Annotated in this window: 109 protein-coding genes (2 of these 109 cut by a window edge); 77 read left to right on the top strand and 32 right to left on the bottom strand. The window is 56.5% G+C overall.

Annotated features, from left to right (window positions below):
- On the bottom strand, positions 1–75 hold the 5' portion of the coding sequence (locus J1W56_RS17295; RefSeq protein WP_223614533.1) for an FAD-binding oxidoreductase. 1,326 nt of this gene lie to the left of the window's left edge; 75 of the gene's 1,401 nt are visible here — the first part of the coding sequence; it begins with the start codon at positions 73–75; the stop codon falls past the left edge of the window.
- 105 nt (positions 76–180) lie between these two features.
- Here J1W56_RS17295 and J1W56_RS17290 point away from each other — a divergent pair, with 105 nt between their 5' ends.
- The gene (locus J1W56_RS17290; protein ID WP_223614532.1) at positions 181–1,086 is read left to right on the top strand and encodes a LysR substrate-binding domain-containing protein; all 906 of its coding nucleotides are present in this window, start codon (positions 181–183) and stop codon (positions 1,084–1,086) included.
- 102 nt (positions 1,087–1,188) lie between these two features.
- On the opposite strand, the gene J1W56_RS17280 is transcribed toward J1W56_RS17290, so the two are convergent.
- Positions 1,189–2,163 (bottom strand): LysR family transcriptional regulator, encoded by a 975-nt coding sequence (locus J1W56_RS17280; protein WP_223614531.1) that lies wholly within the window; start codon positions 2,161–2,163, stop codon positions 1,189–1,191.
- A gap of 126 nt (positions 2,164–2,289) precedes the next feature.
- Here J1W56_RS17280 and J1W56_RS17275 point away from each other — a divergent pair, with 126 nt between their 5' ends.
- The 7 genes from J1W56_RS17275 to J1W56_RS17245 all read left to right on the top strand — a co-directional run bounded on the left by J1W56_RS17275 (position 2,290) and on the right by J1W56_RS17245 (position 10,357).
- Entirely contained in the window at positions 2,290–3,192 is a 903-nt protein-coding gene (locus J1W56_RS17275) for a class A beta-lactamase-related serine hydrolase (protein WP_223614530.1), read from the top strand.
- 39 nt (positions 3,193–3,231) lie between these two features.
- Positions 3,232–4,833, top strand: coding sequence for an ABC transporter substrate-binding protein (locus J1W56_RS17270; protein ID WP_223614529.1), 1,602 nt, complete (start codon positions 3,232–3,234; stop codon positions 4,831–4,833).
- Between the two features lie 163 nt (positions 4,834–4,996).
- On the top strand, positions 4,997–5,929 hold the full coding sequence (locus J1W56_RS17265) for an ABC transporter permease (RefSeq protein ID WP_223614528.1): 933 nt from the start codon (positions 4,997–4,999) through the stop codon (positions 5,927–5,929).
- Positions 5,930–5,988: 59 nt separating this feature from the next.
- Positions 5,989–6,807 (top strand): ABC transporter permease, encoded by an 819-nt coding sequence (locus tag J1W56_RS17260; protein WP_223614592.1) that lies wholly within the window; start codon positions 5,989–5,991, stop codon positions 6,805–6,807.
- Positions 6,807–7,787 (top strand): ABC transporter ATP-binding protein, encoded by a 981-nt coding sequence (locus J1W56_RS17255; protein ID WP_223614527.1) that lies wholly within the window; start codon positions 6,807–6,809, stop codon positions 7,785–7,787. Before J1W56_RS17260 ends, J1W56_RS17255 begins: the two co-directional genes overlap by 1 nt.
- On the top strand, positions 7,780–8,802 hold the full coding sequence (locus J1W56_RS17250) for an ABC transporter ATP-binding protein (RefSeq protein ID WP_223614526.1): 1,023 nt from the start codon (positions 7,780–7,782) through the stop codon (positions 8,800–8,802). Before J1W56_RS17255 ends, J1W56_RS17250 begins: the two co-directional genes overlap by 8 nt.
- A 4-nt stretch (positions 8,803–8,806) precedes the next feature.
- Positions 8,807–10,357, top strand: a complete 1,551-nt coding sequence (locus tag J1W56_RS17245; protein ID WP_223614525.1) for a L,D-transpeptidase family protein — start codon at positions 8,807–8,809, stop codon at positions 10,355–10,357.
- Between the two features lie 264 nt (positions 10,358–10,621).
- Here the strand turns inward: J1W56_RS17245 and J1W56_RS17240 are convergent, their stop codons facing one another.
- Positions 10,622–10,846: an NAD-dependent epimerase/dehydratase family protein gene (locus tag J1W56_RS17240; protein ID WP_223614524.1), complete on the bottom strand. Its 225-nt coding sequence runs from the start codon at positions 10,844–10,846 to the stop codon at positions 10,622–10,624.
- 347 nt (positions 10,847–11,193) lie between these two features.
- Between J1W56_RS17240 and J1W56_RS17235 the strand changes: the two genes are divergently transcribed.
- Positions 11,194–11,511, top strand: a complete 318-nt coding sequence (locus J1W56_RS17235; protein ID WP_223614523.1) for a hypothetical protein — start codon at positions 11,194–11,196, stop codon at positions 11,509–11,511.
- Between the two features lie 71 nt (positions 11,512–11,582).
- Here the strand turns inward: J1W56_RS17235 and J1W56_RS17230 are convergent, their stop codons facing one another.
- Together J1W56_RS17230 and J1W56_RS17225 are read right to left on the bottom strand one after the other, a co-directional pair.
- Positions 11,583–13,367, bottom strand: a complete 1,785-nt coding sequence (locus J1W56_RS17230) for a sensor histidine kinase (protein WP_223614522.1) — start codon at positions 13,365–13,367, stop codon at positions 11,583–11,585.
- A 69-nt stretch (positions 13,368–13,436) separates the two neighbouring features.
- Complete coding sequence (locus J1W56_RS17225) at positions 13,437–14,597, bottom strand: DmpA family aminopeptidase (RefSeq protein ID WP_223614521.1); 1,161 nt, start codon at positions 14,595–14,597, stop codon at positions 13,437–13,439.
- An 81-nt stretch (positions 14,598–14,678) separates the two neighbouring features.
- Between J1W56_RS17225 and J1W56_RS17220 the strand changes: the two genes are divergently transcribed.
- The 10 genes from J1W56_RS17220 (at position 14,679) to J1W56_RS17175 (ending at position 23,303) form a co-directional block, all read left to right on the top strand.
- Entirely contained in the window at positions 14,679–14,906 is a 228-nt protein-coding gene (locus tag J1W56_RS17220; protein WP_223614520.1) for a hypothetical protein, read from the top strand.
- 3 nt (positions 14,907–14,909) lie between these two features.
- The gene (locus tag J1W56_RS17215; RefSeq protein ID WP_319025567.1) at positions 14,910–16,184 is read left to right on the top strand and encodes an ABC transporter substrate-binding protein; all 1,275 of its coding nucleotides are present in this window, start codon (positions 14,910–14,912) and stop codon (positions 16,182–16,184) included.
- Positions 16,185–16,294: 110 nt separating this feature from the next.
- A complete protein-coding gene (locus J1W56_RS17210) occupies positions 16,295–17,233 on the top strand; it encodes an ABC transporter permease (RefSeq protein WP_223614518.1) in 939 nt (312 codons plus the stop codon).
- Positions 17,230–17,412 carry a hypothetical protein gene (locus tag J1W56_RS17205; RefSeq protein WP_223614517.1) on the top strand — a complete coding sequence of 61 codons (183 nt, stop codon included), beginning with the start codon at positions 17,230–17,232 and terminating at the stop codon, positions 17,410–17,412. Before J1W56_RS17210 ends, J1W56_RS17205 begins: the two co-directional genes overlap by 4 nt.
- A gap of 21 nt (positions 17,413–17,433) precedes the next feature.
- The gene (locus J1W56_RS17200) at positions 17,434–17,994 is read left to right on the top strand and encodes an ABC transporter permease (protein ID WP_223614516.1); all 561 of its coding nucleotides are present in this window, start codon (positions 17,434–17,436) and stop codon (positions 17,992–17,994) included.
- Positions 17,991–18,506, top strand: a complete 516-nt coding sequence (locus J1W56_RS17195) for an ATP-binding cassette domain-containing protein (RefSeq protein ID WP_223614515.1) — start codon at positions 17,991–17,993, stop codon at positions 18,504–18,506. The genes J1W56_RS17200 and J1W56_RS17195 overlap by 4 nt, the downstream gene beginning before the upstream one ends.
- 13 nt (positions 18,507–18,519) lie before the next feature.
- Positions 18,520–18,774 (top strand): hypothetical protein, encoded by a 255-nt coding sequence (locus J1W56_RS17190; protein WP_223614514.1) that lies wholly within the window; start codon positions 18,520–18,522, stop codon positions 18,772–18,774.
- A gap of 33 nt (positions 18,775–18,807) precedes the next feature.
- Positions 18,808–19,752, top strand: coding sequence for a MurR/RpiR family transcriptional regulator (locus J1W56_RS17185; protein WP_223614513.1), 945 nt, complete (start codon positions 18,808–18,810; stop codon positions 19,750–19,752).
- Positions 19,753–19,946: 194 nt separating this feature from the next.
- Positions 19,947–20,741: a DeoR/GlpR family DNA-binding transcription regulator gene (locus J1W56_RS17180; RefSeq protein WP_223614512.1), complete on the top strand. Its 795-nt coding sequence runs from the start codon at positions 19,947–19,949 to the stop codon at positions 20,739–20,741.
- An 84-nt stretch (positions 20,742–20,825) separates the two neighbouring features.
- Entirely contained in the window at positions 20,826–23,303 is a 2,478-nt protein-coding gene (locus tag J1W56_RS17175; protein ID WP_223614511.1) for a GcvT family protein, read from the top strand.
- On the opposite strand, the gene J1W56_RS17170 is transcribed toward J1W56_RS17175, so the two are convergent.
- Entirely contained in the window at positions 23,300–24,172 is an 873-nt protein-coding gene (locus tag J1W56_RS17170; protein ID WP_223614591.1) for a LysR substrate-binding domain-containing protein, read from the bottom strand. The genes J1W56_RS17175 and J1W56_RS17170 overlap by 4 nt on opposite strands.
- Before the next feature lie 146 nt (positions 24,173–24,318).
- Between J1W56_RS17170 and J1W56_RS17165 the strand changes: the two genes are divergently transcribed.
- The 10 genes from J1W56_RS17165 to J1W56_RS17120 all read left to right on the top strand — a co-directional run bounded on the left by J1W56_RS17165 (position 24,319) and on the right by J1W56_RS17120 (position 39,670).
- Positions 24,319–25,989 carry a Na/Pi cotransporter family protein gene (locus J1W56_RS17165; RefSeq protein WP_223614510.1) on the top strand — a complete coding sequence of 557 codons (1,671 nt, stop codon included), beginning with the start codon at positions 24,319–24,321 and terminating at the stop codon, positions 25,987–25,989.
- A 150-nt stretch (positions 25,990–26,139) separates the two neighbouring features.
- A complete protein-coding gene (locus tag J1W56_RS17160; protein WP_223614509.1) occupies positions 26,140–27,342 on the top strand; it encodes a 2-aminoethylphosphonate--pyruvate transaminase in 1,203 nt (400 codons plus the stop codon).
- Between the two features lie 27 nt (positions 27,343–27,369).
- Entirely contained in the window at positions 27,370–28,626 is a 1,257-nt protein-coding gene (gene phnA, locus J1W56_RS17155) for a phosphonoacetate hydrolase (RefSeq protein WP_223614508.1), read from the top strand.
- A 19-nt stretch (positions 28,627–28,645) separates the two neighbouring features.
- Positions 28,646–30,103: a phosphonoacetaldehyde dehydrogenase gene (phnY, locus tag J1W56_RS17150; RefSeq protein ID WP_223614507.1), complete on the top strand. Its 1,458-nt coding sequence runs from the start codon at positions 28,646–28,648 to the stop codon at positions 30,101–30,103.
- 276 nt (positions 30,104–30,379) lie between these two features.
- Positions 30,380–31,402, top strand: a complete 1,023-nt coding sequence (locus J1W56_RS17145; RefSeq protein ID WP_223614506.1) for a putative 2-aminoethylphosphonate ABC transporter substrate-binding protein — start codon at positions 30,380–30,382, stop codon at positions 31,400–31,402.
- A 122-nt stretch (positions 31,403–31,524) separates the two neighbouring features.
- Positions 31,525–32,640 carry a putative 2-aminoethylphosphonate ABC transporter ATP-binding protein gene (locus tag J1W56_RS17140; RefSeq protein WP_223614505.1) on the top strand — a complete coding sequence of 372 codons (1,116 nt, stop codon included), beginning with the start codon at positions 31,525–31,527 and terminating at the stop codon, positions 32,638–32,640.
- Positions 32,624–34,642, top strand: coding sequence for a putative 2-aminoethylphosphonate ABC transporter permease subunit (locus tag J1W56_RS17135; RefSeq protein ID WP_223614504.1), 2,019 nt, complete (start codon positions 32,624–32,626; stop codon positions 34,640–34,642). Before J1W56_RS17140 ends, J1W56_RS17135 begins: the two co-directional genes overlap by 17 nt.
- Positions 34,643–35,390: 748 nt before the next feature.
- Positions 35,391–38,129: an autotransporter outer membrane beta-barrel domain-containing protein gene (locus tag J1W56_RS17130; RefSeq protein WP_223614503.1), complete on the top strand. Its 2,739-nt coding sequence runs from the start codon at positions 35,391–35,393 to the stop codon at positions 38,127–38,129.
- Between the two features lie 256 nt (positions 38,130–38,385).
- Complete coding sequence (locus tag J1W56_RS17125) at positions 38,386–38,868, top strand: MarR family winged helix-turn-helix transcriptional regulator (protein WP_223614502.1); 483 nt, start codon at positions 38,386–38,388, stop codon at positions 38,866–38,868.
- Entirely contained in the window at positions 38,855–39,670 is an 816-nt protein-coding gene (locus J1W56_RS17120) for an SDR family NAD(P)-dependent oxidoreductase (RefSeq protein WP_223614501.1), read from the top strand. Before J1W56_RS17125 ends, J1W56_RS17120 begins: the two co-directional genes overlap by 14 nt.
- Positions 39,671–40,017: 347 nt before the next feature.
- Here the strand turns inward: J1W56_RS17120 and J1W56_RS17115 are convergent, their stop codons facing one another.
- Positions 40,018–41,226, bottom strand: coding sequence for an MFS transporter (locus J1W56_RS17115; RefSeq protein ID WP_223614500.1), 1,209 nt, complete (start codon positions 41,224–41,226; stop codon positions 40,018–40,020).
- Between the two features lie 59 nt (positions 41,227–41,285).
- Complete coding sequence (locus tag J1W56_RS17110; RefSeq protein ID WP_223614499.1) at positions 41,286–42,275, bottom strand: AraC family transcriptional regulator; 990 nt, start codon at positions 42,273–42,275, stop codon at positions 41,286–41,288.
- 227 nt (positions 42,276–42,502) lie between these two features.
- On the opposite strand from J1W56_RS17110, the gene J1W56_RS17105 reads away from it, so the two are divergent.
- Complete coding sequence (locus tag J1W56_RS17105; protein ID WP_223614498.1) at positions 42,503–43,135, top strand: LysE family translocator; 633 nt, start codon at positions 42,503–42,505, stop codon at positions 43,133–43,135.
- 58 nt (positions 43,136–43,193) lie between these two features.
- On the opposite strand, the gene J1W56_RS17100 is transcribed toward J1W56_RS17105, so the two are convergent.
- The gene (locus J1W56_RS17100; RefSeq protein WP_223614497.1) at positions 43,194–44,132 is read right to left on the bottom strand and encodes a LysR family transcriptional regulator; all 939 of its coding nucleotides are present in this window, start codon (positions 44,130–44,132) and stop codon (positions 43,194–43,196) included.
- A 56-nt stretch (positions 44,133–44,188) separates the two neighbouring features.
- On the opposite strand from J1W56_RS17100, the gene J1W56_RS17095 reads away from it, so the two are divergent.
- The 9 genes from J1W56_RS17095 to J1W56_RS17055 all read left to right on the top strand — a co-directional run bounded on the left by J1W56_RS17095 (position 44,189) and on the right by J1W56_RS17055 (position 51,888).
- The gene (locus J1W56_RS17095; RefSeq protein ID WP_223614496.1) at positions 44,189–45,097 is read left to right on the top strand and encodes a transporter substrate-binding domain-containing protein; all 909 of its coding nucleotides are present in this window, start codon (positions 44,189–44,191) and stop codon (positions 45,095–45,097) included.
- 29 nt (positions 45,098–45,126) lie between these two features.
- Positions 45,127–45,825, top strand: a complete 699-nt coding sequence (locus tag J1W56_RS17090) for an amino acid ABC transporter permease (protein ID WP_223614495.1) — start codon at positions 45,127–45,129, stop codon at positions 45,823–45,825.
- Positions 45,825–46,535, top strand: a complete 711-nt coding sequence (locus tag J1W56_RS17085; protein WP_223614494.1) for an amino acid ABC transporter permease — start codon at positions 45,825–45,827, stop codon at positions 46,533–46,535. The genes J1W56_RS17090 and J1W56_RS17085 overlap by 1 nt, the downstream gene beginning before the upstream one ends.
- Positions 46,532–47,263, top strand: coding sequence for an amino acid ABC transporter ATP-binding protein (locus tag J1W56_RS17080; RefSeq protein WP_223614493.1), 732 nt, complete (start codon positions 46,532–46,534; stop codon positions 47,261–47,263). Before J1W56_RS17085 ends, J1W56_RS17080 begins: the two co-directional genes overlap by 4 nt.
- Positions 47,264–47,289: 26 nt before the next feature.
- Entirely contained in the window at positions 47,290–47,964 is a 675-nt protein-coding gene (locus tag J1W56_RS17075) for a 4-carboxy-4-hydroxy-2-oxoadipate aldolase/oxaloacetate decarboxylase (RefSeq protein ID WP_223614492.1), read from the top strand.
- A 242-nt stretch (positions 47,965–48,206) separates the two neighbouring features.
- A complete protein-coding gene (locus J1W56_RS17070; protein ID WP_223614491.1) occupies positions 48,207–49,895 on the top strand; it encodes an FAD-dependent oxidoreductase in 1,689 nt (562 codons plus the stop codon).
- A gap of 396 nt (positions 49,896–50,291) precedes the next feature.
- Positions 50,292–50,597 (top strand): putative quinol monooxygenase, encoded by a 306-nt coding sequence (locus tag J1W56_RS17065; protein WP_223614490.1) that lies wholly within the window; start codon positions 50,292–50,294, stop codon positions 50,595–50,597.
- 52 nt (positions 50,598–50,649) lie between these two features.
- Positions 50,650–50,964 (top strand): EthD family reductase, encoded by a 315-nt coding sequence (locus J1W56_RS17060; protein ID WP_223614489.1) that lies wholly within the window; start codon positions 50,650–50,652, stop codon positions 50,962–50,964.
- A gap of 66 nt (positions 50,965–51,030) precedes the next feature.
- Positions 51,031–51,888: a sigma-70 family RNA polymerase sigma factor gene (locus J1W56_RS17055; RefSeq protein WP_223614488.1), complete on the top strand. Its 858-nt coding sequence runs from the start codon at positions 51,031–51,033 to the stop codon at positions 51,886–51,888.
- An 87-nt stretch (positions 51,889–51,975) separates the two neighbouring features.
- Here the strand turns inward: J1W56_RS17055 and J1W56_RS17050 are convergent, their stop codons facing one another.
- From J1W56_RS17050 to J1W56_RS17030, 5 genes are all read right to left on the bottom strand, one after another.
- Positions 51,976–52,917, bottom strand: a complete 942-nt coding sequence (locus J1W56_RS17050; protein WP_223614487.1) for a phosphatidate cytidylyltransferase — start codon at positions 52,915–52,917, stop codon at positions 51,976–51,978.
- Positions 52,910–53,566 (bottom strand): lysophospholipid acyltransferase family protein, encoded by a 657-nt coding sequence (locus J1W56_RS17045; protein WP_223614486.1) that lies wholly within the window; start codon positions 53,564–53,566, stop codon positions 52,910–52,912. Before J1W56_RS17045 ends, J1W56_RS17050 begins: the two co-directional genes overlap by 8 nt.
- A 159-nt stretch (positions 53,567–53,725) precedes the next feature.
- Positions 53,726–55,060 (bottom strand): phosphatase PAP2/dual specificity phosphatase family protein, encoded by a 1,335-nt coding sequence (locus tag J1W56_RS17040; protein ID WP_223614485.1) that lies wholly within the window; start codon positions 55,058–55,060, stop codon positions 53,726–53,728.
- Positions 55,057–56,835, bottom strand: a complete 1,779-nt coding sequence (locus J1W56_RS17035) for a bifunctional alpha/beta hydrolase/class I SAM-dependent methyltransferase (protein ID WP_223614484.1) — start codon at positions 56,833–56,835, stop codon at positions 55,057–55,059. The genes J1W56_RS17040 and J1W56_RS17035 overlap by 4 nt, the downstream gene beginning before the upstream one ends.
- Positions 56,836–56,863: 28 nt before the next feature.
- Positions 56,864–57,472, bottom strand: coding sequence for a CDP-alcohol phosphatidyltransferase family protein (locus tag J1W56_RS17030; RefSeq protein ID WP_223614483.1), 609 nt, complete (start codon positions 57,470–57,472; stop codon positions 56,864–56,866).
- A gap of 340 nt (positions 57,473–57,812) precedes the next feature.
- On the opposite strand from J1W56_RS17030, the gene J1W56_RS17025 reads away from it, so the two are divergent.
- From J1W56_RS17025 to J1W56_RS16980, 10 genes are all read left to right on the top strand, one after another.
- Positions 57,813–58,847 carry a LacI family DNA-binding transcriptional regulator gene (locus tag J1W56_RS17025; RefSeq protein WP_223614482.1) on the top strand — a complete coding sequence of 345 codons (1,035 nt, stop codon included), beginning with the start codon at positions 57,813–57,815 and terminating at the stop codon, positions 58,845–58,847.
- Between the two features lie 16 nt (positions 58,848–58,863).
- Positions 58,864–60,141 (top strand): ABC transporter substrate-binding protein, encoded by a 1,278-nt coding sequence (locus tag J1W56_RS17020; protein WP_223614590.1) that lies wholly within the window; start codon positions 58,864–58,866, stop codon positions 60,139–60,141.
- A gap of 36 nt (positions 60,142–60,177) precedes the next feature.
- Positions 60,178–61,029: a carbohydrate ABC transporter permease gene (locus J1W56_RS17015; RefSeq protein WP_223614481.1), complete on the top strand. Its 852-nt coding sequence runs from the start codon at positions 60,178–60,180 to the stop codon at positions 61,027–61,029.
- Complete coding sequence (locus J1W56_RS17010) at positions 61,026–61,859, top strand: carbohydrate ABC transporter permease (protein ID WP_223614480.1); 834 nt, start codon at positions 61,026–61,028, stop codon at positions 61,857–61,859. The genes J1W56_RS17015 and J1W56_RS17010 overlap by 4 nt, the downstream gene beginning before the upstream one ends.
- Before the next feature lie 13 nt (positions 61,860–61,872).
- Complete coding sequence (locus J1W56_RS17005; protein WP_223614479.1) at positions 61,873–62,931, top strand: ABC transporter ATP-binding protein; 1,059 nt, start codon at positions 61,873–61,875, stop codon at positions 62,929–62,931.
- Between the two features lie 22 nt (positions 62,932–62,953).
- Complete coding sequence (locus tag J1W56_RS17000; protein WP_223614478.1) at positions 62,954–64,273, top strand: MGH1-like glycoside hydrolase domain-containing protein; 1,320 nt, start codon at positions 62,954–62,956, stop codon at positions 64,271–64,273.
- A 287-nt stretch (positions 64,274–64,560) separates the two neighbouring features.
- Positions 64,561–65,640: a hypothetical protein gene (locus J1W56_RS16995; RefSeq protein WP_223614477.1), complete on the top strand. Its 1,080-nt coding sequence runs from the start codon at positions 64,561–64,563 to the stop codon at positions 65,638–65,640.
- Between the two features lie 328 nt (positions 65,641–65,968).
- On the top strand, positions 65,969–66,547 hold the full coding sequence (locus J1W56_RS16990) for a PE-PGRS family protein (protein WP_223614476.1): 579 nt from the start codon (positions 65,969–65,971) through the stop codon (positions 66,545–66,547).
- A gap of 97 nt (positions 66,548–66,644) precedes the next feature.
- Positions 66,645–68,360 carry a type I secretion system permease/ATPase gene (locus tag J1W56_RS16985; RefSeq protein WP_223614475.1) on the top strand — a complete coding sequence of 572 codons (1,716 nt, stop codon included), beginning with the start codon at positions 66,645–66,647 and terminating at the stop codon, positions 68,358–68,360.
- An 11-nt stretch (positions 68,361–68,371) separates the two neighbouring features.
- The gene (locus J1W56_RS16980) at positions 68,372–69,811 is read left to right on the top strand and encodes an HlyD family type I secretion periplasmic adaptor subunit (protein ID WP_223614474.1); all 1,440 of its coding nucleotides are present in this window, start codon (positions 68,372–68,374) and stop codon (positions 69,809–69,811) included.
- 121 nt (positions 69,812–69,932) lie between these two features.
- On the opposite strand, the gene J1W56_RS16975 is transcribed toward J1W56_RS16980, so the two are convergent.
- The 3 genes from J1W56_RS16975 to J1W56_RS16965 form a co-directional block, all read right to left on the bottom strand.
- Entirely contained in the window at positions 69,933–70,664 is a 732-nt protein-coding gene (locus J1W56_RS16975; RefSeq protein WP_223614473.1) for a response regulator transcription factor, read from the bottom strand.
- Positions 70,665–70,841: 177 nt separating this feature from the next.
- Positions 70,842–71,864 carry an LLM class flavin-dependent oxidoreductase gene (locus J1W56_RS16970; RefSeq protein ID WP_223614472.1) on the bottom strand — a complete coding sequence of 341 codons (1,023 nt, stop codon included), beginning with the start codon at positions 71,862–71,864 and terminating at the stop codon, positions 70,842–70,844.
- A gap of 189 nt (positions 71,865–72,053) precedes the next feature.
- Positions 72,054–73,028: a DUF2971 domain-containing protein gene (locus J1W56_RS16965; protein WP_223614471.1), complete on the bottom strand. Its 975-nt coding sequence runs from the start codon at positions 73,026–73,028 to the stop codon at positions 72,054–72,056.
- A 329-nt stretch (positions 73,029–73,357) separates the two neighbouring features.
- Between J1W56_RS16965 and J1W56_RS16960 the strand changes: the two genes are divergently transcribed.
- On the top strand, positions 73,358–73,708 hold the full coding sequence (locus J1W56_RS16960) for a YciI family protein (protein WP_223614470.1): 351 nt from the start codon (positions 73,358–73,360) through the stop codon (positions 73,706–73,708).
- A 191-nt stretch (positions 73,709–73,899) separates the two neighbouring features.
- Here J1W56_RS16960 and J1W56_RS16955 read toward each other — a convergent pair whose 3' ends face one another.
- From J1W56_RS16955 to J1W56_RS16945, 3 genes are read right to left on the bottom strand one after another with little or no spacing between them, the layout of a single operon-like run.
- A complete protein-coding gene (locus tag J1W56_RS16955; protein ID WP_223614469.1) occupies positions 73,900–75,192 on the bottom strand; it encodes a c-type cytochrome in 1,293 nt (430 codons plus the stop codon).
- An 11-nt stretch (positions 75,193–75,203) separates the two neighbouring features.
- On the bottom strand, positions 75,204–75,749 hold the full coding sequence (locus J1W56_RS16950; RefSeq protein WP_223614468.1) for a (2Fe-2S)-binding protein: 546 nt from the start codon (positions 75,747–75,749) through the stop codon (positions 75,204–75,206).
- Positions 75,746–78,571: a xanthine dehydrogenase family protein molybdopterin-binding subunit gene (locus tag J1W56_RS16945; protein WP_223614467.1), complete on the bottom strand. Its 2,826-nt coding sequence runs from the start codon at positions 78,569–78,571 to the stop codon at positions 75,746–75,748. Before J1W56_RS16945 ends, J1W56_RS16950 begins: the two co-directional genes overlap by 4 nt.
- 368 nt (positions 78,572–78,939) lie before the next feature.
- Between J1W56_RS16945 and minC the strand changes: the two genes are divergently transcribed.
- From minC to J1W56_RS16905, 8 genes are all read left to right on the top strand, one after another.
- Positions 78,940–79,692 carry a septum site-determining protein MinC gene (gene minC / locus J1W56_RS16940; protein WP_223614466.1) on the top strand — a complete coding sequence of 251 codons (753 nt, stop codon included), beginning with the start codon at positions 78,940–78,942 and terminating at the stop codon, positions 79,690–79,692.
- Positions 79,693–79,721: 29 nt separating this feature from the next.
- Positions 79,722–80,537: a septum site-determining protein MinD gene (minD, locus tag J1W56_RS16935; protein ID WP_223614465.1), complete on the top strand. Its 816-nt coding sequence runs from the start codon at positions 79,722–79,724 to the stop codon at positions 80,535–80,537.
- Positions 80,534–80,797, top strand: coding sequence for a cell division topological specificity factor MinE (gene minE, locus J1W56_RS16930; RefSeq protein ID WP_223614464.1), 264 nt, complete (start codon positions 80,534–80,536; stop codon positions 80,795–80,797). Before minD ends, minE begins: the two co-directional genes overlap by 4 nt.
- 56 nt (positions 80,798–80,853) lie before the next feature.
- Positions 80,854–81,036: a hypothetical protein gene (locus J1W56_RS16925; protein ID WP_223614463.1), complete on the top strand. Its 183-nt coding sequence runs from the start codon at positions 80,854–80,856 to the stop codon at positions 81,034–81,036.
- A gap of 364 nt (positions 81,037–81,400) precedes the next feature.
- Positions 81,401–82,228: a transporter substrate-binding domain-containing protein gene (locus J1W56_RS16920; RefSeq protein ID WP_223614462.1), complete on the top strand. Its 828-nt coding sequence runs from the start codon at positions 81,401–81,403 to the stop codon at positions 82,226–82,228.
- 95 nt (positions 82,229–82,323) lie between these two features.
- A complete protein-coding gene (locus J1W56_RS16915; protein ID WP_223614461.1) occupies positions 82,324–83,607 on the top strand; it encodes an NAD(P)/FAD-dependent oxidoreductase in 1,284 nt (427 codons plus the stop codon).
- 14 nt (positions 83,608–83,621) lie between these two features.
- Positions 83,622–84,593, top strand: coding sequence for an amino acid ABC transporter permease (locus tag J1W56_RS16910; RefSeq protein ID WP_223614460.1), 972 nt, complete (start codon positions 83,622–83,624; stop codon positions 84,591–84,593).
- A gap of 22 nt (positions 84,594–84,615) precedes the next feature.
- On the top strand, positions 84,616–85,368 hold the full coding sequence (locus tag J1W56_RS16905; RefSeq protein WP_223614459.1) for an amino acid ABC transporter ATP-binding protein: 753 nt from the start codon (positions 84,616–84,618) through the stop codon (positions 85,366–85,368).
- A 46-nt stretch (positions 85,369–85,414) separates the two neighbouring features.
- Here J1W56_RS16905 and J1W56_RS16900 read toward each other — a convergent pair whose 3' ends face one another.
- Positions 85,415–86,146, bottom strand: a complete 732-nt coding sequence (locus tag J1W56_RS16900; protein WP_223614458.1) for a GntR family transcriptional regulator — start codon at positions 86,144–86,146, stop codon at positions 85,415–85,417.
- 196 nt (positions 86,147–86,342) lie between these two features.
- Here J1W56_RS16900 and J1W56_RS16895 point away from each other — a divergent pair, with 196 nt between their 5' ends.
- From J1W56_RS16895 to J1W56_RS16825, 15 genes are all read left to right on the top strand, one after another.
- Entirely contained in the window at positions 86,343–87,356 is a 1,014-nt protein-coding gene (locus J1W56_RS16895; RefSeq protein WP_223614457.1) for an SIS domain-containing protein, read from the top strand.
- 51 nt (positions 87,357–87,407) lie between these two features.
- Positions 87,408–88,229 carry a PfkB family carbohydrate kinase gene (locus J1W56_RS16890; RefSeq protein ID WP_223614455.1) on the top strand — a complete coding sequence of 274 codons (822 nt, stop codon included), beginning with the start codon at positions 87,408–87,410 and terminating at the stop codon, positions 88,227–88,229.
- Between the two features lie 392 nt (positions 88,230–88,621).
- Entirely contained in the window at positions 88,622–89,125 is a 504-nt protein-coding gene (locus tag J1W56_RS16885; RefSeq protein WP_223614453.1) for a DUF305 domain-containing protein, read from the top strand.
- 10 nt (positions 89,126–89,135) lie between these two features.
- On the top strand, positions 89,136–90,599 hold the full coding sequence (locus J1W56_RS16880) for a YncE family protein (RefSeq protein WP_223614452.1): 1,464 nt from the start codon (positions 89,136–89,138) through the stop codon (positions 90,597–90,599).
- A gap of 145 nt (positions 90,600–90,744) precedes the next feature.
- A complete protein-coding gene (locus tag J1W56_RS16875; RefSeq protein WP_223614451.1) occupies positions 90,745–91,275 on the top strand; it encodes an RNA polymerase sigma factor in 531 nt (176 codons plus the stop codon).
- Positions 91,272–92,048 (top strand): anti-sigma factor family protein, encoded by a 777-nt coding sequence (locus tag J1W56_RS16870; RefSeq protein ID WP_223614450.1) that lies wholly within the window; start codon positions 91,272–91,274, stop codon positions 92,046–92,048. Before J1W56_RS16875 ends, J1W56_RS16870 begins: the two co-directional genes overlap by 4 nt.
- Before the next feature lie 308 nt (positions 92,049–92,356).
- Positions 92,357–93,238, top strand: a complete 882-nt coding sequence (locus J1W56_RS16865; RefSeq protein WP_223614449.1) for a glycine betaine ABC transporter substrate-binding protein — start codon at positions 92,357–92,359, stop codon at positions 93,236–93,238.
- 105 nt (positions 93,239–93,343) lie between these two features.
- Complete coding sequence (locus J1W56_RS16860) at positions 93,344–93,961, top strand: ABC transporter permease (RefSeq protein WP_223614447.1); 618 nt, start codon at positions 93,344–93,346, stop codon at positions 93,959–93,961.
- A 9-nt stretch (positions 93,962–93,970) separates the two neighbouring features.
- A complete protein-coding gene (locus tag J1W56_RS16855) occupies positions 93,971–94,612 on the top strand; it encodes an ABC transporter permease (RefSeq protein ID WP_223614445.1) in 642 nt (213 codons plus the stop codon).
- The gene (locus tag J1W56_RS16850) at positions 94,609–95,541 is read left to right on the top strand and encodes an ABC transporter ATP-binding protein (RefSeq protein WP_223614444.1); all 933 of its coding nucleotides are present in this window, start codon (positions 94,609–94,611) and stop codon (positions 95,539–95,541) included. The genes J1W56_RS16855 and J1W56_RS16850 overlap by 4 nt, the downstream gene beginning before the upstream one ends.
- Positions 95,542–95,595: 54 nt before the next feature.
- Positions 95,596–96,336, top strand: coding sequence for a DUF427 domain-containing protein (locus J1W56_RS16845; protein ID WP_223614442.1), 741 nt, complete (start codon positions 95,596–95,598; stop codon positions 96,334–96,336).
- Positions 96,333–97,310 (top strand): LLM class flavin-dependent oxidoreductase, encoded by a 978-nt coding sequence (locus tag J1W56_RS16840; protein WP_223614440.1) that lies wholly within the window; start codon positions 96,333–96,335, stop codon positions 97,308–97,310. Before J1W56_RS16845 ends, J1W56_RS16840 begins: the two co-directional genes overlap by 4 nt.
- Positions 97,307–98,647 (top strand): LLM class flavin-dependent oxidoreductase, encoded by a 1,341-nt coding sequence (locus tag J1W56_RS16835; protein ID WP_223614439.1) that lies wholly within the window; start codon positions 97,307–97,309, stop codon positions 98,645–98,647. Before J1W56_RS16840 ends, J1W56_RS16835 begins: the two co-directional genes overlap by 4 nt.
- A complete protein-coding gene (locus J1W56_RS16830) occupies positions 98,644–99,645 on the top strand; it encodes an ornithine cyclodeaminase family protein (RefSeq protein WP_223614438.1) in 1,002 nt (333 codons plus the stop codon). The genes J1W56_RS16835 and J1W56_RS16830 overlap by 4 nt, the downstream gene beginning before the upstream one ends.
- Positions 99,642–101,120, top strand: coding sequence for an HAL/PAL/TAL family ammonia-lyase (locus J1W56_RS16825; protein ID WP_223614437.1), 1,479 nt, complete (start codon positions 99,642–99,644; stop codon positions 101,118–101,120). The genes J1W56_RS16830 and J1W56_RS16825 overlap by 4 nt, the downstream gene beginning before the upstream one ends.
- 26 nt (positions 101,121–101,146) lie before the next feature.
- On the opposite strand, the gene J1W56_RS16820 is transcribed toward J1W56_RS16825, so the two are convergent.
- On the bottom strand, positions 101,147–102,142 hold the full coding sequence (locus J1W56_RS16820) for a LysR substrate-binding domain-containing protein (protein ID WP_308526400.1): 996 nt from the start codon (positions 102,140–102,142) through the stop codon (positions 101,147–101,149).
- A 105-nt stretch (positions 102,143–102,247) separates the two neighbouring features.
- Here J1W56_RS16820 and J1W56_RS16815 point away from each other — a divergent pair, with 105 nt between their 5' ends.
- The 3 genes from J1W56_RS16815 to J1W56_RS16805 are packed head-to-tail and all read left to right on the top strand — an operon-like array spanning position 102,248 to position 104,404.
- Positions 102,248–103,642, top strand: coding sequence for an LLM class flavin-dependent oxidoreductase (locus J1W56_RS16815; RefSeq protein WP_223614435.1), 1,395 nt, complete (start codon positions 102,248–102,250; stop codon positions 103,640–103,642).
- Positions 103,639–104,220, top strand: a complete 582-nt coding sequence (ssuE, locus tag J1W56_RS16810) for an NADPH-dependent FMN reductase (protein ID WP_223614434.1) — start codon at positions 103,639–103,641, stop codon at positions 104,218–104,220. Before J1W56_RS16815 ends, ssuE begins: the two co-directional genes overlap by 4 nt.
- Positions 104,189–104,404, top strand: coding sequence for a hypothetical protein (locus J1W56_RS16805; protein ID WP_223614432.1), 216 nt, complete (start codon positions 104,189–104,191; stop codon positions 104,402–104,404). The genes ssuE and J1W56_RS16805 overlap by 32 nt, the downstream gene beginning before the upstream one ends.
- Here J1W56_RS16805 and J1W56_RS16800 read toward each other — a convergent pair.
- The 6 genes from J1W56_RS16800 to J1W56_RS16775 all read right to left on the bottom strand — a co-directional run bounded on the left by J1W56_RS16800 (position 104,377) and on the right by J1W56_RS16775 (position 111,532).
- Positions 104,377–105,345: an ABC transporter ATP-binding protein gene (locus tag J1W56_RS16800; protein WP_223614430.1), complete on the bottom strand. Its 969-nt coding sequence runs from the start codon at positions 105,343–105,345 to the stop codon at positions 104,377–104,379. The genes J1W56_RS16805 and J1W56_RS16800 overlap by 28 nt on opposite strands.
- Positions 105,338–106,318 (bottom strand): ABC transporter ATP-binding protein, encoded by a 981-nt coding sequence (locus tag J1W56_RS16795; RefSeq protein ID WP_223614429.1) that lies wholly within the window; start codon positions 106,316–106,318, stop codon positions 105,338–105,340. Before J1W56_RS16795 ends, J1W56_RS16800 begins: the two co-directional genes overlap by 8 nt.
- A complete protein-coding gene (locus J1W56_RS16790) occupies positions 106,315–107,136 on the bottom strand; it encodes an ABC transporter permease (protein WP_223614428.1) in 822 nt (273 codons plus the stop codon). Before J1W56_RS16790 ends, J1W56_RS16795 begins: the two co-directional genes overlap by 4 nt.
- Positions 107,137–107,141: 5 nt before the next feature.
- On the bottom strand, positions 107,142–108,077 hold the full coding sequence (locus J1W56_RS16785; RefSeq protein WP_223614588.1) for an ABC transporter permease: 936 nt from the start codon (positions 108,075–108,077) through the stop codon (positions 107,142–107,144).
- Positions 108,078–108,254: 177 nt separating this feature from the next.
- A complete protein-coding gene (locus J1W56_RS16780; RefSeq protein ID WP_223614426.1) occupies positions 108,255–109,856 on the bottom strand; it encodes an ABC transporter substrate-binding protein in 1,602 nt (533 codons plus the stop codon).
- A gap of 44 nt (positions 109,857–109,900) precedes the next feature.
- Positions 109,901–111,532 (bottom strand): amidohydrolase, encoded by a 1,632-nt coding sequence (locus J1W56_RS16775; protein ID WP_223614425.1) that lies wholly within the window; start codon positions 111,530–111,532, stop codon positions 109,901–109,903.
- A gap of 252 nt (positions 111,533–111,784) precedes the next feature.
- On the opposite strand from J1W56_RS16775, the gene J1W56_RS16770 reads away from it, so the two are divergent.
- Positions 111,785–112,648 carry a protein-L-isoaspartate O-methyltransferase family protein gene (locus tag J1W56_RS16770; protein WP_223614424.1) on the top strand — a complete coding sequence of 288 codons (864 nt, stop codon included), beginning with the start codon at positions 111,785–111,787 and terminating at the stop codon, positions 112,646–112,648.
- A gap of 53 nt (positions 112,649–112,701) precedes the next feature.
- On the opposite strand, the gene J1W56_RS16765 is transcribed toward J1W56_RS16770, so the two are convergent.
- The 4 genes from J1W56_RS16765 to J1W56_RS16750 form a co-directional block, all read right to left on the bottom strand.
- On the bottom strand, positions 112,702–113,529 hold the full coding sequence (locus J1W56_RS16765) for a DUF2182 domain-containing protein (protein ID WP_223614423.1): 828 nt from the start codon (positions 113,527–113,529) through the stop codon (positions 112,702–112,704).
- On the bottom strand, positions 113,526–114,161 hold the full coding sequence (locus tag J1W56_RS16760) for a DUF1326 domain-containing protein (protein ID WP_223614422.1): 636 nt from the start codon (positions 114,159–114,161) through the stop codon (positions 113,526–113,528). Before J1W56_RS16760 ends, J1W56_RS16765 begins: the two co-directional genes overlap by 4 nt.
- Before the next feature lie 102 nt (positions 114,162–114,263).
- The gene (locus J1W56_RS16755) at positions 114,264–114,944 is read right to left on the bottom strand and encodes a peroxiredoxin-like family protein (RefSeq protein ID WP_223614420.1); all 681 of its coding nucleotides are present in this window, start codon (positions 114,942–114,944) and stop codon (positions 114,264–114,266) included.
- 23 nt (positions 114,945–114,967) lie between these two features.
- Positions 114,968–115,343: the final stretch of an adenylate/guanylate cyclase domain-containing protein gene (locus J1W56_RS16750; protein ID WP_223614418.1), read on the bottom strand. Its footprint extends 2,894 nt past the window's final position; only the last 376 of its 3,270 coding nucleotides appear in the window; its start codon lies beyond the right edge, outside the window; the stop codon is at positions 114,968–114,970.

The raw sequence follows: 115,343 nt of genomic DNA, 5'->3' as shown, positions 1-115,343 counted from the left end.
CCGAAGCTTCTCGATAGCTGCAGTGCCGGGCGGATATGTGCCCGTTGGATGGTCAATTGGCCTCTTCAACTCCATCGTTGTATGCCTCCTAGCTTTCCGCATGGTCTCATAGGCCCGCAGCCAACTGCAATGTCGAAGATCTCAGGTGCTGGATGAGAGAAATTCATCTACATTGTCCACATGAGAAAGCTTCCGCCTCTTCGCTCGTTGCACGCCTTCGAGGCGGCTGCGAGGCATGGGAGCTTCAAGGCGGCTGCAGAGGAGCTTGGCGTTACGCCGACAGCGATCAGTCATCAAATCCGGTTGCTGGAAGGGACGTGCGGTTGCCAACTGTTTCAGCGGCGTCCGCGGCCTCTCGTGTTGACGAGCGCAGGCGCCCGACTGTTTCCCGCTCTGCGCAATGGCTTTGATGCCCTCGCAGGTGCCATCGCTGCCGTTGCCGAGACGGACGAGCAGGCGCCTTTGCGGGTTACGAGCCCGAATGCCTTTGCAAGTCGATGGCTCGTCCCACGTCTGCCAAAGTGGCGGGAAGCAAACCCAACCGTCCCGTTGGAGATCATCGGGACCGATGCGGTGCTGGATCTGCGCGCCGGGGCAGCGGATGTCGCCATCCGCTATGCCCGCAGGCCGCCTTCGGACTTTCCTGCGCAGGAGGTCTGCCGCGATACGTTTTTTCCAGTGTGCAGCCCAAATCTGCTCAAGCGCAACGGCCATGCATCTCAGCGCGTCTCGGATCTTCTGCGTTTTCCTTTGATCCATTTTGATTGGTTGAACAAGGATCCCGAGGCCCCGACCTGGCGGCAATGGCTGTCGAAAGCGCGGTCGATCGATCCCAATCTGAAGATGGACAAGGCGTGGGATCTGAGCTTTCGGGAAGAACTGCACGCGATTGACGCGGTCCTGGCAGGGCAGGGAATCGCGATCTGCAGCGATGTCATCGTCGGTCATGAGCTGGAAACCGGTCTGCTCGTCAAAGCGCATCCGCTGTCGTTGCCAGGCTATGGTTTCTACATCGTCTCAATGCCTTATAGTCCCCGGGCGGCGGTCATAGAGGCTTTTTCGGTCTGGATTAAAGATGTCCGCTGACGGGCTGCGTCGCAAGCAGGCCTGCAGCGATGGTATCTGGCATCTGGACGAAGTCGCCGTCGCCGTCGCTGGCTGCAAGCACTGGCTGTGATGGGCTGTCGATCATGACGGGTATGTGCTCGACGCGATCCGGCGTGATGCCAAAGCAGCCAAGCGTTTTTGGACCAGATTTTGATGCGTTTGCGCACATATTTGGGATAAATGCGCCACCAACGCATCAGAACTGGCGACGACAGGGCGATTGATTGGACGTAAAACGGACAGCACAAAATCCTGTGCGGGCAAAAAGGGTTTTAATACGAGGCCGTATTTTTCATAGCTTAACGCGGTAAGCGGATTGATAATTGAAATACCCAACCCTTTCAGCACCAGTTCGCACACGCTGCTGGCCGATTGCGATGACAGGAACAGCCGTCTTTGTGTGCCAGCCGTGTCGAATATACGTTCCACACTCAGCCGGTATGGGTCCTGAGAGCCGAGACTGATGAAGTTGATGCCCTCGAAATCGTGCGGCTCAACATAGTCACGTTGTGCCAGAGGATGATCCGGTGGCATGATGGCGACGAGCTTGAACACCCACAATATCCGCGATTCCGCATCTCTTTCGGTATAGACACCCTCGATCAGGCCGACATCAAAATTAAAACCGGAAATGCTCGATTGATTGCGGGGGTCAACCGTGCTGATTTGCAGTGTCAAATCCGGATGGGTGGCATTCAATCGCGCGACCGCTTCAGGCAATATCGTCTGTGCAAAGGCCGGAAGAGAAGCGACTGTGAGCACTTCTTCCGAAGCATCGCGCAGACGATCGATAAAGTCATTGATACGATCCAGACCGATGAATGAGGCTTGCACTTCCTCAAAAAGCTTGAGCGCTCTGGCTGTTGGCACCAGTCTCTGCAGACGCCGTTCAAACAGGCGAAAGCCGATATGTTGCTCCAATCGTGCTAACTCCCGCGTGATGGTTGGTTGCGAAGAACCAAGAGCCGCCGCGGCAGCCGTGACGGTACCAAATTTCATGGTGGCGCGAAAAATTTCTACCTGGCGCAAACCGATATGATCTTTGCTCGATCCCACCTTTTGCCCTCCGAAATTGCGGTGATTTTTACCACATCATATCGCACGCGCATAAAGTTCCAATGATATTTCTATATCAACGAATAAATTTCCATGACTAAATTGCTTTAAAAATAGGGAACATAAATGAACGCCACAGCCCAAATGCCGAAGACGCATCCGGCATCACGCGCACTATCAGAAGCATTGCTGTCGACAAATGGCGCTCTCGATGAAAGCCGTGTCAGCCTGGCTGCCTGCCTTTTCGATGCTCCCTTACGCCTGGTTGACCCCGGCGCATTCCTGAATTCGTCATGGTTTGGACATCAGGCAATGAAACCGCTTTATCCGGCGAGTGTCGTGAAGCTGTTTTTTCTCGATGCATTGGCAGCTTTCCGAGAGGAAGGCCGCGTGGCCGAGGACGCGGAAGATGACCGCGCCGCCGAACAGATGATGGCCATTTCCTCCAATGAGGCGACGGTTTATCTCGTGGGACGTTTGACTGGTGCTGATGATGGCGCCCCTTTGCAGGGAAAAGCGCTGGAAGAATGGTGCGCGGCGCGCCACCATGTTCAGCAGTGGTATGAATCACAGAACCGGCCAGAATTCGCGGGTATCAACGTATTGCATGGCACATATGAGGACAGCCCGTATGGTCGCGCCAAGCAGATCCGCAATGGCAAAAATGGAAATCTTCTCACCGCCTTATCCGCAGCAGCTTTGATGCACGATATCGCGCGCGGAGCGCGTGCGCGCTCCGATTGGATGATGGGGCTGATGAACCGTGAGTTTCAGCGCCATCCAAATGATGCCGATCCTGAGGGTGATCAGGTCCTTGGTTTTTTGGTTGAGGGTTTGCCACGGGATGTAATGACGTGGTCGAAAGCGGGTCATACGTCCTGGACCAGGCACGATCTGGTCTACGGGGAAACGCCTGACGGAAAAAGTTTTGTTCTCTGTGTGATGTGCGATGGGGAATGGTCAGCGAATGACAGAAGTTTTCTGCCCAATTTCGCGCGGCACTTTTACCGATATGCCTTCCAAAAATAAGCTGACCGTAAAAGCCAATCAATGAAAAAGGGGAAAACCATGAACTATCGCTCGATCATAAAAGCTGCATTGATTGCCGCCGCACTGTCTGCGGCGGTTCCTGCAAGCTCAGCCTGGGCAGATGAGCCAAAGCCCGGCGGTACGCTGCATCTGGCAGCGCCCTATGGCGCAGCCCTCAAAAGTCTTGACCCGCATGCGACTTACACCTCGCAGGACATGGTGGTCTCCAAAGCGTTTCACCGTTCCCTTTATACGTGGGATTCGGCCAAAAACGCGCCTGCTCTTGATCTGGCTGAACTGGTTAAAACCAGTGATGACGGTAAAACCTTCACTTATAAGCTGTTTGACAACATCTATTTCCACAATGGCCGTAAGCTGACGACAGATGATGTGGTCTGGTCCTATACGCGTATCATGGACCCGGCAAAGGGCTATCCGGGCGCGGTGCAGGTCGGCACGCTCGTCGGTGCGCAGGAATATTCCAAGGGTGAAGTCAAAGAAATCAGCGGCATTAAAAAGATCGATGACCGCACCTTCTCGCTCACATTCAAAGACCTTGTCGATCCGGGCACGCAATTCTTCGAAGCAATCACTGCTATTCTGCCAAAAGAAGAAGTAGAAAGCGGCAATTTCCTTACCCATCCGGTTGGTCTTGGACCATTTACCTTTGTGGATCACGTCGAAGGTTCAAAAATCTCAGGCAAAAAATTCGACAAATATTATAAGCAGGGCAAGCCCTATGCTGATGCGGTGGATTTCACCATATCCGGTGACAACAGCGCGCTTGATATGGCATTTCGCGCTGGCGAGCTGGATGCTACCGTTCTGTCAGAAAACGCTTATGTTCTTTACAAGGCTGATCCAGAGCTTTCCAAGGGCCTGATTGAAATTTCGGAAGTGTTCACCCGCCATATGGGCCTCAACACTGAAAAGAAGCCATTTGACGATGTGCGTGTGCGGCAGGCAATCAATTATGCCGTTGACCGTGACATCATCATCCACAAACTTCTCAAAGACAAAGCGTATAAGGCAACGGGCTGGCTACCAACTACATCCCCTGCATTTGACAAAGACCGCGCGCCATATCCGTATGACCCCGCGAAAGCCAAGGAGCTGCTGGCTGCAGCCGGCTATACCGATGGCTTTGAAGTTACAATATCCGTGACCGAAGGGACATCGAGCCTCGGTGTTCTGGAGGCCATGATGCCATTTCTCAAAGAGGTTGGTATCACCGCCAAAGCCAAGGTCGTGGATTCCAACACCCTTGTTGATGAAATGAATCAGGGATCGGCCATGGCATGGTTTCGTTCTGCGGGCACAGGACCTGATCCGCTCACTACTTTGCGCTGCTTCGACAGCCGTGTGAGCCGTTCGGGTTGTAACCGCAGTGCCTTCAAGGACCCCGCTTATGACGCAATTCTGGATGCGGCGTCGGCTGAATCGGATCCGGCCAAGCGTATTGAGCTTTTGAAGAAAGCGGATGCCTATATTTTTGAAAAGGCGCCAGTCTGGTTCAACAATTACAATAAGGCCGTTGTGGCAACCCAGCCTTGGATTCACGGCGTTGATACCAATGTGACCGAAGCCGCCATCATTGAAGTGGATTCGCTTTGGCTCGACGCCAACGCGCCTGGTCGTTAATCGAGCTGTTGATCCGTTCTGGTAGTCCGGCGCCATGCCGGACTACCAGAACACCACTCAGTAAGCCGAAAAGCCCTGAGCTCGACATTTCCCGGCAAGGGTTGATTTTCAAGCAGCCGCAACATCGGCCGCTTCTCTCTAAACACGATTTATGGATATTCCTATGTTGATGGTGATTGGCAGGCGACTGCTGCAATCTCTGGTCACGGTTTTTGCCGCAATAACGCTGATCTTCTTTCTATTCAGCGTCATGCCAGGCACATTTGTGTCGTCGCTCTCCAGTGACAAACGCGACATTGACCCGGCGGTTACCGAACGCATCGAAAAGGAACTGGGCTTGAATGATCCGTTGCCACAGCGGTTCGGCAAATATATTTCCGGGCTTGCAACAGGTGATCTCGGCACGTCCTTTTCCACGCAACGCCCTGTCACCGCCATGCTATCCACCCGCATAGTCGCCTCATTCAAACTCGCCGTTGCGGCTATTGCCTTTGCCATTATCATCGGCCTACCGCTTGGCTTTCTGGCAGCCGTGCGACAGGGCACATGGCTGGATACAACCGCCATGATAACAGCCGTTTCCGGTCTCTCGCTGCCCGGTTTCTGGTTCGGTTTGCTGGCTATGTATTTCATATCGCTCAAACTGGGCTGGCTGCCCACTTTTGGCTATGGCAACGGCAATTTCAAGAATCTGGTGCTGCCTGCCCTGACGCTCGGTATTGCCCCTATGGCACTTTTGGCGCGCACGACCCGTGCAGCTGTGCTGGAAACCATGAATGCTGATTTTGTCCGCACGGCCAGATCAAAGGGAAACTCCGAATTCCGCATTGTTACCAAGCATATAGCGCGCAATGCCTTTGTATTGGTGCTGACAACAATCGGCCTGCAATTCGGCTCCATGCTGGGTGGCTCGGTCGTCATTGAGAACTTGTTTGCGTGGCCGGGTATCGGTTCGCTTTTAACGCAATCGGTTTCCATGCGCGACATACCAACGGTTCAAGGCTGCATTCTTGTGATCGTGCTCTTCTTTCTCATCATCAACACGCTTGTCGATATCGCCTATCTCGCGATCGACCCGCGCATTCGATATCGCTGAGTGCTCATGGAAAAGCGTTCTTTGCAATCATGCAAACATTCTGAACAGAACAGGCAGCACTGATGTTCCGCTCCAATCTTGTCATAGGGCTCACAATCTTTGTGACCATTATTCTGGTGGCGCTGTTTGCGCCATGGATTGCCCATTACGATCCGGTTTCCAACTCCAATCTTCTCTATGCTGAAGAAGCACCAAGTGCGCGGTTCTGGTTTGGTACTGATGAACAGGGCCGGGATATTTTCTCACGCATTGCTTATGGTGCGCGTATCTCACTTGTGATCGGGCTTGCCGTTCAGACGATGAACACGTGCATAGGCGTTCTGCTTGGTCTTTCCGCCGGCTATCTCGGCGGCTGGTGGGACGAGTTTGTGCAAGGCCTGACAAATCTGATGCTATCCATTCCAACCATTGTGTTCGCCTTGGCTCTCATGGCGGTTCTTGGGCCCGGACTGCTCAGTCTGCTGATTGCCCTTGGTTTGACGGACTGGGCCTATAGCTGCCGTATTTCGCGGGCGCAGGTTCTGACTCAAAAATCACAAAACTATGTGCAGGCAGCCCGCACGCTCGGTTTCGGTAAATTCTACATCATGCTGCGTGAAATTCTGCCGAACATTGGCGGGCCGCTCATTGTGGTGGCCACAATGGGCATCGGATCGGCCATTATGGCAGAAGCATCACTGTCTTTTCTGGGATTGGGTGTTGTTCCGCCTGCACCGAGCTGGGGCGGTATGCTGGCACGGGCACGCGAGCAGCTCATGGTTGCGCCATGGGTCGCGATTTTTCCGGGAATGGCGCTTTTCATCACCGTGCTCGGCTTCAATATGCTGGGCGACGGCTTGCGTGACCTGCTTGATCCGCACGGGAGGTCAAAACGCTGATGGCTGACAATCCTATTCTGCAGGTGGAAAATCTTTCGATTGCGCTGCGCGCCAAAGGACAGAACTTTCCCGCGGTAAACCAGGTTGATTTTTCCATTCGAGCCGGTGAAGTGTTCGGGCTTGTCGGAGAGTCCGGCTGCGGTAAGAGTCTGTGTGCCCTGACGATTGCGGGTTTGCTGCGCGACCCGATGAACGTCACGCAGGGACGTGTGCTTCTGGAAGGGCAGGATATAAACCGCTTGCCCAATAAGGATTTACGCCGTCTGCGCGGCGACCGTGTGGCCATGATCTTTCAGGAGCCGATGACCTCGCTCAATCCTCTGATGACGATTGGCGACCAGATCGGCGAAATGTTCGTGCTGCATAAGGGCATGAGCGCCCGTCAGGCCCGGCTCAAAGCCATAGAGGCACTGGAGCAGGTACAGGTTCCAAGCCCGGAACGGCGCATCAAGGATTATCCGCATCAGCTTTCCGGTGGCATGCGCCAGCGTGTGATGATTGCTATCGCGCTGGCCTGCGACCCGGCATTGCTGATTGCCGATGAGCCGACTACCGCACTGGATGTGACCATCCAGGCAGAAATTGTTGAGCTCATACTTGATCTGTGCACCGCCCGGGGCACGGCAGTTCTGATGATTTCGCATGATCTGGGGCTTGTTGCGCGCATGTGCCATCGGGTGGCGGTTATGTATGCAGGCCACATTGTCGAACAGCGTCCTGCCAGTGAGATTTTTACCGATCCGCGCCACCCTTATACGCATGGACTTGTAGCCTCTTTGCCGCTCCTCGGCCGTCGTTTGCGGGAAGGCCGCTGCCGATTAACCGAGATCAAAGGTGTCGTTCCGGGCTTGATGGAGCGCGATATCGGGTGCGGTTTTGCTTCGCGTTGTCCGCGTGTCACCGAAGAGTGCAGGGAGATTATGCCGCCCGCAGCGTCCCTTGGTGAGCTGGGTTCGATTAGGTGTTTCCATCATGACTGAACAGATCACCACTTTGACACCAACAGATAGCGACAAGAACGGCAACACCGCCGACGTGCTCGCCATTCAAGATCTGCGCATTCATTATTCTGTTCGCGAAGGCTTTCGAAAAAAGACACTGAAGGCTGTCAACGGAATTGATCTCTCTCTCAAAGCCGGCGAATGCCTCGGTCTGGTAGGCGAAAGCGGCTGCGGAAAATCCACGCTTGCCGGTGCCATTATGGGGCTCATTCCCATCACTTCCGGCTCGGTACGTGTGGCAGGGCGGGATGTGCCGACAGCAGTTAAAAACGATCCGCTCGCGCAGGCCCGCAATGTGCAGATGGTGTTTCAAGATCCGTTTGCGTCGCTCAATCCACGCCGTTCCGTGCGAGAGGCTCTTGCCGCGCCTTTGCGTCTCCACGGTATGAAAGATGGTGCTGAGATCGAAGCCCGCGTGACAGACATGTTGGCCAAGGTTGGCATGAAACCTGAAGCGGCGGATCGCAAGCCACATGAGTTTTCAGGCGGCCAAAGACAGCGTATTTGCATTGCACGCGCCTTGATTGTTCAACCGAAACTGCTTGTCTGCGACGAGCCCGTTTCTGCTCTCGACGTGTCGATCCGCGCCCAGATCATCAACTTGCTGCTGGAATTGAAAGACGAACTCGGTATCGCGCTTTTGATGATTTCGCACGATCTGGGTGTCGTTGAACATATGAGCGACCGCATCGCAGTGATGTATCTGGGCCGCATCGTTGAAGAGGGCGTATGGAGTGATATTTTCACCAGTCCGCTACATCCTTATACGCAGGCTTTGATCGCTTCCATCCCCGACCCTCTGGCCCCCATGACGCGCCAGCGCCGGATGCAGGGTGAAGCACCATCACCGCTTGATCCCCCGCCTGGCTGTGCCTTCAATCCGCGTTGCCCTTCCGCATTCGATAAATGCCGCGAGGGCGATATTCCGTCATTTATCAATTCGTCCGGTGAGCATTTTCATCGCGCCCGTTGCCATTTGTTAGAGCAAGGCTAATCCCATGAGTCAAAACCCGTTTATGGTCGGAACACTCGAACAGCCCACAATTGTTGTGCGCACAGGGTACGACCCACAAACCCCGCATATTGGTCTGCTGACCATCGGTGACTGGACCGTCAAATGCGCCATTGGCCGTAACGGGCTGGTGGATCCGCAGTTGAAACGCGAAGGCGACGGTAAAACGCCGCGTGGCCGTCATCCTTTGCGTTACGGTTTTTATGATCCGACGGTTTTCGGCGACGAGCCTCGTGGCTTCGATTTTCCGTTTTTGCCCAAGCCTGAAAATTACCGCTGGATAGAAGATGCCGACAGCCCCTTCTATAATCAGCTGGTGTTCGAAACGGATGGAACACAAGCCTCACGCCGCGGCGAAAGATTGTTTGATCTGATCATACCTGTTGGCTGGAACGATGCACTGCCTGACGCTCGCGGCGGTTCAGCCATTTTCATGCACACGGCGCGGCCGGATTACAGCGGCACATCCGGCTGCGTGGTCGTGGCGCATGAGCATTTGATGGAACTGGCACGGCGTCTGCGCCCCGGCATGGTCGTCGACATCACTTCAATTGATGATCCGGTGACGCCGCTCGCACCCTTTGTCAGCGCGCCGCCAAAATCCATTGAGAGCGTTACGTTTCACGGTATGAAACCTGGCCCTCGTCTGATTGTTACGGGTTCTGTCCATGGCAACGAGCCAGCCGGCCCTTATGCGATCAGCCGTTTGATCAGTGAGTTTCGTACAGGCCAAAGAGAACTGGAATGCGGCCAGGTTACTTTTGTGCCGGTGGTCAACGGGCTTGCCTTCCGCAAGAATACCCGTATCGGAGACCGCAATTTTAATCGCAATCTTGCGGAAAGTGCCATGCCTCAGGACAATGAAGATCGCGTGGCCAACATCATGTGCCCGCTGCTCCGTGCCCATGATGTGTTGATTGATTTGCATTCTTTCAGCTCGGAAGGCGAAGCTTTTGCACTGATAGGCCCACGGGATAATAACGGATCGCTTGAGCCTTTTGCCCATGAAGCGGCAGAGAATACACTGGCGAAAGCACTTGAGCTTCCGCTGGTTGTGCATGGCTGGCTGCCTGCGCATGAAAAAGCACTAAAGCAAAAACGCGATGCAGGCGTAATCGAAGGCCTGTCGTCACTGCATGGCATAGGCACAACTGAATTTATGCGCTTTGCCGGCGGCTATGGGGTTACCGTTGAATGCGGCCAGCATCTAGACCCGAAGGGACCACAGGTTGGTTATGACTGCGTCGTCAATGGCATGGCATCTCTTGGTATGATTGCGGATGCGCGGCCACAAGCCCAAACACCACGTGTGCTGGAAATTTGCGATGCCATTCTCGCCGATCATGATGAGGACCATCTGGTAAAACAATTTGCCGCTGGCGAACCAGTGAACAAAGGGGAACTTATCGGAAGACGTGCCGATGGCAGCGAGATTTTGATGCCCTATGATGGGGCGATCATTTTCGCCGGGCTAACGGCGCCATTGCACAGCGAGCTTTGCTTCCTTTGCAAGCCGAGCGAACGCCTGCAAAACTAGCGGGATTATGCGACCATTCGTACGTTGCAGTGCCTTGGGCAGACTCGGTCTAACCGAGAACAAACTGTTGAGGCTCTCCATCTAACGCGGTGGAGATTGACGTTTTAGCCCAGCCGCCGGAGCCGCGTCACCGCAGCTTTTCCTGCACGGCCTGAAATATGGTTCTCATAGTCGGCTGGAAGCCGAGACTACGGGCAAGCGAACCATTTATGTGGAGGTACCAAGGGTTCGCTAGCGGTTCGGACGATGGATCCATTACCCCGGTCAGGGCGAGCGGAAAACTGCGGCGAGATGGATGATCGCCGAGACATTCCGCACCGCCCGCACGAGCGACGCAGGGTCAAAGAGGTCGCCCTCCACGGCGGTCACTCCGGCAGGAAGATTTTTGCCGCTGCGGACGAGCGCGCGACAATCCATGCCTGCCTCAACGAGGCGCGGTAGAAGCCGCGTTCCCACAAGGCCGGTCGCACCGGTCACAAGAATCGTCACGGTTCAGTTCCCTTTTGTGAAAAATTATCAAGCCGCTCGAAGTTTTCGTATGGTTGAAGAATTGCTCGTCGCCTGCCCCTTTGGGTGATCCAGGTCAGGTGCTGTCGCGTTGTTTGCACAAAAATGGGGCTGCGGCATTGATGCCGGAGGCTCTTGGCTTGAAGTGCGGATGAAAAATCCCCACGTGATTCATAAGTGAAATCAGCGCTTGCTGGTTCCACGGACAGGAACCGAAACGTAGAAAGGAGCGAGACGGTGCGTACGAAGCGACGGGCTGTCATCCTTCCGGTATACTGAGCGCAACAACGCGCCTGTTGCCGGTTCGGATTCGGCCAAGGAGGTGCGTTATGAAGCGCATTTACATCCACAGAACGATGATATCCATGCTTGCGGCAGCATTGGTTGCCGCGAGTGGTACGGCTGCCAACACGCAGGAAATCGTCTGCGCAAAGCATGCTCTGATTGCCGAATATTTGAAGAATGAGTTCCAGGAACTTCAAGGGGCTTTCGGCCTGATTGGGGATAAGGCGATCCTTGAGCTGTTTCTTTCTCCTCATGGGGCCACATGGACCATCGTCATTACAGATGTCTCGGGCAAGAGCTGCATTCTTGCAGCTGGGAGTTCCTGGGAGAAAAAGCCTGGAATTTCCGGGTTGGAGACGTAAGGGTTGCCGCCACATCCCATGGCAAGTTCGTTAGGGAGGCAGATGATTGATCTGTTTCAAAACAGGTCCCGTCAGGCTATTTGAATGCATTTTTGATCGATATAGCGATCGCTGGCAGCAAAGACCTCGTCCATTGTCATTATACTTTGCCTAACCTCTTCCGTCCTCGGTAGCTTGATCGTGAAGGCGGCGCCTTCATTGTTTGCAGCCGTGAGTACTCCGCTGGCACGCTGTATGATCCTTTGGCACAGGAAAAGGCCTAATCCCATGCCATCGCTCTTGGTGGTGAAGAAGGGTTGAAACAGTTGCGAAAGGATATCGTCACTCAAACCGGGTCCGTTGTCCGATACGCGAATGATGGATTCTTTTGGCTCAGCGCGTGTTTCAATCGTGATACGCTTGTTCATCTGCTCCGACAGGTTCAGCGCATCAAGTGCATTGCGGAGGAGGTTGTGGATCACCTGCTCAAGTTCTGTTTTGTTGATGTTGGCAACAGGTGATGGCTCTGCAAGGTGCAGGGCGAGAGAGACACCATGCCGTTCGATATCCAGGCTGAGGATTTCGACGATGTCCCGAATTGCAATGTTCAGATTTGTGATCTCGGGTGCGATGGTTGTCTGGACAATATAGTCGCGAATCTTTCCCAATATCCTGCTGGCCCTTTTCGCATCCCTGATGTTGGCAACCATAGCGCGTTGCACGAGGTCGATTTGAGTTTCTTTCTGCTCGAGCATTATGAGACTTGCTTGGCTTTGACTGAGCAAGGAGGTGAGGGGCTGGGCCAGTTCATGGATGATACCGGCGGCGAGCTCCCCGACAGCGTTGACACGCGCGGCGTGCTCAAGACGGTTCTCCTTTTCCAATCTTGCAGCCCGGCCCAGCGCCTCTTCCTCGGATTGTTGCAGGCGTTTGGAAAGCTGGCGTTGATGCAAGGCGGAATATCCGGCCACGACAGCAATCGTCGAGAGGCCGCAATAAACAAGGAAATCCAATGCATCAAACAGCGCGCCGAGATTGACGGTCTCGCTTATACGAAACGCGGTTCCGTCAGGAAACCAGGTAAAATCTTGTGGCGCGAGCGTGTTCGGGCCCGCGATAATGGTTTTCTCCAGCGTAAGCAGGCGGCTGAGGCCGGAGGGCTGCTGTCCCGGTGGAATGGTCGGTACACCACCAATGACCCACTCAATTTTGGCGGAGGCTTCTGACAAGAGGGGCCCAAGCATTTCCTTCACGTCCACGAGCATGACAATCGTATAATGAAAATTATTGCGTTCGGAGTGAACGGCCGTGAAAAATCGCCCGGGAAAACGCGGGTCGGCAAAACCACGGATCGTATCGAGAGGCTGTTTCACCACATCGGATACGATTGAGCGTACGGCCTCATCATTTTCTCCAGGCGGGTAATTTGCAACGAGCGTGGTGGAGAAAGGATTGTCGTCATGGCCATGCTGATACAGATTGACTTGGCGGATTCTTGGGTTCTGTTCCATCGTGTGGCGGACCAAGGCGCCAAATATGTCCGTGGCCTCCTTGCCGGACAGGGTTGCGAAAACTTCGAAGGATCTGACGATCGCAAAATTCTGGGCAATGCGGCGGTCAAGGCAGGTTGCCATCTCGTCCGCTTTTGCAGAGAACGCGTCTGACTTGTCCTGAAAGATCACAATCGCCGACGCCGACGCATAGATCAGCAAGGCAAGAAGCCAGATGGATACAGCAAGTATCAGCGGTGGTTTCAGATATTTTCGCAATTCATTACAAAGCCTCAACCCGGATGCAGATGTAGATTTGAAATACGTGCATTGGTCTGTGGGATACTCATCCGCCCCAATATTCGCTCGTGGAACGCAGCCGATCATTGGTAAGGTCCGTTCCGAACAATACAGACAGCAATATTCGAGCCTGCCGCACCGTTGAATGCATATTGATCAACTATCTGCCATTGTATTTCTGGCTGCTGCCAGAACCTGCAACAGGCGGTTGGGATCAATGGCTTTGCAGATGCTGCCTTTGCGCGGTTTGAGGCAAGTCATGTCCTCTGCTGCCAGCATTGCATTAATGACGGCTTCATCGATCGCATCGACCGCCGCAAGATATACCGGATTGAGCCAGTCGTCGGGAATGCATTCCATCCAGCGCGAAGCGGTGGCGAGTTCACGTCTGGTAAAGGCATTGGCAGTGGTGAAGGCAAGGAAAATGTCCCCCGAGCTGTTGCCGCCGGGACTACCGCTGCGAGAAATGCCAATCCCGCCACGCTGGGCGATACGTTCGAGTTGATTTGGCAAGAGCGGGATATCGGTTGCAATGACGGCGATGATCGAACCTTGCTCGGCATCGTACATCCGGTTCTCGCGAAGATGTCGGCCGACTGGGACCCCGAGCACGGTCAACCAGTCACGTAATCCATAATTCGCCTGTACCAAGACACCGACAGTGTAGTCTTGCCCCGCAAGACGTACGATCCGGGAGGCCGTACCGGTGCCGCCTTTGAACTCATAGGCGATCATGCCGGTGCCGCCCCCGACATTGCCCTCCGCGAGTGGCCCGGATGTTGCTGCCGCGAGCGCCTGCATCACGTGTTCCTCCCGCACATGCTGGCCATTGATGTCATTCAGCACACCATCATAGGTTTCAGCCACGACAGGCATGGCCCAGACGTGATCGGTGAGGAATTCCTCAGCGTACGCGCGGATCATCCATTTCGTGGCGGCAGCGTGTACGGCTCCGACGCTGTGGGTGTTGGTAAGGCAGATTGGCCCCGAAAAATGGCCGGCATGGCGTATCCAGTGACTACCGGTCATCTCGCCGTTGCCGTTTAGCGCGTGGATGCCTGCCCATACGGGTTGCATCTCTTTTGTGTTCCTGCGCGGCAGGATAGCTGTAACGCCCGTACGCACTGGGCCTTCGCCGACACGCAGCGGCCCATCGCCCTCGATGATCGTCCGATAGCCGACCGTCACGTTCGGCACATCGGTAATCGCATTCCAGATACCCGTGCGGCCCTGGAAGTCCAGTTCCAGCTCGCGGCCGCGTCGTTTTCTCTCCTGCCTCTCCATCGTTCCCTCAAATTTTTGATATGTAAGTAACATGTATTGACATTTAGGTTATGTTTATATCGCTGTAAAGTGGAAACTGGCCAGAAGAGCCATAACCAGAGAAGGGAAAGTTGCATGAAACGGAAGTACATCATCCCAGCAAGTGCCCTTGTAGCCCTGCTGTTGTCGAATGCGGTCTCGGCCGAGGAATTGATCCGCATCTGTTCACCATATGTGACGACGACGCTCGACCCGATCCGCTCGGCATCGGCCGGAAACATCGAAGCCTTCGGCCAACTCTATGCACGACTCTTACGCCGCGACCCGTCCGGCCAACGCCAGCCGGAGCTTGCTGAAAAATAGACGATTTCCAAAGACGGGTTGGAGCTTACCTTTACGCTTCGTGCAGCAAAATTTTCCAACGGCGTTCCGATCACAGGAGACGATGTCGTCTTCAGTCTGACGCGCGCAATGAGCGATAAGAAATCAGTCTATAGCGCTACGCTGGCTGCTGTCGAACGTGTCACCGCTGAGGGCGGGAATATCGTGAAAGTCAAATTGAAGTATCGCTTCGCGCCGGCTCTGGACAACCTCGAGGTCTTCAACACCGGCATCGTCTCGAAGACGGACGTCGAAACTCGCGGCGACAAAGCTTTTACCGACAAGCCTGTTTCCTCAGGTCCCTATGTGGTACGGGAATGGCGTCCGAACGACCGACTGATCCTTGAGCCGAATACGAATTATTGGCGCGGGGGCTATCCAAAGAACAGCGGCGCCGAATTCATTGAGGTTGCCAACCCGAACCCCCGCGTGTCCATGCTGATGTCTGGGGAGCTGGACGCGGTGCGCGATGTCCCGTGGGCACAGCTCGACAACGTCGGTGCGCGCGATACTCTGCGAGACGCATTGGAACCGTCGACCATCATATATATGACACTCCTCAACGAACGACGCCCTCCGTTCAACAACGTCAAGATTCGGCAGGCAGCCGCGCATGCTCTGAATGTCTCTGCCATCACCAAGGCCATGACCGAAGGTCACGGCACACCTGCCAACACGACGCTGCCTAATGCTCTCGACTACCACGCCAAAGACCTGCCCGGTCTTGCATACGATCCTAAGCTGGCGCGAATGTTGCTCACTGACGGTGGATACGATGGCAAGGAGCTGACGATCCTCATCTCTGCCGGTAGCGATAACGAGAAACTGGCAACATTGCTTCAAGCGCAATGGACGGCTGTAGGCCTGAAAACGAAGATAGAAAAGGTCGATCGCGGCGTGTGGTGGGAACGCGTTCCCGCAGGTGACTACGATCTCGCGCCAAGTTGGTGGTATAACGAAACACCGGATCCAGATCTTGCCGTGCGTTGGGCGATCTGCGGCACTTGCGGCACGCACAGTTTCCATACCTATTATGACAATCCTAAGGTCAATGAGTTGACTGAACAGGCGGTGCGCGAACTCGAGCCAACTAAGCGTGACGTGCTCTATCGCGAGATCCAGAGGATATCGACCGAAGAGGTCGCTCAGATTCCCCTCTACTATCCGCCATATGCCAACGCTTATGCCAAGGCCCTTGAAGGCCTCTCCCTCAGCCCTTCGTTGCAATGGTCTCTCGAAGAAGCTGTTCTGGCCAGATAGACCCGGACGACTGCCGCGCGGCGCGGTTGATTGGCTTTTCTTGCCGGAACGGGTGCCGTTCCGGCTCACCGGCAAAACCTGCGTTCAACGCAAAGACCAGTGGATCCAGTATGGCATTTCTAGCGATTCTTGTGAGACGGCTGCTTTCGACCTTCCCGGTGATAGTCGGCATCACTTTGGCCAGCTTTCTGCTTGTGCATCTGTCACCGGGCGATCCGGCCCGTCTCCTGCTTGGGGACCGGGCTAGCGAAGAGGCCGTGACACAATTGCGCAATCAACTCGGGCTCAACAACGGCCTTGTTGAGCAGTATACCACTTACCTCGGGAACTTGTTGCGAGGCGACCTCGGCTACTCGCTCCGTTTCCAGAAACCGGTAATCGAGCTCATCTGGCAATTCCTCCCGCCGACGCTTTTCCTCGTCACCTACGTTTTGGTCATCAGCATTCCGCTCACCCTAGTGCTGGCTGTGGTTGCCGCACGAAATCACAATCGGTGGCCCGATCAGGTAATCCGATTAAGTGTTATCGTTGGTATGACCTTTCCGGTTTTCTGGTTGGCGTTGATGATGTCGCGATATTTCGGGGTGGAGTTGGGCTGGTTTCCCGTAAGTGGTTATGGTGAAGGCCTGTTTAGTCATCTCCGCCACCTGTTTCTGCCCGCCGTCAGCACCGCGCTATGGCTGGTGCCGCTGCTGCTGCGCAATCTGCGGGCGACACTGATCCAAGAAATGGAGGCGGACTATGTCGTTGCCGGTCGTTCGAAGGGCTTGACGGAGGGAACGAACTTCACCCGTCATATTCTGGTCAACTCGCTGGTTCCCACGCTCAATCTGCTCGGCGTCATGCTTGCCTATCTGATTGGCGGCGCCGTCGTGGTCGAGATCGTCTATGCAGTTCCCGGTATCGGGACACTGATGGTCAATTCGGTGCTCGGGCGCGATTTCCACGTCATCCAAGGACTCACCATGGTCTACGTGTTGCTGACCGTGCTGATCACTCTGACCGTCGATGTGCTCTCCTCACTGATAGACCCGAGGATCAAGCTATGAGCATTGTTGACTTCCTCGCTCGCAAGGGCGCGCTCGAATTTTCCCTCGGCGTTGCCATCCTGTTGTTCCTCCTCCTGCTTGCGCTTGCCCCGCCGTCCGTCCATCATCCGTTCGGCGCCGATCATCTCGGCCGTGACGTTTTAAGTCGCACCATCCATGCAATTCGCATCGACCTCTGAATGGGCTTGGCGGGGGTAGTCATGCCACTGGTGCTCGGCACGTTCGCGGGCCTTGCCGCCGGCTATTTTGGCAACTGGACAGATGTCGTTCTCTCACGACTCTTCGACGTGACCATCGCGTTTCCCTTCTTCGTGCTTGTCATTGCGATCGTCGGCCTCATGGGACCTGGGCTCACTAACTACTTCGTCGCGCTGGCGCTGGTCAGCTGGGTTTCCTATGCACGACTGGTGCGCGCGCAAACCGCGATCCTACGCGACAAGGATTACGTGCTGGCAGCCAAGGTGCTCGGCTATTCCACTCCGGTTATCCTCGCACGTCACCTCATGCCCTCCATACTGCCGATGGTCCTCGTCTACGCGACCACTGACGTTGTCATGATCTTACTCGCCGGCGCGAGCCTCGGCTTCCTCGGCCTCGGTGTACAGCCCCCGACACCCGAATGGGGCGCAATGATCGCCGAGGGCCAGCCATATGTGGTTGACGCCTGGTGGATTTGCCTGTTCCCAGGTCTCGCCGCCATCTTCTTGGGCTTCGGGTTTGTTCTTGTCAGCGACGGGCTTGGAAGGATGATGCAGCAATGAGCGATGCTCCCCCTTCTCTCCTCTCCGTCCAGGACCTTACCGTCTCATTCGGTGCCCTGTCCGTCGTTCATAACGTGAGTTTCGATCTGAGGCCCGGCGAGGTGCTCGCGATCGTCGGCGAAAGCGGCTCGGGCAAGAGCGCCATAGCGAAGGCTCTGACGCGATTGGTCGTGCCGTCGGGCGGACATATTCTCTTCCGCGGCGACGACATCAATCGACTGAAAGGTGCAGGGCTTTCCGCCTATCGCCGCCGCGTGCAGATGGTCTTTCAGAACCCGTTCGATTCGCTCAATCCGGCGATGACAGTGGTTGACGCCATCGCTGAGCCGCTCCGTCGCCACGGTATTTCAGGGGCCGCCGAAGCTCGCCGCCGGGCACTTGGCATGATGCGGCAAGTGGAGCTACCTGAGGAGTTCGCCCATCGCCGCCCGCGGCAGCTTTCTGGCGGACAGTGCCAGCGTGTAGGGATCGCGCGCGCTGATATTAGATCCGGAAGTGCTGGTCGCCGATGAGATCACCTCGGCCTTGGACGTTACGATTCAAGCCCAGATCATCCGTCTTCTCGCCCGGCTGCGGCGCGAGCGCAACCTGACGGTGATCTATATCTCCCACGACCTTGACGTCGTGCGGAAGCTCTGCGATCGCATCGCAGTCTTCCGCACTGCGCGACTGGTGGAGACGGGCGAGACATCGACAGTGCTCGATCAGCCTCAAAGCGAATATACGGCGTTGCTCCGCGATTCCGTACCGCGTATGGATGTCGAGACCGGGGACGTCTGATGAAGCCGGTAGGATGCAGATCGGGAGGAAAGCATGGGCGCTGACAGCTCCAAGCGCGCCACCAAGCGCGGCCTTGAAACGGATCTCAATACAATCCTTGAGCGGGGACTTGCGGGTGAGGATATGGGATGGTCGCGCTCGGCGCGAATGATCGCTTCGCACCTGCGCGACAACTGGGACAGTCTGCCCTACGAGACTGGTGCCTCTCTTGCCGCAGCACTGGGACTCAGCGAGATGACGGTAATCCGCTTCATTCGCCAGCTCGGCTACGCCAACCTCAAGGATTTCAAAGAGGCGCTGAAGCCTGCTCCTGGCACAGAGGCAGTCGGCATGGACAACGTCTTCAAGCGCCTGAGGCTCGATTCGCTGGGCGAACAGACTCTGGAAAAGAGCCTTGAGCGCGAGCTGGAGGCCATCACCGAAGCCTACAAGCTGGCGACGCTGCCACGCTGGCGGTATTGCGTTGAGGCATTGGCCAACTCGCAGTTCGTGACCGTGGTGGGGTTCCAGGCGTCGCGAGGGATGGCCATCGATTTTGCGAGCAGGCTGCAATATGTTCGGCCGAGGGTGCGTTTTGCCGATAACCATACCGGTGTTTTCGCCGAGATATTCGACATGGTTGGCGAGAGCCATTGCCTCTTGTTGCTTGACACCTACGCCTACGCGCGGACGGGCGTTCTACTTGCGCGGAAGGCGCAGGAAATGGGCATGCCACTGATCATCGTTACGGACAAGTTCACCAATTGGGCCTACGACTATACCGATCTCGTGCTCCAGGGAGAAACCTTTGTTGAGACCTTCTGGGACTCGTCGGCCAGCCTCACGGTGATTCTCAATCTGCTGATCGATTCGGTGGCAAAGCAGCGCAGCAAGACAGTTCAGGAGCGTGTCGAAGCGATGCGCGAACTCGGCCGACATTTCGACGAGTTCGACATGATCCGCGCAGTTCACGATCGGCCTGGGCGGTTGGCTGAGTAAGGGCCTGTCGCATCCTGTTCGGCATCAAGCCTTAGCTCAGCCGTTGCAACAGAACCGTCGGCACCTGCAAGTATTGTGTTGCAAAATGTGATATCTATTGCACTGTTAGCGTATGACCGTTGCGATTCATCCCGATGTCCAACCATTTATAGTGGCACCTTTAAACGAGGGCAGCATGCGGGCAATTTATAATCATGTCTGAATCACACAATCACGCAAACAAAGCGCTTGCTCCGCGCCGACACGACGAAATCCTGAGGCGAATTGCTTCCGATGGATCTGTGAGCATTGCCGATTTGTCGGCATTTTTTGAGGTGTCACGCGAAACAATACGAAGAGATCTCAAACTCCTGGGCGACAAGGGGCAACTTGAACTTATTCACGGCGGAGCCGTACGCTTTGATGCAATTGAGCCGGGTTTAGGCGAACGGACCCGGGAAAACGCGCAAGGCAAGCGTGTTATCGGAGGAATTGCGGCGGCGTTGGTCGAGGATGGTATGGTCGTCTTCCTTGACTCCGGAACCACGACTTTTGCAGTTGCCCATGCACTGGCTGGTTCGCGTTTGAATTTGACCGTATGCACTTCCAGTCTCGCGATTGCTTTGTTCTTGTGCCATCAGCCAAACATCAAGGCTCACATTCTCGGAGGTGAAATCGATCCGCGGGAGGAGGCTGCAGCTGGTTTGGATGTGTTGCAGGCTGTCGAGCGTTTTCGGATCGATATCGCGTTTCTGGGGGGAGGGGCCGTATCGCCGGATGGAGATATTACCGATTTTACAACGGCCGGCTCCTTGTTGCGCTCGCAAATGATTTCTAAGGCGCACAAGGCATATTTCGTTCTTGATAGCTCGAAGTTTGGGCGTCTGACGCCAATGAAGATTTCAAACACTGTGAAGGCGGCTGGAATCATTACGGATCGGCGACCCAAGGATGTTCTATTGAATGTTCTGGTTGAAAGGGGCGTGGATCTCCTGTTTCCATTACGCTGAATGTTGCATTATGTGATATTTATTGTTGATATGTTGCATTTTGCTGCGTAGGATGATTCATCTCTTTTTGATGGGTGGATCGTCATGACGAAAGCATTTCCAACACAGGCACGTGTAGTCATCATCGGTGGGGGCATTATCGGTTGTTCTGTCGCCTATCACCTGACCAAACTTGGCTGGACCGATGTGGTTCTCCTGGAACAGGGCCAGCTTAGTGGAGGCACCACGTGGCACGCAGCAGGCCTTGTCGGGCAGCTTCGCAGCCATGCCAACATGACAGGCCTGATCAAATATTCGACCAAACTCTACAGCGAACTGGAGGCTGAAACCGGTCTTGCAACCGGCTGGAAGAACTGCGGTTCGCTTGCCGTTGCCCGCACGCAGGACCGCATGACTGTCCTGAAGCGTACCGCCGCCTCGGCGCGTGCTCAGGGTGTTGACGTGGACGTCGTTTCACCAAGGGAAGCCGCGGATATCTGGCCTGTCATGGCATCGGACGATCTGGTTGGCGCTGTCTGGCTGCCTGGCGACGGCAAGGCCAATCCCACCGATCTGACGCAGTCGCTTGCCAAGGGAGCCCGCAATCGCGGTGCGCGTGTCATCGAGCGGGTCAAGGTCTCCGGTATCACCGTCAAAAACGGCGTTGCCTGTGGGGTGGAGACTGATCAAGGCAATATTGCTGCTGACGTCGTGGTGAACTGTGCGGGCCAATGGGCCCGGCAGGTCGGTCTGATGTGCGGTGTGTCTGTTCCGCTGCATTCCGCTGAGCACATGTATATCGTGACCGGAAAGATCGACGGCGTTCATCCCGATCTTCCAGTGCTGCGCGATCCCGATGGTTTCATCTATTTCAAGGAAGAAGTCGGCGGTCTTGTCATGGGCGGGTTTGAGCCGGAGGCCAAGCCATGGGGAATGAGCGGCATTCCGGAGAACTTTGAATTCGCACTGCTGCCGGACGACTGGGATCAATTCGAAATACTGATGCAGAATGCGCTGATCCGGGTGCCGCAGCTGGAACATGCGGAGGTGCGCAAATTCTACAACGGCCCAGAGAGCTTTACGCCCGATAACAACTTCATTCTTGGCGAAGCGCCGGAATTGAAGAATTTCTTTGTTGGCGCAGGTTTCAATTCGATGGGTATTGCCAGTGCCGGCGGCGCGGGCAGGGCACTGGCCGAATGGATCGTCAATGGCGCCCCAACCATGGATTTGTGGCCGGTCGATATCCGCCGTTTTGCCTCGTTCAACAACAATCCGCGATGGCTGCATGACCGGGTCAAGGAAACGCTTGGCCTGCACTACGCCATGCCCTGGCCAAATCGTGAGCTCGATACGGCTCGTCCCTTCCGCCGCTCGCCGCTTTATGACCGTCTTGCTGCCAAAGGTGCATGCTTTGGTTCGAAAATGGGATGGGAACGGGCAAACTGGTTTGCCGCGGCGGATGAAAAGCCGCAAACACAATATGCCTTTGGCCGACAGAACTGGCATGAGGCGGTGAAGCGCGAAATGAAGGCGACCCGCGAAACAGTGGCGCTCTTTGACCAGACGTCTTTCGCAAAACTGTTGGTACAGGGACGGGACGCATGCGTTGTACTCAACCGCATTTGCGCCGCCGACGTCGATGTTGAAATCGGCCGCTCAGTCTATACCGGCATGCTGAACGAACGCGGCGGCTATGAAACTGATCTGACGGTGATGCGGCTTGCGGCCGATAAATTCCTCATCGTGACAGGCTCGGCTCAGGCGGTGCATGACGCTGATTGGATCCACAGGAATACGCCGGAAGGTTCGCATGCCTGTCTTACGGATGTTACCTCCTCTTACTCCGTTCTTGCGCTGATGGGCCCAAACTCCCGCGCTGTTCTCAGTAAAGTCACGTCAGCGGACTTGTCGAACGAGGGCTTTCCCTTCGCGACGATCCGCGAAATCGACATCGGCTATGCCACAGCCTACGCCAACCGTATGACCTATGTCGGCGAACTCGGCTGGGAACTCATCGTGCCGACGGAATTTGCCGTTGGTGTTTACGAGACATTGCACGAAGCGGGGCGCGAACTGGGGCTCATCGATGCGGGTTACTATGCACTTGAAGCACTGCGCCTTGAGAAGGGCTTCCGTGCCTGGAGCCGCGAGCTAACGCCTGACATCAATCCTTTCGAAGCCGGTCTTAGCTTTGCTGTCGCCTTGGACAAGCCCGGCGGTTTCATCGGGAAGGACGCGCTGGTCAAGGCAAGGGAAGGCGGCGTGCTACGCCGGCGCATTGTGCAGTTTACGGTAGATCATAGCGTCCCGATGCTTTGGGGCGGCGAGCTGATCTTGCGCGATGGCAAACCGGTTGGCGAGGTTCGCTCGGGCGCCTATGGCCATACGCTTGGCCGTTCAGTAGCGCTTGGATTGATCGAACATCCAGATGGTGTCAGCAAGGAGTTCATCGAAAGCGGCAGCTTCTCGATCGATCTGGCGGGCGAACTTTACCCGGCGACAGCGCACATGCGCAGTCCCTATGATCCAAAGTCTGATCGGGTGAAGGCCGATATCGTGACGGTACAGGCAGCCGCTTAGGCTGCCGGTCCCAGTGACTTGGCGATGTCGAGAAAGACACGCACCAGTTTGCCTGCGCTGCGCTCGCGCAGGCAGATGAGTGCTTCGTCCATCAGCACGTCCGGCCCGGCGATGGGAATCTGCACAAGACGATTATCCTTGCCAAACTCGGCGGATGACACAAAGCCAACGCCAGCGCCGGATGCCACGATTTCACGGACGGCCTCGCGGCCTTCCGCCTCGATGGCTGGCTTGAGCTCAAAGCCCATGCTGGCAGCACGCTCCTGCAATTTTTGCCGGGTTTTCGAGCCGCGCTCGCGCATGACCAACGGGAAATGTGTCAGCTCTTCCAGTGTAAGTGATTTTGCTGTGGCGAGCGGATGTTCGGTGGAGACAAAGGCGACGATAGGGGTTGAATTGAGCTTGAGTATTTCAAAATCACGCCCGGTAGGGACCTCGCCCAGGACGCCAATATCGGCCTCATAGCTATAGAGGCTGCTGATCACAGTCTCGGTATTGCCTGCGCGTACGGAAACCTGAATGCCTGGATATCTCTCGCGAAATGTGCCGAGAATGTGCAGGAGATGGTGCGCCGCATCGGCGACGATACGCAACGTCCCTGCGCGCAGGGCGCGAGATTCTGAAAGAAGCTCCAGTGCCTGCTGCTCCGTATCGAACATGCGGTGGGTTATTTCCAGAAGCCGTTGCCCGGCTTCCGTCAGGGTCACCTGCTTCTTGTTCCGATTGAACAGCAGGATGTCATATTCTTCTTCGAGCTTGCGTACCTGATCGGAAATCGCCGGCTGGGTCAGGAACAGCATCTCGGCCGCACGGGAAAACCCGCCGTAGATTGCCACATGGTGAAAGGCACGAAGCTGAACGTAGCGCATAATATCTCCCAAGCAGTTCAGCGCGAACTTATCATAAGTTTTGTTAATATAAATATCGAAACTAACGATTTGATTTATGTGCAGGCTCAATTGAGTCTGTAATGGGATCAGTCGCCTCTTGCACGGTTCCGGAGGGAGCCGTTGTTATGCAGTTTTCACTAGTCCTTCTCCATCTTTCCGGTGCAACGATGCTGTTGCTGTGGGCTGTCCGTATGGTTCGAACCGGCGTTGAGCGCGCTTTTGAATCCAGTTTGCGTGAAGCGCTGCGTGGCACAAGGAACAGTAAGATCAGGGCTGCCGCAGCTGGCGCAGCACTTGCCGTTGTGCTGCAAAGTTCAACGGCGGTCGCCGTTCTTGCGTCCGGCTTTGCCGCCAGCGGTGTTCTGGTGGTTTCGATGGGGCTTGCGATCCTACTCGGAGCCGATGTTGGTTCGGCAATGGTGGTACAGATACTGTCCTTTGATCTCAGTTGGATGATTCCAGTCTTGTTGCTGGCCGGTGGAACCCTCTTTCTCAAGTTCGAGTCGCGGTTGATTGTTCAAATAGGACGCATTCTGCTTGGAATAGCATTCATTCTTTTGTCGCTGCACATGATTGCCGAGGCAACCGCGCCCTTGCGGCACAGCGAATTTTTGCCGGTAGCGATAGGCTATCTCAAGGAGGATTATCTGACAGCATTTTTCGTGGCAGCGCTTTTCACCTGGCTGATCCATTCCAGCGTTGCTGCAATCCTCTTGTTTGTTACATTTGCGATGCAGGGTCTTTTGCCTACAGAGGTAGGATTCGTCTTTATACTGGGCGCCAACCTTGGTGGAGGTTTGATCGGGTTTTGGCTGACACGCGGTCAGGGCTTGGAAGCCCGGCGATTGCCCCTTGGCAATCTCATATTTCGCGGCATCGCCGCTGTGATTGCGCTGATAATACTGCATCTGACGGCTGTCCCCCTTGACCTGCTTGGGACGAACCAGGCGCGCCAGCTCGTTAATTTTCACCTGGCGTTCAATCTTGGTTTGCTTGTTTTCTGTCTTCCATTGACCGGGCTTGTCGAACGGCTTGTTTTGTTAATGCTTCCCGATATTGCGCCTCAGAAAAACGATGTGAATGACCTGACCTCGCAGCGCATAAGCGCGCTAGATAGGACAGTCATTCGGACTGCGGGTTTGGCCTTGGCAAGTGCAACGCGTGAGGTTTTGCATATGGGTGAGGTGGTCGAGATTATGCTGCAGCCGGTGATGAAACTCCTTGACGCCGGTACAAAGGCACAGATCGAACAGGCTCAAAAGTTGGACATCAAGGTGAATCGCGCTCACACCGATATCAAGCTCTATATCGCCGAAATCAACCGTGGAATCATGACCGCGCTAGAAGCGCAGCGGGGCATCGAGTTGATAGACTTCTGTATCAATCTCGAACGGGCCGGAGATATTATTGCCAAGAATCTTCTGGTTCTTGCGCTGGAGAAAAATGAGAAGGATTTGCATTTTTCAAAGGCCGGCTGGTCGGAATTGACTGCAATTCACGAGCGCGTCCTCGTCAATATGCAACTCGCAATGAATGTACTGGTTTCGGGGGATGTGGTTTCAGCGCGGCAACTCGTCATAGAAAAAGAGCGGATGCGCAAGCTCGAACGCCAAAGCCACGAACGGCATTTGCATCGTTTGCAATCCGGTGCGCAGGAGAGCATCGAAACCAGCGATATTCATCTGGAAACAGTACGGGCGTTCAAAGAGATCAACTCTCTATTTGCCTCGGCGGCGTATCCGATCCTGACCCAGAATGGTCATCTGCTGGAAAGCCGGCTGGCTCAACCCGCCTGACCAGTTTTCATGCCGAACCGGGTTGTCTCAATTCATGCACGATGTATCGATTAGATTTATACATAGATACAAAATAACGATTTTACATATATATCGTATCCATGGGAGATGATGGACAAGAGCACTTCATGTCAGTCAGGAGGAATGACAATGTTGACCGGAAGCCAGACTACAGCGGTAACCCCATTCGAAACGCCAGAGCTTGGCGAACCATATCTTCTGACACCCGGCCCGCTCACTACCTCCTATGCTGTCAAGCAGGCGATGCTGCGTGACTGGGGTTCGTGGGATGGCGATTTTCGCGCCATGACCGCGGAAATGCGCAGCCGCCTCCTCGCGCTGACCGGCGACAAAAATGATGAGTTTGACTGTGTTCCTATGCAGGGAAGCGGCACATTCGCCGTTGAGGCCATGCTGGGCAGTTTCCTGCCACGGGATAGTAAAACGCTTGTTTTGGTCAATGGAGCGTATGGCCAACGTATTGCACAAACGCTGGACTATCTTGGCCGGGCCCATACCGTGATCGATAAGGGCGACTACATGCCCCCACGCGGAAGTGAGGTTGCGGCTGCGCTCGACGCCGATCCCGCCATTACCCATGTGATCATCGTCCACTGCGAGACCAGCTCCGGCATCCTTAATCCGGTGCACGAGATTTCGGAGACGGTCTATGCCAAGGGGCGCAAGCTGCTGATCGACTCGATGAGTGCATTCGGTGCCATCTCGCTCGATGTAAACGAAATCCGCTATGAGGCGATGGTTTCGTCCGCAAACAAATGCATTGAAGGCGTACCTGGCTTCGGCTTCATCATTGCCCGCAAGAGCGAGCTGGAAGCCGCCAAGGGGCGCAGCCATTCACTCAGTCTCGATGTGCATGCGCAGTGGGCGCATCTGATCAAGACCGGGCAATGGCGCTATACGCCGCCGACGCACGTGGTTGCAGCCTTTCTGGTAGCACTGCGCCAGCACGAAGTGGAAGGTGGTGTTGCCGGACGCGGTGCGCGCTACGCAAACAACCGCGATGTGATGGTCGCAGGAATGCGCGAACTTGGCTTTGAAACCCTGCTCAAGGACCGCTGGCTTTCGCCGATCATCGTCACCTTCTTCAATCCTGCCCATCCGGACTTTTCGTTCGATCGCTTCTACGAACTGATGAAAGACAAGGGCTTTATCATTTATCCCGGCAAATTGACCGTCGTGGACAGCTTCCGTGTTGGCTGCATCGGCCGCATGGACGAACATGTCATGCGCCGCGTCGTCAAGGCTGCCAGAGAATCCCTGCGCGAGATGGGTGTTGATACGGCGGCGCCTCCTGCCGCTGCTATCGCCGAACGCGCCAAACTTGCCGCCTGAACCGCTTCATAAACAAGGATTATTCCGATGAACCAGATGTCCCCCGTCAATGTCAGCGTCAACGGCCGTAATTATGCTTGGCCGCGCGTGACGGCCATCGCAATCTGCCTCGACGGTTGCGAGCCCGCTTATCTCGATGAGGCGATCAAAGCGGGGTTGATGCCGGCTCTGGTCAAAATCAAGGAGAAGGGCACTGTTCGCATGGCCCATAGCGTCATCCCGAGCTTTACCAACCCCAACAACATGTCGATTGCCACCGGGCGCCCGCCATCTGTGCACGGCATTTGCGGCAATTATCTCTACGAGCGCGAGACGGGCAAGGAAGTGATGATGAACGATCCGCGCTTCCTGCGTGCGCCGACCATCTTCAAAGCCTATTACGATGCCGGTGCACGCGTGGCTGTCGTCACGGCGAAGGATAAGCTGCGTGCCTTGCTTGGCCATGGTCTGGCGTTCGATGAGGATCGCGCAATCTGCTTCTCGTCAGAAAAGTCTGACAAATCAACCAAGGCGGAGCACGGTATCGACAACGCGTCGGCATGGCTGGGCAGACCTGTCCCGGAGGTCTATTCGGCGGAATTGTCGGAGTTTGTGTTTGCGGCCGGTGTGAAGCTGCTGAAGACCTTCAAACCTGACGTGATGTACCTGACCACCACGGACTACGTGCAGCACAAATATGCACCGGGTGTTCCCGAGGCCAATGCATTCTATGAGATGTTCGACAAATACCTGGCTGAACTCGACGCCTTGGGTGCGGCGATTGTCGTTACGGCTGACCATGGCATGAAGCCCAAGCATAAGGCGGACGGATCGCCGGACGTTATTTATGTTCAGGATCTGCTTGACGATTGGCTGGGTAAGGATGCCGCTCGCGTCATTCTGCCGATCACCGACCCCTATGTCGTGCATCACGGCGCACTGGGTTCGTTCGCCACCGCGTATTTGCCGGACGGAGCCGATCAAGCCGATATCATGGCGCGTTTGGCGAAGATTGAAGGCATTGATGTGGTGCTCGACAATGCTGCTGCATGCGAGCGTTTCGAACTGCCCAATGATCGGATTGGTGACATTGTCTTCCTTTCAACGGAAAACAAGACGCTCGGCACCAGTGAGCACCGTCATGACCTTGCGGCATTGAACGAGCCATTGCGTTCGCATGGTGGTCTGACCGAGCAGGTGGTGCCCTTCATCGTCAACCGCAAATTGCCTGATCTGCCGAATGCTCCGGAGCTGCGCAATTTCGATGCCTTCCATTATGCCGCCATGGCCGCGGCCTTGGCGTAAGTCGCGGGGAAACAGGATCATGGTCAAGGTGGAAGCAGAGTTTAAAGTACGGCACGAGCCGATGCGCATTGCAGGGCGGAAGGTCGATGCAGACGATGTGATTGAGGTTCACTACCCCTATACCGGTGCAGTGGTGGGTACGGTTCCAGCTGGCCGCACGGAGCATGCGCGGCAAGCTTTCCAGATCGCAGCGAATTACACGCCGAAGCTGACGCGTTATGAACGTCAGCAGATATTGTTTCGCACCGCCGAAGCGCTTGCCAGCCGCAGGGAAGAGATCGCCAATCTGATCACACTGGAGTTGGGTATCTCCAAAGCCGATTCACTCTACGAGGTCGGCCGGGCTTATGATGTATTTACTCTGTCGGCGCAGATGTGCATTCAGGATGATGGTCAGATTTTTTCCTGTGATTTGACCCCTCACGGCAAGGCGCGGAAAATCTTCACCATGCGTGAGCCGTTGAAGGCGATCTCCGCGATCACGCCTTTCAATCATCCGCTCAACATGGTGTCGCACAAGATTGCTCCGGCTATCGCCACCAACAATTGCGTTGTCTGCAAGCCAACCGAACTGACGCCGATGACCGCCCTCGTGCTGGCCGATATTCTCTACGAAGCCGGTTTGCCACCGGAAATGCTGTCCGTTGTCACCGGGTGGCCGGCGGATATCGGCCTGGAAATGATCACCAATCCGAACATTGAGCTCATCACCTTCACCGGCGGCGTTCCTGTCGGCAAGATGATTGCGAGTGCGGCGGGCTATAAGCGCGCCGTACTGGAACTTGGCGGCAATGATCCGCTCATCATCCTCAATGATCTGAGCGACGATGATCTTGCCAAAGCCGCTGATCTTGCAGTTGCCGGCGCGACCAAGAATTCCGGCCAACGGTGCACTGCGGTCAAGCGTATCCTGTGTCAGGGGAAGGTCGCTGACCGGTTCGTGCCGCTGGTGCTGGAACGGGCGAAGAAACTGCGCTTCGGTGATCCGATGGATCGTTCGACGGATCTTGGAACCGTTGTTCATGAAAGAGCTGCAGCTCTCTTCGAAGATCGCGTGCACATGGCGGCCGAGCAGGGTGCCGATATCCTCTACAATCCCGGCCGGCAAGGTGCCTTGCTGCCGCCGATTGTTGTCGATCACGTGCCCCATGCTTCCGAGCTTGTCATGGAGGAAACCTTCGGTCCAATCATCCCGATTATCCGCGCTCCGGATGATGACGATGCTTTGATAGCGCTGTCCAATTCCACCGCCTTTGGCCTGTCGTCGGGTGTATGCACCAATGATTTCCGCCGCATGCAGAAATACATTGCGGGTCTTCAGGTCGGCACGGTCAATATCTGGGAAGTCCCGGGCTATCGGATTGAAATGTCTCCCTTCGGCGGCATCAAGGATTCCGGAAATGGCTATAAGGAAGGCGTTTCCGAGGCCATGAAGAGTTACACGAATATCAAGACCTATTCATTGCCCTGGGCCTGAATGAAACCATTGTTTTTGACGCGAAAAGAGGGCGCAATGCGCTCTCTTTTCATTTGTAAATGCAGGATTTTCGCTGCTTTCATTGTCCGCCACATCATCGATTTTTCCAATAATAATATCAGATAAATAGATTTTACTTATCAAAGGGTGTTCCGCACTATCAACGTATGGACTGGGCGCGTTCTGGCAAGATGAGACATTTCTCGGTTGACGGCGGCGAACCTTTCCCAAGCAAAAAAGCGCATAAGCCGATCTTTAAAAAATGGGAACCAAGTCATGAACACGCACAAATCTGTGGCGCTTGCCGCCTTTGCCTTTACGCTTCTGTCATCGGCGGCCTATGCCGAGACTCAATTGACCGTTTACACCGCCTTCGAGGCGGTTGATCTGCAGCGTTATGCAGACACGTTCAATGCCGATCATCCGGATATCAAGATCAACTGGGTGCGCGATTCCACGGGTGTCATGACGGCCAAACTCCTTGCCGAAAAGAACAATCCGCAAGCTGACGTGGTCTGGGGTGTCGCGGCATCTTCGCTATTGATGCTGAAAAGCGAAGGCATGCTGGAGCCCTATGCCCCAGCCGGTGTCGAAAAGCTTGATCCGAAATTCGTCGATAATTCCACACCGCCGAGCTGGGTGGGGATGGATGCCTATGTGGCGGCGATTTGCTACAACACCGTTGAAGGTAAGAAGCTCGGCCTGACCCCGCCAAAAAGCTGGAAAGATCTGACCAAGCCCGAATACAAAGACCATGTCGTGATGCCAAATCCGGCCTCGTCCGGTACGGGTTTCCTTGATGTTTCGGCTTGGCTGCAGATGTTCGGCGAAAAGGATGCCTGGTCCTTTATGGACGGGCTGCACAAGAATATTTCGAGCTACACCCATTCCGGTTCGAAGCCTTGCAAGATGGCTGGCGCTGGAGAGACTGTCATTGGTGTCTCCTTTGAATTTCCCGGTGCCAAGGCAAAGTCTGCCGGAGCCCCCATCGATATCATTTTCCCGGAAGAAGGCTCAGGCTGGGAAGCAGAAGCTGGTGCTATCATGGCGGGCACATCGAAGCTTGAGGCGGCCAAGGTGCTGATGGATTGGTCGATCAGCAAGAAAGCCAATGAAATGTACAATGTTGGTTATGCCGTTCTGGCAATGCCGGGTATTGCCAAGCCGGTGGAGAATCTGCCGACGGATGTCGCCTCGAAGATGATCAAGAATGACTTTGAGTGGGCGGCTACGAACCGCAACGCGATCCTCAAGGAATGGAACACACGCTACGATTCCAAATCGGAACCGAAAAGCTGAGGGCATTCAGCATTTGAACCGGGTGCCGCTCAGGCGGCACCCTTTATCAATCCTTGCGAGGTGCCCCCATGAGACATGAAACTCTTGCTCGCTCTGCGGCAACGCCCACGGAGGTGCGCCCAATGACACCATCCAGTGACCCGGCGTATTTGCAGATCTCGAATTTGTGGAAAGCATTTGGCGAATTTCATGCGTTGAAAGACGTCTCGCTTGATATCAAGGAAGGTGAGTTCGTTTGTTTCCTTGGACCGTCCGGATGTGGGAAAACCACGCTTCTGCGGGCAATTGCCGGACTTGATTTGCAAAGCCGGGGAACTATTCAGCAGGGCGGCAAGGATATCTCCACGCTGCCTCCGTCAAAACGGGACTACGGCATTGTGTTTCAATCCTATGCCCTGTTTCCCAATCTGACCATTGCCAAGAATATTGCCTTCGGGCTTGAAAATGCCAGGCGGTCGCGGCGCGAAACCGAAGACCGGGTAAAAGAACTGCTCCTCTTGGTCGGCCTTCAGGATCAAGCCGGTAAATATCCGGCGCAGCTCTCCGGCGGTCAGCAGCAGCGCATCGCTCTCGCCCGGGCTATAGCCATTTCCCCCGGCCTATTGCTGCTTGACGAACCACTCTCGGCGCTGGACGCGAAGGTACGCGTGCATTTGCGCCACGAGATCAAGGAATTGCAGCGCAAGCTTGGCGTCACAACCATCATGGTCACTCACGACCAGGAAGAAGCGCTGTCGATGGCGGATCGCATCGTTGTCATGAATCATGGCATCCTCGAACAGGTTGGCACGCCAACCGAAGTTTATCGGCATCCTCGCACTTTGTTCGTTGCCGATTTTATTGGTGAGACCAACAAGTTGCGGGCACGCGCAACAGACAGGCATGAGGTGGCTTTCGGCAACGGTCACCTGAATTGTCGTCAGCATGCTTTCGGTGTGAATGAACCTGTCATTGTGGCGATACGCCCAGAAGATGTCATTCCATACGAGCCAGGATCCAAATCAGGCGACACGGCGAATCTCGTCGACGTCATCATTGGCAAGATGGAGTTTCTCGGTTCCTTCTGGCGCACCCGTTTGCGCGGTGAAAGGCTTGGTGACGAGGTTCTCATCGCGGACTTCTCGATCAATGCTGCCCGGCGTCTTGGCCTTGCTGAAGGTGGGGCTTTGACGGTGGAGCTGCCTGCCGACCGTCTTCTGGTGTTTCCGAACGGAGGTCACCATGGCAGCAGTCACTGATTTGCTCATACCGCTTCCTCACAACACACCAAGACTGCAGTTGGACACAGATGATCTGGTCAAACGCGGCTTGATGATCGTTATTTCGCTCTATCTGATCGTTGCACTGGCTGCGCCGCTTTATGTAATGCTATCGAAATCGTTCTCCACTTATAGTTTTGACCTGACCCGGTACGAGTTTCAGGTGAGCGATGCGGCCGGTAATTTCAGTCAAGCCACCACCGCAGCTGTGCTGAACGACAGGCTTTCGGTTCTCCCGCCAGATAAACTTGCAACGAACGCCGATGGCAGGCTCGCCGCGACCAGCTTCTTTCCAGACTTCAGCTTCCGCAGCCCGGTAAAATACCGAATACGCGGCACCACGGATGATACGACCTATCTGATCGGCTCGGACCTGCATCGAGGCACTCAATGGCAGGAGGTGGATTCCAACACCTTTCGCCGTGTTGCGCTGAGATCGTCACGGTCCACCGGTTTCGATAATTATGTCAGCTATTTTTCTACACCGACGCTGTTCCGGTCCATCCAGAATTCATTGTTCATAGCGGTTATCAGCACTGTTTTGACAGTTGGTATCGCCTTTGGCTTTGCCTATGCGATGAACCGCAGTTGCATGCGATACAAGGGTGTGTTCCGTATGATCGCAATGGCGCCAATCCTTGTGCCTTCGCTTTTGCCCGGCATTGCCTTGATCTATCTCTTCGGCAATCAGGGTATGATCCGGGACGTGCTGTTTGGTGCATCCATCTACGGACCGCTGGGCATCGTTGTCGGTTCCGTTTTCTTCACGTTTCCGCATGCGCTGATCATTATTTCGACGGCGCTCGCCATTTCCGACCAGCGCCATTACGAGGCTGCGGCGTCATTGCGTGCCAGCCGCTGGCGTACCTTCTGGACCGTTACCATACCGGGAGCACGTTATGGGCTCATCTCGGCAGCTTTCGTTGTGTTCACGCTGGCAATCACGGATTTTGGCCTGCCGAAGGTGATCGGTGGCCAGTACAATGTCCTGGCGGTCGATATTTACAAGCAGGTCATCGGCCAGCAGAATTTTGAAATGGGCGCTGTTGTCTCGGTGATCCTGCTTGTCCCTGCACTTGCCGCGTTTGTTGTCGATCGTCTGGTGCAGAAAAAGCAGGTGGCACTGCTTTCGGCGCGATCCGTTCCCTATGAGCCGAAGCCGAACCGGCGGTTCGACCGCCTTTGCCTCGTCTGGTGTGCATTGGTGGCTGTCTTCATCATCGGAATATTGCTGGTCTGCCAACTGGCGGCACTGGTCAAGTTCTGGCCTTACGACCTCAGTCTCAGTCTGAAGAATTTTGCCTTTAACCACATGGATGGCGGCGGCTGGGGCTCCTATAAGAACTCCATCCAGCTAGCAGGGCTGACAGCGATATTCGGAACCATTATCGTTTTCACCGGCGCCTACATGGTGGAAAAGACCGAAGGGTTCTGGAAAGGCCGCGCCATTTTCCATTTCCTGGCAATGCTGCCCATGGCTGTGCCGGGTCTGGTGCTGGGACTTGCCTATATTTTCTTCTTCAACAATCCTGCCAACCCACTGCATTCGATCTATGGCACAATGACCATTCTGGTTATCTGCACCATTACCCACTTCTACACGGTGGGGCATCTGACGGCTCTCACGGCCCTCAAGCAGATCGATCAGGAGTTCGAATCCGTTGCCGCTTCGTTGAAACAGCCTTTCTACAAGCTGTTCGCCCGGGTGACCGTTCCAGTTTGTCTGCCAGCTATTCTCGACATCTCGATCTATCTCTTCGTCAATGCGATGACCACCGTTTCAGCTGTGGTTTTCATCTATTCCGCGGATACGGCATTGGCCTCCGTTGCGGTGCTCAACATGGATGACGCCGGCGATATCGCACCAGCGGCAGCCATGGGCATGATGATCTTTTACACCAATGTGCTGGCACGTCTTGTTCACGCGGGATTGTCTCGTGCTGTGCTCGTCCGGACTCAGGCATGGCGCAGCCGAGGCTGAAAATGCCGAAGCGAGCGAGCTATAATTATAGTGCGGGCAGATTTGGTAATCGATTGGAGTTGGAACCCGGAAGAGGCTGGTCTGCCCCCTGCAAAGTGATCCTTTATGAAGTATGGCTTTTGAGCCGGTAAGGGATACTGAGAATGCCAAGCAAACGACACAAGCTGCCCCTGCAGGCAACCCTCGGTCTCTCTTATCAGGGGCGGATCGCAGCCGAAGTCCGCCAGCATGGCTTCAAGGCAGATTTCAACGTGAGGTTCTAACAGATGACGCATAAAGAGGCTGAATAAACGTCCAACAGCTCCTTTGAATCAATCAGGCATCATCGTTCAAATCGTCGATATGGGAACCGGTGCGGACAACGCAACCAGCAATATGGCTTGAATGGCCCATCTCAGTCATTGGGCGCATTCGTCTTCCAAGCAATGTGCCATCTTCCTGCCATGGCCCGCCATTGGGATGGCCGTGATTAGCCATTCTAGGTAGCAGTTTGAAACTGAGCGTCCGTGAATTCCGCCAACTAAGTCTATCATCCATCTACACGTGAAGAGCATGGATCGGTTGTACTGAATGCGCGTCCGGTTGGGCGTGTTGGGAAGGATTGCGGCTCGGCATCTTGGGAGTCGCCGACTCTTATTATGTGATCGAGGATCTAGGTGAGGTTGCCCGCACATTCGGGCGGAGGGGCAGGACATCGTGAAATAACCCCGTACTCGCCCAGTTGCGCTCGGTGTAAAACGAGGGGGAAATGACTGCCATGGCCCTGTATAAAGCGACATGTGCATCGACAGCGCTTACAATGGCCCTGCTTGCTGGAACAGCCTACGCCGGCAATACGACGTATTCGGGCAACAGTTCTGCCGGCAATACCGCAATAGTCAATAATTCTGGCGATCTCACAACGTTTCAGGACACAAGCCAAGGCGGCACGGCTACCATTGCAAACCTTACTGGCGGCGAAACGGACTTCACCAATGAGAGTACTGCCGAGAATGCAAATATTGCCAATCTTGGCGGGCTGACACTATTTTCCGGCGCCAGCAATGCGGGCAGCGCGACCATTACAAATGGCGATGGGGGACAGACCCTCTTCTTCGGTACGAGCACGGCAGCCAATGCCTCCATTATCAACAATGTCGATGGCCGCACTGATTTCTTCAGCAACAGCATCGCAGGGCATGCCATCATAACCAACAATGGCGGTGCATTGTTATTCGGTGACACCAGCACAGCAGACAATGCTGTCATAACGAACACCCTTGGTGGTACAACCGCTTTCATCAATTCAAGTACTGCAGGCACTGCCAATATTTCCAACAACGGAGGCAATACCGAATTCGATGACAGCAGCACCGCCGGTAGCGCGTCTCTGATCAACGCCAACAATGGACGAGTGACATTCTTCGACGCCAGCACTGCCAGCAATGCCACGATCACCAACAACAATACCGGTCTGACACTTATTCGCGGAACCAGCTCAGCTGGAAGCGCTGTCATTACCAACAACAGCGGTGGTCGAACGCTCTTTGATGACAGTGGATCGGCTGGCAACGCAACAATTACTTCCAACGCTGGCGGCCAAACCGTTTTCTTTACGAACAGCACCGGTGGCAATGCGCGGTTGATTGCCAACAGTACCGGCCTCGTCGATTTTTCCAATGGTCCTGCCACAAACACGGCCGGTTCTCTTGAAGGTAGCGGCCGATTCTTCCTTGGCGGGACTGCATTAACGGTTGGCGCGAATAATCTATCGACGGACGTCTCCGGCACTATTCAGGATGGGGGTACCGGCGGCGGTACCGGAGCATCTCTGGTAAAGACAGGTACCGGCAAACTCATCCTGTCCGGAAACAATACTTATACCGGTGGGACAACCGTTCAGGCAGGTATTCTTTCTGTCAACGGGGCTCTGATCGGAACAGTTCAGGTCCTGAATAGCGGTACGCTTTCAGGCACAGGAACAGTCGGAACCACAACAGTTGCCTCAGGTGGTGTGATTGCGCCCGGCAATTCGGTCGGCACGCTCAACATTGCTGGAGATGTAACCCTTGCCAACGGTTCGGTCTACAACGTGGAGATCACCTCAGCCGGCACTTCGGATCTCATCGCGGTAACCGGGATTGCAACGCTGCAGGGCGGAGCGGTTTCGGTTCGTGCGCTTGATCCCGCAACGAGCTATCACACAGGCCAGACCTATCGGATCCTCACCGCGCAAGGCGGCGTTGGCGGTACATTCGATCCAAATGTCTTGACCAATTCGGCCTTTTTAGACGCAACGCTCGCGAACACTGCAAAAGCTGTCGATCTCACAATAGCGGTCAAGCAATCCCCGACGGCGGGTGGTGGTCCGTTCCCCATAGCGGCCACCACTCCGCATCAAATAGCAACTGCTGGCGCTCTTAACACTCTGCCGCAAAGCGGCAATGCACTTGCGCTGTACAATACACTGCTCGTCTTGGATGCAGCATCTGCACGGAAAGCCTTTGATGCGCTGTCCGGCGAAGTTTATGCCTCTGCAACAACCGTTCTGCTGGAAGATAGCCGCTTCATCCGAGATGCGGCAATCAACAGAATCCGTGGTGCTTTTAGCGGTGTCGCAGCGGTAGCGGTCCCGATTATGGCCTATGGTGATGACGGACCCAAACTCGCACCCTCGGTGACGGATCAATTTGGCGTATGGGGCACAGGGTTCGGCAATTGGGGTTCAGGCGAAAGCAACGGACACGCCGCGAGTCTTGAAAGCACGACCGGTGGCTTTCTGATCGGAGCAGATACCCAAATCGCTGACAACTGGCGCCTTGGTCTGCTTGCTGGGTATAGTCACACCTCCTTTAAAGTGGATGATCGAAATTCCTCAGGTGACAGCGACAATTATCACCTCGGCGTATATGGCGGCTCGCAATGGGGTAATCTTGGTTTTAGGGCAGGTGCGACCTATACGTGGCACGATATCAATATCCGCCGGTCGGTCGTTTTCCCCGGTTTTTCAGACGATACATCTGCCAAATACAATGCGCACACAGCACAGGTATTCGGCGAGCTCGGTTATCGAATTGATACCAATCGTGTTGCCTTTGAGCCTTTCGTCAATCTGGCCTATGTCAATTTCAAGCATGACGCCTTTGCTGAAACCGGCGGAGCAGCGGCTCTTATCGGCAGCAAGACGGATACGGATGACACATTCACGACGCTGGGCGTCAGGGCCTCTTCGGACTTCATGTTGGGCAATGTAACAACGGCTGCGCGTGGCATGCTGGGTTGGCGTCATGCGTTCGGTGACACCGTACCCCATTCGAATCTTGCGTTTACCGGTAGCGCTGCCTTTGATATTTCCGGCGTCGCCATTGCCAAAGACGCGCTGGTGCTTGAAGCGGGTCTCGATTTCAAGATTTCACCACAGGCAACGATTGGCATTTCTTATTCCGGACAGTTTGCCAGCAAGGCGCAGGACAATGCGTTCAAGGCCGATATTTCGTTCCAGTTCTGACAGGGTGTTGTCCCGTTGTTTGAAGAGCTCGTGCTGACCGTTTCAGACGGTCTGGCCACCGATTGCTACCCGTTGTGCCATGGCTTGCAGTCTGTGATTGCGCATTTAGCTGGCCGAATTGCCGCGTTGTTTGAAACGGGTGACAAAGGGTCGGCTCCTCTTAGGCGCTCACCCAAAGTTTCTATTATGTGGTCCCTTTTCAGCGATACAGAATTCCCATATAGTTGTATAGAGCAACTATATGGGGCGACGCGGTATGACTGCTTGCAACGATGAATCTCATATTGCCCGGATTCGCGATGCCTCTCGCCGACTTGTACGGGAGCTTGGCTTCCTGCGGCCAACACTGGCGGCAACTGATCTGCCGCCTTCTGCGGTGCATGCGTTGGTTGAAATCGGCGCACGCGGGTCCATGACGGCTTCCGATCTCAGTGCTGTTCTCATCCTGGAAAAATCCACGGTGAGCAGAATGGTGCGCAAGCTGGTCAAAGCCGGTGAACTAGCTGAGGAAATCAGCGATGACGATGCGCGTGTAAAGCCGTTGTCGCTCACCCCGCAAGGGGTATCGACGCTGCAGCGGGTCGATGCGTTTGCACGGCATCAGGTGATGGAGGCGCTGACGAGGATGGGCGTCGAAGCAGGTCGTAACTTGCCGGAAAGCTTGGATTCCTATGCCTGCGCCCTGCAGGCCAGCCGAACAGAAAATAAAACTGGAGACAAGGAGTATGGCGTTGGATGATGTCGATCCGGTAATTCTGGCAGGACCCGTTCCACAATGGAGGCCGGGCGGCAAGCTGGCAGGCAAAGTATGTCTGGTCACGGGAGGTGCAACTGGCATCGGCCGCGCTACTGCGCTTCGAATGGCTCGCGAGGGTGCATCGGCAGTCGTCATAGCGGGTCGCAGGCAGGCTATCGGGCAAAACGTTGCCGCCGAACTTGAGACCATCGGTGCTGAGGCACTCTTTGTTACGGCAGATGTTGCCTGTGAAGCGGAGGTTGAGCAACTGGTCGGAACACTTCTGCAGCGCTTCGGGAGGCTGGACGCGGTTTTCAACAATGCGGGGTTTCAGGAGAAGCGAGCTTCCTTGGCTGACCAGACGGATGCTGTCTATAGTCAGGTATTTGACACCAACGTGCGGGCTATATTTCATTGTATGCGCCATCAAATACCCGCGCTTCTGGCCTCTGGTGGCGGGACGATTGTCAACAACACAAGCGTCAGCGGACTACGCAATCCCAATCCTGGACTGTCGCTATATTCTGCTTCGAAAGCAGCCGCCATTTCCATGACGCGTTCGGCGGCCATGGAATATGCACCGCAGGGTGTGCGGATCAATGGCGTCGCTCCGGGGCGCGTGGTGACAGATATGATGCTGGCGTCAGGTATTGCGGACATGCGTCAGGTCGCGGCCAGCCTGCCCCTGCGGCGCATGGGCCATCCCGAGGAAGTTGCGGCGGCGGTTTGCTGGCTGCTGTTAAGTGAGGCTGATTACGTTGTCGGCCATATCCTCTGCACGGATGGCGGTTTTCTCGCGGGTTAAGCCGGCGCCACAGACCCGCGATGCTGTCCGAAAAAGCGCCAGCCTCAACATAACCAAAGGTTCGGAGCACGATTTTGAAGACACAGGAATTGGTGCGTACCGGGTGTTATCCGAACTGCAACAGTTGCAGCTTGCCCATGTAATTCGTGAATTTGCAGATTCTGAAAGAACCTTTTGCGCGATCTCATAGAGGTGCCAGTGATGGGCGAGATGCATGACCTGCCCGTTCGTCGACCCTCAAGATCGCCAAGGCCGTGCGCCGCGCTTTGCAGATGCGGCGTGAGTGCCGCATCTGCAACCTTGTTATGACTTCTGGTTGCTCCATCAACCACGCCCAGCAACAAAGATTAGCTGCGGGGCTGTAGCAGCGCCAGAACGACTGTCGACGCAGCAAGAATGGCCGTAAGGGTCAAGGGGCCTGTAGCGCCATAGGTGTCCACCACATAACCGCCGACAACCGCGCCAATCGTGATGGCGACCTGGAAAGAGGTGACCATCAGGCTTCCTGCTGCTTCCAGCGCGTCAGGCGCCGCGCGGGACAGATTGGTCGGCAGCACCACCGGCGCCATGCCGAATGCGAAGCCCCACAGCGTAGCGAAGCCGAAGGCAACGCCAATATGCACGCCCCAAAGTACCAAAGCGAGCGCCGCGAATGCCATCAGTGCGGCCGTGGCAGCGAGGGCCATGCGGATGTTGGCGTCGGCCATGCGGCCGCCTGCGATATTACCGACTACTGCGGCGATGCCAAATCCGAGCAGCGCCAGGGCAATCGGCCCGGTTCCAAGGTGCGTAACCTGTTCGAGGAAGGGGCGCACATAGACCGAGCCGGCAAAATGCCCCGTCATGAGCAAAAGGATAGCCAGCATGCCGAGTTGAATGCCGCGCCGCCGTGTCAGCCGAAAGACGTCGGCAAGACTGTTGCTCGTGGTGGCAGGAAGGGTCGGCAGGCTGAGAAATTGCAACACCATGGCAACTGCTGCCAGTCCCGCTGTCATGGCCATGGCGCTGCGCCAGCCCAGCCAGTCGCTGATCAATGCACCCATCGACGGTGCGGCAATGGTGGCGAGCGAGACGCCAAGGGTGACGATCGCCATGCCCCGGCCCGTGGCGTTGGCGCCAACCAGCCGCGCTACGACGGCAACGGAAAGTGCCCAGAAAGCGCTGAGGGCGATGCCCAGCCCGGCCCGACCCAGCAATAATAGCCAGAAATCGGTCGCGACCGCCGCAAGAATATTGGAACCGATTGCCAAGGCGCTGAGACCAACCAGCACTGTCTTGCGGTTCAATCGGCCGATCAGGACATTGCTCAACATGGCCGTGACGGCGCCGACGGAAGCGGTCGCAGTGACGACCTGTCCGGCCGTTCCCTCGCTAATGCCGAGATCGCGCGCCATCGGCGTCAACAGGCCTGCCGGCAGAAATTCGGCTGACACCAGCGCAAAGCTGGCGGCCGCCATTGAAAGAACCGCGAACCAGGTGGCCGGGCTCCACGCGACTGGCGGAGCGGCATCAAGATCTATCGCGGTGCCTTCAAGCTGTAATGTCGTGTCTGTCATTGAAGTATCTCCAAGGTTTGGAGATCTTCATAAACGAGTCCTTTCGGATGATATGTATCCTAAAATCCGAAATGCATGTCCGTTCGTCCGGAAATGGTGCGGCGCACAACGCCGGGCGAGACGCTGGTGATACGCTTGAACGCGCGCGCGAACGATGCCTCGGACTCATAGCCCAAACGAGTCGCGACCTCGGCAACCGACATGCCGTTTTGCCCCAACAATTCTCGGGCAAGCTGCATACGAAGACGGGCGAGATAGCGTGCCGCGCCTTCCCCCAAAACAGCGCTGAAACGCTCGGCGAAAATCGAGCGCGATTGCCCTGCAAGGGCGGCGAGGCTTTCGAGGGTCCAGTTATGGCCGGGGTCCCGGTGCATGGCCGCCAGGACGCGGCCGATATGGGGGTCGCGGATGGCGGCGAGCCAGCCGGTGGTCGGGGCTCCAGTGCAATTGACCCAGCAGCGGATGAGCCGGGCGGTCAGCAGGTCCGCCATCCGCGACAGGATGGTGGCGCTGCCCATCTGGGGTTGCGCGGCCTCAACCGTCATTGCCGCCAGCAAGGGACCGACGATCGGGTCGTTGCCGGCCACGTCGCAGCCCTTGATGATCGGCGGCATCAAAGTGATCAAGGGGTTGAGCGCACAGGCACCCAGGGCCATAGAGCCGCAGAAAAGGGTGCTGGTCGCCCCCGTTCCCTCCCGCACCACTTCGCTGACGTTGCTTCCCAGCTTGGTCACGTGGCAACCCTTGAGCGAGTCGCCCACAACGTCCGGCGCGCTGGCCAGCCGATGGGCGATGCCTTGCGGCAACAGCACCAGGTCGCCATCGCGCAACTCCTGCCAGCCCTGCACTTCGGTATGGATCCAGCACGGGCCCTGGCTGACAAAGTGAAAACGAAGCAGCGGTTGTTGCGGAAAGGCGATGCTCCATGGATGCCGGAGCTCACAGCGGCCATAATTGACGCCACTCAAACGAAAGTCCTGCAGGACTTCGCTCAGCGCATCCATCGGGATATGTGGCGGTGAAGATGGTCGGGACGAATTATCAGGCATTGGTCTAATATATATGCTGAACGTCCGGCAGGCAAGTGGGGTGGTTGTTCTAAACAACCGCTTTTCCAGTCACTATTCACAGGGCAAGGTTTACCCATAGCCTTTGCCCTACTTCCAGCGCGTAAACTTGTCATGCAGACAATTGGATGCTTGCAGCGTATGCGGCTGCAGCGGTAGTGAGCGCTCTCAAAACATGGGTAGCAGTGTACGCTCTCAAAAGGTGACAAATGCCTGAAGTAACGAGTCTGCTTGCATTCGGATTAATTGCCTTTGGTATGGTTTGTACCCCTGGCCCCAATATGATTTACCTCATATCCCGATCAATCTGCCAGGGCCCGAAAGCGGGATTGATTTCCCTGGGGGGTGTAGCGCTGGGATTTGTTTTTTACATGCTTTCCGCTGCGCTTGGCATTACGGCACTCGTATTTGCGGTGCCGTTTGCCTACGAGGTTTTGAAATTTGGCGGAGCAATTTATCTCGGTTGGCTTGCTTGGAACGCCCTCAAGCCGGGTGGACGCTCGGCATTCGTTGTCCGAGAACTGCCAAAGGACACATCACAGAAACTGTTTGTCATGGGTTTTGTTACCAATCTCCTCAATCCCAAGGCGGCGGTTCTGTATCTGTCTCTGTTGCCGCAGTTCGTAAAGCCGGAGCTTGGAAGCGTGTTCTTGCAGTCAATCAGCTTCGGTTCTACGCAAATTGCCATAAGCTTGACCGTCAATGCCATGATCGCCGTTACTGCTGGTTCGATCGCAGCATTTCTTGCCAATCGTCCATTTTGGATGACGGTTCAGCGCTACCTTATGGGAACTGTTTTGGCTGGCCTGGCTATTCGAATGGCCACGGAAGCACAAAAATAGATCTGAAGGAACTGAACGCGCAGACCCAATGTTGCTTCAGATGTCTGCTGCAGAACACCTACTGGCTTGCGGACAGTGTCGGTGAGAGGCAACTCCAGTGGCCGTCAGCACCGAGCTTTATGACAACCGCAAGCAGAATTTTTTGCACCTCGATGACGGCCCGCGTCGGCGGATGGTCGGCCGGCATGTCGAGAACGAGGCGGCGGGTGAGACCGGGGCGTGTGAGAGCGATGGCGGAGAGAGTTCCGTTTTCTTGCTCGGGATGGACCGCCCCGCGCCCGAGGATCGTCAGTCCGAGACCCGCGCGAATGGCCGCCTTCGTGCTCGCCACACCTTCGATTTCGCGCACGATATTAAGTTCCCGTCCGGACATCAGAGCCTGCCGTTCAAGTAGTATGCGAATCCCGTGGCGACGCGTGGGCAGGATCAGCGGCAGGCCGAGGGCATGTTCCACTGTCACTTCCGCATCGGGCGTGAACTGCCCTGACGGGCCAACGATGTAGAGCGTTTCTTCGAAGAGAGGTAAGGATGTCTGCTTGGCGACACTGTCGAGGGTGACCGCAAGATCGTGGACACGCGTATCCACCGCTGCCCGAAGCGTCTGGCTGTCACCTTCGCTGATCGTGAGGCGAATCTTCGGAAATCGCTGGGAGCATTCTTCGATCACGGGAATTGACAGCGTCGGGCATATCGAACTCAGAATGCCGAGTGAGACGTCGCCGGTTGGATATTCTGCCCGTTCTTTTGTCGCCGCTTCTGCCTGTTCCAAAGCACGGAGGATCGCTTGTGCATGGGACAGCAGCGTTTGTCCCGCCTCGGTGGCGACCACTCCGCGCGGCATCCGCTTCAAAAGCTGCACGTCCAACTTCTCTTCGAGCGCGCGCATATGCGAGCTGAGCGCAGGCTGCGCAACGCCGAGTTCGTTGGAGGCGCGTGTAAAAGACCCCAGTTCGGCAATCTTGGCAAAGTAGCGCAATTTCAAAAGATCGAGCGTCATCCGGTGCTCCAAATTTCATATATCGTATCGATATACATTATATCTTCAATATATATTTGTTTGAATATCTTCTTCTGATTAAAACGGCCAGACAGCGAGAGGGTGCGCTGTGGAGGAGGAACAAAATGAACCTGAATCTATTTCTGGCTGCCGCGGTTTTTACCGGTGCTGCCATTCTTTCGACCATCGGCTCTGCTGAACAGCTCAATGATATCAAGACTGCTGGAATTCTGAACTGCGGCGTGCTGACGAACTCACCGCCGCTCGGCTTTCAGGATGCCAAGACGCGCGAACCCGCTGGATATGAGATCGAGCTTTGCGGCATGTTTGCGAAGTACATCGGTGTCAAGCCGCGGCTCACCCCGGTCTCGCCACAGACCCGCATGGCCGAGCTGACGCAAGGTCGCGTGGACATTCTGGCTTCGCTTCTCAGCTACAGCAAGGAGCGCGCGGAACAGGTGGATTTCAGCGGTGCCTACATTGCGGAAGATTTCAGTTTCGTGGTGTTGGATGCTTCGCCGATCAAGGTGGTGGACGATTTGTCTGGCCAGCGCATCGGTCTTGTCAAAGGATCCGTGCTCATTCCCTTGACTGAAAAGAGACTTCCCGACGCCCGCGTCCTTTCTTTCGAGACGAGCGCCGCGTCGTTCCTTGCGCTCCAGCAGGGCAAGGTCAAGGCGACGGTCTACCGCTATTCCGAGGGCAAGGCCGTTCAGCGGAATGCCGGTAACGAGATCAAGGCGCTGCGCTTCCTTGATGAGCCACTGTTATCGATGCCGTCCGGTTTCGCCTTTCGCAAGGGCTCGCCTGAGCTCGTGAAGACGGCCGACGAATTCCTGGCAAGCATCGAGAAAAGCGGTGAGGGACAGAAATTGTACGACAAATGGCTTGGCAAGGACTCGGATCTGAAGGCGACGCGAAAGTTCGAGTTTGGCAAGCCACAGTCGACCTGGTTCGCGAACTGATCCTCAGACCAAAGTGAGCTTGCAGCATCATGGGATACCACCTCGATTTTGGTAAAGTCCTGCAGGGTGAGTATCTGGATCTCATCCTGCAGGGCATTCAGACAACGATGGTTCTATTCGTCCTGTCGTGGATTTTCGGGTTAGTGCTTGCAATCATCCTGACCGTCGTTCGGGCTGTCAAGTTCCGGCCGACACAATTGCTGGTTGCTGCTTTCGTGGAATATCACCGGAATGTTCCGATGCTGATCCAGTTGTTTGTCTGGTATTTCGGGTTTGCCGTCGTGCTGCCCGATGCCGTTAACGAGTATCTGAATGATATCGGGGCGGAGATCGGCTACGCGATCGTGGCGCTGGCGCTGAACAAGGCCGCCTATATGTCCGAAGATTTCCGCAGCGGCATGCGCTCGATCCATCCTGCGCAGATGGAGGCGGCCCGTTCGATCGGCTTGACCTATCTGGGCGCGATGCGCTGGGTCATTCTGCCCCAAGCCTGGCGCCTGGCGCTTCCAGCCCTTCTGGGGCAGACGCTCATCCTCTTCAAGGGCACCAGTCTTGCTGCAGGCATCGGCGTTGCGGAACTGAGCTATCAGGCGCGTTATATCGAAGAGCAATCGTTCCGGATTTTCGAGGCCTACGGGATAGCGACGGCAATCTATATGCTGATCTCCTTTGCCATCATGTGGCTCTCCGCTGTCTTGTCCGATCGGTTTCGGTTGAGGGTGAAGTAATGCTGGAAATCATTCGCGAATACGGTCTCATGCTGCTGATCGGCGAATATCCGCATGGGAAGCTGGGCGGTCTTGCCCTGACGCTAATCATTTCAATCGTGAGTCTTGCCGTCACTTTCCCCTGCGCCATTCTGATCGCGCTGGCAAGAACCGGCCAGTCGCGCCCGCTCAAGGCAATTGCAAGCGGCTTCGTGCACAGCGTGCGCGCCATTCCGCTGTTGATGTTGATCTTCTGGGCGTATTTCGCGCTGCCGATGGCTATCGGCTTTCCAATCGACGCGACCTATACGCTGATCATTGCGATCGTTGTCTATCAAGCCGCTTATCTCGGAGAGATCATCGCGGCCGGTATTCAAGGACTGCCCAATGGGCAGGTGGAAGCAGCCAAAGCGCTCGGGCTCGGTTATGTCCCGACAACTTTCCGTGTGATCCTGCCGCAGGCGATTTTCAATGTCATTCCGGGCATCGTCAACCAGTTGACGACTATCATCAAGGAATCATCGCTTGGATCGATCATCGCCGTGTCCGAGCTTTCTTACGTTATGCTGCAGGTCAACTCGAACGAGGTGACCAAGCCGCTTCAGATCTTCGGGATTCTGGCTGCCACATATTTCATCCTCTGCTTTGCACTGAGCCAGGCAACGAACTGGCTGGAAAGGCGGATCGCGAACAGGCGAACGGGGCGTGTGCTCGTGGAGGTGATAGCATGATCGAGTTTCAAGGTGTTTCCAAGTGGTTTGGACCCCTTAAGGTCATCAAGGAGATTTCCGCTACCGTCGACAAGGGAACGACCATCGTGTTGTGCGGGCCTTCGGGATCGGGAAAATCGACGCTGGTGCGGACAGTGAACCGGCTGGAGTCAATCCAGGAAGGGACGATCACCGTAGGCGGCATGGATATCAATGCCAAGTCGGTCAACGTGAATACGCTGAGAACCGGCATCGGCTTCATCTTTCAGCAGTTCAACCTGTTCCCCCATCTGACCGTCATCGACAACGTCATGCTGCCCTTGCGCCGAATCCACAAGCAATCGCGCAAGGAGGCGTTGCCTGCCGCACTCCTGATGCTCGAACGTGTGGGGCTGGCGGACAAGGCGAACTCACTTCCTGCCGACATTTCCGGTGGTCAGTCTCAACGTGTCGCGATCGCCCGGTCGCTGATCCTGAAGCCGGAGGTGCTCATCCTCGATGAGCCGACCAGTGCGCTCGATCCCGAGATGGTCAGCGAAGTGCTCAAACTGCTTCGCCAGCTATCCGGAGAGGGCATTACCATGATGTGCGTGACCCATGAAATGGGCTTTGCCCGAGAGGTCGCTGACCGCATCTGGTTCCTGAAGAACGGTGCGCTGACCTTCGATGCCAAACCGGAGCTGTTCTTCTCCTCGGGGACCCACCCGGATGTGCGGGGGTTCCTCTCCTCCATCCAGAAAAACCACTAGAACCAACACACCAAACAGAGGCTGTCATGATCCATATCAAACAGATACCCGAACGCCCGAGCCCGGATGCCATCGAGGCGATCGCTAAATTCTCGCCAGCGACATTGCATGAGGCGCAGGGGCGCAGGGGCGCTCTTTCCTCGCGGTTGAAGCCTGTCGACTATCGGATGAAGTTGTGTGGCCCGGCCTTCACAGTGAAATGTGCGCCACGCGACAACATCATGCTCCAGCTTGCGATCAACTACGCCAAGCCGGGTGATATAATCGTGGTGTCCGCCGGCGACTATGAAGAGGCGGGATCTTTTGGCGATGTTCTTGCCAATGCCTGCCTTGCCAAGGGCATCGGTGGTCTGGTGACCGACACTGGCGTTCGCGACACTCTACAGCTTCGCGACCTCGGCTTTCCGGTGTTTTCCCTGAGTGTCTGCATCAAGGGAACGGTCAAGGAAACGCTTGCGGCCGTGAACGATCCGATCACGATTGGTGACGAGCTGGTCTATCCTGGCGACATCATTGTTGGTGATGCTGACGGGCTTGTCGTTGTTCGACGGGATGAAGCCCTTGCCGTGGCCGAACTTGCCCAGGCGCGTGAGGATGCCGAAGCCGGATATATCGCTGCCTACAAGGCCGGCAAGTCCGTCATCGAGGTCAGCAATCTTGATCCTGTTCTCCAGGCCAAGGGCCTTGTGGTCGATCTTTAGTCTGCAGCCCCCGTTCGGGGATATCGTGAAGAAGAACCGTTGCAAAGTTCCGCCACGAAGAAAAGCGAACGCGTCGGTTCCGCATGTTGGCAGCGCGTTCCCGGCAAATAGCAAATCGCGTCTCAGCAGATCTCGTCACATATATGCGGCGTCGAGGTTCACCTGATCTGACATTTGCCTGTATGGCTTGTATCAAGGTGGTGCAAATGTCAAAATCGGACCACGAGTGAGAGTGCGCCGGAATGAACCAGGTGGAATTGAGCGATAACGTCTCGGCCGATGCGAGTGACCCCTACGCCCGCAGGACACAAACTTTTCCGCAGCTCGACAAGGGCATGATGGAGCGCGTTTCCGCGTTCGGATCCGAGACCTCAGTCACCAAGGGCACGGTTCTGTTCAGTCGCGGCGAACGCCAGACGGATTTCTTTCTGATAAAGTCTGGCTCCATTGAGATACTTGATCTCGGCGGCGATGGCTCAAGCCGGGTCCTGGCGCTGCAGGGGGAGCGGGAATTCACCGGAGAACTCGACCTGTTCAATAGTCGGGAGAATTTGGTGACGGCGAGGGCGGCTGAGGATTCACATCTTATCCGCGTTGAGCGGGATTCGTTCCTGCGGATGATGTCGGCGGAGCCGGATATCGGTGAAATCATTACCCGCGCACTTATTTTGCGCCGCGTCGGCTTTATCAAGCACGGTCAGGCAGGCGTTGTGTTGATAGGGCCGAGCCACGCTGCTGACACGCTGAGATTGCAGCGCTTTCTGACGCGCAACGGTTATCCCCACCGGTTGGTCGATTCCGACGTCGATCCCGAGGCGAAGGAAATGGTCACTGCGTTGAAAATCTGTGCCTTGTCGCTGCCTGTTATCGTTCCGCCAGGGAAAGCGGTCTTGCAGAATCCGACAACGAGCCAACTGGCGGATGTGCTGGGGCTGACAGAAATCATTGATCCGGCCGAAGTCTACGACGTCATGGTTGTCGGTGCCGGACCGGCCGGCCTCGCCTCGGCGGTCTACGCCGCATCGGAAGGATTGAAAACGATCGTGATCGAAGGGGTAGCCCCAGGCGGGCAAGCAGGAACAAGCTCGAAGATCGAGAATTATCTCGGATTCCCGACTGGTATATCCGGGCAGGCTCTGGCAGGCCGTGCACAGGTTCAGGCCCAGAAGTTCGGCGCGCGCCTGGCCATTTCCCGCATGGCTGTCTCCGTCGATTGCGACAGGTCGCCTTACCGCGTCCTGCTCGATGACGGACAAACCGTCTCCGCGCGGGCAATGGTCGTTGCCACCGGAGCCCGTTACCGCAAGCCGGACCTGTTGAACCACGAGCGGTTTGAAGGGCAGGGCATTCACTACGCGGCCACGGCAATGGAAGCGCAGTTGTGCCGGGAACAGGAGGTCATTGTTGTCGGCGGCGGCAATTCGGCCGGTCAGGCGGCGATGTTCCTGTCGCAATGGGTCAAACATCTGCACATTCTGGTCCGGGGGCAGGGTTTGAAGGAGACAATGTCGGACTATCTGATTCAACGCATCGAAAAATCACAGCGCATCTCACTGCACGCGCACACTGAAATCACGGCTATCGACGGTGACAGATACCTGAACACGGTGACCTGGACCGATCGTATGACTGGACAGAGCGAAACCAAAAATATCTCGAATATCTTTATGATGATTGGAGCTGCACCAAACACGGAATGGCTCAATGGCTGTGTTAAGCTGGACAAGTCCGGGTTTATTGAGACTGGACTCATGGCCGGAGTTTTGACCAGCGGCTCTCCCTTTGAAACCTCGGCGCCTGGCGTATTCGCCGTTGGCGATGTTCGGGCGGGATCGGTAAAACGGGTGGCGTCAGGGGTAGGGGAAGGATCAGTCGTGGTGCAAGCCATTCACCAGTATCTCAAGCAGGTTCCGGACGCCAAAAATCGGTAGGCAGAAATTTGCGATAAGCATATTGGCATGGAACGGTTGGGTTCGCAGCAATTGACTGACGCCTGTCGGCGTCAACCGCGCCGTGGAACTGCCGACGGGCCAGCGCGCGCGTAACGGCGATCCGCTGCTCATGATCGTGGGTACCAAGGCGGTCACATCGCGGATAGCGAGTGAAGCGTTCTATGAGGCTGCGTGACCTGAAAGAAGTAATGGTTGCGCGTGGTATCTGGATGCCCTGTGTCAACGATGCCTGGCTGTGTCGGGTCATTGCAACTGGCGTTGCAAAACTCGGCAAAGCACGCTCTTTCGACAGATAACCGAAAAATCTTCTGCGCCGCGATCCGTTTTAATCCTTCGGGTCGTCCTTGGTGTATCCGAAACAGAAGGAGATATGCCATGTCCGACGAATCCGTCATTTTGATCAATCTGCTGAAGGTTAAACCCGGGAAGCAGGAGGCGCTGATAGCGCTCTTGAAGCAGAACATCGATACGGTGGTCCGCATGCTCCCCGGATGGAAGACAACCCGGCTGATCGCGGCAAAGGACGGCGCCGGTGTGGTCATTTACTCCGAGTGGGAGAACCCGGCAGCCGTCGAGGCAATGCGCAGCGATCCGCACATGCAAGCCTATTTTCCGAAGATCATCGAGTTGGCGAGCTTGGACTCGGTCATGGGCTCGGCGGTGTTGAGCGAAGTCCGGTGAGGGTGAACACACAAGTAAGTTTGTGCCACACAATTTACAAAGGAGAACCGCAATGGCCCGGATGGTCGTGATTTACCGGACACCGAAGGACGTAGAGGCATTTGATCGACATTACTTCGATATCCACGTGCCTCTCGCCAAGAAGATTCCGGGTCTCCGGAAATACGAGGTCAGCGACGGTCCCATCGCGACACCGCTGGGAACCCCTGATATCCATCGGATTGGAACCTTGTATTTCGACGACCTTGCGGCGATCGAAAGGGCGTTTGCAAGCGCGGAGGGACGGGCAGCCGGGGAGGATCGCCGGATTTTTGCGCCGGATGACTCGGGCGTTCAAATGTTCCTCTTTGACAACAGAGAGGTTTGAACCCAGCCGTGATATTGGTATCCAATCCCTGGCGGAACAGAGTGGAAGCACTATAGGTCTCGACACATGAATACGGACGAATTCGAGGATCGACTGAAAGCGCTGCGGCCGCGGCTTCACCGCTACTGCGCGCGTATGACCGGTTCGAGTGTGGACGGTGAGGATGTGCTGCAAGATACCCTGATCAAGGCCCTGCGGGCGCGCGCGGAAGGCACGATTGTTGAAAATCTCGAAGCCTGGCTGTTCCGTATCGCCCACAATACGAGTTTGGATTTCCTGCGCCGACGCTCCCGCAGCAACGTTGTCTCGCTCACCGAAGATCTGGAAGATGCAATGATGCCCGAGGCGGATATCGTCGCGGTCGGCTTTCAAACGTTTCTGCGACTGCCCGAACTTCAGCGCTGCGCCGTGATTCTCAAGGACGTCCTTGGCCACTCGGTCGAAGAGATCGCGGCGATCGCCGGCAGCACGCCGGCCGCGGCCAAATCGGCGCTTCAGCGCGGGCGTGTAGCGCTGCGGCAACTCGCGCAGGCGCCTGAAGATACCCGGTTACCGCTGATGTCCGATCCGGACCGGCGGAAGATCACAGCGTATGTCCATCTGTTTCGAAGCGGTAATTTTGATGCAATCCGCGCCATGCTCGCCGATGACGTCAAGCTCGATCTGGTGAACCGGCTCGAATGGAAAGGGCGTGACAAGATTGGCCTTTATTTCACACGCTATGCGGAAGAGACGAAATGGCGGTTCGCCTTCGGTGCGGTTGAAGGGCAGCCGGCCATGCTCGTCTTCGACAGCACCGGCCCGATGGACAGACCTGCGCATTTTGTCCTGATCGGCTGGTCGGATAGCCGGATTATCGAGATCCGCGATTTCCTGTTCGCGCCCTATGTGCTCGAAGGCATAAATTGGGTGCAGTTGGGCTAAACGGTTATGGTCGAGTTCCAACCCCAACCGGCGAGGCTATCAGCGATCCGGCCATTTGCTGCACGATCTCGTGCCGGCGGGTTTACTTCATGCTGCCCAGAAATAGCGAACGATGTGAAAGAAGACCGGTGCGGCGAAAATCAAGCTGTCCGCCCGGTCGAGCATGCCGCCGTGCCCCTCGATCATGTGGCCCCAATCCTTGACGCCGCGGTCGCGCTTGATCGCCGAAGCAACAAGTCCGCCGAAAAATCCCATAATGCAGGCAAGTCCCGCCATGAGCCCGGCTTGCAGGACGCTGAATGGTGTCAACCACGTCAGCGCTGCGCCGAGCAATGATGCGCTGACAATGCCGCCGATCAGACCCTCCCAGGTTTTGGAGGGAGAGATTTTCGGTGCAACCTTGTGTTTGCCGAAAAGCTTGCCGAACACATATTGCAGCACATCACTCCCCTGAACAGTCGCGATCAGGAATGCGATCAAAAGCAATCCCTTGCCCTGAAAACCGGGGATGGAAAGTGTGAGCAGGGCAGGGACATGGCTGATGCAATAGACCGACAGCATGATGCCCCATTGCTGTTCGCTCACGCGCTCGAGAAAGCGCTCCGTATCGCCCGAAATTGCCGTCAAGGCGGGCATGGCAAGGAAGCAGTAGACCGGCACAAAGATGGAATAGAGCCCATACCATTCAATCCAGAGAAGGTAATATTGGATAGGAATGATGACGAGGAACATGCCGATGATAATACGATGATCGCCGCGCCGCGTATGGGTGAGCGTCACATATTCACGCAGCGAAGCAAAGGAGACAAAGGCGAACAGGAAAATGACGCCATTTTTACCGAAAAGAAAAGCGACGGAAATGCCGCCGATCATGATCCACCACGCCTTTATGCGTGAATTGAGGTTCACGAGCGTTGATGGCAAGACCTCCGCCGTGCGCCGGCTTTTCCACGTAAGCATTGTTGCAATGGCACTGGCGAACGTGAGCACGCCGAGCAGGCCGAGAAAGAGCCAGACCGTTTCAGCCATGATTGAGTGCTTTCTGATGTTCCGGCGAAAGATCGAGCAGAGATTGGCGCGCCCTTTGAAGAAACTCTTTCCGGTCTTCATTTGGTTCAAGTGCGATTGGCGAGCCAAAGACAACGCGGCACAGGAGTGGGACTGGCAGGAAGGTACCTTTCGGCAAGACGCGTGACATATTCTCGATCCAGCAGGGAATAAGCTCCACGTCCGGCCGGGCCACAGCAAGATTATAGAGACCGGAGCGGAAGCGCAGCAACGGTTCCTCGGTCATGTTGCGCGTGCCTTCGGGAAAGACAATGAGTGAGCTTCCTTCCTGCAATGCATCGAGCATGACGACCATCGGATCCTCCGAACGCTCGACCCAATTGCGGTCAACCAGCACGGTGTTCAGCAAGTCCTTGGCGAGAATGTTCCGCAATTTATTGCGCTTCCAATAATCGGCACCTGCAACGGCACGTGTGCGCTGCCGCTCGCGTGGCGGCAGGCTGGAGGAAAGCAGAATAAAATCGCCATGACTGCAATGGTTCGCAAAGAAAATGCGCTGCCGGTCCGAAGGCGCGCATCCCTGCCAGATCGGGCGCACGCCCGTAATGCCGCGAGCCAATCCGGCCAGCACCATGGCGGAAATTCGCCTTAACGTTTCTCTTGCATTCATATGCGCCCCCACAACCCATAGGTTGTAATTACAGCGAATAGAACAAGAAAAAATGTAAAAGCAAGATGCAGTTTCAACAAGAGGCGGTTTGTTGCAGCCATGACGTGATCGCTGCTACCTTGGCGTGCAATCGGTCGGCGAGTGCAGAGGCCTGTCCATTCATCTTTGTTTCGTCTCTTGAGCAAAAAGCAGCATGCCTTCCGTCAGATGAATACGCCTGCCCCCGGCTTCGATTTTTTCGATTGCTTCGGCTGCGGTTTTGACATCGCCATACTGCAAAAGCCAAACGGCGATTGCTGCCGCACTGCGCTGGAATCCAAGCGCACAGCAAACGAGAACGGGCCCCTTGCGCCGGGCAAGTTCGATGGCGTCGGCCGCGTTGCGCAATTCATCGTGTCGAGGCGAAACGAGATCAAGCGCCGGGAACGACAGCCATGCAATCTCCACGCCGGAAGGCTTTGCCAGTTCGGCGGTCAGGTCAATGACGGTCATGAATTTCGATAGTTCAGATACCCGCGGCAGCCGCCCCAAATGCACGTTCTTGCCAATGGCAACAGAGGGCGGGAGCTGGCGTGTCCAGATTCGGCTGTTGACAATGGCACCCAGGCGGCAAGGGGCCAACAGCCATGTGCTGGCGAGGGAAAGCGTGCCGTCAGCGCACTTCTGAAAGACGGCGGTGCCCGCACCGAAATAGCCGATTGATACAAGCAGGAGGGCCAGCGCCGGCCACAGGAAAAACAGGAATGCCGCCGATGTCGGCGTTCCGATAATTGTCGCAAGCAAGAAGATCAGACTGGCCATTGCATAATAGGTGCCAATGCGCCGTGCCTTGGGATCATCGGTCAAGCGGAATGCGGCCACGGGTGAGGGCATGTGTGCCGGGAAGAGCCAGAGAGCAAAAAGACCCAAAAGCAGACCGGTGGGGATATCGATAAAATGATGCTGATAGGTCGTGAGAACGGAAATGCCGATCAATGCACACCAGAGATGCCAGATCCAAAGAACAATGCCTGACAGACGAACGCGCCAATGCGTCCAGATAATCGCCAGGAGAGCGATATGTAGGGAGGGCGCCTGGTTGAAGGGCTTGTCGAAGCCACCCAGCATATCGAACAGGAAGCCTGATGCGCCGCTGGTCGGCGGCTTGTGGAAGATGACGGTCAGGGGAAACGCGATGAAGCAGGTAACCGCGATGATCTGTGCTGTCAGGTAACGCTTCGCCAGGCGATCGACCTCAGCAGTCGTATCGTTAAAGAACAAGGAAAGTCCGTAGAACAGGTTGATCGACCAATAGGGGAAAATGGTCCAGGCAATGAAGGGAATGGCTTGTTCCCAGGCAAAGGTGATATTTGGAACGTTCTCCCGCTGCGAGGCAAGCCAATTGGCTGTCCCATAGGTCGCGTAGAACAATGGTGCGAGGCAGATGAGCCAGATCAGTGCACGTTTTGCGACGGCCCGGTTCAAGCGCGTCTGTGCGACGGTGTTTTCGGTCATGTGCGCTCAGCGATGGAAACAGTGAATATGCCCCATTCATCAACAAGCTGGTCGATCTTCCTGAAACCCGCTGCCGCAACCAGCTGATCCATTTCAGCCTGCGTCCGGCGGCGCATGACCCATGCTTCGCCGCCACGGTGCGAGGTGAGCGCACGTGCAATCATTTCCAGTTGCGGATGCCACGGCTGGTTGGTGTAGATCAGCAAGCTGCCGGATTGCATCGACGTTGCAAGCCCGCCAAGCGAGCGCTTTATAAGCGCGTTGTCGGGAAAGAGTTCGTAAAGGCCGGATACAATCGCAAGATCGGGCGCGGGTTGGATTGCAGCCAGTTGTTCGGCATCGAAAGCATCCGCCTGATGAAAGCTCGCTATATCCTGGATGCCTCTCTCGGCGATGGATTTGCGTCCGGCATCGACATTGATCGGCGCATAGTCCTGCAGCCGGACGCTTGTCGGCTTGACTGCGGATTTGGCAATCGCATCGAGGACATAACGGCCATGACCGGCTGCGATATCGAGAATATGTGTCGTGCGGCCGGCATCCTGCAGTCTTGTCAGGGCGAAGCCGATAAGCTCTTGCAGATGCAGCTTGCGCTGACGAATGCCCCGCCAGCCGATCGCATTCAGGAATTGCTTGTCGATGAGCCTGCCGCCCGGTCCCATTCCCCTCGGTTCGTTCTCATAGACATAGTCGAGGGTTGAGCCGGAGTCGAAACCGGTCTCTACGCCTGTTTTCAGTCCCTTCGAGAACAATGCACTGAAGCGGATGGACGAGCGGTAGATCGCCCAATAGAGACCTTTCAAGGAAAGCAGGTCGTGCGGGGATGACAGCATGTCCTGTTCATCGCGGGTAAAGCCCGTCTGATGGGCGTTCGTTACATCCAGCGGCTCCGGTTCTGTGTCGAAGCATGCAAGAATGAACCGGCGCGCATGTGCCACGGCAATTGCGCGCTCCTTCTCGCCAAGAGTGTCGTGGTAAAATCCCCTGAGCACGTGGCGCTCTTTGAGGGGGTGGGCCAGATTTTCATAGAAGCGATGCTGGGGCCCGTGCCGGACGACCCAGTCACTGCCGGAGATAAGTAACTGCGTCGGTACGGTGATCGCGCGGGCATCCGCGACCACTCGTTCAGCGTTTGTATAAAGATCGAGCAGTATATTCGATGCGATGGCCCGCGTGACCAACGGGTCATTGTCGAACGACGCGATGCGCGCGGGATCATGGGTAAGAAACTTGGCCTTGACGTAGGAATTGACGAAGAATTGTCCTTTCAATTTCTGCCAGAGCCAGATGCCTTCACGAGCGAATGGAACGTAGAGTTTCACACTGAAAGCCGGAGAAGCCAGTACAAGCGCCCGGATACGCGGCGCATAGTCATGGACCCACGTTGCAGCGAGCACGGCACCTACCGACTGGGCGATAACAGCAATGTCCTCAATGGCAAAACCGCCGGTTCTGCATATGTGCTCTACGAAACTGTCGAGATCGCGCACCGATGCTGCAAAGGATGGGGAGTAGCCGCGTTCGCCCGGTGAACGGCCATGGCCGCGGGCATCCCAGGCATAGAAAGTGAAATCGCCAAGGCCAAGTTCCTCAACCAGATGTGCAACGCGTCCACCATGTTCGTGGCCACGATGCAGAAGAATAATTGCACCCCTCGGCTTTCCCGATCTGGCCGGCCATTTCCGATAGAAAAGTTCGGTCCCGTCGTCGGTGGGAAAGGTACTTTCCTCTACTGCATCTGATGCCGCAGGACTGGAGGATGGATCTGTCGACATAGGCTCGCTCCGGAAGCAGAATTGATTTTCAGGAATTGGCGCGGCGTAGGCCCGCACGAACACGATTCACGGCGGTGACAACGGATAGCAGGGCCATGAGGGGAAAAACCCAGCCGAACCATGAGGGCAGGATGATGCCACTACCGATAAGCGCGGCTATGATGCCGAGAGCCAATGCGCGGTCGCTTTTTCCGAATGGTCCGTCATAACCACGCCCGCCGCCGGTCATGACCCCGAGCACGCCGGCATATTCGGCAATCATCGCTGTGACGGCAAAAGCAACCACCCCTGCAGTGGCAAACGGTGCAACAAGTGCGAATGGAAGGATCAAGGCCACATCCGAAACGATATCACCAAGCTCATTCAGATACGCGCCGAGTTTCGATGCCTGTCCGAATTCACGAGCCATCATTCCATCAATGGCATTGAGTGCCATGCGGACAAAAAGCACCAACGGCAATAGCCAGAAAAGCAACGCATTCTCCGGGAAAAAAGCAATCAACACACCCGCTACAACCGAGATGATTGTTGCGGCGATGGTCACCTGATTTGCGGTGGCGCCAGCGGAAACGAGTCCAGCAGCCAGGGGACGGAGCAGGTTCTGAAAAGCTGGTTTGATGGAATAAAGCGTCGGCATGAAATCTCCCCATGGTTGTGCTTAATTTCACCACTCAACAGCTTGTAGCAGAAAATCCACTTCGGACTGGTTTTCCTGCATGAGATATTTGTTTCGGAAATGAAATCACTTCCGAGTCTATCATAAAAGCCGCTGATTTAACTCCGAGAGCGGGCGCCTTTTCTGTCGCGATGATGTTACCGACTTCCTTTTTGGCACATCGAAGCCGCTAGTGAGGGTTTCAGCACATTGTTCCTCTCAGCCTTACGACCCAAAATCAGGCCCATTCTTCAATTTTTGTATTGATAATTGACATCCAAAACGTTTTGGAAAATTATACCGCACACTTCTGGGAGGGGGCATGTCCAATCTGAAACAACTTGCGCAATCGCTCGGCCTATCCATCACCACGGTATCGCGGGCGCTTGACGGTTATTCTGACGTCTCGGCCAAGACAAAGGCGCGCGTGCTCGAAGCTGTGGCCAAGACGGGATATCAGCCGAATGCTTCAGCGCGGCGTCTGCGGCGGCAACGCGCTGAACTTGTCGCAGTGACGCTTCCAACTGCCCCGGGTCATATCGGACCACCGCATTTTCTCGATATCCTCTCCGCATGCGCGGAGCATCTGGCCATTTCGGGCCTCAACCTTGTCATTGCACCTGTCCCGCGCGGGCAGAGTGAACTCGAAATGTGTCGGCGCTTCATCGACGGACAGCGGGTCGATGCCATGCTGCTTGTCCGTACAAGGCGTCATGATGAGCGCGTGGAATTGCTTCAGTCACGGGGCGTCCCGTTTGTTACACATGGCCGGACGGAATCGGCGAAACCGCATGCATTTCTTGACGGTGACGGCTTCTCCGGCTTTCGGGATGCCACACTGCGTTTCATTGCCGATGGCCATACACATATCGGGCATGTGGCGGGGCCTCAGGAATTTTCCTTCGCCCATCACCGGCGCTTGGGGTGGGAGGATGCCCTTCGCCGGGCCGGGCTTGCATCGGAACTCATGGCTGAAGGCGAACCCACTGAGCATGGCGGATATGCCGCTGCAAAGGCGCTGATGAGCGGTCCCGTCAAACCCACAGCCATTCTTTGCGCAACCGATGAAATGGCGGTCGGCGCATTGCGGGCATTGCGTGAAGTTGCTGGCGGCAACACCGTTTGTATTACCGGACATGACGACTTGCCTATGAGTGCTTTTACGGATCCGCCACTTTCGACCATGCGCGTGACTGGCGAAGACATTGGCGTTCGCATCGCTTCTCTGCTGTTGCGTGCCATCGATGGCGAGGCGCCGGAATCCCTCCAGGAAATACACCCCATCGAATTCATACCGCGCGCCAGTCATTGCCGGTCGCAACGGCTGGCCGACAATGACGCAGGCATTCACGAATAATAATGGAGGAGAAGCAATGAAACGATCCCTGCTTATCGGGCTGCTCGCGGCCTCTGGCTTTTTGACTGCTACCGTCGCCAAGGCCGAAACAGTTTTTCTATCAACCCAGCTGCGTCCCATTGAAGAGGCAACGGCCGTGCGCAATGTGATCCTGAAGGGTCTGGCCGCCCCCGTGGAGTATGTCGTTGAAGAACCGCCACAATTTGCCGTGCGCATGGAAGCCGAGCGCCAGGCGGGAAAACATACAATCAGTCTTGTCGGCGCACTTCATGGCGAGTTGTCCCCCATTGCATCGAAGGACGGCTTTGTGCCGCTTGACGACCTGGCTAAGCAACTTGCCGACAATGGCATGCCAAAGGCACTTCTTGATCTTGGAAAACTCGGTAAGGACAAACAGCAATATATCCCGTGGATGCAGGCCACCTATGTGATGGCGGCCAACAAACAGGCACTCCAGTATTTGCCTGCGGGGGCTGACATCAACAAACTGACCTATGATCAGCTCATTGAATGGGGTCAGAAGATGCAAACCGAGACCGGACAACCGCGTATCGGCTTTCCCGCTGGACCCAAAGGTCTGATGGCGCGCTATTTCCAAGGATATTTCTATCCGTCCTTTACGGGCGGTGTCGTTCGCCCATTCAAATCCGCGGATGCGGCCAAGGGATGGGAAAGCTTCAAAAAGCTCTGGGCTGTCGTCAATCCCAATTCCACCAACTACAATTTTATGCAGGAGCCCTTGCTTGCCGATGAAGTATGGGTTGCCTGGGATCATATCGCCCGGCTGAAAGAAGCCGTCGCGTCACAGCCGGACCAGTACGTGATCTTCCCTGCTCCGGCTGGCCCGAAGGGGCGCGGCTACATGCCTGTCGTGGCTGGCTTGGCAATCCCGCAAGGGGCACCTGATGAAACGGGAGCCAAAGGCGTCATCGAACATTTGGTCAAACCGGAAACGCAAATTCTCACGGCAAGGAATGTTGGCTTCTTTCCAACGGTCGACGCAAAACTTCCGGCGGATATTGAACCGGGCATTGCCATGCTGGCCGCCGGCGTGCAGGCAACGCAGCAGGCACCCGATGCTGTCATTTCACTGTTGCCGGTGGGTCTTGGGGATCGCGGTGGCGAGTTCAACAAAGTCTATATGGATGCATTCCAGCGGATCGTCATTCGCGGGGAACCGGTAACCGATGTCTTGAGCCAGCAAGCCGCGAGCCTGAGCAAACTGATCGGTGATACGGGCGCCCCTTGCTGGGCACCGGATGCACCAAGCCAAGGTTCCTGTCCCGTCGAATAATATCATTGGACGTGCACACTCCCCGAGAAGTTGATCATGCAGAACGACAAGTCCTGGATTCCCTATGTCCTGATCGCGCCCTGCGTGATCTTTCTCGCGCTGCTCTTTCTTTTGCCGTTGGTCCAGACAATCTGGCTCGCGATTTCCGAAGGCGGCATGCCTTCTCTTGCCAATCTGCAAACCATGGCGGGGGATTTGAACTTTCGCTCGGCCATCCGCAACACGTTCCTGCTGACACTTGCGGTTGTACCGATCCAGATCATGATTGCCCTGGCAATGGGTTCCATGGTCGCCAAAGTTGGTGCCGGCCGCGAAACCATTCTCTGGATATGGACAATTCCACTTGGCATTTCCGATCTCGCGGCGGGCCTCGTCTGGTTGTCGATCCTGCAGAACAGTGGCTATCTGAACAGCATGCTGTTCACTCTTGGTCTCATGGAGAGGCCGGCCAACTGGCTGTCCTATCAGACGCCGATAGCCTTGTTTTTTGCTATTGCTGTCGCTGAAATCTGGCGTGGCACCGCCATTGTCATGGTCATCATTGTGGCAGGTCTCAATCAGGTGCCAAAGGAATTTGGCGAAGCGGCGGAAGTCTTCGGCGCGGGCCGCTGGACGCGGTTTTTCCGCATCACATTGCCCTTGATCAAACCTGCTCTTCAATCCGCATTGATCCTCAGGACAGTTCTCGCCTTCGAGGTTTTCGCCGTGGTCTATGCATTGGGTGGAAGCAACATGCCTGTGCTTGTTGGCGAAGCCTACACCTGGCAAAACCAGAACCAGAATTATGGCGTAGCTGCAGCCTATGCGGTGCTGATCATGATCATCTCGCTGGCGGCCACGTTTGTGTATCTCAAAGCCGTCAGGGTTGATCCGGAGCGCCTGCCATGAGCACCAGCTCCCAACCGTCAAGCTTCGGTTCGGCCCGGTCTGTTCTTCTTTGGAGCGGCATCGCGGTGCTTTGTGCCTGGGTTCTCGTCCCGATCTACCTGGTAGCACTCGGCGCGTTTGGCGGGCGAGGCGGGGTCTATCAATGGCCGAAAACCGCTTTCCCGGCCGGTGTTTCTTTCGAGCCGTTTCTGCTCTTTTTGAAAACCGAAGGCGTGGCCGGCGCTTTCATGAACTCGCTTGGCGCAGCGGCGGTCACCGTTGTCCTGTCCGTTCTGATCGGAGCGCCTGCCGGTTATGCGCTCGCCCGCTACAATTTCAAGGGCAAGGACAGCTTTCGTCTACTCGTGCTTCTGACCCGGGCTTTTCCACTCGCCATCCTAGCCCTGCCGTTGACCGTGTCCTTCATTCGGATCGGCCTTTACGACACCATCATCGGTGTCGGGCTGGTGCACACGGTTTTGGCCCTGCCCTTTGCCGCTCTCGTCACGCAGGGCATTTTCATGGGTGTACCACGAGAACTCGAAGAGGCTGCATGGGTGTTCGGTTGTTCGCGTCCCCAGGCCTTTTTCCGTATTGTTGCACCGCTGGCACTGCCGGGACTTGCCGCAACGGCGGTCTTTGCCTTTGTCATTTCCTGGAACGAGGTCTTTGCCGCCTCCGTTTTGACAGTCCGGCACCGTACACTGACGGCTTATCTTCTGACTGTTCTCGCTGAAAGCCCGCTGCACTACCGCTTTGCCGGTGGCCTGCTGCTTATCCTTCCCTCCGTCATCTTCATATTCGCGGTCCGGCGCTACCTGTTCGCAATATGGGGTATTTCCAGCAAATAAGGGAGCGACCATCGTGGCCAATATCGTCATTGATCGCATTAAAAAGACCTTTGGTACATTCGAGGCATTGAAGGAAATATCGCTCGAAATACGCGACGGCGAGTTTGTTTCTCTGTTGGGACCGTCGGGTTGCGGCAAAACCACATTGCTGAGGATCATTGCCGGGCTCGAAACCGAAACGTCAGGCAAGCTTTTGATTGGCGGCACTCCCATCAACGGGCTGGCACCGAAGGATCGTGGCTTGGCCATGGTTTTCCAGAACTATGCGGTCTTCCCCCACATGACAGTGTTCGAGAATGTAGCCTTCGGTCTGCGTATGCAAAGGGCCGATGGGCAGCGAGTGAAAAGACAGGTCGGCAAGGCTGCAGCGCTCCTGCATATCGAACCCTACCTTGATCGCTATCCGAACAAGCTCTCCGGCGGCCAGCGCCAGCGCGTAGCTGTTGCCCGCGCGCTGGCAGTCGAGCCGAAAGTGCTGCTGATGGACGAGCCGCTTTCAAACCTCGATGCTCTGCTTCGCCTTGAAATGCGCACGGAATTGAAAGCCGTTCTGCTGGCGTCGGGAACGACGACCATCTATGTGACCCACGACCAGACCGAGGCCATGGGCCTCTCCGATCGTATCGCCGTCATGTACAATGGCCGCATCGAGCAGGTCGGCGCGCCTGTCGATATTTACAGCCACCCGGCGAGCCGCTTCGTCGGTGGTTTCATGGGCAGCCCGCCGATGAATTTTATCCGGCTACCAGTCACGAATGGCACTGTAAAGCTCGGCAATACCAGCCATGCTGTGCCCGCTCATTCGGGCAGCGACATTGTGCTTGGTCTTCGCGGCGAAAATGTTTCGATCGCTCCGCTTGCTGAAGGTTTGCGCCTCGACGTGCGCGTGGCTGAACCAATGGGCTCGCATCTGCTCTTGACGGGTACCGTCGCGGAACAGCCCGTGCGCGTGATCCTGCCGCCGAGCGAAACGGTCAGGGCCGGTGACGCGATTGGCCTCAAGCTCGATGCAGACCGTTTGACATGGCTTTCGCCTGAAACCGGTCTTTCCCTCAATCACCCCATTGCATAACTCCACCTTCGAACGGGAAGCCATGACTGATTATCTTGAAGACGCGCGCCAAATTCTGGCCGCCAATGATCGCGGCGGTTACACAGTGCCGACCGATCGGCTCTATCCATTCCAGTGGAACTGGGATTCCGCATTCGTCGCAATGGGTTTTGCGACCTATGATGTTCCGCGCGCCTATCGTGAACTTGAGCGGTTGATCGAGGGCCAATGGGCCGATGGAATGATCCCGCATATAGTTTTCCACGCGCCAAGTGACACATATTTTCCGGGTCCGAATGTCTGGCGCGCACACCACACCACTGCCACTTCAGGTATTACCCAACCTCCTGTCTTCGGAATGGCGCTGAAAAAAGTCCATGATGCTGCAAAACGTCAGGGACGAACGGGCACCGGGGAACGCAGCCGGTTCCTCTATGATGCGGCGTTGCGCTGGCACCGCTGGTGGTATGAAGCCCGCGATCCGGAGAGCACGGGACTGGTCGCGCTGCTGCATCCATGGGAAAGTGGCAGCGACAATTCGCCAGCCTGGGATATTGCGCTGGCCCGCGTTCCCACAACGACGAAAACCGAAGTTATTCGCAAGGATACCGGCCATGTGGACGCTGCCATGCGGCCGCATGACGAGGATTATCGCCGCTTTATTCATCTGGTCGATACCTACGCCGCGTGCGGGTGGAATCCCGCGGAGCAATGGGCAGCCGCTCCCTTCAAAGTCGCAGAAATCCAGACGACGGCCATTCTTTTGGCATCCGGCGAAGCGCTGCTCGAACTCGCCCGCGAATTTGGCCAGGAGGCCGACGCGGAGGAGCTCGAGACAGTCAATGCTCGATCCCGCAAGGCGCTGCTGGCGCAATGGCGGCCCGAACTGCGCCGCTTCGTTTCGCGTGACCTGATTTCAGACACTGATATTGAAGCGCCGACGCAGGCCTGTTTCTGTCCGCTCCTGGCGCTTGATCTGGAACAGACCGTGCTGGAAGAAGTAATTGCTGAAATGAACGCTTGGTCTGATGGGCTGAAAGTACTGTTCCCATCGACACAACCATCTTATTCCGGTTTCGAGGCAAAGCGGTATTGGCGCGGTCCGGTCTGGGCGGTCATCAACTGGCTGCTGATTGATGGTCTGCAACGCAACGGCAAAGATACAATGGCCGAGAAATTGCGTCTTTCCACGGTAAGAGCCATCGAAGTAAATGGCTTTGCCGAGTATTTCGACCCTTTGACCGGTGAAGGTTGTGGCGGATTGGGTTTCTCCTGGACGGCAGCAGCCTATATCGAGCTTTTGCGTTTGAAGGTAGATGGCTCAATGAGGCGCGAGCGACCGGAGCTTACAAGCCCATCGTAGTAATGCGCTTGGCGAAGCGCCGTGCAGCGAAACGCCCCAGCTTGGCTGTCCCCTTGCGTTAAGAACCGCCGAAATCCTGATTGTCGGGACAATTCTCACAGGCAGATGCAACGTGATTTTGCCCGAAAAAGACTACGGCCAAATAGCTATCCCTACGCCCAGATGGCTGTAGATGAATTACAGGCTCTTCTTTTTGTTCATCTGACTGCACAATGGAGGTTGGTCGAACCATGCGTTCCGCAGAGCTTCGCGAGGCGGGTGGTCGCAACTGGGGTGGAGTAACGATGATGGCGGATAATCGTCCCATAGCGGAAGGGGTGCTCAACACGAGCACCAGCCAGAACGCGATTCCCGGTTCTGCGTCGGGGCATTTGGCGCTCGTCCCAACGTGGCTTCCCCTGGAGGTTGTGCCGAGCAGTTCAGCCGGAAGCGGCGGCGATGGCATCGCGATTGGCGTCATAAGCAGCACTCCCATGGCAATCTTCGCGCCTTCAAATGCCGCAATTGCTGGTCCTCACACTGTGGTTGAGGCACAGCAGGGCAACAATTCCTTGATGAATCAGCACTCCACCGAAATGGCTGGCATGGGCGGGAACGGGGGCAGCGGCAACGCTGTGCTCAGTGGCGGCGGTGGGGACACTCTCCATCATGCAGGCAGCGGCGGCAACGGGATTTTCTACGGCGGAATGGTAAGCTCGGATGTCGGGAGTTTCGTGCCGGTCAACGTTGCCGTAGCAGGAGGGCCGGGTTCACATGCGATTGCCGATCAATCGAACAATTCGGCCATGCTGCAGGGTACCACCCAGATTGGCGGGATCGGCGGCTCGGGCGGTGATCACAATACAACGATCCATGATTCCCCGAGTGGGTCCGGATCTGCGCTCACCTATAGCGGCGACCTGTATGCGGGGCATGGTGGCAACGGCTATTTCATCGGTAGCATGGTCGACCTGAACGTAGCCATTTTCTCGCCGATCAATATTGCGGTCGGTGCTGCAGGCGGCTCGGCTGAGGCCCATCAGACCAACAACGCAATCTTCGATCAGGGCGCCATTCAGATCGCGGGCATAGGAGGCAATGGCGGCGGTTTCAATCTGAGTTCCGATACGATTTTCACCGGCAACCATTCATCGGGAAGTGGCGGGTCGGGCTTTTCGAACGGCAGTATGGTGGATGTGAACATAGGATATTTCCATCCGATCAACATCGCGGTACCTGCGGGCGGCACGGCCGATGCGCAACAACTTGATCACGTCCTTTACGATCAGCATGCGTTGCAAATGGCAGGCATCGGCGGGCATGGCGGCGATATCTCGAATGCCCATTCAGCGCTGGTAGACGACATTCTTTCGTTCATTCATGTGTAAGCACATGATCCGCCGGATATGGCTGCGGATCTCCAGCCCCGCACGCTAACCTCCACCCATTTCCCTCTCAAATGCAATGAAATGCCTGAAGTGCCGGCATTACCTTAAGGGGTCGCGCACCAGCGCGCGGCTATAGCCAGTTGGATGTTTTGGCGATTGGCCCCTTATGCAGCCGCACCCTCCCCAAAAGAACGTCTCCGAATATCTAGCTAGCCCGCAATGTAAATGGCGAGCACTGTTCTAGGGCGATTATCTTGCTTGGCGATGACATCGCCGGGCACCAGGGCGTGGGAGAAACACTGACAAACCATGTAAAGGGAGTAAAGTTATGCCTATTCCACAATTATCTGACACGATCCAACTCAATCATTCCAACGCAGGCGACGCAAATGCCGGTAACGGCGGCGACGGCTACAGCTACGGAGATATCAACTACAATCCCAGTGCGTATGTCGCCAATTCACAGACGGTGTATGGCGCAGATACGGATTTGCACAATGGTGATCATGTTTGGCAAACTGCAGATTGGGGTGCGGGGCCTGGTGGCCACGGTGGCTCAGCTGAAGCTGAGAACGGAACCCTTTCCTCCATCACCAACAATGGTGCTGGCGGCGCTGGCGGCGCTTCCACCTCCAACGGGAGTGAGACGAACGGCAGTGGTGGTGATGTAGCAGCAGTTTCTGCAGCGACAACTGCTACCCAGAATACCCAATTCTTCGCAGATCAGCATGCCACTATTCTCGCCGGCGTCGGCGGTAATGGCGGTAACGGCAATATTGCACGCGGTGGCGATATCTCGGCTGCAGTGGTTCACACCGATCCCACAACGACGACTCAGTCCATATCAAATACTCTCGATCATTTCGACCATAGCCATGTCGATCTCGATCTGAGCCATTTGATCTGACGCTTTCGGCCCGTGAGGATCGTCGGGTCTAAACCGACGATCCTCATCGACGGCCAGGTGTTTGCCTTGTCAGTACCGCGAAAACCGAGATCTGATAATGACAACGAATATCATACAATCCGAGCGCCAACCGACGCATCTGGTAGTGGCCCTTCGCGCTTGCGCAGGAGCCTTTGGTTTGGTTTTCATTTACAGTTGCGGTTACAATATCTTTCTACTCGCACCGTCGATCTATCTCCTCCAGATTTATGACCGCGTCCTGTCGAGCCGGAGCACCGACACGCTGCTGATGTTGACCCTTGTCATCGCTGTCGCGGTTGTTGTTGGATCGGTGCTCGATATCGTGCGCCGTGCTGCGCTTACCCGTATCGGCAGTTGGCTCGATCATCGAATGCGGCCAGTTGTCCTTACCGCCGCATTCGAATATGCAGCCAGGGTCAATACGAATGTTGCCGCCGATTGCTATCGGGATCTCGCTTCGCTGCGCCAATTTCTCGATTCCCCGGCGAGCGCGCTGCTTTTTGACATCCCCTGGGCGCCCGTCTTCCTGCTTCTGCTTTTTCTCGTTCACCCCCTGCTTGGAGCAATTGGCCTCTTGAGCGCACTTGCGCTGCTGTTTCTGGCCCTTCTAACCGAGCTTGCCACACATGAACCGCTGACCCACGCAAGTGCGGCGCTGGCGCGGAGCTACTCCCGGTTCGGAATGGCGCTAAAATACATCCAGGTGGTCCGCGCAATGGGCATGCAGGACGGCGCCGCGCAGGTTGTCTACCGCGATGCGGAGTTTGCGAGAATAGCGCAGGACAACGCAATGCACCGGACCGAGATCATTCTTGGTTTCTCGAAATCCATCCGCACGCTGACGCAAATTCTGGTGATGGGTGCCGCCACGTGGCTGGTGCTGGCGGAGAGCAGCAGTCCTGGCATTATTTTCGTTGCCAGCCTGTTGCTGGGCCGTGGGCTTACACCCATCGAAGGTGCGATCGGCGCTTGGCGTTCCTTTGCGTATGCGCGCAACGCGTTCAACCGTCTCAACAGGATGTTGGTTGCTGTCGCATCGGATGCCGGCTCGCGCATGGTGCCGGTGCCTGAATCCAGCAGCCTCGTGCTTCAGAACGTGAGCTTCGCCGTGCCGTATGCCGACCGGCACATATTGAATGATGTTTCATTGCGCCTCGCACCCGGCGATTGCGTGGCGCTCATCGGCTCATCGGGATCTGGCAAATCGACGCTTGGGCGGATCATGGCCGGCGTGCTGCAGCCAACGAGCGGAAGCGCTCTGCTTGGCGGCGTGGATATATCAGCGCTGCGTCTTTGCGGCGGTACACGCCATATCGGATACCTGCCGCAGGACATCGAATTGTTCGGCGGCGCGATCAAGGAAGTAATCGGCCGTCTCGATGGCGCGGATTCCGCCAAGGCAATCGAAGCGGCCAAGCTTGTCGGCCTGCATGAAGCCATCATGCGCTTGCCGCAGGGCTACGAGACCGATATAGGCGAGGGCGGCAGCTTGCTCCTACGCGCACAACGACAGCAGCTCGGACTGGCAAGGGCGGCTTACGGCAATCCAGCCCTCGTTGTGCTTGACGATCCAAACTCAAGTCTGGACTATGATGGCGAGCGTGTCCTGTTCAATGCGATCCAACGCATGCGAGCCAAGCGGATGACGGTCGTCATTATCACGCACCGGTTGGGTGTTCTTCCAGTCACCAACAAAATTGCGATCATGCGAAACGGCGCCATCGATGCCTTCGGAGATAGTGACGAAATTTACGACACGTACCTTCAACCGCCAGCGCGAACGGGGACATAGGAGGCAGCGAAATGGCCCTCGTTCAATTCGATATACCGCTCAAGTTTTCGGGTGTACTTAACACATTGCGCCATGCCATCGTAAAGTCGGATCAAAACAAGAAGCACTTCGTCTATGTGCCAATCGCGGGACCAACCAGCGGGGCGCTGGCACCTGCTTCCCCGATGCCAAGGCTTCGAAATGTCGCCTTGTTAGGCAACCTGCTGATCGGTGTCTTCATTATTGGCCTTGGCACCTGGTCGATCTTTGCGCCACTCAAGAGCGCGGCCATCGCCGCAGGTGTTGTCGAGCCTGAAACAAGCCGCAAGGTTATCCAACATCTGGAAGGCGGTATCGTGCGGCAAATCCTTGTCAAGAACGGCGACGCTGTGAAAGCTGGCCAGGTTCTCTTCCAGCTTGACGACACGAAATCACGCTCGGAGCGCGACAGTCTCCAGGGACAGCTCTGGGATGCCAAGGCAAGTCACGCGCGCCTGAGCGCAGAACAGAAGGGCAGCGACCGCGTTATGTATGGCGCGGATCTCGAAATCCTCAGAGTGACCAATCCGGCAATCAACGGCATTCTCGACGGACAAGATCACATCTTCGAGACGCGCCGTCTGGTGATGAAATCCGAGATCGCCATCACGCAGAAGAAAATGGATCAGGTGCAGGAGGAAATTTCTGGTCTCATGGCGCAAAAAGCGGCGCTGACGCAGAGGGTGGAAATCGCGCGGCAGGAGCTCGATGCCGTCTCCCCGTTGGCTGCCAAGGGGCTTGAACGAAAGACCAGGCTCCTTGTCCTGGGACGGGAAATAGCGGATCTCGATGGCCAGCTCGGCGAAGTTGTCGCCCAGATATCACGCGCATACCAGGTCATCAGTGAAAGCCAGGCCTATCTTGTGAAAATCGAAAGTGACCGGCAAAACGAAGTCGCCCAAGGTATTCGCGACACGGAAAGCCAGATATTGCAACTGAGCGAAAGATTGCGGGCAATCGATGATCAACTCACGCGGACTGCAATCAGAGCGCCCGAGGATGGGGTGGTCATTGACCTCCGCATCCATACTGCAGGCGGTATCATTGGCGCGGGCGAGCCGCTCGTCGATCTCGTGCCGCGCAATGGCAGTCTTGTTGTGTCCGCGCATGTGCGGCCAGAAGATATCAACCGCGTGCATTCTGGACTCGAAGCGCAGATTCATCTGCTTCCCTATAATCAACGTCGCGTACCGTTGCTGAAAGGTGTGGTCGAATACGTCTCCGCCGATCGTCTCGTCGATAAGCAAAGCGGCCAAGCTTACTACGCCGCAACAATTCGCGTGACCGACGAACGGCTGGCGAAGATGCGCGATGTTACGCTGATTCCGGGCATGCCTGCGCAGGCGCTGATCGAAACCGGGGAGAGCAGTGTGGCGTTTTACGCGGTCAGGCCGCTCCTTGACAGTTTCAACCGCGCGTTTCGCGAAGATTGACCGACAGCAAGCGGAGCGATCCGGATGGTGTTGCGCGGCGAGGGGCATCGTCGGGCATATTCTGGACTATTGTATGCGCTTGAGGATGCTTGAGAAGACCTCACTCAAAATAGTCCAGGAGCTATTGTGCGGGAATGTCTGACGTTACCCTTTGACCGAGCCGTGCGACCACTTCGGTTCTGTTCTGCACCTGCAATTTTCGCATGATATGCTGCAAATGCATTTTCACCGTATGATCCGAAAGATTTAGCTTGCACGCAATGACTTTGTTGGGATGTCCGCATTGCAGTTCTGCAAGAACATCCGCTTCGCGCGGGGTAAAATCCGCGATCGACATATAGTGTGCGTTGTTCTCGATTATTCTGCGCGGCTTGTCCTGGGGCTTGTTGCGCATCGCCGACGTGTTCGCGTGTGCGACAAACGGGTGCGGATAGAAAACACCACCGGCAAGGATGAGTCGCATACCTGCAAGGGCGACGTCGATCGGAACTGAGGTTGTGAAGTAGCCGCGAATGCCCATCTCGAGCGCCTGAGAGGCGACCAACGTATCATCCATGTTGGAGAGAAGGGCGATCGAAGCCTCAGGAAACATGTCTCTAATTACGTCAAGATCGTCGCAGAGACTTGCGCTGTCGAGAGTTCTTCCAGCCATGTCCAGTGCGATGAGATGCACATCCATCCCGAGAGCACTATCGAGAGTCTTGACGGAGACCATGTCGATGAAGTCCCAGCCCGCAAGTTCATCCTGGAGGAGCCGGATGATCGTTGTGCGCACGAGTGTATGTTGTTCTATAACGATTACCGTCGGCGTATTGTGTGCCTTGCGGCGTTTTGTATCTTGACCGATGGACACGTGTTGCTCCCTATTTGGATGTATTCCAATCCATTTTTGCAGAGCATACTATTCCCGTTCTTCATGCATGTCATGATTATAGTGGGATTAGATACCGTTCTACATCGATATACATCAATTGGGCTATATACGCTTTCCATCCAACTCTCAGCGTTCGGAGAATTTCGCTGGACGCCGTCACCTCCATCCGAGCGCGGGCGCAACGTGCGTCAGGATTGCTTCGAGCACATGTACATTGTAATCGACGCCCAGCTGGTTTGGCACCGTTAACAGCAAAGTATCCGCCTCCACGATGGCCTCATCCTGCGCAAGCTGTCTCACAAGCGCTTCGGGCTCGGCTGCATAACTGCGGCCGAAAATGGCTCTGGTGTTTTCATCAATGTAACCAAGCGAGTCTCCTTCCTTGCTGCCATTTCCGAAGTAGGCGCGATCGCGGTCATTCATCAATGCAAAGATGCTTCGGCTGACGGAAACACGGGGTGTCCAATTGTGGCCCGCTTCCTTCCAGGCGTTGCGATAAGCACGTATTTGCGCCGCTTGCTGAATATGGAAGGGCTCACCGGACTCGTCATTCTTAAGGGTGGAGCTTTGGAGATTCATTCCTAGCTTGGCCGCCCAGACCGCCGTCGAATTCGAACCGGCGCCCCACCAGACACGCTTTCGCAGGCCTTCGGAATGCGGTTCGAGGCGCAGCAGACCGGGCGGATTCGGAAACATTGGTCGTGGGTTTGGCTCAGCAAAACCCTCGCCCCCGAGCAGGCTCAGAAAAACCTCGGCGTGTTGACGCCCCATGTCAGCATCAGTGGCGCCATCGTTTGGCTGATAACCGAAATAACGCCAGCCGTCGATGACCTGTTCCGGGGAGCCCCGGCTCAGCCCAGGCTGCAGCCGGCCGTTCGAGATCAGGTCCGCCGCACCGGCATCTTCGGCCATATAGAACGGGTTCTCGTAGCGCATATCGATGACAGCGGTACCGATTTCGATATTTTTGGTTTTCGCTCCAATTGCCGCCAATAGCGGGAAGGGGGAGGCCAATTGCCGGGCAAAGTGATGCACACGGAAATAGGCGCCATCCATGCCAAGCTCCTCAGCGGCGACAGATAAGTCGAGCGACTGAAGAAGAGCGTCTCCGGCTGAACGGGTTTGCGATTGGAGTGAAGGCGCCCAATGGCCGAACGAAAGAAAACCGATCTTCTTCATGATATCATCCCTGAAAAGGAGCAAACCCCGTCGCTCGGGGAGCGCTCAATATGGGGCCGGATACCAATGGTTGTAAGTGCGTTGAACACAGTGTTCGAAGAGTGGCACAAGAGGCGCGTGCAAAGGTACAGTTTTCGCCCGACAATGGATGGCAGACCACGCGGCAAGCAAGCTTGGTGTTCCGCTGTGTTACCCCATCGCTTTCGCGCGAACAGGCAATTTTGACATGATCACTTTCGCAGCGGGTTGCGGGACGTTTTTCTCCGCCAATTTTGACACGATCTCTTCCCGGATGACCTCGGCATTCATTGTGGGGCCAATAATGACCCGCGAGATCAGCTGAGGAAACTCCAATCCAGTGATGTTCTCCGTTGGCCGATTTTTGAGTGGCAGTTTATAGATCGTTCTGTTGCTGCCCTCGACAGCAGGGTTGTGTTTGATAAGCATGGGCGAAGGCCACAGAAGCGGGTTGGTCAAGACTCGCCATTCCCGCTCATCGCGAAGGCCAGGGTGTTTGGAACATACGGCCGCGAAAAGCAGCATCAAAAATATAACTTCGCGTAGTACGGGCCTGTTGGTCTGGGATATGAATTGCTGATTGTCCAATATGGACGCAGTGACAGTTTCGAACTCTCCAGCGAACTGCTGTCTTGTCCAGTACGCAACCGGGCTCGAATAAGCTTTCAGCGCCTGTGCCACTTGCATGAACGGGGAAGTGTCGACAACGACCGCAACACCGGTTGCATTCCCTTCAAAGGCTCGCCACAACGACAGGCGTCCGGTGTTGTTCTCGTTAGGATCGTGTTCGGCTACAGACAAGACATATGTCTCGTTTCTCAAACCCGGCAGCCAGTCCTGAAATTTCTTTATGCCTTCGTTCCAAACGCCCGGTACACATCGATCAAGCGCGTCAGCGAGTGCAGCACTGCCTGAATTGTTGATCCAATGCTGCAGTCTTTCCAAGCCGGTCTCGATGTCTTGGTGATCGTTCATATCCCGGGTGTTTCTGAACTTGATCTCTTCACTTTCAAGAATTTGGAGCAGATTTTTCGACGTGGTGTAATGGACGAACCGAGATTCCGGTTTGATTGCTGCACGGCTTTTAAAAGTGCTCGGCATGAAGATACTGAGCATTTTGATAACGGCCGGATCCCAATTTTCCATAAATATTTCCCTTGGATTCGGCGCGAAACCACCAACTCGCCTGCAACTCATCTGTACGTGTTTAGCGCGCATTCCCTTACGGGAGAAGGTATTTCAAAGCCGGGCTGGGCTTTAAATCGTGTATAGTCGAGCATCGCGAAGCAGGAGCATTGGCGGCCATAACGCCATGTCAAAAGCCCGATCTTGCAGTATGTATTCCCTCAACCTTGAGACAAGTGCGATTTTTTTCAATGCGGATGTCGATTTGGCAAGAGCTGGATCGTTGTCTTGATAAGTGAGCCAGTTCAGCGGCAATGGTGCCCGCAGCTCGCCGAAGGAGGAATTGTCAAATGCGATTCATGTCAATCGTCACATCCGCCCACTCCCAACCTCCCACGCCGGAACTCATCGAGGCGATGAACAAGCTCGCCGACCGGGAGATCAAGGCTGGCCGCATGCTCGACATGGGCGGACTCACGCCAGTCACCATGGGTGCGCAGGTGCGCATAGCAAACGGGCAGCTCAGTGTCATTGACGGCCCTTTTGTCGAAGCAAAGGAGGTCATCGGCGGCTATGCAATCATGGAGTTTGGCAACAAGGACGAGGCCGTAGCGTCGGCGGTCGAGTTCATGCAGCTGCACAAGGACTTCATGCCGGGATGGGAAGGCACGTGCGAGGTTCGTGCGTTCGCCGGCCCTTGAGATAAAAAAACCACTCATCCGGTCGGTGGCCATGACGGCCGCCGACGTTCATCGGGTGCTCTCGCCATTTGGCGGATCGGGCAACCCCGACTGATCGCCAGCCTGGCGAGAATGCTGCGCGAACTGGCTTGCTCATAGGAAAGCCGTCAGGGGCCACACGTGGTTTGCGATCGTTGGCAACAGAGTTGCCTTTAATTGTTGTGACGGATCGAGGCAATGTCGGCCGGCTTGACGTTGGTTTCCTGGCCACCCCATGTTGCCCGTGCCCAGTTGGCAAGATCGGCCACCTGCTGGTCCGTCAGCTGATCCTTGAACGCTGGCATCGGCTGCATGCGTTCGAGACCCGGGAAACGTTGTGCGGGAATGCCATGCAGGACTGTGCGGACGAAATTGCGCGCGTCATTGATGCGTAGTGACGTATTGGTGGCCAGCGGAACCGCGACATGCGGAATGCCTTCGCCCTGGGCGCCATGGCAGCCCGAGCAAAGGTTGAGATAAGTTCCCCGTGCCGACGCTGTAAGCTCGGGAGCCACATTGATCGGCTTGGGCGCTGGTGGCGGTGTGGATTGGTCCGGCACGGCATCGAGGTTGAACAGGTAGGCCGAGAGTGCCTTCATATCGTCGTCGGTCATGTACTGTGTCGAGAAATGGACAACCTCGAACATCTGGTTGGTCATCGCACCTCCGGCGAAAATGCCGGTCTTCATAAAGCTCGCCAGCAAGGGGACGTCAAATCCCATGCGTGTCAGCCCATCCTTCGTGATGTCGGGCGCAGAGACGCCTTCAATGATCGTTCCCTGCAGATACCGCGTCTGCTCCATGCCTTGCATCAGGTTGCGTGGTGTGTGGCACTCGCCGCAATGGGCGAGGGCATCGGCCAGGTAACGGCCCCTGCTCCACAATGCGGATCGGGCCGGATCATTTGCTGGCACCGCGCCGGGCAGATTGACAAGATTCCAGAAGGTCAGCGTGCGGCGAATATTGAAGGGAAACGCCAGGTCGTTGCTTTTGTTTTTCACCGGCATGGGTTCGCGCGTCATCAGATAGCTATACACCGCATCGACGTCTTCCGCTGTCATTTGCCGGTAGGAGGCATAGGGCATTGCCGGATAGAGATGTTTCCCGTCCTTGCCGATGCCATCGCGAACAGCACGTTGGAACTCATACCGGGTCCAATTGCCGATACCATTCTCCTTGTCGGACGAAATATTGCTGGAATAGATCGTGCCGAACGGCGTTTGCATCGGCAGCCCGCCGGCCCAGGCAGCCCCGCCCTTTGCCGTGTGGCAGGCATAGCAATCCGCGGCAACCGCGACATAGGCGCCGCGTTGCGCCAATGCTTTCATCTGGTCCGCAGTCAGAGGCTGCTCGATGTCCTTGGCCACGGCGCTTTTCTCGAACAGACCGGCAAAAACGCTGCCCGCAACCAGACCGCCGCACACGATCAATATCGCCATGATCCAGAGTAGCCTACGCAACGTCATGGACTACTCCCTCAGGTTTTCAAGAGGCCGGGTGTCTTCAGCACCAGGTCGCGCACGGCCTGGTGATAGCGGACGTAACCGGTACAGCGGCAGATATGATTATCAAGCGCTTCAGTGATGGCCTGCTCCAGATCGGTCCTGGCAATCGGCTTTCGTTTCAACTGGTCGATGAAAACGGTTGCACCGGTGACAAAACCCGGCGTGCAGTAACCGCATTGGAACGAAAAATTCTCGATGAATGCCTGCTGAATTGGCGAGAGTTCGACAATGGCGCCAGAGGCATCGCGCCTGGCATGCCCCTCCACCGTGCGCACCTTTTTGTCCTTGAACCAATGCGCACCCGTAATGCAGGTGCGCACCTCATCGAGTGTACCATCATCCCTTTCCACGATCACCGTGCAGGCATGGCAGATGCCTTGCCCGCAGCCCATGCGCGAACCCGTGAGATTGAGATACTCGTAAAGAAAATCCTGCATCATCATGCCCTCGGGCACGTCGATGGGATCGATCGCCTTGTCGTTGACGGTCAGCGACAGCTTCTTTGTGGCCAGGGTCATGCCAGCGCTCCCCGTATCTTTTCCGGTGTAATCGGCAAATCGTAAAAGCGCTTGCCAATGGCGTGCGATACGGCGTTGGCAAGCGCCGGCACCACCGCAATCATCACGACCTCGGCGATACCCTTGGGCGGGTCGGTCTCCGAAAGCGGCGCGAGGATTTCCACAGTCTGGGTCCAGACTGCCACGTCTTTGGAACGAGGCAGCTCGTAGCGGTTCCAGTTCCAGGTGCCGTCGCCGGGACCGTCCTCGTACAGCGGCAGATACTCCTTCAGCGCATGGCCGATACCCATGGCGATGCCTCCCTGGATTTGCCCGGAGACCAGTTCCGGGACAACCTGGGTTCCGCACTCCATGATCGAGTGGTGCGCAAGCAACGTTACTTCGCCTGTCGCGGTATCGACGCTGATTTCGGCCAGTGTCGCCATCGGCGCATAATAGGTGACGCCGGCATTGTTGCGCTGGGTGGGCGGATAGTGAACCGCTGCCCGGTTGACGAACTGCCAGCCGTCCAGCGTCATGAGCGTTCTGGTTTCGGCGGAGGCGCCATCGCCATATTTCACCGCAAGCGCATCGATTGGAAGCCGCACCCGTCCTGCATTCGGGATGTCGAACTCGGCTTCCGTCCATTGCCATCGGTTGAAGGTATGGACCGTCACGCCGGTGACGAGACCGAGCCGGTGCGCTTCGGCCGCAACCGCCTCGAAACTGAGCGGCGCCAGTCCGCCCGCGTTCACCTGGCCGTTTTCAAGCCGGATGTCCTCCCGCCGCACGGTGTAGGGGGTCATCGATCCGCCGCCAATGCCGCGCGACCACAGCGACTTCGCTGCTGGCCAAATGGCAAGGTCGACAAGCGCATGCGCCGCCTGCCGCGTGGCATGGCCGAGATAATAGACACTGTTGGTCGCGCTCATCGGCGAGGTGAAACTTGGCGTCCAGCGCGGGTTTTGGCTGTGCTTGTCTTCGTCTTCCTGAGACATGGTGTATGGCTCTTCGGAGGTTTCGAGCGGCATCTGCGGCCAGCGCACCTTGCCGAACTCCGTCTCGTCGGGGACGCGGCCGAGAATGTCGCCAACCATGATCGCCTGCGACGTGGTCGTGCCTGTCCCGATCTCGTGTGCCACATGCGCAAACCTGATCCGGCCTGAGGCATCGAACTCAAGCGCGGCGAGTGCCGACTCCGCGCCCGTGCCATAGTCCTTCTGCACGTGACCATAACCAACGCCGTAGCGCTTGCCGGGATTGGCGGCATCGAACGCGGCCTTCTTCTCGGCGCGCTTTGTCCACAGCGGATGGTCGCGCGCCTTGAGCAGGATTTCCTCGTTGCGCAGCGCGCCTGCGGGGATCGCTCCTTGTGTATTCTTCATTCCGGACTTGAAAACATTCTTCAACCGGAGGTCGATCGCATCCATTTTCAGGATTTCGGCGACCTCATCGACCATCATCTCGGTCGCCGACATCGACTGGAGGGTGCCATAGCCTCGCGTCGAGCCCGCGTCGACAGCACGCGAGGCAATGGCTGCGGCCGAAAAATCGCTTTTCGGCAGATAGTAGATCGACTGCGCCGCCGTTGCCCCGACGAAGCCCACTGAAAACGAGAAGTTGGGGCGCCCGCCGCCGTCGTTCTTGAAATGGCCGGTCATGGCGCGGAACTGGCCGGTTTGACGGTCAACGACCAGCGTGTTGTCCATCCAGAACGCGTGCCGCTTCAATCCCATCTGGAACTGTTCGTAGCGATCATTGGCAAGCCGTACCGGCCGGCCATCGCCATAGAGGCCCGCCAGAACGCAGAAAAACGGAAAGATGGAATGATCCTTGGTGCCGTAGCCGACGGTATAACCGACCTTGAGGTCGACTTCCTTGAGATGGAATTTCGATTTGGAGACGAGGCTGGCCGAGACCTCGGCCACTTCATAAGGCGACTGGGTCGCCATCATGATGTGAAGGACACCCGTCGATGCATCGTACCAGACATTGCCATTGTCCGCTTCCATGGCGGACGCGTCGACCGACTGGGAGAAATATTTGTGTTTGAAGACCAGCAGGTCGTTGCCGGCGTCGCTGATTTCCTTCTCGATCTGCGCGGCGGCAGCCATGCCGCGCGCCATTGCATTGCCATCGCCCGCAGCCGGCCACGCCGGTTCATCACCGGCAAAACCGCCATAGATCACAGCATCCTTCAGCGACGAGTATCGGTCATCCGTATCAGGCGTGCCGCCGTCGATGCGCACATAACGCGCCGCGCCATAGTGGGCCGGATGGCTGTAAGGCGCCTTGCCGCCATAGCGAACCACCGTATCGTCAAAGCGTATCAGCCGCTTGGCCGCGTCGTAGCGGGCGAAGTCATGATAGACGAGGAGTGCGACCGGCTGCCCGAGCAGCCGGGCGGTTTGCCCCTTTGGCACGAAGAATACGTCACCATAAAAGCCGTCGCCCGGGATGGTGATGTTGTCGGCAACGAGATCTTCGTGAAGAACGAGGCGGTCGGGTTTCAAGTCGTCGCCGAGAAGGCTCAGGTCGATGCCTTCGAATATGCGATCCGCTTTGGTCGCATGCAGCATGAAGGCGTGCGCCTGCTCCTTCGGCCAGTTTTCAAGATCGCGGGCACGGTAATCGCGGGCGAAGGTCTTTTCGCCTGTGACCTTGGCGATGGCGTCGAGCCGGAATTTCGGCCGACCGTCGGCCTTAAGCCAGTCAGGCCCGGGTGAGGGGGGCGTTTGAATGAGTGCAGCCTGCGCCGGCGCTGAGAGAAAAGACACCTTGATGGCGATGCCTGCCGCGACGCTGCCTTTGATAAAGGTTCTGCGCGAAACATTGGGCTTCATGTCTCCCCCTCCTCCAAACAATTGCAGGCAGTGTAGCGCGCAGCCTGATGTATAGATACAGCGGACGCAATTTCGGAGTCAAATAATACATGCAGTTGCTTCTGAAAGGAGGCCGCATGTGTTGCGAAGGATTAGCGGCTTTCCCGTATACCGGCGCCGAATAGGATTATCGCGCCGTGGGCAAACTTCAGATCATATTGGGATAACTTTCGAGGCAGCACTCACCCGATAAACGCGGTCGAGCGAGGCCCGGCTGCTTCCTTCGTGCATGGACCGGATTGCAGATTTTCACCTGTGTGAAATCGGGGGAAATTAACCATCTGTTAACCATTCGCCGCCTATACCGCCGGAACGAAAAATTAACTTAGATGAACAAAGTGCTAACAGATTCTCAACCAATACGCCTCAAAGGCCGGTCGTTTCTTGCCCTTGTGCTTTCGCCCGAAGCGCCGATCGATCGTTGGCTGCTCCAACTGGACGACCTTGCATCACGTTCTGCGGGATTCTTCTTGGGTAAACCGATCGTTCTTGACGTTGAGAACCTGCAAACCGACCGCGTTGGGCTGACGCTGCTGATCGAAGAGCTTGCCAAGCGCGGGGTGTCGATCATGGGCATAGAAGGTGCCCGCCCGTCACTCCTTGCGCCCGGCATGCCACCGGCAATGCGGGGCGGGAAATCTGCGACGGATTTCCAGGCTCCAGCAGCAGCGGCGGCAATCGAACCACGCGGCGGAAACGCCAAGCTTCCTTTAACGTCGGCGAACGCTTCCGGTGGAGCTCAGGTCCGCGTGATGCCGTCGATTATCATCAAGGAGCCCGTGCGATCGGGGCAATCGGTGATTTTTCCGGAGGGCGATGTGACCATCATCGGGTCGGTCGCCTCGGGTGCTGAAGTCGTCGCGGGTGGCTCTATCCATGTCTATGGCACGCTGCGAGGCAGAGCTATGGCTGGCTCGGCCGGAAACGCATCGGCGCGCATTTTTTGCCGCAAACTTGAAGCAGAACTGTTGGCCATAGATGGCCTTTACAAGACAGCCGAGGATTTGGAACCTCGGCTTCGCGGGAAAGCCGTACAGCTGTGGCTCGAGGGAGACGCCATACTGGCAGAGGCATTTGGTTGAATCAGGGCTCGAGGAAGGTAGGAAAAAATATGGGAAAAGTGGTGGTAGTGACCTCGGGCAAAGGAGGCGTTGGTAAAACAACCTCAACCGCCGCACTTGGTGCGGCACTTGCTCAGCGCAATGAGAGGACGGTTGTCATCGATTTCGACGTAGGATTACGGAACCTCGATCTTGTTATGGGCGCGGAACGCCGTGTCGTCTTCGATCTGGTCAACGTCATCCAGGGCGACGCGAAATTGCCCCAGGCGCTCATTCGCGACAAGCGGCTTGATACGCTCTTCCTGCTGCCTGCATCTCAAACTCGCGACAAAGACAATCTCACGGCTGAGGGTGTGGAAAAGGTCATCGAAGATTTGAAGAAATCCTTTGATTGGATCATTTGCGACAGCCCGGCAGGCATTGAACGCGGGGCGACGCTGGCGATGCGCCACGCCGACATTGCAGTCGTCGTCACGAACCCGGAAGTCTCCTCGGTTCGGGATTCAGACCGGATTATTGGCCTTCTCGACTCAAAGACTCTCAAGGCCGAACGCGGTGAGAGAATGGAAAAACATCTCCTTTTAACCCGCTATGATGCAAACCGGGCGGAACGCGGCGATATGTTGAAGGTCGAAGACGTTCTCGAAATTCTGTCCATTCCGCTGCTTGGCATCATTCCCGAAAGCCAGGACGTCCTGCGCGCATCCAATATCGGTTCGCCGGTAACTCTGGCTGACAAGGATAGCGCACCGGCTTTGGCCTATATGGATGCCGCGCGGCGCCTCGCTGGCGAAACGATCCCCGTCACCATTCCCAGTGAAAAGCGTGGTCTGTTGGGCAAAATATTCCGGCGGAGGGCAGCATGAGCATTTTCCGTTTCTTCAATAAGCAGGCTTCGGCACCCAAGGCGCGCGAACGTCTGCAGATTCTGCTTGCCCATGAACGCGCATCGCAAGGGCATTCCGACCTGGTCATTCTGTTAAGGGAAGAAATTCTGGCAGTCGTCACGCGGCACATACAAATCGATCGGGAAAAAGTTCGCGTGACAATGAACAGTGATGATCAGGTCTCGATGCTGGAGGTCGACATCGAGATTCCATTGAAAGCCGGAGTTCGGGCTGCTTGATGGATACATGAGAAGGGGTCGGGGCAAACGCCAACCAGTGGATGAAGGAGACGAGTATGAACCGGTTTGCACTTCTTGAACGACTGAAGGAGCTCCAGGGAATGCCAAAGTTCCAAAAGCGCGATATTTGCACGGTCAGTGCGTTCCTGCCAATCGATGCGCTGGCCAAACACGTGGCTCTTTGCGAACAGGCTGTTGGGATCGATCCCAAGCCCGGCAAAGCGCACGCTGCGTCTTGATGGCAGCTTCGAAGGTTCTGTACAGATAGGTTGAGGGATCAAAACCGGACATGGGCCGGCTCTGGTTCCCTGTGTTCCTCAGCCGCGCCTCATCGCTCCGTTTGGGGCGATGATCCGATTGCTGGCCTGTGCCCTTTTTCCGCAAGCTGTGCGCATCATCTGAACAGTGCGGATTTCAAGCCGCAACATGACATTTTCATTTCTCATGATCTCATATTCAAATTGCAACAACTTTTGCGGGCGTTGCGCATAAAATGGCAGGCGCCGTCTTGACTCCATAGGTCATTGACTATGAACTGCATTGTCTGACGTCTTACATAAGCATTGAAATGCAGGGGGCAGACGTCGCATTCAGGAGGATGGTATGGGTTATATATTCAAGAGTTTGGCAGCCGGGATATTGGCACTTTCGTTCGTACCGGCAGCGCAAGCGGGAACAACGCTTGAGCGGGTAATGCAGAAAAAGGCCATGGTGGTTGCAACCAACAGCAGTTGGCCGCCGCAAAGTTATCTCGATGACAACAACGAAATGGTCGGTTTCGATATCGACATGTCCAAGGAGATCGGCAAGCGACTTGGCGTCGAAGTCTCCTTCCAGACCCCGGACTGGGCTACGCTGACGGGCGGTCGCTGGCAAGGGCGGTATGACGTGGGCGTCGGTTCCGTAACGCCGACAAAAGCCCGTGCGCAAGTTATCGATTTCGCATCGGTGTATTACTACAGCCCCTATGTCTACGTCGTCCATAAGGCCAGCAAAGCCAAATCGAGCGCGGATTTGAACGGCAAGACCATCGGCGTCGAGACGGCAACGACGTCAGAAGATTTTATCCGTCGTCAGCTTGAGATCGATGCTCCGGGCCTGCCACCGGTCGAGTATAAAGTCGAACCAGGTGAAGTTCGTACCTTTGCCGATTCAATGCTGCCATTTGACGATCTTCGTCTTGGCGACGGGGTACGTCTGGATGCGGTCATCGCCCCGGAGCAGACAGCACAGAACGCAATCAAGAACGGATATCCCGTCCGAATTCTTGATGGCGGCTATGCCTTCCGTGAACCGCTTGTCGTGATCGCCGAAAAAGGTGATCCCGAGTGGACAGCCAAGATCGGTGAAATCATCGGGGCCATGCGATCGGATGGTACGCTCACGGCGTTGACCACCAAATGGTACGGCAAGGACTATAGCACCAACTGACAAGGAAGAGCGCGGGCGCCGACGATTGTGGCAATACCCACGCTCTATCCTCCTGGTATTCGATCCTTCAAACGCATTCCCCCCGCGAGCAAGCAATGAGTTACATTGATACGTTCTATCGACGGACAATTGCCGAAGACAGACGATTTCCCCTTCTGTCGGGCACTGTCGAGTGCGACACCTGCGTTATTGGCGGTGGTCTCGCCGGAATTACCACTGCTCTTCAGTTGGCACGGGCCGGCCAGACGGTCGTTGTACTGGAGGCCGAGCGTATCGGCTGGGGAGCGTCCGGGCGAAACGGTGGCTTCGTCGGTTCGGGTTTTGCCAATGACGGCGATGCCATAGCCCGCATGGTTGGGCCTGAAAGCGCGCACAAGCTTCATGCCTTGTCCATTGAAGGCATGAGCTTTGTACGCGACACGATCAACGATCTGAACATTGCATCGGCAGACCCTATCCACGGGATCATGTCTGTCTTGCGATATGACGATGGGGAGGCTCTGAAGGCCCGCGCTACAGTCCTTCAACGGGATTTCGGCTATGGCGTGGACTATCTGAGCCGTGATGAAGTACAAGCGAAACTCCGGTCCAAGCGATATTTCCAGGCATTGCGCGATCCGCAGGCTTTTCACATGCATCCGTTGAACTATTTGCGCGGCGTTGCCGCGGAGATTGAACGGTTGGGTGGAAAGATCTTCGAAGCGAGCCCCGCGATTGCCAACGACTTTTCCCAACCTGAAAAGATTGTCCACACCGACGCGGGAAAGGTCAAGGCGCGTTGCATTGTTGTGACGACGGGCGGCTACACCACCGGTTTTCTGCCAAAACTGAAGCGAAGCTTTCTGCCGATCGCGACCTACGTCATGCTTTCAGAAGAAGCTCCCGAACTGATCCGGCAGGCCGTCGATACGACGCACGCCGTGGGTGACAACCGCAGGGCAGGGGACTATTACCGGGTCGTCGAGGGGGGCAAACGCCTGCTATGGGGCGGCCGGATTACCACAAGGGCAGCGTCACCGGCTGCGCTTGCCGCCGAGCTGCGGCGGGAAATGGTAAGCACATATCCTCAACTTGCCGATCTTAAGATCGAAACATCCTGGTCTGGATTGATGTCCTATGCCAGGCACCTCATGCCGCAGATCGGGCAACTGCAGTCGAACGTCTGGTATTGCACCGCATTTGGTGGACATGGTTTGAACACGACCGCCATTGGCGGCAAGCTCGTGGCCGAGGCCATCCTGGGACAATCCGACCGATACAATTTGTTCAAGCCGTTTGGCCTTGTCTGGGCTGGAGGCTTGGCCGGGCTGACGGTGGCGCAACTCACTTACTGGAAACTACAGGCTCAGGATTGGTGGCGAGAACGATCGTCCGTCTGACTATGGGGATCAAAATGATTGCAACTCTCGTTCTTTCCTACCCAAAGGCAACAAGGCGCATCGGAGCCGTCATCGCTGTCGTGCTTGTTGCGGCCATGCTCTACTGGATGGGTGTGGGCGGAAACTGGATTACGACCCTGTTTCCTTCATTGGCTCCGGGAATTGCAGCCTCGCCCGAGATAACACGCGCTTTAGCGGCGATCTGCTTTGCCCTGCTGATTGCAGTTAACTGGAAACTTCTGGGGCTTTTACCCAGGACGTACCAGATCGGCGCCGTATGGGCGGAACTGTTCGGCCTGCTGTTGTTGTTCTTCTATTCATTCGATCTCAGTTTTACATTCATTGCAAAGAAGATTGGCTTCCTCATAACGCAAGGCGTCGTCACGACCCTTTATATATCGGTGATCTCAATTTTCATTGCCACGGTCATTGCCTTGATTGGCGCAATCGCCAAGCTCTCCAAGAACGGTGTTATCTACGGACTTGCGAGTTTCTACACATCGTTGTTCCGCGGTCTGCCGCTGCTCATGCAGATTTACATCATTTATCTGGGCTTGCCGCAGGTGGGCTATGTGATCGGTGCGATCCCGGCCGGCATTCTGGCACTGTCGCTTTGTTATGGCGCCTATATGACCGAGATTTTCCGGGCCGGCATTGAAAGCATACCGCGCGGCCAGAGTGAGGGCGCAACAGCGCTCGGTCTGCGGCCGAACCATACGATGTTTCTGGTTGTCCTCCCACAGGCCATGCGCGTCATCATTCCGCCGACCGGCAATCAATTCATCGCCATGCTCAAGGATTCCTCGCTGGTATCGGTCGTGGGGGTCTGGGAGATCATGTATCTGGCGCGCACCATGGGCCAGAAAGAATTCAGGCACATCGAAATGCTCATTACGGCATCAATGATCTACTGGCTCCTGTCCATCGGCCTCGAGATTGTGCAGGCCCGCATTGAAGAGCGGTTCGGCCGGTCGTTGAAACGCTAATGCTCGCTCCAAGGGAAATGCCATGACAAAATCCGCCGCTTCATCAGTCGAAATTGAACTGAACAGCGTCCATAAGTGGTTTGGGAGCTTCCATGCACTGGACGATATCAACCTTGTGATCGCTCCCAGGGAAAAGGTGGTGATCTGCGGACCGTCTGGTTCAGGTAAATCCACCCTGATACGGTGTATCAACCGGCTCGAAGCCCACCAGGAAGGCAAGATCGTCGTGGGCGGGATTGAGTTGACCGCTGATGAAGACCGGATCGATGAAGTGCGGCGGGAAGTCGGCATGGTGTTCCAGCATTTCAATCTGTTTCCTCACCTGACCATATTGCAGAACTGCATTTTGGCGCCCATGTGGGTGCGGAAGACGCCAAAGAAAAAAGCCGTCGAGATCGCCATGCATTATCTTGAGCGTGTGCGCATCCCCGAGCAGGCCAACAAATATCCGATCCAGCTTTCCGGCGGCCAGCAGCAACGTGTCGCCATTGCCCGCGCTCTTTGCATGAATCCGAAGATCATGCTGTTTGACGAGCCGACATCGGCGCTTGATCCGGAGATGGTCAAGGAAGTGCTCGACACAATGGTGTCTCTGGCCAAAGAGGGGATGACCATGATTTGCGTAACCCACGAGATGGGCTTTGCAAAACAGGTTGCCGATCGCGTCATTTTCATGGATCGCGGCAAGATCGTCGAGGAAGGCAAGCCGAATGACTTTTTCGACAATCCGCAGAACGAGCGCAGTCGGCATTTCTTGAGCCAAATACTGCATTGACCGGTATAGGCAAACGCGTCGACGACCGGACTCTGCTATTGAAGCGTTACCTGCGCGCCAGACTGAATGAAAAATGACTGCCCTTGTGGTAGTCCAGGGCATAGACCACCGGCGTTCCCGCTGCATTGAAACAGGTTTCAGTGATCAGCAGCGCGGGGCCAAAATTGCGCAGATCATTTCGATCCACGACATCCTGCGGTAGCATCACGGCTGAAACGGACGCGGCCGACATACGGGGCCTTTGCTTATACTGGTCCAGCAGGGCCAACAGCGATCCGCTCCAGTCGATGTCATAAAGGCGGGCGGTTATGATGCTGCGCGGCACATAATCCACGCAATACATTATCGGATCGTCATGCTCCAACCGCAATCGTTCGAGCCGGATCACGCGCGCGCCTTCGTCGAGGTGCAGTTGCTTTGCCAGGGCCGCATCCGGCGCTTCTTCGGAGATGGACAAGACCTTGTTGACGGTGTTGTAGCCGTAGTGTCCGGTCATTTCCGTCACACTTTCGAAGACCGTTATAGGACGGTCGATCTGGATGGCGGAAATTGCCGAGACAAATCGGCCGCGCCCGTGTTCGACGTAGATCAATCCGTCCTGTTCCAGCAGTTTCAACGCTTCCCTCAATGCCGGCCGGGAGATTTTGAAACGCGCGGTCAGTTGCGCTTCCGTCGGGAGTTTATCGCCAGGCCGGAGGGCCTGCTCGCGAATGAGGTCTGCAATTCTTTCGCGAAGTTGAATGACCAATGTTCGCATATCGCGAAGGGGCTCGTCCACGGATCACCTCGTCAGCAAGTGGTTTTGATCCTCCTTGTCTGACAAATATGATCCGGTCAAGAAGGCTTTTGCTGAACTTATCATTTAAATCGCTCTCTTTCATATGGGCATTATTGACAATGATGTCAGTTGTCTTACAACTATGAATGTATCTCCGATTAAGAACAATCCACTCTTCTCTGCCAGAAAGACCAACATGCTGAATTTTGATGAACAGCGATATCTTCGCATCCAAACCGGCGCGCTCGCGCTGGAAAACCGCCTTGATCAGGTCATAGGAAGCTGTTTGGCTCGCGGAGCTGAAAACATATTTTTCCTCGGCACCGGCGGCGCGGCAATCCTCATGCAGCCCGCCGTGCAATTGCTGCAGCGGCAGTCGCGTTTTCCCGCCTTTATCGAATCGACGGCAGAGCTGCTGGTGACCGGTTCGCGCAATCTCACCGCGAAATCGATCGTCGTGATGCCCTCGCTATCCGGCACGACCAAAGAGAGCGTGGCACTGCTTGAGAAAATAAAAACGCTAGGGGCAACGGTTATCACCCTTGTCGGACATGAGCAGACACCTCTTGGAAAGGGTGGCGATCACGTGTTCGTTAATTTCGCAGAAGACGATACGTCCTGCGAATCTTTCTATCTGCAATCCTTGATTATTGCTCTGTCCGTTATGAAACACCGCGGTGAGATTGCCAATTATGACCAGCTGATTGGTGAACTCACACAGTTGCCGGGTCTTCTTCTCGACGTGAAGCGTTCCTTCGAAGATCAGGCAAATGGGCTGGCCATGCGGTTGGCGAATTCCAATTATCACATCATAACCGGGGCCGGGAATGTGTGGCCGGCGGCCTTTTACTACGGCATGTGTATTCTGGAGGAAATGCAGTGGATACGCGCGCGTCCCGTGCATGCGTCGGATTTCTTTCATGGAACGCTGGAACTCGTCGAAAAGAATGTCAGCCTGTTCCTGCTAAAGGGGGAAGATGCTTGCCGCCCCTTGGCCGACCGTGTGGAGAGCTTCGCACAAAACTATACCGATCAGGTGTCGGTCATCGATACGGCGGCATTTGATCTGCCAGGTGTTTCTGCCGAACTGCGCGGGCTTGTCTCGCCCATTCTGCTGGCAGCTGTTTTGGAGCGGATCAGCGCCCATTTGGAAGTGATACGGAACCATCCGCTGACCACCCGCCGTTACTATAAGCGGGTCGCTTACTAGAGTGGATCATGGTCCAAGCCATCCTTCGATTTGAAGAAAGGTTCAAGCACGTTGAAGATACCACTGCGCATTGCTGCCGTTGGCGATAATTGCATCGATTACTTTCAGGCGCCTCCGGCCTATTCGGTCGTTGGTGGAAATGCAGTCAATGTTGCGGTTCAACTCGCGCGGCTGGGATGCCAGTCGTTCTACTTCGGTGCCGTTGGTGAGGATGCTGCCGGGAAGCGCACGGTCGCGCTCCTGGCAGAAAATGGCGTGAACGTTCAATACATCCAGAGCAAAGCCGGCAAAACGGCGTCGACACAAATTTCGATAGCTTCATCAGGCGATCGGATAATAGTCGACGAAGATTTTGGCACCTGCTCTGGATATGCCCCATCGGCTCGCGATCTGACAGTTCTCGAAACAATGGATCACGTGCATATCGGTTGGCTCGACGACGGGGGAACGCTGCGTCGTCACCTCACGGAGCGGGGTGTCAGCGTATCGCAGGATCTCGGCGTGAACAATGATCCAGCACACCTTGAACCCCATGGGCTGACAATCGCCTTCGGGTCGGCGGGGGAGAACGCCGCACGTGCAACACAATTGCTGACAGCCTATCTCGCCGCAGGTGCTCTCAACGCTGTTGTCACATGCGGCAGTGCCGGTGCAATCGCTCACGGTGGTGACGGTGAAATTCGAGTAGGCAGCAGGAAGACAGAGGTGGTGGATACGACCGGAGCGGGCGACAGCTTCATTGCCGGCTTTCTGGTGGCTTTCCTGCATCAAAAAGATTTCGACAGCTGTCTGGTTGCGGGGCGTGATTGTGCTGCCGTCACCTGCTCGCATTTGGGCGGATTTCTGCAGCCACTGGTAGCAACGGACCCATAAAGAGCGAAAGAATCTGGAAAGCGAGACTATGTTCCCAAAATGGAGGCCGTGGGAAAAGCGGTCTCGTCTGTAACCTCCACGGCGGTTTTCAATCGCACCTTCAACGGACAGCCACCTTGCTGTTGCGTATATTGGACCCCGCCGCAGACAGGGGTCTCAGGCATTCTGGCGACAAATATAACACTGCGGGGCGGCGCCCTTATTGGACGGTCAACCCTTCCACCAAGCCTCGAGCTGCAAACGGCAGCGGTAAAGAGATTTCAGCATCCGGCTTCGGCGCAGCAGCTTGCTCGAACATGCTCAATGCAAAAAAATGTCACGGCGTGGAATAAACCGGCGTTTGGCGTGTCTCACCATCAGAACACACACAATCCGATCGGAGTATGAAAGACATGTCCCATCGATATCTCAATGGTCAACGAGCACTTCTTCTCGCCGGAACACTTGCTGTCGCTTGGTCCGCCATTGCTGCGGCGCGCGATCCTTCCAGCGACGTGATATGCATGAGCGACGCGACGAAATCTGCAGTGCAGAACGAAACGCCATTTCTGACGCAAAATGATGCGGCCATGACAAAAATGATGGCGGACATGGAGGTCAAGCCAACCGGTGATGTTGATCGCGATTTTGTTGCGATGATGGTGCCGCATCATCAGGGCGCGATTGATATGGCACTGGCGGTTCTGCGCTATGGCAACAACGAGAACATAAAGCGTCTCGCCCAGGAAATCATCGTCACGCAGCAACAGGAAATTGCAGCGATGCGCCTGGCGATCGGCGATCCCCTGCCTCCATCCAAGCCATCTCCGACCCAAACCTCGTTCATACCTGATTTGGATACCCACTCGCCGTCAACGCAAGCAATGTCCATGTCACCAGCCATGAACATGAAATAGGGAGTTTGAAATGAGATTGAAGCTTTTTACAATAACATTGCTGATTGGCACCGCAGTCGCAGGGTTGGTTCCTGCTTTGGCCGGGCAGGTACCCGGATTGGCCTCGGCACCCGACGTTCCGGTCAGTCATCGTGATCGCGTCTACGCTGCCGAACAGTTCTCCAATACAGTATCGGTTACCGATCCCTTCGATAACAAGCTGTTGGGCGTGATCCGGCTCGGAGATCCACAACCTGGCAATCTCAGTCCGCTCTATCGCGGCCAGGTGCTTGTGCACGGCATGGGTTTCTCCCCCGATCACAAAACGCTTGCGGTTGTCTCGATCGGCACCAATTCTGTTACGTTTATCGACACGGCCACCAACGCAATCAAACACGTCACCTACCTCGGGCGGGCCCCGCATGAGGCATTTTTCACACTCGACGGCAAGGAAGTCTGGGTCACGGTTCGGGGTGAAGATTACATCGCTGTTCTGGATGGACATACATTTGCAGAAAAGACGCGGATCAAGGTTCCCGCAGGACCGGGCATGCAAATCTTCTCACCTGACAACAAATACGGCTATGTCTGTTCGTCGTTCAATCTGGAAACCGTTGTCATCTCCATTGCCGATCACAAGATCGTCGGCCATGTGAAGCAGGAAAGTCCATTCTGCCCTGATCTTGCAGCAACGCCCGATGGCAAGCAGGTCTGGTTCACCCTGAAAGACGTGGGCAGGACACAGGTGTTTGACGCCAAGCCCCCTTTCAAACTCCTCAAAACGCTGGATACGGGGCCGATCACCAATCACGTGAATATCGTCCGCAATGCCAATGGCATATTTGCCTATGTGACAGTTGGTGGATTGAACCAGATCAAGGTTTTCCGCACCGACACGTTTGAGCAAGTGGCTACGATCCCGGTCGGTAAGCTCCCGCATGGCCTGTGGCCCTCTGGCGATGGCACATGCATTTACGTTGGCCTGGAAAATGCCGATGCATTGGCGGCCATCGACACGCTGACCAATACGGTGATTGCAACCATTCCCATCGGACAGGCACCGCAGGCCTTGGCCTACGTTCCCAATGCCGTCCCGGAAGGTGACGGGATGCAGAACTTGCAACCTCTTGGTGTTGCTGGCCAAGCGGCCCACTTGACCCTCGGTTCGGTGACACCTGCTGCGTCTGCGGACGCGAAGCCGACCAGTGTGACGCTCTTCGATCAGGGGCTTACACAGGTCCTGCAAGCCGCGGTGACGGGCCTGGAGCCAAAGCAGCCTTATGTGCTGGCGTTGGCTTCCCAGGCGGATGGCGGTGGCATGCTCGAGCCGCTGGCGGCGTTCATGACCAACCCCGCAGGTTCGGCAATCGTCAACGCGGTTGGCCCCATTCGTCAATTGGCGCAGAGTGGACAGGATGCCCCGAGCCGTTATCTGGTGGTTGCGTCCGGCACAGCCGCCAAAATCGGTACGCCCGTGCAGGTGCAGACCAAATGATAACGCGCTGCCCGCATTCGGTTTGCCGCCGGACAGCGGAATGCGGGCAGCAGTTGCAGATCAGGACAGTGCGTCAAAATTTCATTGGCACACCGGCTACCGGCAAAGACGCAAGACAATGTCTTGAACCAGAAGGGGTGCGGTCATGACAGATATGGTCGTTTTGATTGAGCCCCTCATTCCGGCCTTGCGGCGATATGCGCGCAGCTTGATGGGGGATCGATCGGCTGCCGATGACCTGCTGCAGGATTGCCTGGAGCGGGCCGTCAGTCATTGGCATCAGCGGCGTGAGGATGGCAACGCCAGAACATGGATGTTTACGATCCTGCACAATCTGGCGATTAACAGCTTGAGGAAAACCGCACGGCGTGGGGTGCATCTGGACATTGATGATGTATCTGACCCGGCTCTCTCCGGACGGCCCGCGCAGGAGGATGGCTTACACCAGCAGGACGTTTTGCGTGCCTTGAAGACTTTGCCCGAAGAACAGAGAAGCGTCATTCTTCTCGTTTCGGTTGAAGATCTGTCCTATGCGGAGACCGCAAAGATTCTCGGGGTTCCCGTTGGCACGGTTATGTCGCGACTGGCACGCGGCCGTGAACGGTTGCGGCAGATTCTTGAGGGCGATGTGAGCAACAAAATTGAAAACGGTCCTCATTTGAGGAGGGTAAAATGAACAAGCGCCCGATTACGGAAGACGATCTGCATGCCTATGTCGACCATGCTCTCAGCACGAGCAGGCGGGATGAGGTAGCCGGATATCTCGAGCAGCACCCTGACGAAGCAAAAAGAATCGCAAGTTACCGAAGGCAGCGGGATGAACTGCGGTCCGCGCTCGCACCAATCAGCGAAGAACCGGTACCTCCGGAGCTCAATCTGGTGCGCATGCTTGATGGTGCGCGCCGTCCCAGATTCTCGGTTTGGCGCTCGGCGGCGGCCGCTGTTGTATTGCTTGCTGTTGGCATAGCCGGCGGCTGGTCGCTTCACGATATGGGTCAACCGGCCGCCGGTGGGATCATCGCGCTCGCTGACGAGGCAACATACAGCTATCAGGTGTATGCTGGCGATAAAGGGCGGCCAGTCGAAATCAAGGCATCCGATCAGGTTAGCCTGGTCAAATGGGTTTCGGACAGTTTGGGCCACAATATATCCGTGCCTGACCTGACGGGCTCCGGGTACCGGTTCATGGGGGGCCGGGTTGTCGCCACAGCGCACGGCCCCGCGGGCATGCTCATGTACGACGATGACCGTGGCACCCGGCTGGTGATGCTGACACGGGCGATGACAGCCGATAAAAACGCGCCCATGTCGTCGCAATCGACCGGTTCCGTGCAAAGAGTCAGTTGGTCCAAGGAGGGTATCGGCTACAGCCTGGTCGGGCCTCTTTCCACCCAGGCACTCAATCCGATTGCCCATGAAATGCGCCGGCAAATCGAAACAAATGTGTAGATAGAGTGTGAGCAAAAGCATGCTGTTGCGACAGGGACTGGTCGCTCCAGTGCGGCACATTTTCATCACGGGCCGCGCGAATCCACGCCATACCCCTCGACAGTTCACCCGAGTGGCCTTGCGATGCTCGTAAAGGCCCTACATTGCAGTGCCAAAGCGATTGCAATTGCCGAGTAAATAATTTCTACTTATCCGGGAAATATTGGGAGTTTGTTCTACGAACTTACTGCCGCGGATTGCTAGCATGCGAAATGAACAACGAAACCAGTAGGATATTCAAAGTCCTACGTCAGCTCGCAGGGTAAATCATGACTTTCAGAAACGTGGCCTCCATAGGGCTGGGGGTAATATTGGCATTGGCTGCTGCAACGCCGGGGTTTGCCCAGGTTGTGAAGATCGGCAGCAAGAACTTTACCGAACAGTTCGTGGTGGCCGAAATCTATGCGCAGGCTCTGGAGAAGGCTGGCGTGAAGGTTGAGCGGCGCACCAATCTTGGCGCGACGTTGATTGCTCATTCGGCGCTGCTGAACGGCGAAATCGATCTCTACCCCGAGTATACGGGTACGGCCCTTGCCGCCGTGGTAAAGGGAGATCTCTCGGGTTCGGCCGAAAAGATCTATGGGGAAGTCAAGGATTACTACGAGAAGAACCTACAGCTGACCCTGCTCCAGCCGACCAATATCAACAACGGCTATGCCATCATCACGCTTCCGGAAACTGCTGACAAATACAAGCTCAAGACGCTGACGGATCTTGGTCCCGTGTCGAAGGATCTGAGTTTCGGCGCGGAAGGTGGATTTGGTGAACGCAAGGACGGATTGCCCGGTCTCAAGCAGACCTACGGGATCGTTTTCAAGGACTTCCGTATTTTTGCCAAGCTCGGTATCCGCTACAGCGCTTTGACCAGCAAGAACATCGACGTTTCCTATGGCTTTGCCACCGACTGGCAGATCGCGGACAACAAGCTTGTTGTTCTGGCCGACGACAAGAACCTGTTTCCGCCCTATTACCTCGTGCCCGTCGTGCGCCAGGATACCCTGGCCAAAAATCCCAAGATCGCTGAAGTCCTGAACAAGGTCAGCCCTCTCTTGAACAACGAGAATATGCGCGAACTGAATGCCGCTGTCGAGCGTGACAAGAAGGAACCGAAGGAAGTGGCGGAAGCCTTTCTGAAGGAAAAAGGCATCTGAGACCTTTCTGGCGGCTGACGACTGACCGCCACGTGGACATCCCGGAAACAGCGGAGATAGGATTGTCTCCGCTGTCTCAATTCTGAGCGATATGGAACGACGCATTTGAACTGGGCTCCCAAAAACATTCCGGAAATCCTGGCGGCGACCTGGCAGCACCTTGTGCTGTCGGTTTCATCGGTTCTGATCGGGCTGATCATCGCACTGATCCTCGGGATCATCTGCGCCCGGCGCCCCCGATTCTATGCCGTCGTCCTGACGATCACCGGCATCATCTTCGTCATCCCCAGCCTTGCTCTGTTCGCGCTGCTGATCCCGTGGCTGGGTCTTGGCACCAAGCCGGCGCTGGTCGGTCTGTCCTCCTATTGCCTGCTTATTCTTCTGCGCAATGTGGTGACCGGCCTGCGCGGCGTCCCCGCCGACGTGCTCGATGCGGCCGATGGCATGGGCTACAGCGCCTGGCAGCGGCTCGTGCGCATCGAACTGCCATTGGCCCTGCCGCTTATCGTGTCCGGTATCCGCATCGCGCTGGTGACCGTCATCGGCATCGCCACCGTTGCAGCCTTCATCGATGGCGGTGGCCTCGGAACCATCATCCTCATGGGCATCGACCAGAGCTATACGGAGAAAATCCTCGTTGGCGGTATCCTGACGGCGCTGATGGCGACGTTCTTTGACCTCATTCTGAGCCAGGCTGAAAAAGCCCTGGTTCGTTGGCGTTGAGGGGCGGGCATGCTGATCACCGCCTTCAACTGGATCGTCAACAACCAGCCTGAATTCCTGCGAGCGCTCGGCCAGCATCTGGTCATGTCCGGCGTCTCGCTGGTGTTTGCGTTAGCCATCGGCTTGCCGCTTGCCGTTCTCATCATCAATCGCGGCGGGTTGGCCTTTGCGGTCATCAATTCCATCAATGCGCTGCGCACGATCCCGAGCCTTGCCATTCTTGCCATCATGATGCCGCTGCTCGGTATCGGCCTTTGGCCATCCATCGTCGCGCTGACCGTGCTCGCGCTGCCGCCCATCCTGCTCAATGCCTTTATCGGTCTGCGCGACGTCGATCCCGATGCGGTGGAAGCTGCAATCGGCATGGGCATGAGCCGCGGACAGGTGCTGCGCAAGATTCGCATTCCGCTGGCTGCGCCCGCCATGTTCGCCGGTGCACGCACCGCCGCCGTGCAGGTGCTCGCCGGTGCAACGCTCGCCCCGTTTATCGGCGGCGGTGGCCTCGGCGATTTCATCGCTGTCGGCATCAGCATGATGGACATGTCGCGCCTTCTGGTTGGCGCGGTTCCCATCGCCATTCTGGCGCTGGCAACGGAATTCATTCTCGGCCGGGCCGAAAAAATCTTCTTCGCAGAAAGAACATCCGCATGATCAATATGGAACACGTCACCAAACGCTATGGCGAAGGCAGCGTTGCTTCGGTTGACGATCTCAGCCTGATCGTACCCGAGGGTTCGACCGTTGCACTGATCGGGCCGTCGGGCTGCGGTAAGACCACCACTATGCGCATGATCAACCGGCTGATTGACCCGACCGAAGGCAGGATCATCGTTAACGGCGAAGACGTTACCAAGGTTGATCCGGTGATCCTGCGTCGCCATATCGGGTATGTGATCCAGCAGGTAGGCCTGTTTCCGCATATGACCATCGCCCAGAATATTGCCGCCGTACCCAAGCTGCTTGGCTGGGATGAAGCGCGGATCCGGAGCCGGACCGACGAGCTTCTGCATCTCGTCGGTCTTGATCCGGCGGAAATGCTCAAGCGCTATCCCCGGCAGCTCTCCGGTGGCCAGCGGCAGCGCATCGGCGTGGCGCGGGCGCTTGCGGCCGATCCGCCCGTGCTGCTGATGGATGAACCATTCGGCGCCATCGATCCGATTGCCCGAACCCGCCTGCAGGATGAGTTCCGCCAGATCTTGCAGCGGGTGCGCAAGACGGTGGTACTGGTGACCCATGATCTCGACGAAGCCATCCGTCTGGGTGACCGCATCGCCATCATGAAGAGCGGCCGGATTGTCCAGTATGATACGCCCGATGCGATCCTTTCCCATCCCGCCGACGCATTTGTCGAAAACTTCGTCGGCATAGACCGGGCGATCAAGCGCCTGAGCCTGTTTACTGTCAGCGATGCCATGACGGCGGACAAGCCGCAGGATGGAGCGCATCCCGTCGCTGCCACCAGCAACCTGCGCGATGCGCTGGCACTGATGGTCGCTGCAAACAGCGATGTTCTTGCTGTCGTGGATGCTGCCGGTGCCGTCAGCGGTCGATTGACCCGCGACGCTATTTTTTCGGTCTGATCGCATCCCGTCTGATCAGGCCTGCCGATAGAAACTCACCTTTGGAGAGTGCTTATGTCCATCAGCTATCGTTCCCGGGAAGTGCCCGCTGTTTTGATTGAACCGACCTATCGCCGCATCCGCCTGAAGCTGGGTGAAGAGGTGATCGCCGACAGCACGCAGGCCATCGTCGTCTATGAAAATGGCGGTCACCCCGTTTATTACCTGCCGAAATCGGACTTCCGCGCTGATCTTCTCCAGCCGTCGGAAAAGACGGGGGCATCGCCGGTGCTCGGGGCAAGACGCTACTGGTCGCTCAAGGGCGCTGAGGGTAGCGGTTGGAGCTATGAAAACGTGCCGCAGGGCGTGCCTGAACTCGCCGGTTATGCAACGGTGGCGTGGAGCGCCGTGCGCTGGTTTGAGGAAGACGAGGAAATCTTCGGTCATCCACGCAATGTTCACTGGCGGGTCGATACGATCGACAGCAAGCGCCGTGTGGAGGTCTTTGTCGATGGCACGCTGGTGGCGCGCACGAACCGCGCGGTATTCCTGTTCGAGACCAGTCTGATCCCGCGCTATTACTTCCCGGTGGAGGATCTGGTCGCCGGCACACTGGCGAATAGCGCGCTGCACACCTATTGCCCCTATAAGGGCAGGGCGTCCTACCATCATTTCGATCTCGATGGAAAGCGTCACGAGAACATCGTCTGGTATTATCCGGAGCCGCTCCACGAAAGCGGACGGATCAAGGGATTGATCTCGTTCTACAATGAAAAGGTCGATGAAATCCGCGTCAGCGCCGGGGATGCGGAATGATGCATATCGGCCTGTCACTGACGCCATTCGGCCATTATCCGACCGCCTGGCGCGCAAAAGACGGCCAGCTGGACGCGCTCGATTTCAGTCACATGGCGGCGCAGGTGAAGCAGGCGGAAGCAGGCGGACTGGATTTCGTCCTGCTGGCGGATAGCTTTGGCCAGCGGCCTCATGATGATCTGTCGCCGCTCGCCGTGCCGTTCGAGCCAACCATGCTGGTCTCGGCGCTGGCGACGGCGACGCGCAGGATCGGGTTGATTGCCACCGCAGCTACACACCAGCATGAACCCTATAATCTCGCCCGGCGTTTCGCGTCCCTCGATCTGATCGGCGACGGCCGTACAGGCTGGAATGTCATCGGCTCCGGTGATCCCGAGCGTGATCGGGAATATCTTGCGGTGGTGTCGGGGCTTTGGGACAGCTGGGAGGATGACGCCTTTGTCTATGACAAGGCTCAGGGACGGTTTTTCGAACCGGACAAAATGCACGTTCTCAACCACAAGGGCGCGCATTTCGCCGTGCGCGGCCCGCTCAATGTCAATCCGTCACCGCAGGGCAGGCCGGTCATCAGCCATGTCCTGACCCCAGGCACGCTCGACATTGCCGCGCGGGCGGATGTGGTTTTCCTGCCGGAGACAACACCGGATACATGGAAAGCACTTGCCGCCAGTCTGGTTGAACACCTTGCGGCGCTTGGACGCCAACGGCAGGATGTCAGGCTTCTCGCGAACATCGTTCCGTCCATCAGCACGGCTGCCGACATTGCCGACCAGATGCAGGAGCAGGCGAAAGCAGCCGGCCTCGATGGATTTGTCCTTCTGCCGCCCAGTGCGCCCGAAGGTGTTGCCAGCTTTGTCGATGAGGTTGTTCCGGAACTTCGGCGGCGCGGCGTGTTCCGCCATGCTTATGACGCCACGACCCTGCGCGGCCATCTCGATCTTCCCCGTCCGGCCCGTCTGGAGCGTGCATCATGAGTGCGGATCAGATGAAACTCGGTGCCTTTCTCATGGCGGGCGGGCATCATATTGCCGCCTGGCGCCATCCCGATGCCCATGCCGATGCCGGGGTCGATATCAGCCATTTCATTCAGCTGGCGCAGACGGCCGAACGGGCAAAATTCGACATGATCTTCATCGAAGACGCTGCGGCCATTCGCGAGCGCAACCCGGAGATTGCCAGTCAGGCGGCGCGCTCGACCAGTTTCGAGCCGCTCAGTCTGCTGGCGGCGCTGGCGGTCAATACCTCCCATATCGGTCTCGTTGCCACGGCTTCCACCACCTATAACGAGCCGTACGGCCTGGCGCGGACATTCGCCGCGCTCGATCAGCTCAGCGGCGGCCGGGCCGGATGGAATCTGGTGACATCCGCCAGCGATCTTGAAGCGGAGAACTTTGTCTCGAGCGGCTTGCGGCCGCATGGCCAGCGGTATGAACGGGCAGAGGAATTTGCCGAAGCGGCTACCGCCGTCTGGGACAGTGTGGACGATGGCGCCTATATTCTCGACGCGGAGCGGGACATCTATGCCGATCCGGCTAAACTTCATCCGGTCGATCATCGCGGCACGCATTTCATTGTCACCGGCGTGCTGGACAGCCGGAGATCGCCGCAGGGCAGGCCATTGATGGTGCAGGCCGGGGCGTCGGATGTCGGCAAGGACCTTGCCGCCCGCACCGCCGACGTGGTGTTTTCCGCAGCCCAGACCATGGGCGAGGCACAGGCCTTCTACGCCGACGTCAAAGCCCGGCTGGCGAAATTCGGGCGACAGGCAGACGATCTCAAGATCATGCCCGGGGTTTCGCCCATCGTTGGCGAAACCGAAAGCGAAGCACGGGCAAAATACGATGCGCTGCAGGAACTGATCCCCGATCAGGTCGGTGTGGCACTGCTTGCCAGCTATCTCAGCCTCAAGGACCTGTCGGCCCATCCGCTCGACGGACCTCTGCCGGACATGCCGCAGACCGATGGCATCCAGAGCCGGCAGCAACTCATCATCGATCTCGGTCGGCGCGAAAATCTGTCCATCCGGCAGTTGGCTCGGCATTTCGCCGGTGCGCGCGGCCATTGGCAATTGATCGGTACGCCCGTCCAGATTGCCGACGCGCTGGAAGAGCGGTTTCGCTGCAAGGCGGCGGACGGGTTCAATGTCATGCCGCCGCTCTTTCCCACGGGGCTTGATGATTTTGTGAGACTGGTCGTGCCGGAACTGCAGCGCCGGGGCCTCTTTCGTACGGAATATGAAGGGCGCACCCTGCGGGAAAATCTGGGCGTCAGAACACCGGCCCGTTCGTCATCAGCAGAGAGAACAGCATGAAACCGATCTATATCGACTATCTGAATGCCTTCGACATCGAGGCGCTTGCGCTGACCGATGCGGAAATTCTGGCGGCCATCGAGACCTCGCTCGCCGCGCAGGGCAACGGCCAGACCGTGATCGAGCCGCGGGTGCATCTGGAGCCGGATGAATCGTTTCATGGCCATTTCAATGTGTTGCGCGGCTATGTGGCGCCGCTCAATCTGGCAGGCGTCAAGATCGTCGGGGACTTCGTTGATAATTATAAGCTGAACTATCCCTCGGAATTCGGCGTGCTTAACCTGTTTGATCCGCGCACCGGAGCACCGAAGGCCATTCTGGATGCCACGGTCATCACCGATATGCGGACCGGTGCGATCACCGCTCTTGGTGCAAAACATCTGGCGCGCAGGAATTCCAAGGTGCTCGGCCATATCGGCGCGCGCGGCACCGCCTACTGGAACGTGCGGTTGCTTGATCACCTCTATGACTTCGATGAAATCCGCGTGCATTCGCGCCGCCGGGAAAGCCGCGACGCGTTCGCGAAAAAACTCTCGGATGATCTCGGCAAGCCGATAACCGTTACCGACAACTGGCAGGCCTGCGTGGAGGGTGCCGATATCGTGGTCGAGGCATCGCGCCTGCCTGAGCCGCAGCCCATGCTGAAGACCGAATGGATCAAGCCCGGTGCCTTCGTGGTGCCCTATGGCACGATGAGCGCGGTGGAACTGTCGCTCACCGATATCATGGACAAGCTGGTGGTGGATGACTGGGGCCAGTGCAAAGGCGGCAAATTCGGCTCGCTGCGCGCCCATGTCGAGGCGGGCAAGCTGTCCGAACAGACATTGCATGCGGAACTTGGCCAGATTGTCGCCGGTCACAGGACGGGACGCGAGAACGACGGTGAAACCATCTTGTTCTGGCACAGGGGGCTCTCGCTCAGCGATATCGCGCTTGGCTATGCCATGCTCGAAAAAGCCAAGGCGAACAATATCGGCCAGAGGCTGCGGTTCGCATGAACACGCTCGTTCTCACGGGTTCAGGCGTCACCATCGCTGATATTGCTGCCGTTGCGCGCAAGGATGTTACCGTCAGTGCGACGTCCGATGTATTGACCCGGTTGGTCCGGACCAGAGCCGTACTCGATGCGGCTGCTGCTTCCGGGCAGCATATCTACGGCCTGAACACGGGGCTTGGCGCCAATCTCAAGACAGCGGTTGTCGATGAAACGGGCAAGTTCCAGCAGCAACTGGTGCGTGGACGGGGTGCGGGTGTCGGTCCAGTATTGCCGCGCGACGAAACCCGTGCTGTCATGGCGGCGCGCCTGTCCATGCTGGCGGTCGGCGGTTCCGGCCTATCGCCTGAAGTCTTTGCCGATCTGCTGGCACTCATCAATCACAAGGTGCACCCGCTTGTTCCATCCATCGGGTCGATCGGTGCGGGTGATCTTGTCCTGCTGTCTCCCATTGCCCAGACCCTGATCGGCGAGGGGCAGGCCGAATATGAAGGCGCGGTATTCACCTCCGCCGAAGCCCTGTCAAAGGCCGGTCTGCGACCCTCCACACTTGGTCCGAAGGACGGGCTGTCGCTTCTCAACGCTTCGGCAGTCTCGGTGGGGAAGGGCGCGCTGGCCGTAGCCGATACCGATGTTTTGCTCGACTATCAGCGACAGGCTGCTGCGCTCAGTTTCGAGGGGCTTGGCGGCAACCCGCTGATCCTACACCCCGCCATCCAGCAGGCACGCCCTGCGGCCGGACAAGTGCTGGAAGCGGAAAGGCTCCTTGCCCGTCTCGAAGGCTCGTCGCTGCATGAAGCGCGCGCGGCCATTCAGGACCCGCTCAGCCTGCGCTGTGCCGCATCGATCCAAGGGGCGCTGGCGCATGCGCTGGATGCAGCCAGGGAGGCTGTGGAGATTGAGCTGAACGCGGCAACTGACAATCCGCTGGTGCTTGTCGATGAGAACAGGGTGCTCTCGACGGGCAATTTCCACACGCCGTCCCTGGCACTGGCGTTTGAAACCCTGGGGCTTGCTATCGCCCAGACTGCGCTGGCCAGTGCAGCCCGGTTCATTCAATTGACCGGATCGGGCCGCAATGGCCTGCCGCGCTATCTCTCGCCTGTGGGTGGAGCATCCGCCGGTTTTGTCCCGCTGCAGAAGACGGTTGCGGCGCTTGTCGGCGCGATCCGCCATAAGGCAAATCCGGTGTTGCTGGATTTCCTGCCCGTATCCGAAGGGGTGGAAGATCACGCCACCCAGACACTTCTGGCGGTGGCCAAGTGCGCCGACATGCTTGATCTCTGGCGGCATCTTGTTGCCTGCGAGATGCTGGCCGGGGCGCAGGCAGTCGATCTGCGTGCAGGCCATCGCTGCGGCCGGGGTACGCAAGAGACCCATGATCTTGTACGATCCATTGCCGCGCTGCTCGTGGAAGATCGTCCGCTCGGACCTGACGTGTCCCGCCTTGCGGAGCGTCTGCGGGATATCGGCGCGTGAGGCAGCTGAAGCTGTTGGCCGCCGAGTTACCGCTGAACCTTGGAAGCCAACAGCATTGGCGCGTTTACACAACGCAGGCATTCATCAATGAACCATGATTTGAAAGCCGCAACAACGGAACGTTGTGCACTTCTGCGCGGGGTGGTGATGCAATAGGGGCTGGCTAGTTCGAGCACGTGATTGCAGGCAACGACCAGTTCGCCCGCTTCTACCTGGCGGGCACAGAACAACCCCTGCGCCAGTGTTATGCCCAGCCCGCCACGCGCCAGGTCAAGCGCCGCCATGGACGAATTGGCTGTCATTCCATGCTGGATATGGCGGCCCGGCGTCACGCCGGCGGATGCGAACCAGTTCCGCCATGACGGAAAGGAAGCCCCGGCAGGACCCCAATCGGTGTGGATCAAGGGGACGGACAGCAAATTTTCCGGAGAGGCCATCGGGCCATGTCCAGTCAGGAAGCGCGGCGAGCACACCGGATAGACCGCATCGGTGCCGATCGCTTCGGTGACATGTTCCGGGTAATGAAAGGCGCCATAGGACAAGCGCATGTCGATAAGGTCGCGGTCGAATGGCGCCGGATCATCTTCACCCCTGAGGGAGATATCGACCGGACCATGGATATTGACGAATCCCGGCAGACGCGAGGAAAGCCAGCCCATGGCAACCGATGGTGCCACCGACACCACCAGCGAGGATCGCTGATTGCCGCTGCCGAGCTCACGCGCCACGCTCCGGAGTTCATTGAAGGCATTGGCAAGCCGCGGAAAAATCTCCACACCCGCCTCGGTCAGCACGACACGCCGATTAATACGATGAAACAGCTGGCGCCCGACCTGATCCTCGAGCGTGCGAATGAGCTGACTGACTGCCGCGGCCGAAATCGCCAGTTCTTCGGACGCAGCGACAAAGCTTCCACAACGGGCGGCAGCTTCGACCGCCTGCAAGCCGCGCAAAGAGGGGATACCTGTCATCCTGACGCTCCAAAAAAGATAAGGTGAGCTTATCTTTTTTGCAGAAATCATCTCTTTTGGAAAGGGAAAGCCTCGCTTACTTTAACCGGCAGCGCAGGAGACAGCCATTCCGGGGCAAGCGCGATCAACGAAACACCTGCCAAAGGAAGGCCCGCCATGCCGCGCCGACAGATGATTTTAGCTGCCTTCTTCTTCAATCCCCAGGGAGATCATCGCTTGTCATGGCGGCATCCGCGTGCACCCGGCCGCGAATTTCTCGATCTGGATTATTACCGCCGATTGGTCGAAGCAGCGGAGCGGGCCAAGCTTGATACGATCTTCATCGCCGACCATCTCGGCGTCTGGGATACCTATGGCAGCGGGCTGGCGCATTATGCCAATCCCAGACTGGAACCTTTATCGCTGGTATCGGCTCTATCTGCTGTCACCAAGGATATCGGCTTCATGGTGACAGCGTCGAGTTCCTATAACGAGCCATTCAACACCGCCCGCATGTTTGCTTCGATGGATCATATCAGCAGGGGCCGGGTCGCATGGAACGTGGTGACATCGGCGCTGGAAGAAGAGGCCGCCAACTTTGGCCGCGATGCCAATATCGAACATGCGGTTCGCTATGAGCGTGCGGCCGAGTTCCTCGACGTGGCCAAAGCCTTGTGGGACAGCTGGGAAGACGACGCGCTTGTCATCGACAAGGCAACCGGCCTCTTTGCCCATCGCGAATACGTGCATTACCTCGACCATCGGGGAAAGCATTTCAAGGTAAAGGGGCCGCTCAACGTGCCGCGACCGCCGCAGGGCCATCCGGTGATCGTCCAGGCCGGGTCGTCCGATGCGGGCAGGAACCTGGCCGCGGCGCATGCGGACGTGCATTTTGCCATCATTCGCAGCGAGGCGGAAGGACTAAGCTATCGCGCGGACATCAACAACCGCCTGGCGAAACACGGGCGCTCGCCGGAAAGCCTGAAGCTTCTGCCGGGTATCCTGCCAATCGTCGGCGCCTCAGCATCCGAGGCGCAGGAAAAACAGGACTATCTCGAGACATTGATGCTCGATGAAGTCGCCGTCGATCTCCTTTCCAGTTGGGCAGGGGTGGATTTGTCCCTCTATCCGCTCGATGGGCCAATACCGGATCTGCCTGACGAGGGCACGTTCAATGGCTGGCGCACCTGGCTCGCGCTCGTCAAGGACGACGCGAACAAGGGCCTTTCCATACGCCAGCTCGCCCGCAAGATCGCCAATACCGGCTCGGTTCCGCTCGTTGCGGGGACCCCTTCGCAAGTCGCCGATCAGCTGGAGGCCTGGTTCGTCTCGGGAGCGGCCGACGGGTATAACCTGATGTTTCCGCTGCTGCCGGAGGATTGGCTGAATTTCATGCAGACCGTGGTGCCGGAATTGCAAAGGCGCGGCTTATTCAGAACCGAGTACGAGCCCGGCACCTTGCGCGACCGTCTGGGGCTCGCGCGTCCGCAGAATGCATTTGCTGCTCGTCGCGAAGCAATCGCCGGCGAGCCAGATCCCGTTCGGGCCGGAAAAGGCGGAGTTCGACCATGAGCAGCCGGAAAGTTCTGGCGATATCCGCAAGCCTTTCCGCCACGTCCAAGACCGCAAGGGTCGTCGAGGCGGTCCTGGACGAATTGCGCGGACAGAAAATCGAGACGGAACACGTCGTTCTGCGGCATCTCGATCCCGGCGCTTTGCTGTCAGCCGACGTCCAGGCTCCGTCGGTGGCGTCTTTCCTTGAAAAGGTTGCCGCTGCGCATGGTCTGATCATCGCTACGCCAATCTACAAGGCATCGTTTTCGGGTCTGTTGAAAGCGGGCCTGGACGTGCTCCCGCAGTTTGCGCTGGCTGGAAAGGTTATCCTGCCGCTTGGGACCGGCGGCAGCCTCGCCCATGTCCTGGCGCTTGATTACGGTCTGCGCCCGGTGTTTCAGTCGATGGGCGCGCGCCATGTCGTCCAGTCGCATTACGTTTGTGAGAGCGATTTTCCCAAAGCCGGTGAAATGATATCGCTGCTCGACCCGATTTGGGCCGCACTTCGTCACGCCTGCGATAACTTCATTTATTCCCTGACAGATGATGAAAGGGCTGCAATGCTTGGACATCCGCGCGGCCGTACCGTTGCGTAACTGGCAAAGAATTCAGACCACGCTGTCGCGGGAAGATATCGAAACTGACTATCAGAGTGTCGGCCAGCCGCTTTGCGGCGATGTGTTGCCGCGCGAACAGAAAGGTGTGCCGATCATCGGCTCGACCGATCTGACATGCCAAGCGTTTTGGTCCGGTTATCTGGCTATGAAGCGAACCTTGTGATCGTCCCCGACAGTGAGGAATTCCGTGGGGGGCGGTGACTGATAGACGTCATGTGTGCCGATTTCCTCGGGGTAATAGGAAAAGCCTGACAGGGGCGGCGGCTGCATGTCCTTGCGGGTTATGTCCTCCTGGCGGATGATCGTGAACGGATCCGGAATGGCTGCGAGCAGGCGGCGCGTATAGGGATGGACCGGATTGGCGAAAATGCTTTGCCACGGACCTTCCTCAACGATCTGGCCAAAATACATCACGGCGACCCGGTCACTCATATGTTCAACAACACTCAGGTCATGACTGATCATGATGTAAGACAGGTCCAGCCGTTCTTTAAGGTCCAAAAGCAGATTGATAATCTGCGCCCTGATGGACACGTCAAGCGCGGAAACCGGCTCGTCCAGAACAATGACTTTCGGGTCGAGGATCAATGCGCGGGCAATCCCGATGCGCTGACGTTGACCGCCCGAAAATTCATGCGGATAGCGCTTCGCCTGCTCCGGTTTCAATCCCACCATTTTCAGGGTCGTCGCAATACGGTCTTCGACTTCACCTTTGTTGCGCAACCCATGCAGCCTCAGCGGCCCAGCAAGGGCCGCGTGAATTGTCTGGCGTGGATTGAGCGACGCATAGGGGTCTTGAAACACCATTTGAGCCATGCGTGCGCGTTGCATGCGTCCCGGCTGGGCAGCGCCGGTGATAGGCTTTCCATCAAAGGAAATGCTGCCATGCGTGGGGTGCTGCAAACCCAGTATTGTCAGTGCCAGGGTAGATTTGCCGCAGCCCGATTCACCGACAATGGACAGGCATTGGTTTTTGTGAAGGCTGAGGCTGAGATTATTGATTGCCCGCACAGCTTGATGCGAACGACGGAACAATCCTGCTGATACCGGAAAGCACACGCTCAGGTTTTCAATTTGCAACAGAGGTTGGGTTTGACTAGCCATGATGGTAACACCTCACAAAGCTATAGTCCCCGAGAACGGATGGGCCCGGCACTGCGTCGCGGCAGATTGGCGAGGCGCGCGTACAGCGTGGTTCAAAACGGCAACCGGTTGGAAAAGCGGCAATCGATGGCACGATTCCTTCGATTTCCTGCAAAGGTTTGCGCTCGTTCAGCTTGCGCTGCCCCAAGACCGGTAATGAAGCGAGCAGGCCATGCGTGTAAGGGTGAGCCGGACGGCGGAAGAGATCGGCGACTGCCCGTTCTTCAACGAGATGACCCGCATACATGATGCCAACACGCTGGCACATTTTCGCGATAACGCCCAGGTCGTGACTGATCATCAGAACTGATGTACCGCGTTGATCGCAGAGTTCCTGCATCAGTTTGAGAATTTCCGCCTGAACGGTGACGTCGAGCGCGGTCGTGGGTTCGTCGGCAATCAGCAGGTCGGGATGGCAGGCCAATGCAATTGCAATCATCACGCGCTGGCGCATGCCGCCTGACATCTGGTGCGGATAGTTCTTGATGCGCTTGTCAGGAGCTGGCACTTGAACCTGTGCCAGTGCGGCGATCGCCTTGCGTTCTGCCTCGTGCCAGGTCGAGCCCTGATGCAAGACGAACATTTCGGCAATCTGCCGTCCGACGGTCGCCAGTGGATTGAGCGCGGTCATCGGCTCCTGAAAAATCATGGAGATTCGATTGCCGCGCAATCTGCGCAGCTCGCTGCCGTTCATCTTCAGAAGATTCTGGCCCTTGAACAGGATTTCACCCTGTCCAACCGCAAGCGGCCTGTTGAGAAGACCTATCAGCGACAAAGCGGTTATACTCTTGCCACATCCGCTTTCGCCGACAAGTCCGAATGTCTCGCCGGCGCCGATCGAAAAAGAAACGTTTTCAACGACATTCAGTCGTTCTTGTCCAGAACGCATATCAATATGCAGATTCCTGACCTCAAGCAAAGGGGGAGCGCTCATGCCTTGCGTGTCCTCATATGCGGATCGAGGTAGTCGCGCAGCCCATCTCCAAACAGATTGAGGCCGAGCACGGTCAAAAATATAGCGATCCCCGGGAATATGGCTGCCCAGGGTGCGACGGCGATCAATTCGCGTGCATCCGTCAGCATGCTTCCCCAGCTGGGGAAGGGCGGTCTGATGCCGAGTCCCAGATAGGAAAGCGCGGCTTCGGCAAGAATGGCATCACCCATGCCAAGCGTCCCGATCACGAGGATGGGGCCGATCATATTGGGCAGGATCTGCGTGATCATGATGCGGATATCACTGTAGCCAAGCGTCTTGGCAGCTTGCACATAGCCCTGGCTCTTCAGCGACAACGCTGACGAGCGTGCAATCCGGCAGGTCCATGACCAGTTGGTCAGTCCAAGTGCGATCAGCAAACTGCCGAGGCCAGGACCGAGAATGGCCATAATCGCCAGCGCAAAAATCAGTGAGGGGATCGACAGCATCACATTGGTAAGCCCGCTGACGAATTCATCCCATCTGCCGCCGATATAGCCAGCTGATATGCCAAACAGCAGGCCTATGCAGCTGTTGATCAGCTGCGAAACGATACCGACCGTCAGCGATACACGGGACCCATAAAGAACCCTGCTGAACACATCGCGGCCTTGCGAGTCGGTTCCGAACCAGAAATCGGCATTCGGGGGCAATTCCGCATTCATCAAATTGGCATCAAGGATCGGATCGTGATGCACGAACAAAGGTGCAAACACGCCCAGCGTCAGGATAATCAGGCAGATGGCACCACCGAAGAGGAGGTTGAAACGCAGTCGCATATCCGTCACCCGTGGCTGATGCGCGGGTCGATGACCGCGTAAAGAACATCGACAACCGTATTGATGATCAAAAACCACAATACAATCATGAGGATGGCACCCTGCACCACCGGTATGTCCCGCATGGAAACACTGTCGACGAGAAGGGAACCAAGGCCAGGCCATGAGAAAAGTTTCTCGATCACCACGGCCTGTCCCATCAAAGAGCCGAATTGCAGTCCAACCGTGGTGATGATCAACACGAGCGCATTGCGCATCAGATGCCATGTGACGAGACGATAGGCATTCATGCCCTTCGAGCGGGCGGTGCGAATGAAGTCCGCACTCATCACGTCGAGAACCGCCGCCCGCGTGGTCCGGGCAAGCAGCGCCAGGGGTGCCACGCTGAGCGTCACGGCCGGCAGGATCAGATTGCGTATTCCGCCATCGCCATAACCGAAACTCGGCAGCCAGCCCAATGTGAGTGCAAAGACATACATAGCCAGCAGCCCCAACCAGAACTGCGGTAGCGACAGGCCCGAAACGGCTGCAATCATCGTGGCCGCGTCCAGAAGGCTCCCGGGTTTGAGCGCCGCGACGAACCCAAGCGGCACGCCAATGAGGATGGCGATCGTCATTGCAGCGATGGCCAGTTTCATGGTTGGCCATGCCCGTTCCAGCAACATGTGCGTGACGGGTTGGCGCGTACGGAAAGACTGTCCGAGATCGAGTTGCACGAGATTGACGACGTAGCTACCGAACCGCTGATAGACGGGCTTGTCCAGCCCAAATTCCTTGTTCATCTGTTCGACGACTTTCGGATCATTGCGACCCTTGCCATCAGCGATCAGGCTTGATGTGAAGCTGCCCGGTATCACGCTGAAAATCACAAAGATCAGCAAAGATACCGCCAGAATGGTCGGTATCATCTGCAGAACTCGCCGAATGATAAATCGAAGCAACGGATCCATGTCCTTTCGTTCGGATGGCGGTCGCGTCTGCCTTGGCCGGTATAGTGGCCCCGATACGCCCCTCATGTCGCTTGATGTTGGGAGATGAGGATGCGTGCACAGCGCTTCACGCGAGATGAAAAGGCTGACCCGCCGTCATGTCGTTGACGGCGGGCAGGTACCGTTGCTTCAGCGGCCCGATGGGGCGCCGTCGTCTACCCAGAGTTGTTCATAAGACTGGATGGCAAGCTCCGCCGAGTTTGGCTGCAAACCATGCAGCCAGGGCTGATAGGCCATTACCGCCTTGTTGTAATTGAAGAACCAGCCGGGGGCCTCATCCTGCAGCAGATTATTCGCCTGGCGCAAAAGATCATTCTTCTGCTCTTCCGTCGGCGCGCTCAATGCTGCCTCATACAGTTTGTCAAAGTCCTTGTTGTTGAACTTGTAATAATTGCAGGCTGACTGTGAGGTCTTTGAATAGAAGCACTGCATCGCCGTCATTGGATCAGGACCGCTTTCCAGGGACCACATGAAGGACTGGAAATCACCGGCTGGGACCACCTCGGACAAAACAGCTGCTTCAACCGGTTTGGCTTTGACTTTGATGCCGACTTTGTCGAGCATCGGAATAATCGCTTCGACGATGGTCAAACCCCAGCTTTCGTTCTGGGTGGCTGTCAGTTCAAACTCAAATCCATCGGGATAGCCGGCTTCCTTCAAAAGCGCCTTGGCTTTCTCGGGATCATAAGGATAGGGTTTGGCGGCTTTATCGAAGGCGGGTGAGGAAAGCGGCAACCAGCTCACTGCGCGATAGGCCTTATCCTTACCCAGACGCTTGATGATCAGATCGGAATCGATCGCATAGTTGATCGCCTGGCGGACCCGCTTATCCTGAAACGGCTTGAAATCCACGTTGAAGCCGACGAGGCGCGTATAGACCTCGGCCACTTCCAAGATATTCTTCGACAGTTCCGGATCATTCTTATAGGCAACATACTGCGCCGGTCCGAGCACGGAGACATCGACCTCCTTGTTGCGGAAAGCGACGTCGCGCGCCGAGGCTTCGCCCATGATCATGATGTTGATCTTATCGGCATGTGGCTTGTCAGCTCCGTAGAACTTGTCCCATTTTTCAACGGTCAGACGTGAGCCCGGGATATATTCGGCGAACTTATAAGGTCCAAGGCCGATCGGATGGCTCTTGAAACTGTCCTTGTCGGCTTCACCCGACGGATAGATCACCGTGCTTGGCTGCATGAGCTGGAATGCCGGATTGACGGGTTCATTGAAGGTGATTTCCAGCGTGAAATCGTCGATCTTCTTCAAGCCGGCAATATCCTTTGCCTTGCCGTCGGAATAGTCACTTGCACCCTTGATTGCGCCGATGTACCGCGCGCCCGTATAGGCCTTGCCGGGCGTCATGATGCGCTTGTAGCTGTCGATGATATCATCGGCAGTCATCTTCTTGTCATTGTGGAAAAACGCGTCCTGACGCAGCTTGAACGTGTAAGTCAGACGATCAGCCGAAGCACTGACATCGGTTGCCAGATCCAGCACCGGCTTGTTGGCATTGCCGTCCCATGCATAAAGTCGTCTGTGAATGGCCTTGGTGACAAACTCATCCTGTGTTGCCGGGCTCGCCTGGTTATCAAGCGTGCCAAAGCTCGAACCATAGGGAGCAACGAAATTAATCGTGCCGCCTTTGCGTGGTTCTTCCGCGGATGCTGACATCGCCACACCGGCAAGCAGCACGGCAGCTAGAGTTGATTGGAGCACGAACCGTTTGTACATTGAGTGTTTCCCCCTGTTATGATTATGCACGGTATTGGTAGGTTCTAATCTCGCGTGAAAACGATTTCCCCGCCTCTCAAGGTCATATTGCACTGGGTTTCGTGCAGGATTTCTTCCGGTGTCGCGGTCAACAGATTGCGTGAGAAGATCGCGATATCAGCAACCTGCCCGGGGACCAAACGACCCTTGACGTGTTCCTGTTTTTGGGAGAAAGCCCCATATTCGGTATAAACGCGCAGCGCATCTTCGATGGAAACGGATTGGGCGGCATCCATCACCGTCCCTTTCCAGGTTTTGCGCGTCAGCATCGTGTACAAATTCGGAAACGGGTCGGGATGACAGACCGGGCTGTCGCTGCCTGTGGCAGGCTTGAAACCGAGATCGGCCCACGTCTTCAACGGATAGCTGGAGCGGCTGCGTTCGACACCCAGAACCGAAATATAGGCATCACCGAAATCATAGATGAAAACCTGCTGGGGGCAGGGATAGATGCCTGCGTTCTGCATGCGATCATGCTGTGATGACGTTGAAAATCCGCAATGTTCGATCCGGTGGCGACGGTTTGGATCAGGTGTGGCAGCAAGCGCCTTTTCATAAGCCGTAATCAGCTGTTCTATGGCCTGATCGCCGATGGCATGGCAGGCAAGTTGGTAACCCTTGTTATGGGTATCCATGACAAGATCCTGCAGTTCAGCATCTGGCAGCATCTGAATGCCGGTATTGTTATCGTCGCCGAGATAGGGTTTGGACATCCAGGCCGTACGCCCGCCCGCCGAACCGTCCAGGAAAATCTTGACGGCGCCAATGGTCAGCATGTCATCGCCAACCCCCGAGACAAGCCCGGCGCGATAACAGTCGGGCACGATCGATTTGCCGGGGTCGCCAAGCAAAACCAGCCAGCTGCGAACCGGTAGCCGATTGTCACGCCGGGCAATCTGATAGGCGCGAATTTCGTTAAAACCGGCAACGTGCCCTACTGCAGCATCCATGACTGACGTGATGCCATAGGAGAGCAGCATGTTCCCGGCTGTTTCGATCGCTTCGATCAATTGGCTTTCATCGGGATCTGGAATGGCGGCACGCAGAACGTCCTGGGCATTTTCAGCGACCATACCGGTCAAGGCACCATTTTTCTGTTCGATCATGCCACCCGACGGAGCGGCATAGGCTTCGTCGACACCCGCCTTGGCGAAAGCTACGGAATTGAAGATTGAAACATGACCACAGGCCCGCGTCAGCATGACCGGATGGTCGGGCGCCACCTGATCCAGCTCCGATTTCAAGGGGTGGCGGCCCGTATCCAGCTTGGTCTGGTCATAGCCGCGCGCCAGAATCCATTCGCCCTTGGGAAGGCTGGCAGCTTTGGCTCCGATTGCGCCAAGCAGAGCGTCAAGTGTCGGAAGCTTAGCCGGCGTTGCATCGATCCATTGGAGCGTTAAGCCGGTAGAAATCAAATGCAGATGCGCATCGTTAAGGCCGGGCGTTGCGAATGCTCCGTGGAGATCGACGAGCTTCGTATGCACGCCTTGCAGTTCCAGCATTTCAGCGGATGAGCCTGTTGCAAGGATCTTGCCTTGCCATATGGCCAGCGCTTCAACGACGCCTTCTTCGTATCCGCACCAGATGTTACCATTGTGCAAAATGCTGTCTGCAGCGACCAGTTTTGGTGGAGTCATGAAGCACGGTTCCCGTCATGCTTGTGTTTTTTTAAAGACTTCCATCATCTCAAATGGATTGCAAGCTACGGAAACCACATTATTTTTCATCGAATTGATATGCTGGCTGTTGATTGATAAACAGATCGACGACATGGGCGTCGATCTGCCGAAACAGTTGTATCAAGGCCAAAGTCTAACTCACGCAACGTCATTGGATTTGGGAATGTTGCTCGTTAGGATTACTCTTCCAATCAACGGGGTATTTTGCTCATGACACCTGACGAGCTGAAGATAGTACGGCGCGCCTATGCGATGCAGATCGCAGCTGCTGCAGGGATCGCCGACGAACCCGTAGAGGACGCATTTGCGACCGTGCCGCGAGAGGATTATCTGGGGCCGGGACCGTGGCCCGTCCTGCGTTGGCAGGAAGCCTATACTCCAACGCCCACCGCCGATCCGGTTTATCTCTACACCGACAGTCTTGTTGGAATTCTGCCTGAACGGCATATCAACAACGGGCAACCCTCGCTGCATGCTTTCCTTCTTTCACAGAGCGCGACGCGGGAAGGCGAACACATCGTGCATGTGGGCGCGGGCGTTGGCTATTATTCTGCGATTATGGCCCAACTCGTTGGTCCATCCGGCAAGGTGACCGCGATTGAATATGACCCGGAACTTGCTGAAAGGGCCCGCGCAAACCTTGCCGGGTATTCGAACGTTTGCGTGATACAGGGCGATGGAGGCAAAGTTGACTTCGAATCCGCCGACCTGATCTATGTCAACGCGGGCGCTACCAAACCCGCAGATATCTGGCTCGACCGCCTCAAGGAAGGCGGAAGGCTGATCCTTCCGCTCACGACCGAAAAGGGTTTCAGTAGCGATTGGAGCAAAATACAACTCCACGGTGCCGTCTTTCTGATAACGCGCGAAGCAGAGACGTTTTGGGCCAGGTGGATATCACCGGTGGCGATCTTCCCATGCGAGGGGATGCGCGATGCAGCATCAGAAAAAGCGCTCGCGAGAGCCTTTGAGAGCGGCGACTATAAGCGGGTCGCTCGCCTCTATCGCACCGACGACATACCAACTGAACTCTGCTGGCTGCGGGCTCCAGGCTGGTCGCTTACCTACGGTTGAGAGCCGGTTTCGAGCAAGAATGCATTTTCCAATAGTCCATTGCGCCGGACAAGTCAGAGGATCGTTGCTCCCAGCAACCACAACCCAGCCAGGCACAACCCGACGCCGGATAAGCGCGAAAACCAGCGTCCCCTCGCCACAAGCTTTTCGGCAAGGACAAAGATTGCGACGGCTGCAATCCACAGGACATTCATCACCCCGCCGATGAAGAGCAAGCCCATCAGCGCCCAGCAGCATCCAATGCAATAGATGCCGTGGCGAAATCCAAGGGCAATGGAGCCCACCGGATCACGCCGGAACCCGCCGTGCAGATGAATGAACATGACGGGTGCCTGGCACTGTCGGAGGCAAACATCCTTCAGGGGCGTCCATTGAAACAGCCCGACTGCGATGAGCGTAACCCCGCTGAAAATTCCGCTTGCGCTCGTCATCATGGGGGTGAGCAGCAAGGTGCTCTCCAGTGCCCATTGACCAAGGGTCGCCGCACAGGCGAAAGCCGTCCAAGCCAGAAAATAGCCGGCAACGAAAAATCCCGTTGCAGCCAATGGCTTGCCCTGCATCTCGCCGTGACGGCCAACCCGCGCATAGAGCAAAATCATCGGTGCGGCGGAGGGGGTCATCATGCCGATCATCATGACCACCCACATCAACATCGTGACGGCAAATTCTGTCGTAGTCCACGACCGAAACCCGGACATCATCATCACATCGAAGGAAGCGTCGTCCATGCCCTGCATTGCCATGCCATCACTGTTCATGCTGCGCGCGAGCCAGAGAATATAGGCCCAGGCGATCATCGTGAGCACGGCAAGGGATGCGGCGACGATCAATCGATCGCGTCGAAGTACCGCTTCGAGCGCTGTGGCGCCCGTGGCATTCAATGCACGACACCACTCTGGGTCAGGTGCAGTCTGGCGAACTGCGCATGAGAGTTGGGAATAGACAGCTTCAGGGGACCTTGCGTCTCGGCCCATCCGCGCCCGACTTCGCATGTGTCATACTCAAAACCGTTTGGCAGATTGATGCGCGCCCGATGGGTCTGGCCCGTGACAGGGTTGAGGATCGGCTCGCCGCGAGCCTCGATCCATCCCGGAACGTTCAAGTGCGCCGCACGGCCATTCACATCCACTTCAAAATCTATTTTTGCAAAAACCGGGTCGTGGACTTTCTCGAACGTCGTCGAAAACACCTGGAAGAAAGTCGCGCCGGGATCGGTATCCAATCCGCTCATGATGCGCAACAGCGCTTCCCGTTGCTCCGCCGAAGCGCGCTCGTCGACGATCGGCACGGCTTGGCCCTTGCCCTCATGGATCGCTCCTGGCCAGGCCACGATCATGGCGCATTTCAACCCGTCCAGTTTGGTGGTTCCGTGATGGCCTTCTTCGATCGCAAGGGCTGCAACCGCGCAGCAATCTCCCTGGGTAGGCAAAGCGTTGAACTGACAGGGGCAACCATAGGCGCAGTTGCAGTGTACGAATTCACGGCCCACGAGAGTCCATTTAACGTCCGTCATTTTCTCCTCCTGTTTATTGTCTTATTTTGTTCTTTGTTCTCCAACGGATATTTGACAGCTCATCCGGCGCTGGGCCTGCCTTGCAGGCAGAACTGCGTCGCTCTACCCAGCGATCTGCGAAGCGGCGGACATGAGTTCCTGCGGCGCCGGCACCCCAAACATGTAACGGCCACCTTCGGGTACTTCGGTAAAGCTCCAGCGCACGATACCGTCACGATCGAGCAGAAATTCTCCCACGAGCTGACCCTCACCGGTAGCGATCATCTGGCGGTCGGCTTCGGAAAATTCGTATCCATCCAATTTGTCGAGAAACTCGACCGCTGCCATCGCATTCATCGGTTCGGGTAATTCGCCGGGCATCTCAATGCGCATATTCGTGACGGCCTCTGTGCTGATCTTGTGTGGCCAATCGCTTTCAGCCTCGGTGAATTCAACATTGGGCAGGCCGAATGCCCGGTGCGAGATCCGTTCCGGGTCGGATGCGGCCAGCAGGTTGGGCAATGGGTGGTATCTGAAATAGAGCCGGGCGCGGTCGATTGGCGTATTCACCACAGTCAGACTGTCAATGCCTTTCTCACGCAGGGCGCCTTCAAGCTGCGACATGGCTGTGATCTGGCGCCGGCAGAACGGGCAATGCAAACCGCGAAACAGGCCCACCAATACCGGCTTGCGGCCACGAAAATCATCGATTGCGACTTTGCCCTGACGGGTAATCGCGTCAAGCACAACATTGGGTGCCCGGTCGCCCGGCTGTAACGGTCCTTTGATATGAGGCTCCGACATAGGCGTCATCCCCTTCCACTCGGCTAATCGAGAAATGGCAATACGACAAGCGCTTCGGGGTCGAGCCCATGCTGCGCGCAGACCTCTTGCGCCATGGCGAAATATCGCTCCGCCTCGGCCAAATCATCGAGGTCGAGATTGAGCGTCGCCAACCCATCATAACACGGAAACAGCAATTGTGGTTCACCGATTTCGCGTGCCACGTCGAGGGCCTCATTGTAACACTCACGCGCCAGTTCCGGTTGATCGTGGCACTGATGAATTTGTCCGAGCACGATGAGGGGAACGGAAAGATGGTCGCGCTGATCCAGCGCCCGATCGATCTCGATTGCCTTTTCGGCCGCGGGCACACCCTCGCTGATACACCGGTCGGTAAAGGTGCAGTAGGCCACGGCAAGA

It is taken from the genome of Phyllobacterium calauticae, from assembly GCF_019991125.1.
Lineage (GTDB): Bacteria > Pseudomonadota > Alphaproteobacteria > Rhizobiales > Rhizobiaceae > Phyllobacterium > Phyllobacterium calauticae.
Note: the sequence above shows the minus strand (reverse complement) of the source record. Positions and strands in the feature narration are given on the sequence as shown.

Coding starts and splice junctions, on each gene's coding strand:
- J1W56_RS16925 (WP_223614463.1), top strand. CDS start 80,854: ATGAACCGGTTTGCACTTCTTGAACGACTGAAGGAGCTCCAGGGAATG.
- J1W56_RS16855 (WP_223614445.1), top strand. CDS start 93,971: ATGCTGATCACCGCCTTCAACTGGATCGTCAACAACCAGCCTGAATTC.
- J1W56_RS16995 (WP_223614477.1), top strand. CDS start 64,561: ATGGCGGATAATCGTCCCATAGCGGAAGGGGTGCTCAACACGAGCACC.
- J1W56_RS17270 (WP_223614529.1), top strand. CDS start 3,232: ATGAACTATCGCTCGATCATAAAAGCTGCATTGATTGCCGCCGCACTG.
- J1W56_RS17170 (WP_223614591.1), bottom strand. CDS start 24,172: ATGCGCTACGTTCAGCTTCGTGCCTTTCACCATGTGGCAATCTACGGC.
- J1W56_RS16835 (WP_223614439.1), top strand. CDS start 97,307: ATGAGTGCGGATCAGATGAAACTCGGTGCCTTTCTCATGGCGGGCGGG.
- J1W56_RS17055 (WP_223614488.1), top strand. CDS start 51,031: ATGAATACGGACGAATTCGAGGATCGACTGAAAGCGCTGCGGCCGCGG.
- J1W56_RS17035 (WP_223614484.1), bottom strand. CDS start 56,835: ATGTCGACAGATCCATCCTCCAGTCCTGCGGCATCAGATGCAGTAGAG.
- J1W56_RS16780 (WP_223614426.1), bottom strand. CDS start 109,856: ATGTACAAACGGTTCGTGCTCCAATCAACTCTAGCTGCCGTGCTGCTT.
- J1W56_RS17130 (WP_223614503.1), top strand. CDS start 35,391: ATGACTGCCATGGCCCTGTATAAAGCGACATGTGCATCGACAGCGCTT.
- J1W56_RS16760 (WP_223614422.1), bottom strand. CDS start 114,161: ATGACGGACGTTAAATGGACTCTCGTGGGCCGTGAATTCGTACACTGC.
- J1W56_RS17030 (WP_223614483.1), bottom strand. CDS start 57,472: ATGCCGACGCTTTATTCCATCAAACCAGCTTTTCAGAACCTGCTCCGT.
- J1W56_RS16985 (WP_223614475.1), top strand. CDS start 66,645: ATGACAACGAATATCATACAATCCGAGCGCCAACCGACGCATCTGGTA.
- J1W56_RS17090 (WP_223614495.1), top strand. CDS start 45,127: ATGGGATACCACCTCGATTTTGGTAAAGTCCTGCAGGGTGAGTATCTG.
- J1W56_RS16840 (WP_223614440.1), top strand. CDS start 96,333: ATGATGCATATCGGCCTGTCACTGACGCCATTCGGCCATTATCCGACC.
- J1W56_RS16850 (WP_223614444.1), top strand. CDS start 94,609: ATGATCAATATGGAACACGTCACCAAACGCTATGGCGAAGGCAGCGTT.
- J1W56_RS17040 (WP_223614485.1), bottom strand. CDS start 55,060: ATGACCGAAAACACCGTCGCACAGACGCGCTTGAACCGGGCCGTCGCA.
- J1W56_RS17290 (WP_223614532.1), top strand. CDS start 181: ATGAGAAAGCTTCCGCCTCTTCGCTCGTTGCACGCCTTCGAGGCGGCT.
- J1W56_RS17200 (WP_223614516.1), top strand. CDS start 17,434: ATGCCACTGGTGCTCGGCACGTTCGCGGGCCTTGCCGCCGGCTATTTT.
- J1W56_RS17275 (WP_223614530.1), top strand. CDS start 2,290: ATGAACGCCACAGCCCAAATGCCGAAGACGCATCCGGCATCACGCGCA.
- J1W56_RS16990 (WP_223614476.1), top strand. CDS start 65,969: ATGCCTATTCCACAATTATCTGACACGATCCAACTCAATCATTCCAAC.
- J1W56_RS17135 (WP_223614504.1), top strand. CDS start 32,624: ATGGCAGCAGTCACTGATTTGCTCATACCGCTTCCTCACAACACACCA.
- J1W56_RS17080 (WP_223614493.1), top strand. CDS start 46,532: ATGATCGAGTTTCAAGGTGTTTCCAAGTGGTTTGGACCCCTTAAGGTC.
- J1W56_RS16790 (WP_223614428.1), bottom strand. CDS start 107,136: ATGCGACTGCGTTTCAACCTCCTCTTCGGTGGTGCCATCTGCCTGATT.
- J1W56_RS17175 (WP_223614511.1), top strand. CDS start 20,826: ATGACGAAAGCATTTCCAACACAGGCACGTGTAGTCATCATCGGTGGG.
- J1W56_RS16795 (WP_223614429.1), bottom strand. CDS start 106,318: ATGAGCGCTCCCCCTTTGCTTGAGGTCAGGAATCTGCATATTGATATG.
- J1W56_RS16830 (WP_223614438.1), top strand. CDS start 98,644: ATGAAACCGATCTATATCGACTATCTGAATGCCTTCGACATCGAGGCG.
- J1W56_RS16945 (WP_223614467.1), bottom strand. CDS start 78,571: ATGAAGCCCAATGTTTCGCGCAGAACCTTTATCAAAGGCAGCGTCGCG.
- J1W56_RS17010 (WP_223614480.1), top strand. CDS start 61,026: ATGAGCACCAGCTCCCAACCGTCAAGCTTCGGTTCGGCCCGGTCTGTT.
- J1W56_RS16955 (WP_223614469.1), bottom strand. CDS start 75,192: ATGACGTTGCGTAGGCTACTCTGGATCATGGCGATATTGATCGTGTGC.
- J1W56_RS17195 (WP_223614515.1), top strand. CDS start 17,991: ATGAGCGATGCTCCCCCTTCTCTCCTCTCCGTCCAGGACCTTACCGTC.
- J1W56_RS16920 (WP_223614462.1), top strand. CDS start 81,401: ATGGGTTATATATTCAAGAGTTTGGCAGCCGGGATATTGGCACTTTCG.
- minD (WP_223614465.1), top strand. CDS start 79,722: ATGGGAAAAGTGGTGGTAGTGACCTCGGGCAAAGGAGGCGTTGGTAAA.
- J1W56_RS17105 (WP_223614498.1), top strand. CDS start 42,503: ATGCCTGAAGTAACGAGTCTGCTTGCATTCGGATTAATTGCCTTTGGT.
- J1W56_RS17070 (WP_223614491.1), top strand. CDS start 48,207: ATGAACCAGGTGGAATTGAGCGATAACGTCTCGGCCGATGCGAGTGAC.
- J1W56_RS17185 (WP_223614513.1), top strand. CDS start 18,808: ATGGGCGCTGACAGCTCCAAGCGCGCCACCAAGCGCGGCCTTGAAACG.
- J1W56_RS17225 (WP_223614521.1), bottom strand. CDS start 14,597: ATGTTACTTACATATCAAAAATTTGAGGGAACGATGGAGAGGCAGGAG.
- J1W56_RS17060 (WP_223614489.1), top strand. CDS start 50,650: ATGGCCCGGATGGTCGTGATTTACCGGACACCGAAGGACGTAGAGGCA.
- J1W56_RS17235 (WP_223614523.1), top strand. CDS start 11,194: ATGAAGCGCATTTACATCCACAGAACGATGATATCCATGCTTGCGGCA.
- J1W56_RS17140 (WP_223614505.1), top strand. CDS start 31,525: ATGACACCATCCAGTGACCCGGCGTATTTGCAGATCTCGAATTTGTGG.
- J1W56_RS17160 (WP_223614509.1), top strand. CDS start 26,140: ATGTTGACCGGAAGCCAGACTACAGCGGTAACCCCATTCGAAACGCCA.
- J1W56_RS16865 (WP_223614449.1), top strand. CDS start 92,357: ATGACTTTCAGAAACGTGGCCTCCATAGGGCTGGGGGTAATATTGGCA.
- J1W56_RS16880 (WP_223614452.1), top strand. CDS start 89,136: ATGAGATTGAAGCTTTTTACAATAACATTGCTGATTGGCACCGCAGTC.
- J1W56_RS17165 (WP_223614510.1), top strand. CDS start 24,319: ATGCAGTTTTCACTAGTCCTTCTCCATCTTTCCGGTGCAACGATGCTG.
- J1W56_RS16800 (WP_223614430.1), bottom strand. CDS start 105,345: ATGGCTAGTCAAACCCAACCTCTGTTGCAAATTGAAAACCTGAGCGTG.
- J1W56_RS16875 (WP_223614451.1), top strand. CDS start 90,745: ATGACAGATATGGTCGTTTTGATTGAGCCCCTCATTCCGGCCTTGCGG.
- J1W56_RS17025 (WP_223614482.1), top strand. CDS start 57,813: ATGTCCAATCTGAAACAACTTGCGCAATCGCTCGGCCTATCCATCACC.
- J1W56_RS17145 (WP_223614506.1), top strand. CDS start 30,380: ATGAACACGCACAAATCTGTGGCGCTTGCCGCCTTTGCCTTTACGCTT.
- J1W56_RS17075 (WP_223614492.1), top strand. CDS start 47,290: ATGATCCATATCAAACAGATACCCGAACGCCCGAGCCCGGATGCCATC.
- J1W56_RS16965 (WP_223614471.1), bottom strand. CDS start 73,028: ATGGAAAATTGGGATCCGGCCGTTATCAAAATGCTCAGTATCTTCATG.
- J1W56_RS16960 (WP_223614470.1), top strand. CDS start 73,358: ATGCGATTCATGTCAATCGTCACATCCGCCCACTCCCAACCTCCCACG.
- phnY (WP_223614507.1), top strand. CDS start 28,646: ATGGTCAAGGTGGAAGCAGAGTTTAAAGTACGGCACGAGCCGATGCGC.
- J1W56_RS17110 (WP_223614499.1), bottom strand. CDS start 42,275: ATGCCTGATAATTCGTCCCGACCATCTTCACCGCCACATATCCCGATG.
- J1W56_RS16950 (WP_223614468.1), bottom strand. CDS start 75,749: ATGACCCTGGCCACAAAGAAGCTGTCGCTGACCGTCAACGACAAGGCG.
- J1W56_RS16770 (WP_223614424.1), top strand. CDS start 111,785: ATGACACCTGACGAGCTGAAGATAGTACGGCGCGCCTATGCGATGCAG.
- J1W56_RS17230 (WP_223614522.1), bottom strand. CDS start 13,367: ATGATCGGCTGCGTTCCACGAGCGAATATTGGGGCGGATGAGTATCCC.
- J1W56_RS17250 (WP_223614526.1), top strand. CDS start 7,780: ATGACTGAACAGATCACCACTTTGACACCAACAGATAGCGACAAGAAC.
- J1W56_RS17020 (WP_223614590.1), top strand. CDS start 58,864: ATGAAACGATCCCTGCTTATCGGGCTGCTCGCGGCCTCTGGCTTTTTG.
- J1W56_RS17100 (WP_223614497.1), bottom strand. CDS start 44,132: ATGACGCTCGATCTTTTGAAATTGCGCTACTTTGCCAAGATTGCCGAA.
- J1W56_RS16915 (WP_223614461.1), top strand. CDS start 82,324: ATGAGTTACATTGATACGTTCTATCGACGGACAATTGCCGAAGACAGA.
- J1W56_RS17220 (WP_223614520.1), top strand. CDS start 14,679: ATGAAACGGAAGTACATCATCCCAGCAAGTGCCCTTGTAGCCCTGCTG.
- J1W56_RS17125 (WP_223614502.1), top strand. CDS start 38,386: ATGACTGCTTGCAACGATGAATCTCATATTGCCCGGATTCGCGATGCC.
- J1W56_RS17085 (WP_223614494.1), top strand. CDS start 45,825: ATGCTGGAAATCATTCGCGAATACGGTCTCATGCTGCTGATCGGCGAA.
- J1W56_RS17045 (WP_223614486.1), bottom strand. CDS start 53,566: ATGAATGCAAGAGAAACGTTAAGGCGAATTTCCGCCATGGTGCTGGCC.
- J1W56_RS17015 (WP_223614481.1), top strand. CDS start 60,178: ATGCAGAACGACAAGTCCTGGATTCCCTATGTCCTGATCGCGCCCTGC.
- J1W56_RS17000 (WP_223614478.1), top strand. CDS start 62,954: ATGACTGATTATCTTGAAGACGCGCGCCAAATTCTGGCCGCCAATGAT.
- J1W56_RS16895 (WP_223614457.1), top strand. CDS start 86,343: ATGCTGAATTTTGATGAACAGCGATATCTTCGCATCCAAACCGGCGCG.
- J1W56_RS16905 (WP_223614459.1), top strand. CDS start 84,616: ATGACAAAATCCGCCGCTTCATCAGTCGAAATTGAACTGAACAGCGTC.
- J1W56_RS16820 (WP_308526400.1), bottom strand. CDS start 102,142: ATGATTTCTGCAAAAAAGATAAGCTCACCTTATCTTTTTTGGAGCGTC.
- J1W56_RS17205 (WP_223614517.1), top strand. CDS start 17,230: ATGAGCATTGTTGACTTCCTCGCTCGCAAGGGCGCGCTCGAATTTTCC.
- J1W56_RS17065 (WP_223614490.1), top strand. CDS start 50,292: ATGTCCGACGAATCCGTCATTTTGATCAATCTGCTGAAGGTTAAACCC.
- J1W56_RS17265 (WP_223614528.1), top strand. CDS start 4,997: ATGTTGATGGTGATTGGCAGGCGACTGCTGCAATCTCTGGTCACGGTT.
- minC (WP_223614466.1), top strand. CDS start 78,940: ATGAACAAAGTGCTAACAGATTCTCAACCAATACGCCTCAAAGGCCGG.
- J1W56_RS16825 (WP_223614437.1), top strand. CDS start 99,642: ATGAACACGCTCGTTCTCACGGGTTCAGGCGTCACCATCGCTGATATT.
- J1W56_RS17115 (WP_223614500.1), bottom strand. CDS start 41,226: ATGACAGACACGACATTACAGCTTGAAGGCACCGCGATAGATCTTGAT.
- J1W56_RS16870 (WP_223614450.1), top strand. CDS start 91,272: ATGAACAAGCGCCCGATTACGGAAGACGATCTGCATGCCTATGTCGAC.
- J1W56_RS16980 (WP_223614474.1), top strand. CDS start 68,372: ATGGCCCTCGTTCAATTCGATATACCGCTCAAGTTTTCGGGTGTACTT.
- ssuE (WP_223614434.1), top strand. CDS start 103,639: ATGAGCAGCCGGAAAGTTCTGGCGATATCCGCAAGCCTTTCCGCCACG.
- J1W56_RS16755 (WP_223614420.1), bottom strand. CDS start 114,944: ATGTCGGAGCCTCATATCAAAGGACCGTTACAGCCGGGCGACCGGGCA.
- J1W56_RS17210 (WP_223614518.1), top strand. CDS start 16,295: ATGGCATTTCTAGCGATTCTTGTGAGACGGCTGCTTTCGACCTTCCCG.
- J1W56_RS16775 (WP_223614425.1), bottom strand. CDS start 111,532: ATGACTCCACCAAAACTGGTCGCTGCAGACAGCATTTTGCACAATGGT.
- J1W56_RS16970 (WP_223614472.1), bottom strand. CDS start 71,864: ATGAAGAAGATCGGTTTTCTTTCGTTCGGCCATTGGGCGCCTTCACTC.
- J1W56_RS16885 (WP_223614453.1), top strand. CDS start 88,622: ATGTCCCATCGATATCTCAATGGTCAACGAGCACTTCTTCTCGCCGGA.
- J1W56_RS17120 (WP_223614501.1), top strand. CDS start 38,855: ATGGCGTTGGATGATGTCGATCCGGTAATTCTGGCAGGACCCGTTCCA.
- J1W56_RS16845 (WP_223614442.1), top strand. CDS start 95,596: ATGTCCATCAGCTATCGTTCCCGGGAAGTGCCCGCTGTTTTGATTGAA.
- J1W56_RS17050 (WP_223614487.1), bottom strand. CDS start 52,917: ATGGCTGAAACGGTCTGGCTCTTTCTCGGCCTGCTCGGCGTGCTCACG.
- J1W56_RS17180 (WP_223614512.1), top strand. CDS start 19,947: ATGTCTGAATCACACAATCACGCAAACAAAGCGCTTGCTCCGCGCCGA.
- phnA (WP_223614508.1), top strand. CDS start 27,370: ATGAACCAGATGTCCCCCGTCAATGTCAGCGTCAACGGCCGTAATTAT.
- minE (WP_223614464.1), top strand. CDS start 80,534: ATGAGCATTTTCCGTTTCTTCAATAAGCAGGCTTCGGCACCCAAGGCG.
- J1W56_RS16910 (WP_223614460.1), top strand. CDS start 83,622: ATGATTGCAACTCTCGTTCTTTCCTACCCAAAGGCAACAAGGCGCATC.
- J1W56_RS17245 (WP_223614525.1), top strand. CDS start 8,807: ATGAGTCAAAACCCGTTTATGGTCGGAACACTCGAACAGCCCACAATT.
- J1W56_RS17255 (WP_223614527.1), top strand. CDS start 6,807: ATGGCTGACAATCCTATTCTGCAGGTGGAAAATCTTTCGATTGCGCTG.
- J1W56_RS16815 (WP_223614435.1), top strand. CDS start 102,248: ATGCCGCGCCGACAGATGATTTTAGCTGCCTTCTTCTTCAATCCCCAG.